This window comes from Streptomyces sp. NRRL S-646 (genome assembly GCF_000720765.1).
Lineage (GTDB): Bacteria > Actinomycetota > Actinomycetes > Streptomycetales > Streptomycetaceae > Streptomyces.
This window is the reverse complement of record NZ_JODC01000016.1, coordinates 1-114,084: the sequence shown is the minus strand read 5'-3', so window position 1 is coordinate 114,084 and position 114,084 is coordinate 1. Positions and strand designations below refer to the sequence as shown.

Below are 114,084 nucleotides of genomic sequence, written 5' to 3'. Positions count from 1 at the left end.
CTTGGTGTGCCGCACGAGGTACGTCGGGCTGTTGAGCCTGCGCACGGCCGGGTCCGGCAGGACGGACTCGTCGCCGGTCAGCGGATCGGGGTCGAGGGCGGCGCCCGCCCCGAAGACCTTCGGGAACTGCAGGGGCAGTTTCGCCGCGCAGAACCCGCCGGTCGAGAAACCCATCACGCCCCAGCTGCGCGGGCCCGGCGGCAGCGTGCGGAATTTGTGGCTGACGAGGTCCGGGACGTCGGCCGTCATCCAGGTCGCCACTTTGCGGTTGGGCAGGTCGCTGCAGTCAGTGTCCACGCTGCCCGGGTTGACCACCGGCATCACAAGGATGAAGGGGTGCACCTTGTTCTGCTTGAGCAGAGCCGCGAAGGCGCCCGGCATACCGCCATGCTCCAGCCAGGACTGGGGCGATCCCGGGACACCGTGCAGCAGCATGATGACCGGGAACCGCTTCCTCGCGTAGGCGGCCTCGTCGTACTGCGGCGGCGTCCACACGAGTACCTCACCGGACAGCGCGGATCGCCGGCCGTGGAAATACGTGTCCAGCACGCCGCCCTTGGTGCTCTTGCTGAACTTCGCCCGGTGCACTGGAGGCCCAGGCATCGCGACCGCGTTGGTGTTCGCATTGCCGAGCAGGTCATCCCAGGACGCATACAGGCCGTAGCTGTTGTTGATCCAGGTGGCCACGACGCCGATGGCCGTGAGCTGACACAGACCGATCATGACAGCGTGCACAAGCCAGCGCACCGCTCTGGGCCCGCGCACCTTCGGCCACAGCGCAATCGCGCCGACCATCATCACGACCGTCGCGACGATGAGTACAGCGAAGAATGGTGTGCTGGTCAGAGACACACAACCACCTCCCGTTACCACCTTGCCCACAACCTACTGAGCAAGAGGGATCTCCACGATCAACGGTTCCTTCCCATCACGCGGCGATCAAAGGGCGGCTTGGAGCCGGAAGTGAAGGTCGGTGGCGCCTGCGGGCGCGCGGGCTTGCCCTGCTGATCGGTGACCGCAGTCACGGTCAGTCCGGCGGCCATGGCCAGCACGGCCGCCGCGAGTCGGCGGCCGCACGAATCAGGGCGTCCCTGAAGGCGTCTACGGCATGTGCCGCGCGTGGATCGGACGACATCGGGGTGGTGCTTGGCGAATCGGTGGTCGCGGTCATGCTGGCCTGCCCCATGTGATCGGGATGGTCTGGAGCCTGCTGGCAGTCGGGCGCCGGCCTGTGGGGCGCAGCCCGAACTCCTTACAGGCCGCGGAAATTGGGGGGCGGCTTCGATCTTTCGGTAGTCCCGGCGCAGCCCCGGATGAGGCCATGGTGGAACTCATCAACCGCGCGAAGGCCACGGGCCGGCTGCGCGAGGACTTCGACCCCTCGGACCTGGTCCTGATCCATATGGCCAACGCCGGTGTCGTCAACGCCACCGGCGACGCCGCCCCCGACTCCTGGCGACGAGTCGTCGCCATGCTCATCCAGTCCTGCGAGGCACCAGCCCGTGGGCCCCTGCCTCCTTCGCCCGAGCATGACGCCCTCTACAGGGCCATGCTCCGCACCAGCCCGGCGGACCCCACGACACCGACACCAGGCGAGAGCGCCTGACGAGACGGCAACACCCATGTGGCATCGTCGCCCGAGTGCGGCACCGCCGACGCATCCGACACCTGCCTCGCCGCTGCCCCCCGACGAGTTGGGGAACAGCCCCAGCCCAGCCGATGCATGACTGAAGGGTATGCACAGCGGGTCCGACAGGTGCAGCGGTGTCACTGGCTCTCGGCGCCTACCCGTCGGACCTCGACGACCGGCAGCAACGGGCGCGGAGTGGGGGAGGAGGGTGTGGGGGCGTCGTCGAGGAGGACCCGCTCGGCGATGCAGCCCTGGTCGCACCACAAATCGTGGCCCGACAGCGAGGCGCACGGCGGGTTCGGCGAGAGGGCCGGAGAAACGGACTGGGAGCATTCCCGGCACCGCGCTGGGCCAACTCAGCAATGGCTACGCCGAGTAGCGGATCCGGCCGGAGTCATCTCGCTGAGGCTTCACGAAATTGCGGTCAGGACATGCTCGCTTCGAAAGGAGGGCCTGCGGCGGGGTGTCAGCCGACCAGCTTGTTGAACTTGCGGATCTGCTGATCGAAAACCCGGGCGGGGACCATGCGGCGTAGCAGGCTGATGCGCCGGGCGAATGGGCCGGCAGTGGAGCGCAGCCGCGGCTTGCGCGCGGTGGCCGCCGCGATGACAGCCCGGGCGACGACGGTGGGGGCGTCGCCACCCGTGACCGCCTTGGCGACCACTTGGTCGACATGGCGCGCGTTATCACCGATCCGGCTGGGCATTCCTCCTGCATCAGCACGCGCTGATCGCCGCCGGGCGCCGCCATGATGGGCGGCGGTGCACAACTCAGCCGGCCAAAGTGCCCTGGTGGAAGTACATCCGCCAGCCCGTCTCCGTCAGCCGCCACAAGGAACTCCGCCAGACCTGACGGCCCTGGTTGTCGGCGAAGTACGTCAGGTGAACGATGCCCGGGGCAACGACGGCTCCGGACATGTCGCTGACCTTGACCGGAGACTCCGGGGAGATGCCGCCACCGCTTGTCACCGTGAGGATCGACTTCACGTCCCACCAGCGTCCGGAAGCCCCGATCTCGGTCCACTCCGGATCCAGAAGCTCCAGGACACGGTCCGGCGAAGCGCGCACCTCGGGATCGAGAAGCCGCATCTCGCCGTCAATGGCAGCCTGCACGGCCTGCTCTCGCTCGTCATCCGCCATGCAGGAACCCTACGGACGCCACACGCCTGACAACAGCGAATTGTTCGAAAGAAGCCACCCCACCGGTCGTGCACGCTGAGCGCCTGTATGGAAGCCCCCAGGCTCGCCGCTGAGGCTCCACGACCCTTGAGGGCGCCAGGAGAGACCGGCTACTCGTGAGTGCGACAGGCAGGGAGGTCCTCGAAGCGCAGCAGCGCCCGGACAGGACCCACCTCGCGTGCCTGGTTCTCACCGAGCTGGTCGATGATGACGCTGCAGCCGGCCCAGTCGCTCCCGCACTCCAAGACCATGTCCCTGACCGCGGTGGCCTGGCTGCCGGTCCGATCCAGTCGTCGACCAGCAGCACCTTGTCACTCCGCCCCAAGGAGGACCGCTGAAGCCGAAGACGATGCTCGTGACCCGATAGTCCGGCGTGCTTCGGCGTTCGAAACCTTGTCGCCGGGGAACAGGCCCTGCCAATTACGAACCGGCACGACGTGCGGCCCCTAATCCGTTGTGAAGGTGGTTCCAGAGGCCGCAGTTGGGCTTCTGGGCTGTCTGGTGACGGACGTCTGTAAGGCCCCGGGCCCGTTGAGGCCTATCGGGACACATCCCCTGCCCGGCGGCAGCAATCGCTGCCCCGAGAAGTGGCCGACAGATCAAACGCAAGGCACCGAGGCCAGTCGTAGCGCGAGTCAGGCCACTACTCGGGGCAACACCCGAACATCCACACAGTGGTACCCCGTTGCGACAGCGCGGAACTGCTTCCACTTGCTCACGCACCGCTCGACGGGACTGCGGCGGCGGTACTGCATCTTGTCGAAGGAGGGCGGATGTCCGCCGGCCCGCCTCTTACGCCGGCGTTTGGCCCGCTGGTCATCGGGCTGGGCGATGGTTGCCTTGATTCCCCGTCTGCGCAGATAAGCGCGGTTGTCGCGGCTGGAGTACGCCTAGGCAAGGGCCGGTGCCCGCCGCGCGTTGATCATCACGCCGGGATGTCGGAGAGCGGCCTGCCGTACAGCGCCCTGCCCATGGGAGAGCTTTCGCCTGTGACGTGAGCGCGGATGGACGCGATGTAGCCGTCGCGGCTGATGCGGCCGTCGCCATCAGTGTCCAGGGCAGTGAACGCCGCCTCGGCGTTGGTGGCCGGGTTGTTCAGCGCTGTGCGCAGGGCTGTGAACTCGCAGAGGTCGAGGACGCCGTCATGGTTGGTGTCGGCGAGGTCGAAGAGGGCGCCGAGGACGGGTGCGCAGACGGTGTCGAACGCCTCGGCGCCGGCCCATGCCGCGTACTCGTCGAAGGTCATCTTTCCGTCGCCGTCGGCGTCCATCGACGCCCACGCGCGCTCGCCCAGGGTGCGTGCGGTGACGACGAGCTGGTCGTCGTCCTTGAGTCCCATGGCCAGCGCCACGTTCCTGGTGCGCGCCATGTATTCCTCCCTGGACACGATTCCGTCTCCATCCGCGTCCAGCATGGCGAAGACGAGCTTTTGCGCGGCTGTCTGGTCCATCGAGGTTCCTTCCTCACGGTGTTCGGGTGTGAGCGCTTCGATCCGAGTGGGCGTCCTACCCCTCGGCCGTGATGATCAAGACGCCCATTCGGGGGGCGTGGGGGTCTTTCCCCACGCGCACCGCGCGTAGTGCGCCGGTGGTGTGACTCATGAGCCGGGGACTGCGGAAGCGGCCTGGGGTAGTCACAACCCCTGTGGAAGAACACATTCCGTGGAGGGTGGATGTTCGGCAGACACGGCACAGCAGTTGTGATGAGTTCCCTGGCCCTGGTGGCCTCGTCGGTGGTCTGGGCTCCAGCGGGTCAGGCCCATGAGCCTGTGCACGGAGAGAACGTTCTGTGCACGGGCTCCAGCACCAGCACATACAACCCGCCCTTGACCCTGTTGCCCCGCCCGACCCACGTCCAGACACATGCCAGTTACACGTGCGGGGTTGGTCCCGGCCGGACGGTGCCGGCCACCGGCGACCTGGACGGGAAGTCACCGTCGGCGTCCTGCATCACGGTGAACAGCCCCCGCCTTAAGGAAGTCGTCCACTACGGTGACGGGAAACAGTCATCGATCGCGTACGACAGCAGCACCACAGTGCGTGTCGCCGGCGTCCTCGTGGTCAGGATGTCGGGCCGGGTAGTCGAGGGCCGCGGCGAAGGGCTGACGGCGCATCGGACCGTTGCCGCGCTCCCCGGTGAACTGCCCACCTCATGCCTGTTGTCCGGGCTAGAGGGCAGCAGCGGTGAGGCACAGCTGGAGATCGGGTCGTGAGCCAGACCATGGTGGGCATCCCCACCGAACCGATCGGCAGCATCCCGCGGCCCGCCGAGCTGCTCGCCGCCATGGCGGACCATGCCGCGGGCCAGATCAGCGACGAGGAACTCGCCGCCGCCCAGGACCGCGCCGTCTGCGATACCGTCCGCCGCCTGGAGGAGATCGGCTCCCCGGTCGTCACCGACGGCGAACAGGCCAAACCCAGCTTCGCCACCTACCCCCTGACCGGCCTGAACCGACTGGCACCCGACGGCGTCGTCATCCCGTTCGCCGACGGGCACCAGCGGCAGCTGCCCCGCCTTACGGCCGGACCAATGCGCTACGGCGTGTACGCCGACCGCTACCTGCACGCCGCACTCCGGCACGCGGCCTCACCGGTGAAGCAGGCCGTCATCGCGCCATCGGCGCTCAGCCTGCTCTACCCACCCGACGGCATCGACGGATACCCCCGCGAAGCCTTCCTCGACGACCTCACCGCCGAGGCCGAAACGGACATCCGCCGATGTCTGGACGCCGGCGCCCACCGCGTCCAGCTCGACTTCACCGAGGCCCGTCTCGCGCTGAAGCTCGACCCGAGCGGCAGCCTGCTGGACCAGTTCATCGCCCTCAACAACCGCGTCCTGGAACGCTTCTCCAGCACCGAACAGGCCAGGATCGGAATCCACACCTGCCCCGGCGGCGATCAGGACTCCACCCACAGCCTGGACGTCGACTACACGGCACTGCTGCCCGCACTCCTCCATCTCAAGGTCGGTGCCTTCTACATCCAGCTCGCCAGCGAGCCGGAACCGGACAAAGTCCTCGCCGTCCTCGCTGAACATCTCCCCGCCCAGGCCCAGGTCTTCATCGGCGTCACTGACCCGATCGACCCACGTGTCGAAACGCCCGAGGAGGTACGCGACCGCGTCCTCACCGCCGCCCGTCACCTGCCCCCTAACCGTCTGGGCACCTGCGACGACTGCGGCTTCTCGCCCTTCGCCGACGACACTTCCACCTCCCGCGACACCGCCTTCGCCAAGATCAGCGCCCGCATCGAAGGCACCGCCCTGGCCGCCCGCGAACTCGTGAACGAACACCCCGGACCGTCATCGAAGCCTGCTGGTTAGATCAGAGGCGTGCTGCACAACGGCCTGCACGACCCGGTGGGGTTGTGCAGGCCGTTGTTGTATTGAGGGAGTGCCCACCGTGCAGGCGACCACCCCCCATCAGCCGAGCGGCCCACCTCTCCGCAGCCAGAGGTGGCTGCGAGTCCAGTTGGCAGCTTCGGCGTCGGTCAGACCAGGATTCAAGCCCTTGCGGTTGCAGTCGACCACTGACGGGAGCGCTGGAACCGCTGTTACCTTTCTCTGGCATGGGGGTTCTTCGCGAATTAGTGATCTCTGTCGCAGGGTCAGCCATCTTCCTCATGTTGGTCTGGGTCGTGTCGAGGACGGCTCGCCAAGCCACAGTTTTGATCGTCACTCGCGTACTCGGCCTGGACTTGGAACAGTCGTTCAAGGATGCAGCACACGTGGCGGAGGATCTCCAGGCTGAGTTGGCACGGGCTAGGTGGGTGACGGTGATGACCAGCCGGGGTAACGACCTGCAACGCCATGTGTTCGCAGACACGCTGCGCGCAGCCTCTGCAGGCACCAAACGCGTACGGATACTGCTCCCGGATCCCGATGCCGTCGGCCCGCCAGACTGGATCGACGTCCGGGAGACCGAAACCGGATCCTTCGACCACGCTTATCGGAGCGGGCTTCTCCGTCTGCAGATACGGCAGAATATTTCCTACCTGGCAGCTCACGCAGCCTCGGGGCGAATGGAGATGCGCCTGTACAACCAACCCCACATCGCCCGCATCGTTCTAACCGATCGCGTCGTCTATCTAACACAATACGAGGACACCCGCCACGGACAGCTGAGCCCTGTCAAGAAGTACCGGCGAGGCGACATGTACGACTACCTCTGCCGCACCGTCGCACTCACGTGGGATCACGCGCGTCAGCCGTCGGGAGCTCCCTAAGCACTGACCGGTCAGAAAGGCGCGCTGAAGCATCAGGCTCAGTCCACGCCGGCTTCGTTCCAGTCCCGCAGACGGCGCCGGCAGGTCATGCCTGAGCCGAAGCCGAGGTCTTGCGGCAGGTACTCCCACTGGATGCCGGTGTGCAGCACGTACAGGATCCCGCAAGAGCACCTCGCGGTCCGGCAACGGTTTGCGGCCCGGATACCGGAACCTGCGCTCACGCCGCGGCAGCAGCGGTTCAAGACGGTCCCAAAGCTCATCCGACACGATCCACCGCGACATCACCACACCGGACCGGACGCTCAACTCCCGCCCCAGACACGGCCATCACGACACACCCACCTCATTGTCGTTGTTAAACGGTTGACGTGCCCTTCGACGACGCCGGAGCTGTAGGCGAGTGTCATGCCGGCGAGGACGGCGTCCCAGTCCTCGCGCAGGATTCCGGCGAAGCCCTCTATGAGTGGCGGCGGTACCGCTTCATCGCCTTGGGTATGGGCGTGGGCGAGGCGGAAGCAGTGCTGCCGCCCGCTGTCTGCGTCGCACATTCACTTCAGGCCGCGGATGGTCGCCTCGAACGCCCGGTCCATGTCCCACAGGGGTTCGAAGGTGACGTGGACGACGTGGCCGTAGGTCTGGTTGTGGAACATCTGGTAGCGCCCGAACGCCTCGGGGTCCTCCACTTCGATCAGCGCGTACCCGCCCCATCCGGTGCCGTACGTCTGGTGGTGCACGATGCCGCTGTCGACGTCGCCCCAGTTGCCCGACCGGGCGAACGCCTTGAAGGCTTCGCCCCACGCCTCATCGAGTGCAGGCTTGGTGACGCCCTCGGCATAGACGAAACGCTGAAGGTACTTTTGCCCCATCGACCCACTCCTGCTCCCTGCCCCGGGCAGCCCTTACGCATCGCCCTCGGTGGTCGCAAGATAGCCATCCCCCATCCACGTACCGCCGCATCTCACCCGGTCGATGGCGTGTTTGAAGCCCTTGTCTTACGCGTAGGACGCCAGCTCCCCTTCCGCCGATCGCACACCTACGGGACCTTCCTGGTCGACATCGAGATGTCCGCCCGGTCGACCTGCTGGCCGACCGCACCAGCGAGACGCTCGCCGCCTGGCTCACCGCACACCCCGGCGCTGAGATCGCCTGCTGGGACCGCGACAGCGGCTACAGCCGGGCAATCAAAGAGGCGGCACCGGACGCGACCGAGGTGGCCGATCGCTGGCACCTGATTCAGAATCTGTCGCCCGCGGTCGAGAAGACCTAGGAGTTCTCGGTTCGGGTCGGTCGGCGATGCGGGGGTGCTGAGCCGCGCGACTGGGAGATGTCGACGTGTTCGAAGCAGTCGGCGGAGGTGCGCTCGATCAAGGTCGTGTGTCGATCACGTCTCGCGGCTCGGGCGATCTGACCGGACGTAAATCCCGGCGTGTCAGTGGATCATATTGCGATTTTTCATATTAACGTCCTATGACTGTACGGAGTCGATCCCTTGCGGATCGCACTCGCCTCACTCCATCGGAGATGACATGCAAAAACTTCTCAAGGCTGCCGTCCTGACAGTCGCCCTCGGCAGCGTTGGACTCCTGAGCGCCGGCACCGCCACCGCCACCGGGAACGACGGTCACGGCGGCGGGAACGTCCTACAGAGCTCCCACTGCAGGTCGCACGACCTGAACGTCGACGTCCTCGGCCAGGTCGGCGTCCTCAACGGCGCGCTGGGCAACGCGCTCGGCGGCGAGGGCAACTCGGGTGGGCAGAACACCCACGCGGGCTCGTCCATGGGCTGCGACAACAGCGCCTTCTAGGCCGTGTCATAGCACAGGGGACCGCTGTGCCCTGTTGTGCAGGTCGGCAGGCGGTCCGCATGTCGACGAGGGCTGATCGACGTGAGTCGGCGGCGGGCGCGGACCAGCGTCCCATGGCGAGATCAACCGGTGGAGCACGGGCCGTGCAGACGGTCTGTGGGTTGTTCCGCTGATGGCAGCGCGCCAGTCTGGCGAGCCGTGCTGACCAGGCTGCAGGCCAATGCCGATGACACCGAGACGCCGCTGAAACCAGTTCAGGGATCTTGTCCGCTTTCGCGGATCAGGTCCCTGAACTGGTGTTTCTCTGTCGGGGTATCGGGCTCTTGTCGAGTCAGTGGGGCGGGGCACTCTGGGCGGGGCTCACCTGGCCAGGGCCATCTGGGACCCTGACCTGTATCCAACATCTGACTTGTGTGGTGCCGGACGTATCTTCCGGCGAGGACGAATATGCTGCGGGCCTTCCAGCAGCCCTTCGATGACGTCCGGGTCTTGATGGTCGGTCAGGATCCCTATCGCACTTCGAGGATGGCGATCGGGCTGAGTTTCGCGGTCTCACCCGAGGTGCGTTCGTTGCCGGGGCGTTTGGAGAACATCTTCCGAGAGATGCACTCCGACCTGGGGCTGCCCAGGCCGTCGAACGGCGATCTGACGCCGTGTCGCCAGCAGGTCATGCTCGAGCCGAAGCCCAGCTCCTCGGGAGGTACTCACACTGGATGCCGGTGTGTAGTACATAGAGGATGCCGCACAGCACCTTCCGGTCCGGTAACGCCTTGCGCCCCGGGTACCGAAAGCGCCGTTCGCGCTGCGGCAGCAGCGGCTCCGAGCACTCCCACAGCTCATCCGACACGATCCACGGCGATGTCCCCACACCGGACCGACCCAGGTCCAGTGGGCGAAGAACCGGGGCCGCTGGATAGCGGTCCCGTTCCAGGCTTCCTGTGCCCTCTTCCGCCCCCGCAGCCGCTTGTACTGCTTAGAAGCTGTTGTCGTTTCGATCTTGAGGGGAGTGCGTCGAACGGGAGTCTCGATCGGGTGATCGCAGCTGGCTGCGGGCATGAGAGCAGGGCCTCTTGGTAGCTCGGGTTTGCGAAGCCAACCGAGATCCGGGAGACCCTGTTGCCACAGTTGTACGTGCTCACGCCGGTGGAGTTCAACTCGGCTGCCGCGACGTGTGAATGTGCCGCTCACCGGTTCGGAAATGCTGCCGATCATCCGGAGCGTGTTCGGCGGTGTCCCTCGGACATGACGGACGCGGAGTGGGCCGTGGCCCGGCCGCTGCTGCCGGCGCCGGGCTGGCTGCGTGGCCGGGGCGGCCGGCCGGAGGCGTACTGCCACCGGGCGATGTTCGATGAAAACAGCACATGGCGGCCGAGACCGACGTCAACACCGACGACCACGCCATGCTCACCGTGCCCAGACGCCTTGCCCGGCTCCGCGCGAACTTTGACACGGTGGCTGCCACCGACCCCGCCGCCACATCATCGACAGTGACGACCACACCTCCGGCGAACTCGCCGACCTCATCACCGCGTTGCTGCCGAGCCGATAGCCTCACCCCTCATGGAGCCCGACCTGTCCCACGCCTCGATCATCGTCGCCCGCGACTTTCAGGCCCTCGTCGGCGTCCTGCGCGACACCGGTGACTCCGTCCACGCAGGCCACCTGTTCCTCCCCGGAGGCCGGCGCGAGCAGGGCGAGGACGCCGAGGCATGCGCACACCGGGAGCTGAAGGAGGAAGCCGGGGTCACGGCCCGCAGGATGCGCCCGCGCGGCGAGTACGCGATCACCTCCGAATCCGGTGCCGGCCTGTCGCTGTTCCTCGCCGAAGACCTGCGCCTGGGCGCGCAGGAGCTGACCGACACCGAGGCCAGGCCGGGTTCAAGGTCGAGTGGTGGACGATGGACGACGCCCTCAAAGCAGCGGGAGAAGGACGGTTCCTCTTCCCCGCCAGCCCCGTCGCCCCTGTTCCTCGACGAGCGGCTCCTGAACGCCCGGTGACCAGCATCATGGCGTCCGACACACATCCGACCGAGAGGAGCGTCACCATGCGCCTGAATCGCTTCGCAGCCACGCTGGCGGCTGCTGCGTGTACCGTGCTTGCTGTCCCCGCAGACGCCCACGCCGCCGCCATCGCCTGCGGTGGCTCCGTTTCCACCCAGGGCATCACCGCCAACGGCTGCATCAGCGCGGAGCGGTGGAAGGACGGTCACGTCTTCATGCGGAACATCACCGCCCACACCATCGTGACCAACACGCGACCGCACGCCGCCTACGTCGAGTACGAAGCCTTCTTCCGCGTCGTCTCCGGCGGCCACTGGGTAAAGATCGGCAACGGACGCACCCTCGTCCAGCGACGTTCTACCGTGGGCCCGATCGAGATCGGCAACACGGACCGCGTTTGCGGCCCGGTGAATGTCAAGGTCGAGATCCGCGTCCACGTCAGGCCCGCTGGAGGCGCCTGGAGCAACTGGGCCGGTGCCGCGACCTCCCAGTGCCAAACCTGATAGGCGCCAGACCTGAGCGCACGTACCGAGCCCCCGCTCCTCCACGACCAGGAGGGGCGGGGGCTTCGTCGCCCCCAGTGGACACCCCCCAGTGGAGGAGTGCGCACTACCGCCAGTGGTCAACCGACCGGTGGGCAGTTACCGGGTCACCGTGTCCACCGGTCAACGACCCGGCAACTACGAAGATGTCAGGACCCAAGGCGGCGCAACGGTCCTGACATCGTCCTGGTAACTCTCTCCGACGCGGTGGACACCCGCAGCGGCCCTGACGTCCACCGTGCCGCTACGCGTCCCGTGCAGGGGGCGGGAAGACCTCCGTCAGCTCCGCCAGCCACCCCGTGCGGGCTCGTACGGGTGGCCCTCCGGCGTGAAGATGAGCACGAAGTCCTCTCCCACCCGAACGGCTACCTCCCGCAAGCGGGCCAAGGCATCTGCCGGGTCCGGAAGGTCGAGACCAAGTGCTGCGGCGGCACGGTCTCTCCGGGCGACGAGGTCCGGCATGTCCTCCAGGTACCCGGCTGCGAGCTCGCGACTTTCCTCGTCCGTGAACGCTTGGCAGTCGCGCCACCACGGAGCGACCAACAGCAGCCGCAGGAGCTCAGGCAGGCCGATCGCAACCAGAGCGGCGCCCCCTTCGGAGTCGGCATAGAGGATCGGACGTTCCTCGCCGCCTTCACCGCAGAAGAAGTATGTTCCTCCGGCACCGTCGCCGGCGAACCCCTCAAGCGCGGCACCCGAGGCGAGGTGAACTTCCTCGACATGGTCGCCTCGGTCCAGGTCGAAGTCACCCGGCCAAGCGAGGAAACGGGCAGCTTCGTTCTGCTCGCGGACGGTAATGATCAACGATTCCAGGAGCCGCAGCCTACGGCCCGCTGCCTGACAACCATCATTGGGAATCCAGTAGACGGGTCATACGTTGGGGACGTGGAGCCTGACCCAGCTGGACTCGCCAGGTATGCCGTTGGCGTCGTTGCCCGAGAAGCCGCACTTCTCCTGCCAGGCGGCGTAGGACTTCACGTCACCCGATCCCCACACGTCGGTGTTTGTGCTGGATTGGTACCGGTTGCAGCCTTCGGCGATGAGCCGATCGTGCATGGCGGCAATGATCGGCGATTTCTGTCCGGTGTGGAAGAAAGACGCACCAGGGAACGGTTCAAATTCCGGCTGAGCGGCAGGTGGCATGCCGGGCTCGGTGCTTGGCCCGTCCACGCCGGGCCAGAAATCCACCACCACTGACTTGTCCCATGTGTTCTTGACCGTTTGGTACTGTTTGGCGATGGCGCCAGCTGGGATCTGGGCCACGCCGTCGTAGTGTGCCACCCAATAATTCGGCTCGCTGACCCCGTGCTTGTGGAATTCCGCACGCACCTGGGGCCATGTGGAGGTATTGCAGTAGACCGTCAGCTCGTTGTTGGGCGTGCCGGCCATGGTGTGGGTGCACCAGAAGATCGCGCCCTCCGGCGGCCAGCAGCAGTTGGGCTCCACATCTAGGACCTGACCCTTGGTGTGGCGGCTGATCGCGATCGATATCCGCTTCGAGTGCGGGAACCGCGTCTTCATTTTGTCCATGTTGGCGTACTTACCGTCGACATACCCGGCCACCATCGTTGCACCGGATGGGATCTTGCTGGGCTCAGTCGAGTCGTACATCGTGCGTGTCATGGCGCCTCCTTGGTCTGAATAGCCTGCTTGGTGGGTAGCCGGCATGCACCGCCCGCTGACGCGACCTGACTTCTGCGGAAGTACAGGTACTGTCCGGACAGTCCTGTCGGGGCCCAGTGCGACCAGGGCGGCTTGAAGCACTTTCTGCATATCTACGTTTGCAGTCTTGAGCGACGTGACATCTTCACCAGTCGCCGTCTGGCCCGGCTGGACGTCAGTCACGCACTCCGTCGACTTGGCCACACGCTTGCCTGTCGAGTCGATAGCCTCCCAGTTCCAGCCGCAGCCCGATTTTCCCGAGCTGTGGTTCTTGATCGTCCAGACAGCCCAGATGTCACTGAATCCACCTGCGAGCGGTCATCGATCTTGAAGCTGAGGAGGTCTTTGCGCTCCGTGTTCTGTTCTTGTCCGCCCCGGCGCGACTACTGCTGCTTGGGCAGATGCTGTGAGGGGGCTTGAGGCGTCGTCCCGCTGGAAGCCGGACTCGACTTCGAGCCACCATCGTCGTCACTGCTGCAGCTGGTGACCGCCAGTTCCACCGACGGTCAGCAAGATTGCTACAAAAGTCGATGCAATGAGCCTGTGTTCCAGGGCCCTGTTCCTGGTCGTGCTCTACAACCGTCGTACACCCAATCGGGCGTTGCGGCACTTTGGGAGCAGAAGCGCCTCAAAGGCTCGCTGCCCCGAGTTGGAGGCCGCCACCGGACACATCCGATACGTCGCCACCATGATGGCCACCCACAGCGCGGACCGGCTGCTCCAGTGGATCACCGACGCCCGCGCGGACGAGAGCCACGGACTGCGCAACTTCGCCGACGCCCTCATGAAGGACCTCGACGCAATCACCCTCGGCTTGAACACCCCGTGGAACTCCGGCTGCGCCGGCAGGCACCTCCCCACGCGGCCAACCCAACGTCCTGGCTTGCCGGATGCCGCGGCCTGTACCGACGCTGCGAGCGCAAGGCAGAACACTTCCTCCCATTCGCTGCCATCGGCGCAAGTTTGATCAACTACCGCCGACTCTGCAGATGAAGCAGCAGCTGCGTCGCTGGTTCGGCGTCAGCGAATGTCCCACTCACCGGTCGGAACGCAGTCGTGCACGGTGTGCGCCCAGTCTTGGAAGTTGGCGACGAAGAAGGCCCTCGTCAGGAGGAAGTCGCCAGCTCGTTGGGCCCGTATCAGCAGTCCGAGTTCTTCCGATATTGCATCGCCCTCAACAGAGACCGTGGGCACCATGCCATGGTTCTCACCGTATCCATGGAGCTGTTCCGCAAGTTCGGACGGCACACGGCCGACCAGGCGAAGCCCATCGATGCAGACTTGCGGTCCACACAAGGCATCAACCGCGACGGCAGCCAGATCGCCTGACTTCCTGGAGTACACCATGACGGCCTCCTCGTACAGCGGTGCCTCCTTGGAGCGAAAGCCGGCCTCTGTACCAGAGCACCGTGCGGCCGGGTCATGGACGAATGAGTGCCGGCGAATCCCTGTGCACCCATCGCCGTGGCCATTTCCTCAGCGCTCATGCCGAACCGAAGCGGGCCGACGGCCTCGAACGGCACGAAGTTCCATTGCGCTCGCTCGGCGTCGTCGGCGATGGACCACATCTGTGCGCGTCTCTCCAGGAGTCACCACGGAAGCGCCTCTCGCGCCACGCTGATCAGCAACGACTGTACAACTGCGCCCCGTTGGATCCCCGAAGCTCCGACCTGTCAAAGGAATCGGCGCCTGACGCCCTCTATCGGCTCGGGGGCACCCGGGGGTGTTCGGGCTGCGGGAGCAGTACGGCGACACTCGGCTGGAGGCTGCCCGCCGCAAGGCGATCGCGGTGGGCGATCTACCGGACTGTCAGGGGCATCCTGATCGCCGGCACCGAGATCGACCGGGAACCCGAGACCGGCGACGCCGAGCCTCAGCCTTCCTGCACGGGCCCGAGGGTCTGTTCGTGGCCACCACCCCTACCCAGAGTCGCGGCAGCGTCCCCGACAATCGAGGCCACCATGACGCCGAGGAGGCCGTTCGATGAGCGTGGTGATCACCGCTCTGCGCGACTCCCTCCAGACCTTGCGGCCCTCCGGGATGCTCGAAATCCTTAACGCGCGCCTCGCCCAGGCCCAGAAAGGGCGAACTCGGACACCTGGACTTCCTGCAGGTCCTCTGCCACGACGAGATCACCCGCCGTGAGAGGTTCGCGTTCGAACGCCACCTTGCGCAAAGCCAGGTTCGAGCAGCAAGCCACTCTGGAGGCTGACTTCAATGCCTACCCGATGCTGCCCGCAGCCCAGGCCCTCGGCCACCAGGCCGTCCGCCAAAGCGCCGACGTCCGCTTCACCAAGACCAGCCGCATCCTTGCCGAGCTCGCCGTGCTGGAGCAAGACGTTCCGGGCGAAGTGCAGTAGCGGCCTGGCAGGCGAGTAACCGACACCTGGAACGACAACTGCGACACGATCTCGGGCTCCGTCGAAACGGGTGGGCATGGCGAAGGGGATTGGATCAGACACGGCCGCAGGCTACTAGGGACTGTCGTCAAACCTCGGCCAACGACTGTCCAGTTTCAGGGCTGGTCGAGCCGTCGCAGCAGCAGTTGCGTCGCGGGTCCCGAGGGGTCTGCAGTCAGAGGGGTATGTCAGAGTCTGCGCATGCTCGAGATCGTGGTGAAGACGGAGAACTGGGAGCGGCACGTCCGTGTGTCCGCCGAGGAACTGGGAGGGCTGGTCCGGCGGATCGGTGGTGACGGTGACCGGTTCTTGGTGGTCCAGCGGATACCCGACCTGCCTGACGTCTTCGCCCAGGTGTGGCACGAGGCCGGTGGTGACTACACGCTGGAGTACCGCGATGGTGCCGTTGACCGGCAGTTCCAGGTGATGGTCGACGGGCCCGAGGTCGTGATTGCGGCGATTGCCGGCTGGGCACGCCAGGAAGCCGGATGGGACGGTGGTCTGGCTTGGTCGGTGCTGGACATGGGCCCCGCCCACGAGGTGCCGCCGCTCGACCTCGGCGAAGACGACCTCGGCGAAGACGAGCGCGAGGAGTTGGAGAAGCGCGTCCGTGAGGTGCTGGTTGGCGGCTACGCCTCTCGCGCCGAACTGGCCGAGCTCGCTGAGGAGTACTTGGTCACCAATGACCGCCGGCCCGTCTCACGCGAGCAGGCACAGGCGCTGGCCGACCGGCTGTGGCTGGAGCGGGTTGCGGAGCAGGCCAGGTGGCGGGGCGAGACGGATCCTGAGCGGCTGACCCGCGCGTTCACCGCCCTGCAGGATGCCGGTATCACGGCCCGCGAGAACTTCACCTGTTGCCGTAGCTGTGGCCAGTCCGAGATCGGTGGTGAAGGCGGGCCCGACGCCCGCGGCTTCGTCTACTTCCACACCCAGTGCACGGACTCTGCCGCAGCCGGCCACGGACTGACGCTCCTGTACGGCGGCTTCGACGGCTCGTCCGAGACCACTGCAGCCATTGCCCACGAGGTCGTGGCCGCACTCGAAGCGGTCGGTCTCCACGCCGAGTGGGACCATGACCCCGGCCGGGCCATCACTGTCACCCCCCTGGACTGGCGCCGCCGCCTGGTCGGCTAGCGACCGACCGTCAAAAATCAGACCCACATGAGGAGTGAGGCGAGGGTGACGGCTGCCTAGTAGCACTCTGTCGTCTTGATGCCCTATGGCCGAACTGTTCCCCCGAAGCCCGCCATCAGAGGTGCTGGGTTCACAAGACCGGCAACGTTGGCATGGCCAAGGACCAGATGACTTGAGGCATCGCGACCGACTACGCGGGAAATGCCTTCGCCGTGGAAACCTGGTCCCGGCATGATTCCCACCGTGCATGAAGACGAGGGCCAATGCGGGCGCGCGCGGTACACGCTGGTTGAGGAGGAGCACGGGCATGCCTGGGGCGTCTGCGCCGAGGTGGAAGGGCTGTTCGGGGAGCCCCGGCGGGGGACCTACGAGCTGTTCGGCTGGGTTCCACAGGCAGAAGTGCACGGTTGGGTCGGCGACCGAGTGTGGCTGGTGCCGGACGATGAGACGCTCGATCCTTGGCTGCTGGAGGACACGGAGAGCGTAGGCCAGCCCCTGGGAACAGACAGTCTCGTACTCACCGGCCTGGACGCCTACGAAGGGCCACCCGAGGGACACAGGGGCCAAGTTCGCGTGCACGACGGGCACCGCTGGCTGGGCTCCTGTCGAGAATTCGCCCGCGTCCTGCCGCCGAAACAGTCGGCGCCCCCGCTCGTACTGCGGGGGCTCGCCCAGGGTGATCATCCGCGGGCGGTATTGATGGAGGGCACCCGGCGGGCGCTGGACCTGGAGCAGGCCGCTCTGAAAATACAGGACGACCAGGGCGAGCCGCTCACCGAGCGCTTGCTCTGGGCCAGAGTCAGCGCCTGGCGCCCATCCTCCTACGGGACGGATCGGATCGACCTGGAGCTCGACGGAGAGCTCTTCACGGCCGTTCCCGAATACGCCCGGCCCATCTGGGAGCGGTGGTTCGCCGGGCCGCCGGACACCCAGGGTGCCTGGGCCGGCCTCGACACCCGGCGCCGCGGAGCCTGGCTCGACCTCGTACGAGAGCGGGCCTGCCGGCGCACCCACCGTGACCGGCCGACCGGTCACGCCTACGAACTCGACGGCCGGGACGTCACTGACGAGCCGGGCCTCTACCTGGCGCTCGGCGAGGCCGTGAACGGTCCGGGCGGCTACTTCGGCGGCTGTCTGGCCGCCCTCGACGACTGCCTGCGCGGCACCTTCGGCTACACCGCCCCCGCTACCCTGCTCTGGCGCGAAGCCGCGACAGCACGCGAGCACTTGTCCCAGGCCCTGACACCGGACGGTCAGCCCTACGACCTGTTCGGCGTGGTCCTCGAGGTCCTGGCCCAGGGCGGCATGCACGTCACCCTGGCGTGAGTTGCTGGCACCGGCGCAGCCAAGGGATGGTTCGGCGCGAAGCCGCACCCGGCGAAGCGCTCCTGACGATCCGTGAGGCGCCCTTCACGCTGGCCGAGGGCATCGGACTGTCCTATTCGAGCGGCGGAGTACCGGTGGTGGATGGCCTCGGGGTTCCCCAGTCGGCGTCTGGATTTCATCGCCCCGAGCCAGGAAGGTGCTTTCGTGTTTCCGCCTCAACAACCGCCGTACCCAAAGGGAACGGCGAGGCCGGCGCCGTCATTTCGCGGGAGGGAACATCGACGCCGTGGCACTTCGAGATGACTTGGCGGTGTTGTCTCCCACGACCGGGAACCCGCCATATCCGTCCTCTCCATGACCCAGGCGAGGCGCCTTCGCATTCGGAGTCAGGACGGCCGTGAGTTCGGGCAGCGCCAGGGTGCTGCACGCTCCGTTGCGACGGTCGATACTGCTCCCGGTTGCGTTTGCCAGTCGTCGTGCCCCGCGGGAGACTGTTTGTATCGGTGCAGGCGTGCTCTTCCCGGCGAACGCCAAAGGCGGCAGAGTGTCTTTCGCTCCTTCCGCGCCAGCACCCAGCCCGTTCTGCGGCGGCCCCACTCCAGTCCCGGTCTTCTCGGGAGCAACCATGACAACGCTGCGACTGGCCACATTCAACGTCGAGAACCTGTTTGCCCGCTGGCGGTTCAAAGCCGATGTCGATCCCGCAACCGCCAATACCCGGGGGTGGATTGTCGACCAGACCCGTTTCGAGGAACTGGGCGTGGACGACAAGGCAATCACCGGGGCAGCGGTTCGGGAGCTGCGGGCCGACGTGTTGTGCCTACAAGAGGTGGAGAACGTCGACACCCTCAAGCATTTCCGGGCCCAGGCCCTCGGCGGGCGTTCGGAATACCCTTACGTCGCCGGAGTCGACGGCAACGATCCTCGACTGATCGACGTCGCCGTGCTGTCGAAGCTGCCGATCACACGTATTCGCTCGTACCAGCACCTCATGGACCCCGCGAGCCCGACGGCAGCACTGTTCTCCCGTGACTGCCTCGAGGTCGACATAGAGGTCGAGGTGAACCAGGGGCAGACAACGTCGGTCACTCTGTTCGTCAACCACTTCAAATCAATGCTCGGCGGGCGGGCGCAGACCCGGGCGAAGCGGGAACGCCAGGCCAAGAAGGTGATGGACATAGTCTCCGACCGATTCGGGCACGAGGCTCCGGGAGACCATACGTTTGTAGTCCTGGGCGACTTGAACGACTATCTGGAGCCGGATGGCGACGGCAGTTCCGGCATCGATCAACTGGTCACCTGGGACCAGGTCGAGAACGTCGTGGCCCGCCTGCCCGAGGAAGACCGGTGGACGCACTACTGGGATGACGGCGACGAATACAGACAACTGGACTACCTCCTGCCGTCGGCATCACTCGCTCGGGCGGCGCCGCAGGCGCTCCCGGAGATCTTCCGCAAGGGGACCCCGCTGCGCGCCACGCGGTACAAGGGCCCTCGCTTCCCGGGGGTTGGGCAGGACAAGCCCAAGGCATCGGACCACTGCCCCGTCATTCTCGAGCTCGACGTGTCCTGAGCAGTCGCCGGCCGGGGTCGACGGGAGAGCCGTAACCTCGCTGTTTTGGATCCCGGCGCACCCCGGGTCCGGCAGCACGTACGCGGCGCGTAGGAAGAACTCCAGCGATGCCGTAATCACAGTGAGGTGCCTGTGCGCGAGTCAGTTGTCCGCTGCGCCCGACCCGCGAAGACCACCTCCGACCACCCGCCGCGACCGCCCCGGCGACCTCGCACGTACCCGGCGTCCGGCATCGCGGCGGTGACCAGGTCGACCACTCGCGGCCGCCCAGAATTCGGCTCAGCGCAGTACGAATCGGTCGACCGCGTGCGTGCCCGGGGAAGGCGGATAGGGCGGAGTCGCTGGTCGACCGAACTGGTGACTCAGGGTGCGCAAGCCAATACATCGTGCGATAACGGCACCATGGTAGAGACCTTGACGGCCACGGCCGCGGAAATCAAGATCAGCTTTTCCGGCGTCGAGGCCCGGGAGGCGACCGCTGCGCTCAAACTCCAGGGTGGCGAGGGCCGACGCCGCACCATCCACTTCTGGGACAGCCCGAGGAAGGGCAGCGACGGCATCTCGCTGCCCTTCCTCCAGCGCGGGGTCAGCTTCCGCCTGCGCATGGACGACGAGGACCACGGGTCCGAGCGTGAAATGGACATGACCGTCAAGCTGCGGCCGTGCCCGCCGCTGCCGCCCGAGTGGCAGAAGAACCTCAAGGACGAGGACGAGGACTGGGAGTTCAAGATCGAGGAGGACCGGACCGGTCCCGCCTTCAGGCCCGTCCTGTCCGCGTCGCTCCAGGCCGACATGCAGGTCGATGACGAGCTTGTCGAGTCGGCGCTCAGGCCTGAGCGCGGGGCGCTGGACCAGCTCCTCGCCAAGCCGCACCGTCACCTCCTGCGGGATGCAATGGGGCTGGAGAAAGATGACCTCAAGGGTCTAAGGGCGCTTGGCCCGGTGCACGCCACCAGGTGGAAGCAGGACTGGGATACTTTCGACCCCTCCGTGGCCATCGAGGAGTGGACCATCAAGGACCTGCGCTTCCTTGAGGTCTCGGTGCGTGTGAGCGTCGCCGACGCGGCCACGACCGAGAAGCTGCTCACACAGGCGCTGCGAAACCGCGACGTCGACCCGCCGCGAACCGGCGAGATGAAGACCCAGGCCGTGCTGATCGCCCTCGCCCACGACCTGGCGCCCTGACGACGCCGCGCCGGGATTCCGTCACTCGCTGCCGATTGCTGAAACCGCAGACCGAGGACAGCAGTGAGCGCGCCGCAGCGGACCGCCTCGAGTGCCGTCGTCCTCGGCGCCCACAGGCGCACCTTCATCGCCCCAATACCGCGGTCGGAGTTGTCGTCCTGGCGGACGGCGTGATCGGCGGAACGATTCCGGCGAGCGGGCTGCCGGAGCGTCAAGCAGCGCTGCGCAGCGCGCTCCATGTGTCGTGTGCCACGATGCCGTCGGCGTTCAGCCCCCGGTCGGTCTGGAAGGTGCGGACCGCGGTCTCCGTGTCGGGTCCGAACTCGCCGTCCACGCCGGTGCTTCCCACACTGTATCCGCGCTTGGTGAGCATGCACTGAACCTGTTGTACGCGTTTGCCGCTGTCGCCAAGGCGTGTGCGTCCGTTGCCGGAGTAGTACGTGCACTCGGAGAGCCAGGGAGTGGTGTCGGCTCCGGCGGACGGGCTGTCGGCGGACGGTGCGGGGGAGAGGGAGGTGTCCGGTGTGGAACCCGGGGCAGAGGCGTCGTCGTGCTGGTCGTCGGCTGAGCCCGAAGCGCCGGGCCGCAGGGCGGAGCCGGTCTTGCTCTCGTGCTCTTCGACTGCGACGCCGTCGACGTTCGGGCGGGGCTGTCCGTTCGTGCTTGGGGACACCTGAGCGCTGGAGTCGCCACGGGGCGCGGTGCCGACGGCCTTTGTGACACCGCCTTTCGCGGAGTCGGTGGCGGGAGGGTCCTGGCGTGTGAGCAGTAAGGCCACCGCAACAATGGCGCAGGCCGCGATGCTTGCGACGGCGACCAGCCACGGCTTTCTCCGGGCCTGGGCAGGGGCTCTCGTCGGGCCGCCTTCGGCCTTGACCGGGGGCTGGATGACAGGTGGTGCATGTTCGGGCGTCTGTGCGGACGGGAGCGGCGGCAGGCCACCGGGAGACCCTAAACGGGTCATGCCTGCGACAGGTATGCGGTGCAGCGCCTCGTACGCCCGCTGTCGGGCCAGCACCTTGCCGCCCAGTGGGTCCGGCCAGGTGGACAGGACGGCGCGCGCTCCGGCAGCGTCGATGAGTTCCTGTGGGGTGGGCCGCCGCTCGGGCTCCTTGGCCAGGCAGGCGGTCAGCAGTGAACCGAGCTCCGCGTCCGCCGTCGAGATCTGACCGATCACCTCGGGATGGGGGTCCTCGAACGCCACCCGGTGCATCACGTCGACGCCGGTCCCTGCGCCGAACGGCGCCCGCCCTGTTGCCGCGTAGACCAGCGTTCCGGCCAGCGAGAACACGTCCGACGCCGTGTCGGACCGTCCCTCCCTCAGATGCTCGGGCGACATGTAGGCGGGAGTCCCCACCCGGTTTCCGGTACCGGTGATCGCACTCGCGTCTGCGGCCTTCGCAATACCGAAGTCGATCACGTGCGCGCCCCGGACGGACAGCAGTACGTTGGACGGCTTCAGGTCCCGGTGGACGATTCCCTGGACGGTGAGGTCTGCGAGTGCCTGCCCCAGCTCCGCCGCCAGCCGCCAGACCGCTGCTGGCTCCAGGGGACCGTCCTCCTGTACGGCTTCCGCCAGATCGAAGCCGGGGAGGTACTCGGTGGCCATCCAGAGCAGTTCGTCGTCGAAGCCCGTGCCGGACAGTCGTGCTGCGTGCGGTGTACGAAGACGGGCGTGCACCGACGCCTCCCGCTCGAACCGGCGCCGGAACCTGGGATCCTCCGAGTATTCCGGCCTGATCACCTTCACCGCGACCAGACCGGGGCTGTCGTCCATGGGACGGGCCAGAAAGACCCGTCCCATGCCACCACTGCCGAGCAGTGCCATCGGCGCATAGGGGCCGACGCGCCTTGGGTCGCCCACCCGCAGTGGGCAGGCACCGGTCTGCCGCAGCGCGGCAGCCGCATCGTCCGTCGGCACCGGCCGCTCTCCTGACAAGAATTCCCCCGAAGTCACGTTCGACGCACGTCAGTTCACGCGAGTGGAAGACGAGGTTAACCCCAGCCCACGCGTGTGTTCAGGGAATCGGTTACTTCTGTCGCGCGGGTCAGGGGGCGTGGAGATCGCGGACGCGGCAGATCCCCCTTGACGATTACGGGGTGCTCGTGCCGGCCGCCTGTCACCGGGCCGAACTGTTGGAAACTGCAGTCTATGACGGCCCTTACGCTCGCGTTGCCGCGCTGGTACTCATCCTCGGGTGCTGCCGCTGGCCGCGGCGACCGGCGTGATGTAGCTGGGGCCTCCGGGATGCCGGTCAAGCCCACGCTTGAGGACGCCGCCGCCCTCGGCGACAAGTTGCCCGATTCTGCCTGCATCGCCGCCGGATCGCCGTCTACTTCCGCGAGGAAGAGATCTTGACCCGACCACAGTTCGCTGTAGTGGCCGAGGAGTTCAGGGCGACCGGCACGGTGGCGCTAGGAAGTGTTTGAGATGTGCTCGTAGAGGCTGATGGGGCCTGGCGCGGCGCCGCCTGCCCCACGCGGGCGGTCATCGGGTGTGCTGGATACTGTTCCCCCCGTGGCAGAGGAACCGATAACCATCGAATTCACGCGCGATCAGGCTCTTGTGCTGTCGGACTGGCTCTATCAAGCGATGCACCAGTCCGACGTGCTGGATGACCTGTTGAAGACGGACCGTGCAGTCTGGTCTCCGATCTACGCGATCTCCGGGGCCTTGGAAACGACACTCGCTGAGATCTTCATGCCGAACTACGACGAGCGTCTGAAGGCGGCGCGCCAGCGCCTGCTGGTCGAGATGTACGGCTCGGATGACGAGGCAGAGACAGGGGAGACGGCGTCCTGACACGGGCTTGAGGCGTCGATCACGCCGGTGAAACGATCTAGATGTGGCTCGTGGGGACCTGACAGACGAACAGTGGGAGCGGGTGGAGCCGCTGTTGCCGCCGATACCGAAGACGGGGCGGCCGCCGAGGGATCGGCGGCAGGTCTTCGACGGGATCTGGTGGCGGGCCAGGACTGGCTCGCCATGGCGGGACGTCCCCGGGCGGTACGGGCCGTGGGAGACCGCATACTCGGTCTTCCGGCGCTGGCAGATCGACGGCACCTGGGCCCGCGTCCTGCAAGAACTCCAGGTCAAGGCCGATGCAGATGGCGTGATCGAGTGGGTGGTTTCCGTCGACTCGACGGTTTGCCGGGCCCATCAGCATGCCGCCGGAGCCCGCAAAAAGGGGCTCACGATCCGGGCCAACGTGTGCGGCCTACCTGCGGCGAAGCCGGACGACCATGCGCTGGGCCGCTCGCGCGGGGGCCTGTCCACGAAGCTCCACTTGGCGGCGGATGCCTCCGGGCACGTCCTAGCCGTCACGGTCACCGGCGGGCAGCGCGGGGACGCCCCGCAGTTCACCCGCCTCGTAGACAAGATCCGCGTCGCCCGAACGGACGGCGGACGCCCGCGCACCCGGCCCTCTCGCGTGATCGCCGACCGGGCGTACTCTTCCCGCGCAATTCGCGGCAGGCTCGGGGCGTGGCCACCAGGTACGACAAGCTCGCTGTCCGCTACGAGGCGACCGTCCAACTCACGTTGATGCGGCAGTCGCTGTAACCACAGCTCAAACACTTCCTAGAGCTCGTAACACGATCATGATCGCGTTACGAGCCCTTACGCCCTTTTGGAAGAAACGCGATCGAGGAGTTCACCTCCGAGAGTGCCGAGTAGGGCTTCTTCCGGTTCAGTGTCTTCATCGGCAGATCTTTTGACCTCGCCGTTCCTGCTTTCAGCTTCAGCGGTAGGCTTGGGGCGAGCACTTGACCCCTTGGAGGCGGGTTTTTGCATAGCGACCGCGGATCCACCAGCCACTCCGATCGCGGCAAGCAGGACAGGGGTGGCGATCAAGATGGCGAAGACTCTTCGTGCACGCATGGTTTCCCGCCTCGTCTAGGACAACGTCGCCACGAAGCTACCTCGGCAATCATTCCGAAAAACCGCTCAGCGAACTACTCACTCGCACGGCCGAGCGCGCTGCCCCTCCGCGAGATGGTCAAATTCACCGGCCTTGACTCCCTCGATCATGGCGGCTATCTCCGAGCGCGCGTAGAGGAGGGCCGGACCGTTGGGGGCCTTGCTGTGGCGGATGGCGATGCCGTTGTCGTAAGCGGCGAATTTGACGCAGTTTCCGTCGCCTCCGGAGGCGGATGACTTCTACCTAGTGACGTGATCTGGACGCGATCCGCGAGACTCTCACTGGGCGCTGGTCTCTGGGATACAGAGAATCACTCAGTGCCGAGCCGCTGCCGTTCTGATCTGGTGCGTGCCTTCATGAGGAGTCTCCAGCAGATGAGGCTGCAGCCCAACGCGAGCAAGAGGTCGTGGAGTTCGACCGACCCGGCGCTCCCAGCGCGCGGCGACTCGTCATCGCCGAAGCGACAGTGAAGACGCACTTGCTCCGCCTGTTCGCCAAGCTCGACGTGAACGACCGGACCAGGGCGTTGGTGGTGGCGATGGAGAGGGCTGCTACGCAGGGCGTCCGGTACGGGCGGCTCGCAGTGACGGCTCCAGGATGACGCCCCTGGGCACCGGGGGACCCGGAGTCCATCTCCCGAAGCCCGGACGGGCCCACCTGAATTAGCCCGCCCTGACGTCACCCTGACATTCGTCAGGGACCGCCGAGGCCACCCGCTGCCTAGTGTTCGAGTCGTCTTCCCGGCCCCGCCCGCTTCGCGGGGTCGTCCTCCACAGTCAGGAAAAGACGGCTTCATGCGCCTACTTCGCTCCTCATTCGCCACGGCCGCCGCTCTGTGTGCGGTTGCCGCCGGCGTCGTACTCGTCCAGCCCGCGCAACCCGCGGCGGCCTCGGCAGCCGACTGTGAGGGCGGTGCCCGCGGCTTCCGGGATCATCCCGACAACGCCGAGGGCGACACCGACAAGCCGCGGCACTTCGAACTGGGCGACGTCCGCTTCACGCTGGAGAAGGGCGTGTACGTCGGCCAGCAGATCGCCTTCGGCAAGATCAGCGGGCAGACCCGGCCCGGTGACAACGTATGGATGGACTGGCGCGCGAACGGCTGGGACCACGACAACGCCGTGTCGCCCTGGCTCCAGTGCGGGCCCTTCACCGTTCGGTCCGCCGGGCAGAGCCTGACCACGCCGTTCAAGCGCACCAGCACCGACCCGCAGTACAACTTCCGGGTCTGTGGCTCGCTGGCCGTGAACGGTGTGATCCGTTGCTCCGACTGGTGGTAGACCCCGCTGCCGCGCCCCTCAGCCGCTCCCAACTCTCCCGACCACTCGACGCGAAAGGCACGACCATGCGCAGACTCCTACGCGGCGCCGCCGCGCTCGCCCTCACCACCGCCGCCGTGCTGACCGGCGCAAGCCAGGCCCAGGCCGAAGGCGGCGCGTGGGACGGCTGCCCGTACGGCGCCGTCTGTATCTACCCCGAGAACGTGACCCCGGCCAACAACCCGAACCCGAGCCACATCTTCTACTCCTACGGGTTCCACCCCATCTACAACCAGTACCGCAACCACTGGATCCTCAACAACCAGTACGACGGTGCCCTCGTCGAGCTGTGCGAGTCCGTCAACGGGGACTGCCACGATTCCATCCCCCCGCAGGAGGGCTGGTTCGTCGACCTCACTCCGCTCAACTCGCTCAACCTGAGGGAGCACTACCTGTGAGGCGCAGGCTTCTCGCGACCGCTGCCGCACTGCTGCTCGTCGGCGGTGTGGCGGGGTCCGCCGCCGCCGCGCCGGCCCTGCGGCCCCCGCAGGCCGCACCCGCGGCCGTTCAGGTGCCGAACGGTGTCACCGCCGGGGCCGCCGTGTTCGACCGGCAGACCGGCGCCTTCACCGAGCAGCTCAACACGAGCACCCGCTTCCGGTCCGCCTCCGTCGTCAAACTGCTGCTGGCGCTGGACTTCCTGTGGAACCGAGGCCCCGACTACGCGATCCCCGCCGCCGACCGGGCCCTGCTGGAGCCGATGCTGCGCAGCAGCTACGACGACGCGGCCAGCCACTACTGGGAGGAGAACGGCGAGGGGGCGATCATCACCCGCATGGCCGGGCGTCTCGGACTGAAGGACACGGCACCACCGCCCACCGGCTACGAGGGCTACTGGGGCTACACCTCGCTCTCGGCCCGTGACACGGTGACGATCTACCGCTACCTCCTGGACTCGGCGCCGGGCCCCGTGCGCGACTTCGTGATGGGCAACCTGCGCCAGTCCACGCGATGCGCCTCGGACCACTTCGACCAGCACTTCGGCATCGCCGGGGCGTTCGACAAACCGTGGGCGGTGAAGCAGGGCTGGGCGGGCTCGTCGTACGAGAAGGGCACCTGCGGCACGGCGTCGGGCACGGCGACCGCATCGCGTACGGCAGCCCAGGCCGCCCCGGCCCCGGTCGCCGCCGCGGACGTCGACCTGACCCGGCCCGCGCTGCACAGCACGGGGACGGTGGGCGCCGGGGACCGGTTCATCGTGGCCGTGTTCACCCTGCACCCGGTGGGGACGTCGTACGGGAAGGCGTACACGGACATCGGACGGCTGACGCGTTCGCTGAACGTGCCAGGGGCCGCGCGGCCGGCGGGGTCGTGGTTCGGCACGTGGAGCGACCATGTGAACGTCCGCCCGGACCCGTCCACCTCGACCTCTGCGATGACTCAACTCCCGGCAGGAGTGGAGGTGTTGGTGAGCTGCCAGAAGAGGGGGCAGGAGGTCTCGGTGCCGCCGTACACGAATGACTGGTGGGCGTATCTGCCCCAGTACGGCGGCTGGATCTCCAACATCTACATCAGCTCGCCCGACAACCGGCTGCCGGACGTCAGGGACTGCTGAAGCGTTGAGGCAGCAGCACGGGGGACCGCTGCCTCACCTCTCGTACGCGGCACCTCATCACTGGTACGCGGCAAGGTAACTGAGCACCTTCTCTACATGCGGCCGCACCCGTTCGGGGACACCCCGCTCCTCGATGACGGTGCGGTCGCTCGTGCGATAGCCGGCCGCGATCAGCGCGGGCAGGTCCGCGGCGGGCAGCTTGGCCTGCTTGAAACGCTGGTCGAGCCAGCACACGTACAGGCTCATCGTGTGGATCGCATCCGGTGGCGACCGGTAGTCCTTGTCGCCGTCGCCGTCGCCGTCCACCGCCCAGGCCCGGAAGACCGACGGCGTCCACATGGCGATGCCGTACTCCTCGGTCGCCGGGCGGGCCGCGTTCGCGTCGAAGCCGCTCTCCGCCTTGAGCATGGCGGCGAGCAGCGCGGGCGTGACCTCCGCGTCGGTGCAGCGCCGGGCGGCGGCCACGATGACCGGGCGCAGCGCCTTCGGTACGTCGGAGTTCTCGGGGATGTCCCCGATGGCGGCCGCACTGTGGGCGCCGGTGACGACCGCGGGCGCGCTGGGCCGAGGAGTGTCACCAGCCCGGTCCTGCCCACCCCCGAGCAGCGCGACCCAGGCGGTGACGGCCGTGACTCCGGCGAGGGCCACCGCGGCAACCGGCAGCAGCCGACGCGGATCCCGCCTGCCGGACAGTCTCTCGATCCGTGCCGCGAGGCTCGCGGCGGTGTGCCGGATCCGGGTCTCGTGGTCCGGCGCCAGACAGTCCGCGACGAGCCGGCGCCAGTCGTCGTCGAGTCCGGCGTCGAGACGCAGCGGTGCGGTGCCGCGGGCGTAGGCCTGGGCGGCGAGCGAGCGGGCGCGGGCGGTGGCGCCGGGGAACGGGTGGAGGCCGCCGGTGAGCACCTGGTGGGCGAGGATGCCGAAGGCCCAGATGTCGGCGGTCGGCCGCACCACCGCCCCGTCCGCCCCGGTGCGCTGGGACCACCACTCGGGCGGCAGATGGTCGAGCGTGCCGAGCGGCGGCAAGTGGGCGTGGGTGCCGTCGAGTTCGGTGGCGAGGCCGAAGTCGGCGAGCCACACCTCGCCGTCCGTGCCCAGCAGCACGTTGGCGGGTTTGAGGTCGCCGTGCACCCAGCCTGCGCCGTGCATATGGGCGAGCCCGGCGGCGACGCCGCGCAGGACACGCACGGCGCCCTGGACGGGTCGGCCGGCCCCGGCGGAGTCGAGCACCTGGCGCAGACTGGCCTCGGCGCGGTCCATGACCAGCGCGATCGCGCCGTCCAGGGCGGGTAGTTCCGGAGCGTCTACGGTGCACACCGCACGGGTCCGTACGAGGTGGGGGTGGTCTGCCTCGGTACTGAACCGCACTTCGCGCGCGACCAGTTCGCCGAGCGCGGCACGCTGACCTGGCGCCAGGGCGCCGGTCGGCAGCACCTTCACCGCCATCGTCGTGCCGTCGGCGACCGCGCGGGCCTCGTACACGGTGCCCCAGGCGCCCGATCCGATGACCGCACCCAGTTCCCAGCCGCCGACGCGGAACCCGGCCGGCAGGCGCGGTGTTTCGAGGGCGCTCTCCTCGGCGCCGGGCGCGCTCACGCGTGGGTCTCCTGCGCGACGGGCCGGCGACGGGACGGCAGCAGGGCGAGGTGCTCCTCCCGCACCAGGCCGAAGCGCAGGGCGAGGGAGGCCAGTCGGGCGCGTTTGGCGCCGGTGCGGGCGTTGCCGTCCGCCCCCGGCTCGTCGCCGATGTCCAGGCGCAGTTTCGTGAACGCCAGGTAGTCGATGTGGTAGTTCACGGCGGAGCGGGTCAGACCACGGCAGCTCTCCAGCGGGCGCAGCCGCTCCGCGATGTCCCCGACGCCCGGCAGCGCGCTGTCCGACAGCTCGCGCAGCCGCGGTTCGCACAATGCCACCAGAACCAGGAAGTACTTGGCGGTCACGTCGAGCGCGTAGGGATGCACGGTCTGCTCACCGGCACCGGGCGCGGACCACTCGTCCAGATAGGCGTGCTGGGGGGCGAACACCTTGAACTCGGCGTTGCCACTCAGCGCGGGCAGGACGACCCGGGAGAACTCGAAGGGCACCGGCGCTCCGAGCCGCCGGGGCGCGACGGTGATGTACTCGCCGGCCCCCTCCAGGTTCTCCACCACATACGCGGTCTCGCGGCTGAAGTTCGACAGCCGCCAGTAGTCCTCGGCCGCCTCCAGCCGTCCCGCCCGCCGGGAGATCCCGGGGTCGGGCAGCACGATGGAGACGTCCCGGCCGCCGGGCGTGCCGCGCCCGAACTCGGCCATGTCGCCCGGTCCCATGTGCAGCAGTTCAGGCCTGCTCGCGCCGACGGCGCCGGGCCCCGACGGACCGGACGTCTGCACGATGATCGTTTCCATGCCGGGTCTTCCCCCTATGTGATCGCCAGGATTGTAAGAGCGGTTGTGGTCCGGTCCGGCATGAGTGCGTGGATGGGTGTTGCGGCTCTCGGCGGCGGATGGTCGGTCCGCCTCGGTCGGTGCGACACCGAGAGCATCACCAGTCACGGCCGTGGCCGCAACCACTCGTGCACGTTCCGTTGCCATGGGGCGAGCCCTCCCTTTCTGACCTGTTCTGACGTGCGGATACGCGAGGTCCTGGGATGCCGTGCCGCGTCCGTGCCCCTCGCTGGACCGGTGGGCGCGGGGGCCGGTGGAGCGTAGGGCGATGTGCCGGGACCGGCGGGCCGGGCGTCTCCCCGTCCCGCCCCGATCCGTTGCCCCCTTGTGAGGTGTTCTCAGCCGCTTGTGCCGGACGGCGTGGCGTTGCCGGGGGAGAGTCCGCACGTGCCGGACCTCGATGCCCCGTCCTGTCCCGTCAGCTCCACCACGACCTGGCCGTCGGCGGCCTGGCTGTAGGCGATCGTGCAGGTCAGCTGACGTAGCGCAGTGCTGTCCAGTCCCGCCAGGGCAAGGGGCAGGCGGGTCGTGACCCGGCCGTCCGGGGAGCGCTCGACCTTGACGGTCCCGCCGGGGCGGGCGGTGGGAAGGGAGGTGGTCAGGCCGGCGGCCCGGTCTTCGCCCCGTGGGCCGCCGAGCAGCGCCAGGACTACCTTCTCCGTTGGTACCGGGCCGGCCGTGTCGTCGGACTTCCGACCTCCGGAGCCCGACTCGGTGTATCCGCCACCGAACTCGGCCGAGGGCTCGGTCGTCCGGATCACGGGGCTCAGACCTCCGTCGGGGGAACGGAAGAAGAGCAGCATGTCGACGTCGCGGTTGACGAAGGCCTGGAAGCTGGCGGGGCCGCCCGCCTCGATGACGTCGGTCTCCTGGATACCGCAGCCGCCGAGCAGCGGTACGGTCGCCGCGATGGCAACGGCCGCCGCATGTCGGCGCGTCCGGGCACGCCTCATCCGCCGGCCCCCTCCGAGTGAAGCGGTATCTCGACGGTGAAGACGGCACCGCCCCCGGGCAGGTTCCCCGCGCGGATCTCTCCGCCGTGCAGCTTCACGTTCTCCAGTGTGATCGCCAGTCCCAGGCCGCTGCCCGCCGAGCGGGTGCGGGCCGCGTCGGCCTTGTAGAAGCGGTCGAAGATGTGCGGGAGCGATTCGGGGTGGATGCCGGGGCCGCTGTCCGCGACCTCGGTGATCAGCACCTGCGTGCCCGGGGAGCGGGCCTCGGTGCGCAGGCGTACCGTGACGGGCGCGCTGCCGTGCCGCAGGGCGTTGCCCACGAGGTTGGCGATCACGAGGTCGAAGCGGCGCGGGTCCAGCCGGGCGCGGATGCCGTCGGGGAGTTCGGTGCGGACCCGGTCGTCGGTCCAGTGCCGGTTGTGGAGGGTCTTGCGGATGGCCTCGGCCACGTCGACCTCGTCGGCGTTCAGCTCGGCCGCGCGTGCGTCGAAGCGGGAGATCTCCATCAGGTCCTCGACGAGCACGGCGAGCTTTCCGGTCTCCGCGCTGACCAGCCGGACCGCCCGGGCGGTGTCGGCGTCCAGATGATCGGCGTCCTCGTCGAGGACCTCGGTGACGGCGAGCATTCCGGCGAGGGGGGTGCGCAGTTCGTGCGAGACGTCGGAGGCGAAGCGTCGGGCGCGTGCCTCGGCCTCGCGCAGTTCCCGCACGGTGTGTTCGAGTTCGCCCGCGGACTCGTTGAAGGTGCGTGCCAGGTCCGCCAGTTCGTCGCTGCCGCGCACCGGAATCCGGGTGTCGAGTCTGCCGCTGCCCATGCTCCGGGCCGCCCGGCGCAGTTCCCGCACCGGGCGCAGCACGCTGCGCGCGGCGATCAGGGCGGGTATCAGCGCGATGGCGAGGCCGGGCAGGGCGCCGTCCCGGGCGGCCATGAGGAGGGCGTCGACGTTGACCTGCTCGTCGGTCATCCGCATCACGGCGTAGAGGACGAGTCCGCTGGGCAGCACGCTGTCCGGGCCGGTCTTGAAGACCATGGGCATGGCGATGGTCAGGTAGGGAACGCCGTCCTTGACGACCCGTTCGAAGCTGCCGTGGGGGTTGGCCCGTGCGGCGCGGCGCAGTTCGGGGGTGATGACGGTGGAGACGCGGTTCTCGCCCGAGGAGGCGCGGACCGAACCGTACTCGGCGAACACCACCCAGGGGTGCGGCTTGCCCTTGCGGGCGATGTCCCGCAGGACTTCCTCCAGGCCGCTGCCCTCCTCCTGCACGGGCAGTCCGAAGCCCGTCTGCTGGACCTGGTCGCGGAACGAGGAGACCGCCGTGTCCTGGGCGGTCTGCAGCAGCGCGTTGCGGGCCTCACGGTAGGTCAGCGCGGCCGTCGTTCCGGCGCAGACGGCGGCGACCAGCAAGAAGGCGAACAACAGCCGCGTGCGCAGCCCGAACGCCCTGAACCGCGACCGCTCGGAGCCGGTGATCACAGCGGCCCGAAGCGGTAGCCGAAGCCCCGCAGTGTCTGGACGTAGCGCGGGCTGCCGGCCTCGTTCTCGATCTTGCCGCGCAGCCGTGCGACGCATGCGTCGACCAGTCGGGCGTCGGCGTGGTAGCTGTGGTCCCAGACGTGCTCCAGTAGTTGCTGCCTGCTGAACACCTGCTCAGGGGCGGCGGAGAGGTGCAGCAGGAGCTTGAGCTCCGAGGGAGCCAGCGCGAGCGGCCGGCCGGCTTTGGTGACGGTCAGCCCGCCCCGGTCGATGGTGAGTTCGCCGTAGACCTCGATGGCAGGGCGGCCCGCGCCGCCGTCGTCCAGGCGGCGCAGTACGGCACGGATCCGGGCCTCGATCACCTCGGTGCGGGCGGGCTTGACGATGTAGTCGTCGGCACCGGCTTCCAGGCCGATGACCACGTCGAAGTCGTCGCCGCGTGCGGTGAGCATGATGATCGGCAGCTGGCTGTGCTCGCGGACCTGCCGGCAGACCTGAACGCCGTTCATTCCGGGCAGCATCAGGTCCAGCAGCAGCAGATCGGGGCGGAATTCGGCCAGGGCGGCGAGGCCGGCCTCGCCGGTCGCGGCCGCCCGTACCTCGTGGCCGCGGCGGCGCAGTCCGAGTTCGACCCCTTCGCGTACGGAAGGGTCGTCCTCGATGAGGAGCACGCGGAGCATCGGTGGTTCTCCCTCGGTGATGGTCAGGTCCGGGTACGTCGTCGGCGTACGCCGGAGAGGAGCGCGTCGAGTTCGGTGAGCCGCAGCGGACGGGCGAGCAGGGCGAAGGTGAGGACGACGGCGGCCGCGCCGGCAACCGTGGAGACCACCGCCCCCGCCGGTGCGGTTCCCAGAGTTGAGAAGTGGCCCAGCGCGGTGGCGGGGACGGCGGCGAGCAGAAGCCGTGCGTGAGCACCGGCGGCGGACGACCGCACAGGCCGTGCGACGGCGAGCCGGCGACTCAGCACCCGGCCGGTCAGCGCCCAGCCCGCGCACAGCGCCAGTGAGTACGCCGCCGCCATGCCCGTCACGGCCCAGCGCGCCGGCAGCAGGTGTGCGGCGGCCAGGGACAGTCCCGCGTTGAGCGCGACGATCACGAGGTTGAGCAGGAACGGCGTACGGGTGTCGGAGAGCGCGTAGAAGGCGCGGGACAGGACGTACTGGCCCGACAGGGCGATGAGTCCCGGCGCGAAGGCCATCAGGATCCCGGCCATGGCAGCCGTGTCGTCGGCGCTGGTCCTGCCGTGCCCGAAGACGAGGGCCATCACCGGCTGGGCGAGCGCGAACAGCGCGCAGGCGGCGGGTACGACGGCCGAGGCGCAGACGCGCAGGGCGTGGGAGACGTCGCGCCGCACGGCGGCGGTGTCCCCGTCGGCGGCGGCCGCGCTCATCCGGGGCATCAGCGCGGTCACCACGGAGACCGTGATGATGCCGTGCGGTACGACCCACAGGGCATAGGCGTTGTTGTACGCGCCGTATCCGGGGCCGCCGTCGAGGCCCGCGGTGGTGGCCAGCCGGGTGGTGACCCAGTAGGCGGCCTGGTTGGCCAGGACCAGCAGCACCAGCCAGCCGGCCGATCTCAGGGGGCGGGTCAGTCCGCTGCCGCGCCAGTCGAAGCGGGGCCGCCAGCGGAAGCGGGCCGCGCGCAGGGCGGGGACGAGGGCGAGGGCCTGGGCGGCGATACCGGCGGTCGTGCCCCAGCCGAGCACGGCGGTCTCGGTCCCGGTGAGCGTGTCCCCGCGCCCCATGGCCAGGGCCAGGTACAGACCGAAGACGGTGATGACGACGACGTTGTTCAGGACCGGCGCCCACATCATCGCGCCGAACCGGCCGCGGGCGTTGAGTACCTGCCCGAGCAGCGTGAACAGTCCGAGGAAGAAGATCTGGGGCAGGCAGTAGCGGGCGAACGCGGTGGTCGTGGCGGCCTGCCCGCCGGTGTAGTCGGTGTACGCGTCGATGATCGCGGGTGCCGCCCACACCGCGGTCGCGGTGATCGCCAGCAGGGCGACGACGCAGACGGTGACGAGCCGGTCGGTGTACGCGGCACCCCCGTCGTCGTGCTCCTTGGCGGCCTTGACCAGCTCGGGCACGAAGACGGCGTTCAGCGCGCCGCCGAGGAGCAGGATGTAGACGATGGTGGGCAGGGCGTTGCCGACCGCGTAGCCGTCGGCGGCCGGCCCGATGGTGCCCAGCGCTGCCGCGACCACGGCGGACCGGAGGAATCCGGTGGCCCGGGAGACGATGGATCCGACGGCCATGACGGCACTGCCGCGCGCCGCGGAGGCCGCCTTCGGAGTCCGAGTCACCGTCGCTTCCGCGCTCTTGGTGCCGGTCGACGTGGTCGGTGCCGCAGGCGTCGTCGGTGTCGTCTGCTTCATCGGCGGTTCAGGTACGCCTGGAAGGCGCGGTAAAGCGTGTGGTTGCCGCTGCCGCCCAACGGTTTCTCCCATTCCCCCAGCGTCTCGACGACCTGTCCTCCGGTGCCGAGCTTCCACCGCAGCAGTCCGTACACACGTTCCTCAGGATCGAGAGAGGAGGGTACCCCGCGCATGTCGTAGACGTGGGCGCCCAGGGCGTGGGCGTCCAGCAGCATCCGCCACTGCAGGGCGTTGGAGGGCCGGACCTCGCGACGGTGGTCGGCCGAGGCACCGGTCTGGTACCAGGCCCGGCGACCCACCGTGATCATCGTGTGGGCGGCCAGGATCTCTCCCTGGTGACGGGCGAGGTACAGCTTCATCCGGCCCGGTTCCTCGGCGTTGAGCACCGCGTACTGACGCTCGTAGTAGGCGAGCGAGCGGCCGAGCCGGAAGCCGTCGCGCCGCTCGGTGATGCCGAGCAGCCGGTAGAACTCGGAGAGTTCGGCCGCACTGCCCACCACCACCTCCACGCCCTCCTTCTTGGCTCGGCGGACATTGCGGCGCCACTCCTGGTTGAGGCCGGACCACAGGTCCTCGATGGTGCGTCCGGCGAGCGGCACCTGGAAGACGTGCCGGGGCTGGGCGTCGGCGTCCGCTCCGGTCCCGTCGCCACCGCAGCGGCGCCAGCCCCGGGCTCGCAGCCGCTCGGCGACGGCCGTGCCGAGCGGGTCGACCTCACTGGCGAGGACGTCGCCCAGGCGTCGGCCCGGGCCGGTGAGCGGCTTGAGCAGGGCGGCGTCCCAGCGCCGATAGGCGGGCGACGGGCCGATGCGCACGGCGAAGGCGCCCGAGCGGCGCAGGTGTTCCAGCAGCGGACCGAGCCATCCGTCGACGTCGGGGTCGTTCCAGTCGGCGACGGGTCCTTCGGGAAGGTAGGCGAAGTACTTGCGGGTGCCGGGGAACTGACGCAGCAGCACCAGGGCCACGCCCGTCAGCGCGCCCGCCTCGGGGTCCGGGCCCCAGCCGAGCAGTTGGGCGCGCCAGCCCTCCTTGACGTCGGCCCAGGACGGGCACTGCAGAAACCCGGCACCGAGCGCGGCACCGTCGGGGGTCGCGAGGAAGGTGCGGTAGGTCTCCGCGGTGATGGGGCGCAGGACCACGCCCCGGCCCCGTGCTTGGCACACGCGGCTGGGCGGCACGAGCAGCGCTGACACAGTCTGAGCCTCTCTTTCTCCCCGGTCCGTCGCGGGGACACAAAGGAGGTTCACAGCGGTCCATGACCGCTCCGCGCGGCGAATGTGACCGGACCATGACCGTTCCTCACCAGTCGCCGTCACATTGCCCCATAGCGGATGACCTCGGGTTTTCCGGCTCTAGAGTCACGACATCGCCGACTCACCCACCCGTTTCCCGTCCTTCCCGGAGGCCCTGTTGTCCCGCACCCGTGTACTCGCCCCTGCCCACGTCCGGGCCGCCGTCGTGGCCGCCCTGCTGACGCCGCTCGCCGCCTGCTCGTCGAGCGGCGCCACCGGCGCCCCGGACACCAAGGTGAAGCCGAGCGCCGACGAACGCCCCGTCACGGTCACCGTCACGCCGACCGGGGAACGCGTCCCGGCCGGCGAGCCTGTGCGGGTCACGGCCGCGGGCGGCCGACTCACCTCGGTGACCGTCGCCGACGCCGAGGGCCACCGGCTCGCCGGCAAGGTCGCCGTCGACGGCCGGTCGTGGGTCTCCGACCGCAAGGCCGTACCCGGCGCGGCGTACGCGGTGACGGCGGCGACCCGGACCGAGGGCGGAATCACCAAGAGCACCAAAGCCGCCTTCACCACGGCTCCGGCGGCCAAGGTCAACAAGGTCGACTGGCGGCCGGGCGCCAACAGCACCGTCGGCATCGCGCAGCCGATCTCCCTGGTCTTCGACAACCCGGTCAGGAACCGGGCCGCGGTCGAGAAGCAGCTCAGGATCACCACCTCGAACGGCACCGAGGGCTCCTGGGGCTGGATACGCGACTTCTCGGGCCGGGACCGGGTGGACTGGCGGCCCAAGGCGTACTGGAAGCCCGGCACCAAGGTCGCGCTGAACGCCGAGTTGAACGGCACCGACTCGGGTGCGGACGGCGGCTGGTTCGTACGCGACTACACCACCACCTTCACCATCGGCGCCCGGCAGATCGTCAAGGTCGACCTCGACAGCCACCAGCTCACCCTCGTCCGCGACGGCGGGGCAGTCCGGCGCATACCGGTCTCCGGCGGCACGCCCGGCGGGGACAAGCGCTCCTGGCGCGGCACCGCCGTGCTCATGGCCAAGGAGGGCACGATCAACATGAACTCCGAGACGGTGGGCCTCGCCAACGCCTACAACAAGATGGTCGACTACTCGATGCGGCTGACCTGGTCGGGCATGTACGCGCACGCCGCCCCGTGGAACGCCCGCTACTTCGGCAATTCCAACCACAGTTCCGGATGCATAGGAATGAGCGACGCGAACGCGGCCTGGTTCTACGGGCAGGTGCGGCCGGGCGACCCGTTCGAGATCACCGGCAAGGACACCAAGGGCGTGGTCGCGCCCGGCAACGGCTTCGGCGCGTGGAACCTCTCGTGGACCGAGTGGCAGCACAGGAGCGCGCTGCGCTGAGAGGCGGTCCGGCAAACTCCTGTGCCGGTGACGCGTGCCTCCGTAGATGTCAACTGACGCGTTGGTGCTGCGGACAGCCTGCGCAGCCGCTCGAGCAGTGTCACGGCCGCGTCCCGGTCCTGCACGCTCGCCGCGGTCACCATCACCGCCAGGACCAGGCCGAGGCAGTCGACCACCAGGTGCCGCTTGCGGCCGGCCACTTTCTTCCCGCCGTCCCAGCCGGACGTCGAGCGGGGGATGTTCGCCCCCGCCCGCAGTGACTGCGAGTCCACGATCCCCGCGCTCGGGTCCACCGCGCGGCCCTCCTTCTGCCGAACACGGTCACGCAGCCGGTCGTGGAGTTCGGTGAGCAGGCCCTGGATCTGCCAGCGGCGGGCAAAGGCGTGCACCCGTTTGAACGGCGGGAAGTCGCAGGCAGAATCGCCCACTTGACTCCGTTGTCCACGACATAGCGGACTGCATGGATCATCTGCCGGTGGCAATACCCCTCCGGGCGGCCGCCCCGCCCTTCCAGCCAGGCCGGAACGGGCAGCAAAGCCCGGACAATCTGCCATTCCCCCTCCGTCATGTCCGAGCCGTAGCAAGGGGCACGGTCTGGGTCACCGTCAGAGCCATCCTTGCGAAAACCATTGGTGCCCGGCTTGCTCCGCTGATGGACTGACGTCCTACCGTGAGTCTGCCGCGTGACGAAGGTAGTGGTTGTGACAGGTTATGACGTGCTTGCCGAGGTGTACGAATGGCTCATCTCGGATGCAAGGTTGCCTCCAGCCGAGTTCGCTGCGTCGTTCGACGACGTCCTCAATCTCCTGCCGTCGAACGCTCACGTCCTCGACTGTTCGTGCGGAACCGGACAGTTGGCGGTTGGCCTCGCCGGTCGTGGCATGCAGGTTGTCGCAACTGACGCCAGCGAGGCGATGGTTCGTCGGACTGCAGAGTTGTCTGAGGAGTTCGGGGCATCCGTCCGGGCCGTACGGGCGAACTGGGAAGAGTTGCCCGACCATTTCCAGGACAACACGTTCGACATGGTGTTCTGCGTTGGCAACTCGCTTCACCATGCCACGGGCGCGACAGGCAGGGGTGCTGCTCTGGAGTCGATGTCACGGCTTCTGCGCCCCGGCGGGCGCTTGGTACTCACATCCCGCACTTGGGAACTCGTGAGGGCCAGAGGTTCCCGGCTGGAGATCAGTGACCGACTCGTCCGCCGGAACGGTCGCGATGCCGTCGTGGTCTACCGCTGGGAGATTGCGCCGCATTGGGAGGAGGAGCACCACATCGAGATTGCGATCGCGCAAGTTGATGCGACCGGGTTAATTCTTGTCCGCTCGGAACTGCTGTCCTGCTGGCCCTACCGGTACGAGGAACTCGAAGTCGAGCTGCACCGGGTCGGACTCCAGACGGAACTGAGCACGTTCGATCTTGAGGCCGAGAACTACATGGTGGTCGCGAGCAAGGTATGAACACCGGACTCTCAGTCCCTGGCCGGACCGCGCGGTTGCTCGCAGGACGCTTGCGCCCTCTCATCGGTGCGGGTTCAAGTGGTCAACGCAATGCCTGGGACGAGGAGTGCTCGTCGATCAGGCGGCGGTAGATCCGGGGTGACGACCCTCGCCCACACGACCGCCCACCACTGATCACAGCTGGATCTTCCTTGCCGGGTGCGGCGTTATGGCGCTGCGCGAAGCTGTGCGGCCTCGTTGCGCAGTGCCCCCACGGTGGCCGTCACCTCGGGAGAGCGGTCGCGGACCGTGACGGCGACGACGGCTCGGCCGAGCCAGGCGGGGTCGTCGACCTGGACGACGCGGACTCCCGCGGGGACCGAGGCCGCGACCACTTCGGGGAGTACGGCGATGCCGAGACCGATGGCGACAAGGCCGAGGCGAGTGGGCCATTCGCGGGCGGCGTAGGCGATCCGCGGGTGGCCTCCAAAGGCTTGGCGAACTCGAACACGACCTCGGAAAAGCCGTGCGGAGTTCCACCGCTGAGGCGCATGTCCCGGTATGACTCACACGTAGCCGCGCCGCTGTACGAAGCCCAGAGCGATGCCGCCCAGTGGGACGTTCAGCCAGAAGGTGAGCAGCCGGTAGACCAGCACGGCGGAGGTGGCAGGGCCGGCCGGGACGCCGAGGGCGGTCAGGGCGGCGATGAGGCCGGCCTCGAAGGCGCCGAGGCCGCCGGGGACGGGAGCCGCATTGGCGAGCAGGCGGGCCGCCATGTAGGCGGCGCCCAGCTGCACGAAGGGAAGGTGGCCGCCGAGCGCGTGGAGGCTCAGCGCGAGTCCGACGATCTGGACGAGCGGCAGACCGAGCGCGCCGACGACGCCGACGACGAGCTTGGCGGGATCCGAGGCGATGCCGGTCAGCGTGGAGCCGGCCGCGCGCAGGAACGGCCAAACCTTCTCACGCAGCAAGCGACGGCCGGGCGGAGTGAGGCCGAGCAGCCCTCCGGTGGCCAGTACGAGCGCGATCACGGGCAGGGCATACTTGCCGGCCGGCACGTCCAGGTGCACCCCGCCGTGGTGCTGTCCGGCCGCGGCGAAGAACACGGCGGCGACCACGGTGTTGGCGACCGCCCCGGCCAGGCTCTGCACCCCGATGGAGGCCGTGGCCGCCCCGGTCTCGATCCCCGTCTTCTGCAAGTAGCGCAGGTTCAGCGCCATGCCGCCGACGTTGCCCGGAGTGATCCGGTTCAGGAATGAACTCGCGAACTGCACCTGGTACGTGGGCCCGAAGGGCAGTCGCCCAGGGACGCTGCCCAGCTGCACACAGGTCGAGAACGCCTGCGAGATGAACGTGACGGGCACGACCGCGAGCAGCCACCACCAGTCGGCGTCGCGCAGCGCGCCGAGCGCGGCCGGGGCGTTGGCGAGCTGCGGCAGCACCAGGTGGAGCACCAGGAACGCGCCCAGCAGACCCAGGACGCTCTTCCAGGTGAAGCGGGCGAGCTGGGCCGGCTTGGCCGCCGGGGCGTCGCACGCCGTGCGTACCTCCTCGGCGAGGTCGTGCATCAGGTTCGGCCGGCCGCCGGGATGCAGAGTGCGGCGCCGGGCGCCGCCCTTCGCGGCCTCGCGAGCGCGCGCCTGGTCGTATCGGGCCACCTCGCGCCTCGCGGGGCCGACCAGGGCGAGCGGCTGCAGATACGGCAGCGCGGTCGCCAGCGTCTTCGGGCCGAGCCCGGCCAGCGCGCACGCGGTGGCGCGGTCCGGGCCGATCCGTACGGCGGTTGTGGCGAGGAGTTCGGCCAAATCGGCGCCGAGGATCTCGGGCGGCGCGTTGAGCTGCGCCCGCGCGAAGGCGGTCAGCCGCGGGCTGCCGTCCGGGGCGACCACGATGTGCTCGAGGCGCAGCGCCCGATGCGCCAGCCGGTGCTCCTGCAGGCGGGCCACCGAGGTCCACACCTCGCCGAGCAGCCCGTCGGTCCACTCCTCGTCGGGGACGACGTCGTCCTGCCCGACGGTCACCAGGAGCGCGCTCGAACCGGTCACGGGATAGGCGATGACGGGTTCGGCGACCCGGGCGCCGGTGCGGCCTGCGAAAACCAGCATGAGAAGTTCGTGCTCGGCAGCGGCGAGTGCCGTCTGCTCGCCCGGGTCGGCGGGATGCTTCAGCAGCAGGCGCCGAGCAAGCCGGTGGAACAGGTCGCGGTTGCGGTCCTCGGCGGCGAGGACACGTACGGTGAGCCGTGCGCGCTCGGTGGTCTCGGCGCCGTAGAGCATCCCCTCGCCCGCGAGCTGTCGCTCGGCGGGCAGTTCATGCAGGGCGGCGAGCGGGATGCCGCAGGCCACGAGCGCGTCCGTGACGGCCTGGGCCGGCGGGCGGTCGGACGGGCCGCCGGCCATGAGCAGGAGGGCCGATCCCGCGGTGCCGCCCACGGCGAGGGCGCCGAGCGCGTCCAGCGGGACGAGGGAGGCGGCCAGTACGCCGACTGCGGCACAACCGACGGTCAGGGCCCACAGGGCCCGCCGCCACGGGCGCGCCAGCCAAGGTCCCGCGGCCACGACCGCCGAGGCGCAGGCCGCCAGGTACACCGCCGACGGCCAGCCCGCGTGCACCAGGCCGCCCCGGCCCACCAAAACCTCCGGCCACAGTTCGGGGTGGCTGCCGGCCAGCGCGAGCCGGGTGAGAGTCCAGGCGATCGCCACCCCGAGGGCGGCAGCGGGCAGCACGCGCAGCACCGCGTCGATGCGCCGTCGTACGACGAGAACGATCAGAGCGGCAAGCGGCGCGAGCATGGCGATCGCCTGGACCGTGCCGACAAGACCGTCGCGTACACCCGGCGACAGCGCGGTGGCCGCGGAGAGCAGGCCCTGCTGGGCCTTGCGGGCGAAGTCACGGGTGGCGACCGCCAGCAGCACCGTCAGTCCGAGCGCGGCCAGCGACACCAGCAGGCGCAGCAGGTCGGCCGCTCGCCGCACAGAGTGCGGCGTGGGAGTGTCCACGGCAGGCGCGGGTCCGGCCTCCGGCGTGCCCACGATGTCGGAGGAGGGCAGCGAGCCGCGGTGGTCGGTCATGTCCGGCCGTCGGCTGAGGTGCGAGAACGACCCATGCGCTCACTCCCTGGTCCGGCTCGACCGGAGATGCCTCCATGCTTCCACGCTGCGGCGATCCTTGTAGGGCGACGACGCCCTCGGATCCGCGGCTTCAGGCTTCCGCGGGAGGCCGGGCGGTGCCGTCCAGGCGGGCGCGGTTCTCTGCGAGCATCTGCTGCACGCTCCGCTCGACCTCCACTGGGTCGACGCCGAGGGCGCGGCCCATGTGGATGGACCACACCTCGGAGCGCACGTTGGTCTCGAAGTCCAGGTCGGCGCGGACGTTCTCGCGGGCAGCCTGACGGTTCTGGCTCACCATGACGAAAGTGGACAGGAAGATCGCCTCCAGACTGACGATCATGGTGAGCAGTCCGAAGGGGAACGGGTCCCAGATCGCCCCGTCGCCGAAGACCCCTTCGTTGCACACGATCCACACCGTGAACCAGGCGGCGTGCAGATACACGAACGTCATGGTCCCGGAGAAGGCGGTGATCGCGTCCGCGATCTTGTCCTGGGTCCCGCGCATCCGCGCGAGAACGTCCTGTTCGTTGACGATCCGTACGCCCGGCCGCTTCGGCGCAGTGCCCATGGCCTCTCCCTGCCCGGTGTCCGACGAGGAATCGCCGTCAGGTTACGGCGGCGCGGCGGGTACTGCGCGACAGCTCGGCATGAGCGGCATCGCGTCGGTGCGTCCGGCTGCGCCGCATCGAAGACATGGACCTCGGTGGCGACGCCGGGCCCGCATCACGGCGGAGCCGCCGTCCCCACCTGATGCCGGGGTGCCTATGCCGCCGTCCATGTCGACCTCGGGCAGAAAGCCCACCTGATCTGATACCGGTGCCCGGTCCTTACCGGTCACGGAGCCGTTCCGTCACTTCAAGCGAGCAACCCTCTTCTCCGCCGGGCGGCACAGGGCGAGGCGGAGGACGATGGAGAGGACCGATCCGACCACATTGTTCTGGGAGGAGAAGGCGCCATGACATCCCCCTCCGATCCATCGGCCACCGGTGCCCAGCGCGACACCGAGCCACAGGGCGGCTCCGGGACCGAACTCCTGGGCACGCTGGCGAACATGGGCTGGCAGATTATGCTCACCTCGGGCCTGGCTGCTATCGCCCTAGGTGTCGTTTTCCTCGCGTGGCCAGGAGAGACGCTCCGGGTCGTCGGGGTGCTTTTCGGCATCTATCTACTGGTCACGGGTGTCTTCCAGTTGGCCGCCGCCTTCGGCACGCACGTTCCGGGGCACCTTCGAGCCCTGCATTTCATCACGGGTGCGCTCTCCTTCGTGCTCGGACTGATCTGTTTCAGGGGCACCCTCGAGTCGATTCTGCTACTCGCTCTGTGGATCGGCTTCGGCTGGCTCCTCCGGGGCATCATGACGACGGCCACGGCGGCCTCCGATGCAGCCATGCCGGCGCGAGGCTGGATGCTGTTCTCGGGAATCCTCGGCATGCTGGCCGGCATCGCGCTCATCGTCTCGCCGTTCACCTCAATCGCCGTACTCACCTTGACCGTGGCCATCATGGCCATCGTGCTTGGGGTGATCGAGGTGTTCCACGCGATCAGGATGCGCATCGAAGTCGGCCACCTCGCTCCCGGTACACCTACCGAGCGGCGGCCTCTCTTCCGCTCTCAGCCGCATCCTCAGCACTGAGGCGCAAGGCCCTGTAGACGCAGCCACCCGCAAACCCGCGGCCCCCGGCGGTGACCGCTCGGGGCCGCGCACGCGTGCTGTCGCCGCCGTGCGATCGACCTCTTTGTCCGGTTCGCTTTTGTGTGTGGATGAGACGCAGTGATCAGTTGCTCAGGGTTAGCCGATACCGGGTTCCGAGCGACGGAACTCAGTGGGTGGGAACCGGCTCGGACGACGGCTGCCACTCCCGCCTGATCAGCCCGTAGACCCACGAGTCAGAGACCTCGCCGTTGACGACGCAGTCTTCCCGCAACGTCCCTTCACGCACGAAGCCGAGCTTCTCCAGCACGCGGGAAGAAGCCACGTTGCGCGTATCGGTCTCAGCTTGGACGCGATTTAGGTCCAGCGTGTCGAATGCCCACCGCAGCAGGGCGCGCGCGGCCTCAGTCGCGTAGCCGTGGCCCCACGCTGCATCGTCGAAGCAGTAGCCAAGCGACGCGCTACGGTAGTCCGGATTCCACCTGTTCAGGCTGCACCAGCCGATGAACGCCCCGTCGGAGACACGATCTACGGCCAGCCGCGCCCCGGTCCCCTCCTGTGCCATCCGCCGGCAAGCCGTGATGAACTTCTCGGCGCGCACGCGTTCGCTCCACGGTGCCGCGTCCCAGTAGCGCAGCACGTAGGCGCTGCTGTGCAGTGCGAAGAGGTCGTTCGCATCCGTATCTTCGAAGGCACGCAGTCGAAGGCGAGCAGTGTGCAACGAGGGGGTGGGCAGCGACGTCGTCATGTTCCCTCCCCTGATCGGTGGCCGATCAATCAGACATCCGATGCGGGTCACTCGCAACGGGTTTTCTCGGCAGGCTGGCAGAACGACGTGGCCGCTCATCGGCGCGACCGAGCGCCCCCAGAGGGGGGCACCTGAGGTGATGCCCGATTGGCCTTTCGGTTCGGCTGAGCAGGCTGGTTCTTGCTGCCCCCCGGAGGGGCTACGGCTGCGGTTGGCTGAACAACCCTTGCTCGGTCTCGAGCAGGATTCCGCGCTCGGTCAGCCGTTTCAGCTTCAGGCGGGGTGTTGTTGATGTTGTTGGGCGCGATCTCCATTGGTCGAAGGTGAGGCGGTAGTCGCTGCCGGATGTGCGGGCACCAGCGCCCCGACTGAACGGCCGACCCCACCGCCACACGGGGCCCGGCCCTGGCACACCCGCAGTCGACTACCCGTCGCGCAGCGACGAGGGTCAAGACGACGACGAACCACCGAGGCGGGTGCGGCAGCACACCCACCCCGGCGAACCCTGACCCCGCGCGTCAGCGGCGGACCAGCACCGCGTGCGTGACCGTCGGCGAGCCGACCACCTCGGACACCCGGTAGCCGTCGATCCCGTCGCCCAGATTGTCGAGCAGCCGCTCCCCGCGTCCGATGAGCATCGGCGCGATCACCAGGTGGAGCTCGTCGATCAGCCTGGCCCGCAGATACTGCTGGATGACCGCCGCGCCGCCGCCGATCCGGACGTCTTTGCCGCCCGCGGCGTCGAACGCGCGCTGCAACACCGTCTCCAACGGCTCGTCGGTGAAGTGGAAGGTCGTTCCGCCTGCCATCTCCAGCGTCGGGCGCAAGTGGTGGGTGTGCACGAAAACGTCGTGGTGGTAGGGCGGGTTGTCGCCCCACCAGCCCTGCCAGGACTCGTTCTCCCACGGCCCGCGCTGCGGCCCGAACATGTTCCGCCCCATGATCGTGGCGCCGATGTTCTGATCGCCGCGGGTGAAGTAGTCGACATCGATTCCGGTCTTGCCCGCGGCGGAATCCTCCGTCGCGGAGACGAACCAACTGTGCAGATCGTCACCCCAGCCGACACCGTCGCCGAACGGGGCGTCGAGCCGCTGGTTCGCGCCGGCCACGAAGCCGTCGAGAGAGATCGTGACGTTGTGTACGCGGACCTTGGGCATGGCCTTCGCCTCTCGTGTTGATGGCCTTCTCTCACCCCTGCGTCGAACAGAGCCTGCCTGGATCGACATCCCCGCCCACGTTCTTTCGGCGTGCCATACCGGTGCTCAGCACCGCGCGCCGGCACCGAGTACGCGGCGCGGGCGGGGCGACGTCGACGAGCAGCAGGCTCGCGCCGTCAAGACCGCCCTGCCCAGTCCTCCGGGGAGGGGCCGTCGTCGCACACCGGGACTGTTACCTCAGGGGGCGCCAGTCGGCGTGGCACCAACCTCATGCGACAGCACATCTAGTGCGTTGACGGCGATGGTCGGCCGGGTTGGGGTGTGACGATCTCGGTTTCCGGTCAGGTGCAGGACCTGCCACTTCGTCGTGGAAGGTTGCTCTTGGCTCCACTCTCCGCCTGGTTGAGCATGGTCGCGACCCGAATCTGACTGAGCGTTAAACAAGGGGCGCGACACACTCACGCTCGACGCCCCGACGGAACATAACCATGAGCAATCGTGGAGTTACTGTTTGCGTTCATGAGGACTGGTCCGGTGCGCCGTGGCAGTCGCACCGTTTCTCGGACCGGTGCGGCGATCCTGGTGCTCCTGGCCGCTTTGCTGCATCTCATGGGCTGCGCCCACGGCCCGGCATCCCCGGCCGTCGCCGACACTCTCCTGGCGGGCCCCGTCGCCGTCGCAATCGCGCATGCTGATTCCGATCATGACTCGGAACGGCACTGCTGCCATGAAGACGAGCCGACCGTCCTGGCATCACGTGACACTGTCGTCCCAGCGCCGTCGGCGTTCGAGGCTGCGTCCGTCACCCGGGTGACGAACGATTCCGCGCGTGCGCCATGGCCCGACCTGTCATCGGAGGTCCTGGTCGACGGCTTGTCGATGGGCCGATCCCTGGCGTGCTTGGGCGTGTTGCGGACCTGATCGCCCCTCAGCCGCGTCCCCGCCCTTCTTCTGGGCGCGGCCAGCCGATCACCTCCGCCTCCCTATCCCATGGCCCGCAGCCTTGCGCTGAACGGCCGGAGGAGAAGCACGCCATGAATCACCCCACCCCCACGCCTGCCCCTGTCCCGGCTTTCGAGCTTCCGGGCTATGTGAAACGACCGATGCGCACCCCGGCAGGACTCGTCGGGGACACCCCCGTCCTGTGGATCGGGGAGCCCTTCACCGCCGCCGGACACGGCTTCTGGGCCAAGCTCGAAGGACACAACCCCGGTGGCATCAAGGACCGGGCGGCGCTGTACATGGTGCATGCTGCCCGCGAGCGCGGGCAGTTGCGGCCCGGTGCCCGCATCGTGGAGTCCACCTCCGGCACCCTCGGTCTCGGTCTCGCCCTGGCCGGGGCCACCTTCGGCCATCCGGTCACCGTCGTCACCGATCCGGGCATGGAGTCCCTGATGAGCGGCCTGCTCGGCGCCCACGGAGCAGAACTCGACGTGGTCGAGGTCCCGCACCCCACGGGAGGCTGGCAGCAGGCCAGGCGCCACCGCGTTGCGGAACTCCTCGCCGCGTATCCGGACGCCTGGCACCCGGACCAGTACGACAACCCCGACAACGTGGCTGCGTACGCTCCGCTTGCCCACGAACTGGCCGCGCAGCTGGGCCGTATCGACGCCCTCGTGGTCTCCGTCGGCACCGGCGGGCACTCCGCCGGCATCGCCTCCGTCCTGCGCGGCGTCTTTCCCCGGATGCGTGTCGTCGGGGTCGACACGACGGGGTCGACGATCTTCGGTCAGCCTGCCGCGCCCCGCCTGATGCGCGGCCTGGGCAGCAGCATCCACCCGCGCAACGTCGCCTACGGACTCTTCGACGAGGTCCACTGGGTCGCCGCTCCCGAAGCGGTCTGGGCGGCGCGGCGCCTCGCTCGCGACCACTACGCCACCGGCGGCTGGAGCGTCGGCGCCGTCGCGCTGGTCGCGCGCTGGCTGGCCTGTGCCCTGCCCGCCGAGGCCCGGATCGTCGCCGTGTTCCCGGACGGCCCCCAGCGCTACGTCGGCACGGTCTTCGACGACACGTACTGCCACGCACACGGTCTCCTGGACCACCTGCCCCCGGACGAGCCCGACGAGATCGCCCATCCCGGCGAACGAACCGTCACCCGCTGGACACGCTGCAGCCGTGTCATCGACCCGCTCGCTCCGGGCGGCCTGGCGAAGCCGACGGGAGCCTCCCGATGAAGCGCCTATGGCAGCAGACCTGCTCCTTCCCGCCCGCCGCCCGGCTGTTGATGGTCAATCAGTTCGGCATCAACTTGGGCTTCTACATGCTGATGCCCTACCTCGCGGCCCATCTCTCCCACGAACTCGGTCTCGCCGCCTGGGCGGTGGGTCTGGTGCTGGGGGTGCGCAACCTCTCCCAACAGGGCCTTTTCCTCATCGGTGGCACCCTCGCCGACCGCCTCGGCTACAAGAGGCCCATCATGGTCGGCTGCCTCCTGCGCACGGTCGGCTTCGGCCTGCTGGGCTGGGTCGACAACCTGCCCGCCCTCGTCGCCGCGTCCGCCGCCACCGGCTTCGCCGGCGCCCTCTTCAACCCCGCCGTACGCGCCTACCTGGCTGCCCAGGCGGGAGAACGACGCGTCGATGCCTTCGCGGCCTTCAACGTCTACTACCAGGCCGGTATGCTGCTCGGTCCCCTCGTCGGACTCGCTCTGCTGAAGACCGACTTCCGCCTGGTGTGCACGGTCGCCGCCGCCATCTTCGCCGTGCTCACGCTGCTGCAGTGGCGAGCCCTGCCCACCGGCGACGGCCACGCGGCCGACACCGCGCAATGCGGTGTGCTGTCGCAATGGCGCACGGTCGTGTCCAACCGGCCCTTCCTGCTCTTCGCCGTCGCGATGATCGGCTCGTACGTGCTGTCCTTCCAGCTCTATCTCGCCCTGCCCCTGGCCGCCTCCGACTCCCTCGGGGCAAGCGGCACGCTGGTGACCAGCGGGCTCTTCGTCGTCTCGGCCGCGGTCGCCGTCGCCGGGCAGCTGCGCCTCACCGGATGGGCGATGGGGCGATGGCGCTCCGAACAGGCGCTGGTGCGCGGACTGGCCGCGATGGGGCTCGCGTTCGTTCCACTCGCCCTCACCCCCCGCAGCTCGTCCCTCGCGGTGCTTGCCTCTTTGCTGGCGGCGGTGGTTCTGCTCGCGGCAGGATCCACCGTGGTCTACCCGCTGGAGATGGACACCGTCGTCACCTTGTCCGGCGACCGCCTCGTCGCCACGCACTACGGCCTCTACAACACCGTCTCCGGCCTGGGCATCGCCCTCGGCAACCTCGTCACCGGCGCTCTGTGGGACTTCGCCCTGCAGCACGACGTCCTCTGGCTGGCCTGGGCGGCGCTGACGGCCACCGGACTGGCCTGCGCTGTCTCCGTCGCCGCACTCGCCCAGAACGGACACCTCACCGCTCGCCGGGTCGAGCCTGTCCCGACGTAATGGGAGCAGGGATGTCCAGAACGGTCAGGTGTGCTCCTTGCCCGGTGCGACCTCGGCCGTTTGTGGAGTCAGGGGTATGGGTTTCCGTGAGGAGTGCCGCAACAGCCATCGGGGCCGCAGCGACTTGCCACGACGGATGGCGAAGCGGCCCAGAGCAACGTGGACGGCCACGAACACGACCTTCAGCAGGATGATCGCCACGACTGCGTTGACGGCCCATCCGGTCCACGTCGACGCGGCCAGTGCGGCTCCACCCAGCCACAGGTGCACGGCGACGACCACGACGACGACCGCCATCAGTCCTATGGTCCTGCCGTGGCTTTGGCGCTTTGCGGTCCCGGTTGCGGGAGCGGAGGCCGGGCCGGCAGTTTCGTCGGGTGGGCCTGGCGGCGTTGGGTGCCGCTGCCAGGCCACCGTCAGCTGGTCACGTCGGCCGATCTTCTCAAGGCGTGCGGTGATGCCGTTCTGGAGTCGCTGCAGCGTGTCCTCGTTGTCGGCGTCGATACGCAGGCTCAGCGTGTCCGACGTGGCCTGCAGGGTGAACCGGCCTTCATCGAAGTGGATCACGCCACGCGTGTCGGAGTGATCGACATGCTGCACCGCCGGCGGCGTCTCACCATCGCCGTGGCGGGTAGGCGGTTGGTGACGCATGCGGCTCATCTGGCCGAGGTGACGGCAGAATTGCAGGAGATACCGGCTGGCACGCTCGGTGGGAATGTGGGCTTCGGCGGTCGGCATGACCTTCCTTTCTGGACCGCAGGGCGCCGTCGGTGCGGGCGCCGACAGGTTTCGCGCACGGGTGTGGGCCCGTCCTGCGGTGGTTTTCAGTTCCTGGTGAGGGCGGTGCGCCAGCCGCGGATGCCCTCGGCATAGGCAGGTACGGCGGTATCGATCGTGATGGGTTCGATGGCGTCGACCCGCCACTCGTCGGCGAACGCAGTGCCGATCTCGTCTGCTGTCAGTCGGTGCACCGGCCCGGATGGGGTCGGCGGCTCGTCACGGAAGCCGAGCATGACGTGCCCGCGGGGGCTTCACCGCGGCGCGCAGGCTCTCCACGTAGACCGCACGCTCCTCACCGGGGAAGCCGCGGAAGCCGTGGAAGACCAGGGAGTCCAGGACGACATCGAACCGCTCGCCGAGGTCGGCCAGGTGCCGGGCCTCGTGGCGCAGGAACCGCGCCATCAGGCCGCGTTCTTCCGCCTTCTTCGCCGCACGGTCCAGGGCGTTGGCGGCGAGGTCGATGCCAGTGGCCTCCAGGCCGAGTCGCGCGGCCATGAGCGTGTGCTCGCCGGTGCCGCAGCCCACGTCCAGCACCCGGCCATGCAGGAGGCCCGCGTCGGCGAGGGCGAGGAAGGCGGGTTGGGGGCGACCTGTGTCCCACGGCGGAGGGCTCGCGTACAGCTCCTCGTGCCGGAAACCGGCGTCGGCCGCACCCTGGTGGCCGGGGGCCTCGGGATCTGCAGTCGGCTCGTCAACGGGCTGTGCCATGAGCAGCACTCCTCTCCGTCGCGTGGAAGGCAGGATCGCCCCGACGCCCCCAGCTTTATCGAGACAGTCTGTCTCTGTCAATCCAGAGTGTCTTGGCATCGTCATCGCGTACGCTACATAGGTGCCGAAGCTGTGGAACGAGACGATCGCCGAGCACCGCCGCACGGTCCGCGAGGCGACTTTGGAGACCACCGCGGCGCTGGTGGCCGAGCACGGACTGGCGTCCGTGACGATGTCGCAGATCGCGAAGGAGACCGGCATCGGCCGGGCGACGCTGTACAAGTACTTCCCGGACGTCGAGTCGATCCTGGCCGCGTGGCACGAACGCCACGTGACCGCGCACCTCGAACACCTCGCCCGCGTCCGCGACCAGGCAGGCACCCCCGGTGAACAGCTCCAAGCCGTCCTCCACGCCTATGCGGACATCACCCACGAGCGCCCCCAGCACACCGAACTCGCGGCGCTGGTGCACCGGGGCGAGCACGTCGACCGCGCCGAGCAGCACCTGAAGGCCCTCGTGTGTGACCTCATCACCGAGGCCGCGCAGGCCGCGGACATCCGCGATGATGTCGCCCCCGGCGAGCTCGCGACCTACTGCCTGCACGCCCTGCGCGCCGCCGGTAGCCTGCCCTCCAAGGCTGCCGTCCACCGCCTGGTCGCGGTCACCCTGGCCGGCTTGCGCCCCTCGCCGCCGGCGCCCGGAACCACCGCAGCCGACCAGCCTCCTCAAGGCGACGCCGCGGCGGGCGGCTCATCGTCCATCCCGCCGCACAGCCCCCGGCGCCACACAGCCCACACTCGTCAACCGAGCGACAAATGAGCGGAATCAAGAACCGGTCCTGACTCCCGAACGTCCTTCGCGATCACAGACCGCGGCTACCGGCCCCCTCCTCCGGGAGGAGCCTGTCCGGCTGCCGACGCGCCCGTCAGGACTTCAAGATCCCTTTGGCTGGTACCACACCGTCAGGTCCTCGGCTGCGGACTCGATGCACCCGAGGCACTCGATACCCCACCCCGGTATAGTGAGGCGGACGAGCGCGGGCGACGCGCCGAATGGTGAGGCAGAGAGGGGACTGGACGTGGGCAGCGGACGTGCAGGCAGGCGGGGCATCGCCCGGCTGCCGGCGGTGTGCGCGGTGCTGTTCGGCCTGTTCCTCATGCACGGCTCTCCGGCGAGTGCCGCCGAGGGCTGCCACGGCGCCGTGCTCGCAGCCGCGCCGATGCCCGTCGGCCACGCCGCCTCCCAGATGACCACGGCTCACGCGCCCGCCATGCATCATCCAGGCCCGGCCCTCCAGGCCACCGGGGCGGCCGGGATGCCCGGGGTGCTGTGTGTGGCGACCCCGGCCCACGAGCGGATCCCTCCGTCGGCGCCCGGCCTCCTTGCCGTGGCTGCCGTCACGGTTCCGGCTGCATGGACGCCGGCCCGGCTGGGGGCGCTGGGCGGGAGCGGGCTGCGCGGCCCGCCGACCGGCGGACGAGATCACCTGCTCCAGGCGTGCATCGCGCGGACGTGACAGGCATGCGCCGAGACCCGGCCACCGGCCGGGACCGGCACCGTGCCCTGTCCTCTCCGCGCGCCACCGGTGTGGTGCGCCCACCCGGAAAGATCCCCCTCGATGATCTTCTCTTCCCGTCTCATTGTGCGCCGCCGCGCCATCGCCGCGGCCGGTGTCACGGCCGCTCTCGCGCTGACCCTGGCCGCCTGCGGTTCCTCCAGCGACTCCTCGTCCATGCCGGGCATGGACCACGGCAGCAAGTCCTCCGCATCGTCCCGGTCCAGCGCGTCGCCCTCGATGGGTGACATGCCCGGCATGGACCACATGGCTTCCGGCAACGGACTGTCCGACAGCCAGAACGGCTACCGCCTCACCTCGAAGGACACCACGCTGCCGTCCGGCAAACAGGCCGCGTACCGGTTCACGGTGACAGGCCCGGACGGCAAGCCGCTCACCGGCTTCGCGGTCGACCAGACCAAGCGGATGCACTTCTACGCGATCCGCTCCGACCTGACCGGATTCCAGCACGTCCACCCGACCATGGCCGCCAACGGCACCTGGAGTGCGGACCTGTCCACCCTCACCCCGGGCTCCTGGCGCATGTTCGCCTCCTTCACCCCGAACACCGGCACGGGCAAGGGCGACGACTTCGTGCTCTCCCGCACCGTCACGGTGCCCGGCAACGCCGTGAAGACCCCGCTGCCCGCACCGGGCACCAGCACGCAGGCCGACGGGTACACCGTCACCGTCAAGGGCGAGCCCATGGCGGGCATGGCGCACCCGCTGACCGTCTCGATCGCCAAGGACGGCAAGCCCGTCACCGACCTTGAGCCCTACCTGGACACGTACGCCCACCTGACCGCCTTCCACGAAGGCGACGCCGCGTTCGCCCACCTCCACCCGACCACCAAGGTGACCGGCGCAAACGGCGGCCCGAACCTGTCCTTCCACGCCGAGCTGCCCACCTCCGGCAACTGGCGGCTGTTCCTGCAGTTCCAGACCGGTGGCAAGCTTCACACCGCCGCCCTGACCCTGCGCGTCGGCTGAACCCCGGCGGGGCGCCGCCCACATGGCGGCGCCCCGCACCCCGGCCCGACGGAAGCGCACCCACGGAGGCTGCGGGCGACGGGCCGCACCCTATGGAGGAAGGCTTCACAGATGCACGCCGTACTGCACGCACTGTCGATTGCCGGGTCCATGACGTGGGAGATCACCTGGGCCCTGATTCTGGGCTTCGCCCTGTCTGCCGTCGTCCAGGCCGTGGTCCGCAAGTCCACCGTGGTCTCGCTCCTGGGCGATGACCGGCCCCGCACCCTCGCCATCGCCGCCGGCCTGGGCGCGGCGTCCTCATCCTGCTCGTACGCGGCCGTCGCGCTGGCCCGCTCGCTGTTCCGAAAGGGCGCGAACTTTACCGCCGCGATGGCCTTCGAGATCGCTTCCACCAACCTGGTCGTCGAGCTCGGCGTGATCCTCGCCCTGCTGATGGGCTGGCAGTTCACCGCCGCCGAATTCGTCGGCGGCCCGATCATGATCGTCCTGCTGGCGGTCCTTTTCCGGCTCACCCTGCGTGACAAACTCCTGCGCACCGCCCGCGAGCAGGCTGAACACGGAGTGGCCGGGTCGATGGAGGGGCACGCCGCGATGGACATGTCCGTTCACCGTGAGGGCTCCTTCGCCCGGCGCCTGTTCTCCCGCGAAGGTTTCACCTCGACCTCGCACGTCTTCGTCATGGAGTGGGCGGCGATCCTGCGCGACCTGGTCGTCGGCCTGCTCATCGCCGGCGCCATCGCCGCCTGGGTTCCCGACTCCTTCTGGCGCACCTTCTTCTTCGACGGTCACCCCCTTGCCGCCAAGCTGTGGGGCCCGATCGTCGGCCCGCTGGTAGCGATCGCCTCATTCGTGTGCTCCATCGGCAACGTGCCGCTGGCGGTGGTGCTGTGGAAGGGCGGCATCAGCTTCGGCGGCGTGGTGGCATTCATCTTCGCCGACCTGCTGATCCTGCCGATCCTCAACATCTACCGGAAGTACTACGGCGCCAAGACGGCCGCCTTCCTGCTCGGCACCTTCTACCTCGCAATGGTCATCGCCGGGTACATCGTCGAATTCGCCTTCGGCGGGCTCGGCCTGATCCCCGACCAAGCCGACGCGAAGATCCCCATGGAGGGCGTGAGCTGGAACTACACCACCTGGCTCAACATCGCCTTCCTCCTCCTGGCCGCAGTGCTCCTGGTGCGCTTCCTGCGCACCGGCGGGCCGTCCATGCTCCGCATGATGGGCGGCTCACCCGACACCGGCCACGATCACACCGGCCATCTGCAGCACGGGCAACAAGCAGGGGACGCGCAGGGCGGGCACCACCACTGAAGGGTGGCTCTCCACCCGTGGGTGGAGAGCCAGTTCTGCCCATGGGCCGATCCGTGAACCGCCGTCGACAGGCTGGAGTAGCGCTGTGACTGCCAGCCTGCCGTGCGTCCTGCCCAGCCCGGACGGCAAGCCGATCCCGCCGCCAGGCACCGCTGACGTCTTCCGGGCTTTCGCCCAGGACCTGGCTGCCGGACGGTGGCCCTGGACGGGCGAGACCGCCCAGTTCATCGCCGCGCAGTTAGACCTGCTCGCCACCGACTGGGACACCACCCGCGCCACGGGCCGCGACGACCCCCAGCGCGACACCCTCACCCGCGGCGGACCGCTGCCCACGGGGCCCTGCCTCGAACTCGGCTGCGGCACCGGCCTGTTCACCCTCCTGCTGGACACCGTCTTCCCGCAGGTGATCAGCGTGGACCTGTCGCTGCGAATGCTGCAAGCAGGCCCACGGCCGCTCACCGGTGCGCGTCCAGGCCGACGCAGGCACACTGCCGCTGCCCGACTCCTCCGTCGCCGTCATCGCCGCGATCGACATGCTGCTGTTCCCCACCGAGACCGCCCGCGTCCTGGCGCACGACGGTGTACTGCTGTGGATCAACCAGCTGGGCAGCGACGGCCCGCTGTACGTGTCCGCGACTGACGTCGCCGCAGTCCTGCCCGGCACCTGGCAGTCGACCGAAGCGGTCTCCAGTGACGGTGCCGGTCCGGCAGATCGGTGGACCGTCCTGGGAAACGCTGGTGTTCGAGGGAATCGACGACGTGGGTGTCGAGAAGGTGAGCGCCGCCTTCGGGACGGTCGGCATCGCGGCCAGAGGCTGCAAGGCCCAGGAAAAGGTCCGTGGCCATCGCCTTGAACGAGTCGTTCGGCGGCGGGACGAACACCTTTACCGATCGCCGCTCAGCGCGGCGATCATGGACCGGCTCACGTTCGGCGGCAACATCATCGAGACCGGCGGCCGCCGCTGGTCACGCCGCCGGCCTTCGCACCTTCGGTTTCATGCTGGTGCGAGGCAAGGGAGTGGAGGAGGACCGTGACGAGGCCCTGGAACTGTTTCGTGCGGCAGCCGCGAAAGGGGACGCCTACGGGGCCTTCAATGCTGCGGTCACCCAGGGAAAAGGCGACTGTCGCGCTGACCGCGACGCGTACCTCCGACTGCTGACCCAGGCCGCCGACGGGGGCATCACGAAGGCTGCCGCCCTCTTGGGGGACGAGTTGGCGGCCGACAGACGCAACGAGGAAGCCTTGAGCTGGTACGTGCGGGCAGCCGAGAACGGCCACGCTGGCGCGGCGGATGTCGCGGCCGACTGGTACTGGGACCGTCGGTACGGAAGCCGACCCCGTGCAGGCCATGCGCTGGCTCCTCGTGCTGACCGCGCAGTTGAACGTCGGCGCCGTTCACCGAGCCCACCAGGTTGGCGCGCGGATGACGGACGAGGCGATCCTCGAAGCAGGACGGCTCGCGGATCAGCCCACCGAAGCCCAGATCATGGTCTCCACACTCGCGAGAGTCCGCGAGCGCGAATGACAACCCCGAAGTGCCAGGGCACCGTCCTGATCCGGCCTTTCACGAAACTCCGGTCAGAGCCATTTTCAAGAATCCCCCTCACCGTCGGCTGACGGACGAGGAGGGCCGCACCCTGCTGCGGATCGTGCGGCGGGGGCGGCACGGCACGATCACGGTCCGTAGGGCGATGATGATCCTCGCGTCGTCCTCGGGCAACACTAACGAGGCGATCGCCGCGCTGGTCGCCGCCGATCCGGACACCGTCCGCGATGTGATCCACGCGTTCAACGACCGGGGCCCGGCGCGTTGGAGGCGCGGTGGTCCTGCGGCCGACCGCGGCGGATCATCGAGGCCGACGAGGCGTGCATCGTCGAGGTTGCCAAGATGCGACCCGGGAAGTCCGGGGTGGACACTCTTAGCAGGACACCAGTGTCTCTCGAAAACGATCAGAGGAGTGATCGCCATGACCGAGGAACTGGTCCCTCCGCTCACGGTCGTCCGCCCCGGCGAGGGTGCCGAGGGCTTCCTCGGTTCCATCGGGGTGGTCTTCAAGCTCTGGGGTGCCGATACCAACGGCGCCTTGTCGGTCGTCGAGCACCCGTTCCCGGTCGGCGCGCTGGTGCCGCCGCACCTGCACACCCGCGAGGACGAGTACTCGATCGTCACCGAAGGGGAGATCGGCTTCCGCTCAGGCGACCGCGAAGCCGTGCTGGGCCCCGGCGGCTACATCACCAAGCCGCGCGGCGAGCTGCACGCCATGTGGAACGCCGGCTCGATCCCTGCCCGCATGATCGAGATCATCAGCCCGGCCGGCTTCGAGAACTGCTTCCGCGAGATGGCCGAGATGCTCGCCGACGGCCCGCCGCCGTCCGCGGACGCGATCCCGGCACTCGTGGCCAAGTACGGGCTCGAATTCGGCCAGCCGGAGTGGCTGCCGGACGTCATCGCGCGGTTCGGGCTGACGCCGCCGCCGGGCGCGTAAACCCACACCCCGCTGACCAGCCAGAAAGTAGGCACTTGATGTTCCCAAGTTGACCGAGGTCGGCCACGAACACGTGACGTCGGGCACGGTCAGGCTCGTGCGGCTGGAGAAGCCCGACACCAGCAATGGGCTGGACTTGCGCGTGTGCCTGACAGACTCGGCGGTGAAGGAATGCCGGGCCGGCACGGCCTTGCCTAGTTGCTGGCCGTCCGCGCCGATGTCGTCGCACACCCCTTCGACGCTGAGCCCGTCGCTCCGGCCCGCAACGGGCCCGTCGGCTGCTGGCTCCAGTCCCGCTACCGGGATCTCTCGCCCTCGTTGGCAGCCCTGGCCGCCGGCCTCGGTGCCACGCCGTTCACCTCTGTCACCTGGCGGCACGGCTCGCGCGGCGAGTTACGCTCCCGCTTCGCCGCCCTGCGCGTCCGCCCGGCCGGCAAGGCCGCCGAGCGTCCGATCAAGGCCGCTGCGTCGGCCGAACAGGGCTGGTGGGACGGGGTCCTGCCCGACTGCCGGCTGCTGATCGAGTGGCCCGCCGATGCCGAGGCGCCGACCGATTACTTGCTGTCCAACCTGCCGGCCGACATCCCGATCGCTGACCTGGTCCGTCTGGCAAAGGCTCGGAGGCGGCCGGCCGAACTCGTCGCCCATGCGTCGGGCATGCGCCAATTCCGCCTTAAAACAGCTGCACGAAGTCAATGTCGAGTGGGCCGTCGAGGCGCTTGGTGGTGCCCGGCGGCACGATGATCGGGTCTTCGGCGCCGTACTGGCCAATGGAAACGGTGTACGGCCCGGACGACACGCTTACGACACCGCCGATACGCGAGTCATACGAATTTCCGGTGCCCTCGAAGCAGAGAAAGAATGCATTCGTAGTACTCAGCACTGCCTGGCGGTTGTGGTCAGTGCATGGAACGCTCTGAGTGTCAGCATGAGCGGTGCTGACACCCCCCAGCGTCGCCAGAACACATGCAGTGGTCAATACCAGGGATCGCTTCATCTTTCCCCCTCGTGATTAGATCATTCACCAGATGCGCCGCCTCTTCCTCGCTCTCTCCTGGGCTGGAACGGGGACGATCGGGAACCGCGCTCCCACGGCGACAGTCCGCATCATGCCCATGCTGGCGCACCGGGTGTCGAGTCCTTTCGAGCTGCTTCTAAAAGCCCTGGTGAACAGGTCCGAGATGGCTATGGTCTGTTGCGAAAGCGCTGTTCACAGCCACTCGTTGAGGACTGCGGCTGCGTATATGCGGGAGGCCGCGACGGCGGGCAGCATCGGCCGGACGTAGCCCGCGCCGCCGGGGCACCGGGTTAGGCTCCCTCACACCGGGGTGTCGAGGAGCTCAGCTCCTCAGTCGAGCAGTGCGATGTACTGGTCGAAGGCTTCGTCCGCAAGGTCCTGTTCGCTGCCGCGGACCACCTGCAACGCGGCGGCCTCCACGTCCGCGGGGTCAATATGTCCGAACACCGATTCGCCCCCGAGCGCGATGTCCAGGCCATTGAGCCGACGCAGGGCGCTGCCCTTCTGGCCGTTCGACGCCGGTGATTCGGCTCGTTCATCGACGAACTGGGCGTCCACGAGGTGCTCGAGAGCATTGCGTACGGTGCGCAGCAGCTCCGGGACCAACATCTCCTGCCAGCCCAGCTGCTTCTCGAAGTGCCGGGCGCGCAGTGACGGCGTGTCCACCACCCAAGTGATGCCCTGCTTTCCTGCGCTGATTCGTGTCCTGAGAACAACAGTCATCGCAGGGTGGCAGGGCATCACTTGGGTGGATCCAGGTTCAGTGGGCCATCACGGGCTCGCCCTCGGACGGCTCCAGAGCCCGATTCGGGATCAGGAACGCCGCGATCACCGCACCGACCACGAAAAACCCGGAGCCCCAAGCCAGGGTGGCCGTGTAGCCCTCGACCCCGGCCTGCGCCGCGGCCAGCGCGCTGGGCTTGTGCGAAGTCAGGTAGTCGGTCGCGGCCGACGAGGCGACGGTGGTCAGCAGTGCCGTGCTGATGGAGCCGCCGATTTGCTGACCGGTGTTGATCAGCGCCGAGGCGACGCCCGAGTCCTCGTGGTGCATGCCTGAGGTCGCCCCCTGGAACGCGGTGGTCATCACCGCGCCGATGCCGAGACCCAGCAGGATCATGCCGGGCATGATGTGGGTGGCGTAGGCGCTGTCCAGCTCGAGCCGGGTCAGCAGTGCCATACCGGCTGCGGCGACCAGGAAGCCGGCGCTGACGACGATCTTCGGGCCGACCCTGGGCAGCACCAGCGAAGACATCGTGGTCGACGAAGCGACGACGGCAGCGACCATCGGCAGGAATGCCAGACCGGTCCTGATCGGCGAGTAGCCGAGGCTGGCCGCGAAGTAGTAGGTCAGGAACAGGAAGATCGAGAACATCCCCATGCCCAGGACGAACACCGCTATGAACGAACCACCGCGGGTCCGGTCCAGCACGAGGCGCAGCGGCAGCAGCGGATGCGCGACCCTGGACTCCAGCCATACGAACACCACGAGCAGCACCGCGCCGACGATCATGGAGCCGAGGGCGACCGGGTCGGTCCAGCTGGTGGACTCGACGTGCGCGAACCCGTAGACGACGGCGAACAGCGCGGCGCTCACCACGACGATGCCCGGAATGTCGAGTTTGGGCTTCTGGGTGATCGCGGGCTTGGCCAGCAGCAGCAACGCACCGATCAGGGCGGGGACCGCGAAGGCGACGTTCACGTACATCACCCAGCGCCACGACGCCCATTCGGTGAGCATGCCGCCGACCAGCAGCCCGATCGCGCCGCCCGCACCACCCAACGCACTGAAGATACCGAAGGCCTTCGCCCTTTCGGACGGTTCGGTGAAGGTCACGCTGAGCAGGGAGAGCGCCGCGGGCGCGAGCACCGCGGCGAACAGGCCCTGGGCCACACGTGCCGCGACGAGGATCTCGAAGCTGCCGGCCGAGCCGCCGACGACGGACGCGACCCCGAAACCTGCCAGGCCGATCACGAAGAGGGTACGTCGGCCCAGCAGGTCACCGAGTCGGCCGCCGAGCAGCAGCAGGCTGCCGAACGCCAGCGCGTAACCCGTGATGACCCACTGCCGGCTGCCGTCGCTGAAGCCGAGGTTTTGCTGCGCCTCGGGCAGCGCGATGTTCACGACGGTCGCGTCGAGCATGACCATGAGCTGTGCCATGCCGATGACGACCAGCACCCACCAGCGCACGGCATGTGAGCCGCGAAGGCCCGAGTCTCTCTTTCCGGGGGCGGGCGCCCCGCGGTCGATGCTGGTACTCATTTTCTTCCCTTGCTTGGTGGGCATGACTGAAAGCCGTCTGGAAACTGATTGGCCGCCTCACTGGTGAAGGTGAGGGGGTGGGTGATGGGCTGAGATCTCAAGGCTTCGAGATCATCGTGTGGCCGCTTCGGGGCTTGCCTCGGCGATCTTCTGGAGGGCCGCGTCTGTATCCGCGATGGCCAGCATTTTGTTGATGTCGGCGCCGGCCAGTGCGCCGGCCGCTGCGGAGGCCCCGACCTGGGCGACCGGATCGGTGACGTTGCCGGCCACCCACACACCCGGCACCTCGGTGGTGCCGGCCATGCCGGAGGCGAAACCGCGGCCCATGTTCGGCAGGTCCCGCACCGGCAGGCCCAGACCTTCCAGGCCCTGGGTGCGGGCCTGCATCTGCGGGCCGACCGCGAGGACGCGGCGGGCCACGACCTGCCCGTCGGCCAGGCGCACCCCGGCGAGGGCACCGTCCTCGTCGTCGACGACCTCGGTGACCGGGGTGTCGATGACGCGGATGCCGCGAGCCGCGAAGCGGGCGCGGCTGTCCTCGTCCAGGTCGGTTTCGTGGGTGAAGTAGGTCACGTCCTCGGTCAGCTGGCGGAACAAAAGCGCGTGGCCGATGGAGGCCGCGCCGGTGGCGAGGATGCCGATGGGCTCGTCGCGCACCTCCCAGCCGTGGCAGTACGGGCAGTGCACCACACTGTGCCCCCAGTGCTCGGCGAGCCCGGGCACCTCGGGCAGCACATCCTTCAGGCCGGTGGCCACCAGGACGCGGCGGGCGGTGATGTGACGGCCGTCGGCCAGGGCGACGGTGAACCGCAGGTCCCCGTCCGCCGACGGGGCGGCAGACTCGGCCGAGACCACCTCGCCGAACACGACGCGTCCGCCGTACTGGCGCACCTGCTCCCGGCCCCGTCGAAGGATCTCGGACGGCGGGGTGCCGTCCAGGGCGATGAGGCCGTGCACGGCCTCCGCGGGCGCGTTGCGCGGGGAGCCGCTGTCGATCACGACGACCGAGCGGCGGGAGCGGGCGAGGATCAGTGCACCGTTCAGCCCCGCGGCGCCCCCGCCGATCACCACCGCGTCGACGGTCCCCTCGACCAGTGCGTCGCTCGCGTACGCAGGAGTGGTCACAGCCATGGCCTCCTGCTTTTCCTTGTCAGTCATGGTTCGGTCAACCCTTCGAGTTCTGGGTGGTTGCAGGGGGCAGCTGTTCAGGAAGCCCACGAAGTGGTCGGCGACCGTCGTGGGCTGTTGTGGAGAGTCCGGCCCCGTCTTGCTTGGGACGTTCGTGATGTAGAGATCCAGTACGGCGATGAAACTCGCCGTCGCCACGATCGCGAGGATCAGATCGTGCCTTGCCGGCCTGGAAGGCGTCGCAACGCCGGGCGGCGCGGAGGAGTTCAGAGGCATGGGTTGCCCTCAATCGCGCCAGACGTGCACGCGGCCTGTCCGGTGAGCTCAGGACCGTTGTGTACTGAACAGTCAGAAACCTAGGCGGTTCTGTACTGAGTTGTCAAGTATGGCAGGTCGGTCCTCGCTCACCACGACGATGCCCGGAATGCCCAGTTTGGGCTTCTGGATGATCGCGGGCTTGGCCAACAGCGGCAAGGCACCGATCAGGGCGCTCGATGGCTTCGGGCCCGTAGACGCCGGCGGAGTCCTCGCCGGGGCGAACAGCAGAAGACTGCAGTGTCACGCTCTTATCGAGACTCAGCTGGTGCTGTAGCACCGTGCCGAGTACCCGACAAACTGCCGCGGCGGTGCTGACTGTGTCCAAGCTGCGCGGAGCAGGCGGTGCAGCACGGTCCGGGGGATGCCGACGATCGGCGTCCCCAACTCACGCTCCAGTACGGCCCCGTCCATCCGGGCCAGCCAGCCGCCTCCGGGCCCTGGACGCCTACGTGTGGAAGCTCATCTACACGTAGGCAACCCGCACACACCCGAACAAGCCGAAGCACTGGGTCACCGCCCGCCACTTCGGCATGTTCAACAGGCCAGGCGAGACCAGTGGGGCTTCGGCGACCGCGACAGCGGCCGCTACCTCGCCAAGTTCTCCTGGACCAAGATCGTCCGGCACCAGATGGTCAAGGGCGCGTCGTCCGTCGACGCCCCCGCTCTTGCCGACTACTGGAGAGAACGACGTCGCAAACACAAGCCAGCACCTGCATACGCCCGCGAGCCATCAGGGCTTGCTTGAGCCGTGTGCTCGGACAACGGGCCCGCACGGTTCTGAGGGGGGACCGCCGCAGCAATATGGCGGCCCTACCTGAGCAGGCCGCGCCGGCGGCGATGCCCCTCATCGGAGGGGGGCGGTCCGGCAAGACCGCCCCCGATGGGCCACCGGCCCACTGCACTCCCGACGATGCCTCTGACCAGGTCAGACAGCGAAACGGTGCTGGAGTGCAAAGGGTCAGGCCGTGATCAGCGCCGGTGGTACCGGCAGTGTCATGAGGCGGAGCAGTTCAGCGACTTTGGCGTCAAGTTGTGCTCCGACCTCGGCGATGCGGGGATCGCCAAAGCTGGCGAATTTGCTCGACGGCTGGTCGATGCTTATCTGTACGCGGCCGGAGGCGGTCTCGTAGATCGCGGTTCGCAGCGGGGCGTACAGGATGGTGCCGGGGTCGTGTCGGAACATGGTTTCCGCGATGACGTTGTTGCCCATCATGTAAGTGACGGCGCGCAGCCGGTGTCCCGAGCACCGGCATCGGGTCCAGCGTCCAGTAGATGGCAAACGACTGGACGGGGATGGGCGGGGGTGCCGGTCGTTTGGGGTCAGGCCGCCTCGAGGAGGATCCGTGCCATCTCGTCGGGGCGCTCCAGGGCGGAGAAGTGGCCGGTGCGGGGCACGGTGATGCGGTGGACGTCCGTCAGAGCGTTGGCCACGCGGTCTCGTTCGGCGGGCCGGGACCAGTCGTTCTCGCTGTAGACGAGGGTGACGGGTGCCGACACGCGCGGGTAGCGCTCGCGGGCCCGGTCGAATCCCTTGAGGCTGCGGAAGATCCCTCGGGACACCTTGGCGTAGCCCTTGCGGCGGCCGCTGCTCAGTAGCTCGGTGATGAAGTCCTCGGGCAGCCTGGTCTTGTCGACGTAGCCGCCCTGCAGAATTGCCCGAAAGATGGGCCGTGGCTCGAGGGGGGCGAAGAGGGGGCCCAGCACGGGCATCCGCACGCTGGAGATGATGAGGCGGGAGAGCCAGTTTCCCCGCTCCCCGCCCTGGGGGTAGTCGTAGCTGTTGAACGCCACGACCCGGCTGACCCGGTCCTTCAGGTCGATCGATGCCGACAGGGACAGCGCGCCCCCGAGCGATTCGCCCGACAGGGTGACGTCGTGAAGATCCAGTCCGCGGACGAATTCGACGACCGCGGCCCGCAGTTGCGGCTCCTCGTACTGTGCGCCGGGGACGATGTCGGACCATCCCATCCCGGGCAGATCCAGCGCGTAGACCGTGTAGTGGTCCCACGGCAGCGGTATCACGCGCTGGAAGTAGTCGAGTTGGCCGCGCACGGTGTGCATCAGTACGAGGGCGGGGCCGGTGCCAGCCGTGTAGTAGCGCAGCCGCGAGCCATCGGCCCGGGTGAAGAACCGCACCTCGCCGCGGCCGTTGCTCCAGGTTCTCGCGTACGTCGCGTCGGGAGACTCGTTGCGTTCCATGGTTCTGTCCTTTCAGGTGAGGAGAATGCCGCAATACGGGCATTTTCCTTATTTCGTTGGTCGGTGAAGTTGATCAGGGGGCAAAGAGGTGCGGTCGCCCGAAGTGTCCTGTCTCAGAGGTCCGCGAGGGCCGTGTCGGTGATCCGGTGGAGCGTCGGCCGGTCGCACGGCTTGGCCATGACCCGCTGCCCGGCGCGGGTGTTCTGCAAAAACAGCGCCTGCGCTCTGGAGTCGACGTCCTGGCCGACGTCACCGTCCCGCTGCCCCAGCCGGATGCAGGCGGCGAAGAACTCGATCATGCGAGACGGGTCAGCTCGTCGTCGCGGCCGGTGAGTGGAGTGCCGAACAGGTTCTGCGGCACAGATGGATCCTGACCTCCACCGCTGACAGCCCTGGTCGGCCAGGCTCAGCGCAGCGTGTTCGCCCAGTTCGCCGGCACGCGCCCCGCCGGTCCCGGCGTGGGCTGGTCGGCAGGGTGGGCGTCCGGGGGAGCCAGGGCCGGACCGGAGTCGTACAGCTCGGACGTCTCGAAGTTCCAGAACCAGGTCTCACCCGGCTCGTAACTGCGGATCACCGGATGGCCGGTGTCCCGGAAGTGGCCGGTGGCGTGCTTGGCGGGTGAGTCGTCGCAGCAGCCGATGTGGCCGCATTGGGCGCAGCGCCGCAGATGGAACCACCAGCCGCCGTCGGCTTCGCACTCGACGCATCCGGCACCGCTGGGCGGGACGCTGGGGTCGATGCCGGTGTCCTTGGTCATGACGGCTCCTGAGCCGGGTCGGGGACGGTGTCGGGCTCGGTGTCGGGGTCGGTGGCGGTGAGGGGGAGCAGCACCTGGAAGCGGGTGTCGCCGGGTACGGACTCGACTTTCAGGTCACCGTGGTGCTTGTTGACGACGATCCGCCAGGAGATGTCGAGTCCCAGCCCGGTGCCCTCGCCCACCGGTTTGGTGGTGAAGAACGGGTCGAAGATCCGGCCGCGGATCTCGGCCGGCACTCCCGGGCCGGTGTCGCGGAACTCCACCAGCAGCCGGTCGTGCACCACAGCGGTGCGTACGGTCAGGGTCCCTTCTCCGCCGGCGCTGTTGATGGCGAAGACGGCGTTGTCGATCAGGTTGGTCCACACCTGGTTCAGTTCGGCCGGGTAGGCCGGAATCCTCGGCACCGAACGGTCGTATTCCTTCACGACCTTGACCTGGGGACCGATCTTGCCGGACAGCATCAGCAGCGTGCTGTCGAGGAGTTCGTGGACATCGGCGACCTGGTAGGGCGCGCGGTCCAGCTGCGAGTACTGCTTGGCGGCGTCGACGAGGTGCGAGATACGGGTGGTGGAGTCCTCGATCTCGGACATCAACAGCTCGGTCTCGACCGTGTAGGTGAGGCACTCGATGGCACTCTGCAGGATTTCCTGCTCGTCGACGGCCGCCGCGATCTGCTCCAGCCACTCGACGTCGAGACCGCCCTGCACGAAGGCCGGCGCGATCTCCCAGCCGTATGGGACACCGTGGTCGTCGAGCCAGTCGGCGAGTTCGTCCTCCCGGTCGGAGGCTTCGAGCGGGCTCAGTGCCGGCGCCTTGGAGACCCGCTCGGCCGTACGCTCCTGGAGGTCGAGCACGGCCTTCAGGGCGTCGCCGTGGTAGGGGCCGGAGGCGATGGCGCTGAGCTTGTGGCGCATGTGCGCGGCCCGGTCCCTGAGCGACGAGGTGGCCCGTACAGCTGCCGCGGCCGGGTTGTTGAGCTCATGGGTGAGACCCGCGGACAACGAGCCCAGCGCCAGCAGCCGTTCGCGCTGCCCGACGGCCCGCTGAAAGGTCTGCGCACCGAGGAAGAGCCCCTCCAGGAGATGGACCGCCATCGGAAACCACTCGTGCATGAAGTCCGCGAAGGATTCGGCGGGCAGGACGAAGAACCGCGTCGGCTCCGACACCCGCACCGAGTTCATGTACCGCTGCGGTTTCCCGTCCCCGACGTACGCCCGCACGGCCCCCGCGTACACCCCTGGCTGGGACGTGCGGCTCACCTCGATGTCGTCGCTGCCCACCCGGCGTGACATGACGACCGTGCCCTCGATCATCACGTAGAAGCAGGCCGCCGGGTCACCTTCGGTGAACACCGGCCCGGGGTCGAACAGTTCGACCCGTCCCTCGCTGCACAGCCTGCTGATCTGCTCGGCGCTGAGCTTCTCGAACAGGAACAGCGAGCTGAGCTCCGCCGCGCTGCACGGCATCAGCCGCCCGCTCACGACTGCTCCCGATACCGGTGTACGAGCATCACGGCCATGGCTCCCTCTCCGACGGCGGACGCGACCCGCTTGGCGGACTCCGCGCGCGCGTCCCCGGCGACGAACACGCCGGGGATGTTGGTCTCCAGGTGGTACGGCGGCCGGTCCAGCTCCCAGTCCGCCGGTGGCCGCCCGTCGGCAGTCAGATCGGGCCCGGCGAGGATGAACCCGCGCTCGTCCCGCAACACCGTGCCCTCCAGCCAGTCGGTCAGCGGGGCCGCGCCGATGAACACGAACAGCCACTGCGCGTCGACCAGTTCGGTCTCGCCGGTGTCCACGTCGCGCAGGGTCAGCTGCTCCAGGTGGTCCGAGCCGTGCGCCGACTCCACGACGGTCCGCGCGCGCACCGAGATGTTCGGGGCGTCCTCGATCTGCTGGATCAGGTAGTGCGACATCGACGCGGTGAGGTCCGCTCCGCGTACCAGCAGGGTGACCGACTTGGCGCCCCTGGACAGGTACATCGCCGCCTGACCCGCCGAGTTGGCGCCGCCGACGATGTACACGTCGTGGCCCTGGCAGGCAGCGGCCTGGGTGAGCGCGGACCCGTAGAACACCCCGCGGCCCGACAGCTCGGTGGCACCCGGCGCCTCCAGCTGCCGGTAGGACACACCGGTCGCCAGGATCACGCTGTGCGCCGCGATCTGCGACCCGTCCGAGAAGCGCACGGTGCGGGCCGCCCCGTTGATCTCCAGACCCGACACCTCACGCGCGGTGAGGATCTCGGCCCCGAACTTCGCCGCCTGCCGGCGGGCGCGGTCGGTGAGCTGGGCGCCCGACACGCCGTCGGGGAAGCCCAGGTAGTTCTCGATCCGCGAGCTCTGTCCGGCCTGCCCGCCGGTCGCCGAGCGCTCGACGAGCACCGTACGCAGCCCCTCCGAGGCCCCGTACACGGCCGCGCCCAGCCCGGCCGGCCCGCCGCCGATGACGACCAGGTCGTAGAAGTCGGCCGTGGGTGTCGTCGCCAGCCCCACGTGCGCGGCCAGTTCGGGCACCTCCGGCTCGACGAGCGCCGTACCGTCCGCCGTGATCACCACCGGCAGCCGCTGCCCGTCCTGGCCCGCGGCCGCGAGCAGCCGCTGCCCCTCGGGCTCCTCGGTGGAGTACCAGCGGTACGGCACCTGGTTGCGGGCCAGGAACTCCCGTACGTCCGACGAGCGGGCCGACCACCGGTGACCGACGACCTTGGTGCTCGGCACCGGCCGGAAGTCACTGCACCGCCACGCGTCCAGCAGGTCGTCGAGCACCGGGTAGAGCTTCTCCTCCGGGGGGTCCCACGGCTTGAGGAGGTAGTGGTCGAGGTCGACGACGTTGATCGCGTCGATCGCCGCATTCGAGTCCGCGTACGCGGTCAGCAGCACCCGCCGGGCCCCCGGATGGACATCCAGGGCCTGCTCCAGGAACTCGATGCCGTTCATCTGCGGCATGCGGTAGTCGGCCAGGATCACGGCCACCAGATCACCGCGCAGCTTCAGCTCCCGCAGCGCGTCCAGCGCGGACTCGCCGGACTCCGCGCGCACGATCCGGTACGAACCGCCGTAGCGCCGCCGCAGGTCACGGGCGACGGCCCGGGACACCCCGGGATCGTCGTCCACGGTCATGATGACGGTCCGCGCAGCGTCCAAGAGCGGTCGGACGAAAGATGCTGATGCCGGCTTCGGTGTCTCTGGTTCGGACATGTGCGTCTCCTCGGGCGCCGCCCCGTTCCGCGGGGTCAGCCGGCCAGTCGGTTGAGCTTGCGGATCTGTCTGTCGAAGGCGCGCGAGGGCACGATCCGGCGCATGACGCTGACGCGTTTGGCCATCGAGCCCGGGGTGTACCGGAGCTTGGGCTTGGAATCGGTGGCGGCCGCGACGATCACCTTCGCGACAACGTCCGGGGCGTCGGCGTTGCGCACCGCCGTGGCCAGCACGTCTCGGGAGACCTCCCACTGTGCGGCGTAGACCGGCAGGGGCGAGTCGGGTGCCATGCTGCTCGCCTCGAAACTCGTGCTTGTGTAGGCCGGCTCGACCAGCAGCATCCGGACGCCGTGCTCGCGAAGCTCGTGGTCGACGGACTCGGAGTAGCCCTCGACCGCATGCTTGGTGGCGGCGTAGACGGCCATGAACGGGGCTGGGATCAGACCGAGTACCGAGGAGACGTTGACCACGCGGCCACTGCCCTGGGCGCGTATGTGGGGCAGCACTGCGTTTGTCATCCGGATCAGCCCGAAGACGTTGATGTCGAAGACCTCTTTGGCCTGGCTGATCGAGCTCTCCTCGCCGGCGCCGACCGCGCCCACGCCTGCGTTGTTGACCAGGACGTCGATCCGGCCGAACCGCTCGATCACCTCGCCGACCAGCGAGCGGACCGACTTGTCGCTGGCCACGTCGAGATCGAGGAACGTCACCCCGGCGAGCGGCTCGGCGTTCGCCGCGTTGCGGCTCGTGCCGACCACCGCGAAGCCGGCGCCCACAAGAGCGAGTGCTGCCGCCCGCCCGATCCCGGAGGAGGCGCCCGTCACGAGGGCCACTCGGGGAGCTGTCTGCATGGTGGTTCCTTCGGTGGTGGGCATGACTTCGTCGGGCGCTGTGCGGGGGCGGGTTTGCTGAGGTCGACACGGTCCCGCACCGGTCCTGCACGTCCGGACCAGGCCTGTTCGGTGAGCTCAGGATGGTTGTTTACTGAACAGTCCGAAACCTAGGCGGTTCTGTACTGACTTGTCAAGAAGGGTGGGTCGGCTTTACCGTCTTTGTATGGCGAGACCACGAAGCTTCGACCGCGACCACGTCCTCCATGCCGCCGAGCGGCAGTTCCGCGCCTCGGGCTACAACGGCACGAGCGTCGACGACATCAGCGCCGCCACCGGCCTGGGCCGCGGCAGCCTCTATGCCGCGTTCGACGGCAAGCACGGCGTGCTGCTGGAAGCGATGACCGGCTACTTCGCCCGGCTGGCACAGGGTCCGCGGAAGATGCTCGACGGACCGGACGAGGGCGCCCTGGAACGACTGCACGCATACTTGCTCCGCGCCGTCCACGGGGTGCCACTCGCCGCCGACGTACCCCCCGCCTCCGACCGGACGGCGGCGGCCTGCTTCGCCGCCAAGATGGCCCTGGAGATCGGCGCCTCCGACGCCGAGGTGAAACGCCTGGCCAACGACTGCTTCTCCGTGGTGGCGACGGCGGTGGCCGAGTGTGTGCGAGCGGCGCAGCGCAACGGCGACATCGACCCCGACGCGGATCCCGACGACCTTGCGTACCTTCTGCTGAGCGTCATCCGCGGGACCGATGTCATAGGCGCGTACGGCCACAGTCCCGACCGTCTGACCTCGATTGCGGAGAGCGCGTTCGCCTTGCTGCCTCGCCCGCGCCACACCTGAGAAGGGCACGGCCTGCCTCGTTGCACAGGCATCTGATGCGGTCGGCCCACTTCGACGCCGCGGAGGCGCGCCGCATGGCGCGAGCCCGGCCGCCGCGCGACCGGGCCCTGAAGTGGTCTCGGGTGCCCTCGACTCTCTGCTGAGCGTCTCGCCGAACCGCCCGGCTGTCATCACCCACACGGGTGGCGCCCGCTCACACCGCGGCGGCCTCCTTCTCCTGCTGCCTGGCCTTCACCGGGGCGGCGAGCGGGGAGCGCGCCGGCTTTTCCCCACGCTGCGGACGTTAGGGACAGTTGGACTGTCTCAGAGCTTGTGCTGTCTCAGTTGAGACAACGGATGTCGAGGCCTTGCACCGACTGGCCGGCGGACCGGGTGCGGACCTGCCGGCCAGGGGAGTGATCAGCGAAGGTGCACCGGAAGGGAGCGGTGGCCGTTGGAGATGAAGGAGTCCACCGGCTCCAACTCCTGCTGGGGCACGGCGAGTTGCAGCCCCGGAAAGCGGTCGAAGAGCGCCGGCAGTGCGATCCGCGCCTCCAGCCGCCCCAGCGGCGCGCCCAGGCAGAAGTGAACGCCGTACCCGAAGGCCAGGTGCTCCTTGTCGACGCGGGTGACGTCGAACCGGTCGGCGTCGGCGCCGTATTTGCCGGGGTGGCGTCCGGCTGCGGCGTACGCGGCCAGGATGGCTTCGCCCTTGCCGATCACGACGCCTTCGGGACCGCCGAATTCTCCCAACGCCAGGTCCTCCACGGCGTACCGCAGCGGCAGGCTGGCGACGGGTGCCTCGACGCGCAGCGTCTCCTCGATCACAGCGTCCCAGGAGGCGTGGCCGCCGCGGACGAGTGCGAGCTGGTCCGGGTGGGTCAGCAGGGCGTGGATGGCGTTGTCGATGAGGTTGACCGTGGTCTCGTGGCCCGCGCTGACCATGAGCATGAGGGTGTCGAGGAGTTCCTGCTCGCTCAGGTGCGTGCCGTCCTCGTCGTCACGGGTCGCGATGAGGGCAGTGGTCAGGTCGTCGCCGGGCGACTCCCTTTTGAGGGCGACGAGTTTGGCCAGTGCGGCGTAGAAGCGGGTGTAGGTGTCGGTGACTTCCTCCGGTGTGGCGGAGGTGTGGAAGACGCTGTCCACGACGGCGCGCAGTTCGGCTCCCTGCTCCTCGGGCAGCCCGAACAGATCGCTGATCACCTGGATCGGCAGCGGGTAGCAGAACCCCTCACGCAGATCGACGACCTGCCCGTCCCGTCCGGCCTCTTCCACCCGGTCCAGCAAGTCCGTGGTGATCTCCTCGATACGAGGCCGGAGTGCGGCGGTACGGCGTGCGGTGAACGCCTTGGCGACCAGGGCGCGCAGCCGTTTGTGCTCGCCGCCGTACGCGGTGAACATGTTCTGCACCGCCACCCAGGTGAACAGCGGCCACTGCGGGGTGATTTCGCCGTTGATCCAGCTCGTCCAGTGGCGGCGCGGATCCTTGGAGACACGCGGGTCGGTGAGCAGGCGCCTGAGCAGACCGGGGTCACTGACGGCCCATGCCTGGACGCCGTCGGGAAGTTCCACCGGGGTGAGCGGCCCGCGCTCGCGGATCCGGGCGGCCTCGCCGTGGATGTCGCGGCCGGCCGGATCGATCACTAAGGGGTCGAGGTGTGCCATCGCAGCCTCCCAGGGTCTCGAACCATGAATACGTACCGTAAAGCTACGTCGCCGTGGCGTCGCCGGACGAGATCCCGAGGCACCCACTGCGTACCGTCACAATGTCTCTGCGCGTGGCCGCAAGTCGGCTGCGCCGTCCGGGCCTTGGGGCAGGGGTGCCGCACGGTAGGGCCGGTGAGGGCGATGACGGGCAGTGGGCCCCAGCAGGGATTCGCACTTTGTCATGCATGCGCTGGTCATACACGCCGCAGGCGGGGCAGGGCTTCAGACGGTGGCTGCCCCCGCCGCCCCGCCGACTTGCCCTGGAGTGCGCTCCAGGCCGTAGCGTCGCAGACATCGGGGCGTACCAAGCCCGCCATTCGGTGCCCTGCAGGATGCCGGACGGCCACATCCGTCGCCGGATGGATGAAGGGCTTGGTGCCGTCCGGAAAACAACGAACGAGCGTGCAGAAAGGCTGGGACACGGCATGCAGAAGCGCAGCCTGCGGGATCTCCAGGTATCGGCCATCGGCCTCGGATGCATGGGCATGTCCGCCTTCTACGGATCCACCGACCAGGAGGAGGGCATCGCGACCATCCGGCGCGCCCTCGACCTCGGCATGAACTTCCTCGACACCGCACAGATGTACGGCCCGCTCACCAACGAGTCGCTGGTCGGCGAGGCCATCCGGGGACGTCGCGACGAGTATGTGATCGCGACGAAGTTCAACTACCGGATGGACAACGCCGTACCCGGCGACATCAGCACGGTCGGCCCGCAGGACGGTTCGGCCGAGCATGTCCGCAGCTCGGTCCACGGCTCCCTGCAGCGTCTGGGGACCGACCACATCGACCTGTACTACCAGCACCGGGTCGACCCGAACGTCCCCATCGAGGAGACGGTGGGCGCGCTGGGCGAACTGGTCGCCGAGGGCAAGGTGCGCCACATCGGGTTGAGCGAGGCGAGCGCGCAGACCATCCGGCGCGCGCACGCCGTGCACCCGGTGACCGCGGTGCAGAGCGAGTACTCGCTGTGGTCGCGGGACGTGGAGGCCGAGGTGCTGCCGGCCTGCCGGGAGCTGGGCATCGGCTTCGTGCCGTACTCGCCGCTCGGCCGCGGCTTCCTCGCCGGGCGCTTCACGTCGCCGGACGACCTGGACGCGAACGACTGGCGCCGCCAGAACCCGCGTTTCCAGGACGCCAATCTGGAGGCGAACCAGCGGCTGGCGGCAATGGTGAGGGAGATCGCCGCGGAGAAGGACGTGACGCCGGCACAGCTGGCGATCGCCTGGGTGCTGGCCCAGGACGAGCACCTGGTGCCGATCCCGGGCACCAAGCGCCGTACCTACCTGGAGCAGAACGCCGCGGCGGCCGACGTCGTGCTGACCAAGAACGACTTGGCCCGCATCGACGCGGAGCTGCCCGAGGCGGCGGGGGAGCGGTACGACGAGGCGGGGATGCGGTCGGTCAACCGCTAAGCGGGGGCTCCCATGGAGCGGCCGGGCGGCCGGCCGGGCGGGCGGGTGGTCGGCCGGTTCGCCGTGGGTGTCTGGGGTGCGGTGTCGCTGTCGGCCATCGGGTGAAGGGGCGGGCCGGCGGTGTCGGTCGGCGGGGGGTGCCCCTATGTCTTTGGTCAAGGGAAACAGTGCTGCGTTGAGCCCGGGTGCCGGGCAGCATGGTGGTGTGGCTGATCTGCTGTGGGATGACGTGAAGTGCTTCTTTGACCCGGACCTGGTGGGGGCGCTGCCGGACGTGCGTGTCCCGGATGCCTCGGTGGAGGACTGGCAGGTGGTCCTCGATCTTGTCGCGGAGAGGGGCTGGCAGTACGAGTACTCCGAGGGCGAGACGGTGCTTCCGGTGCCTCGGGCGGAGGTCGTGCTGTCCCGTCCGGCGGATGCCGAGTGCCCGAACCTGCGGGTCTGGCCGGTTGCCGATGGCCTGGCGATCTTCCGTTTCTATGCCGCCGATGAAGTCGATTTCGATGTCGACGTGCGGGAGTTGCAGGGCCAGGAGCGACTTGATGTGTTCTGCGGCTTCCTTCGGGAGATCGGGCGGCAGTTGGGTAAGCCGGTGCTGATGGATCCGGAGGGCGGCTATGGCCGTCCGGTGCTCGGCTTCGACGTCGCGGCTGATCGAGTCGTCCTCCTCGCGGAGCCGCTGGTCAGGTGACTGTGGCTGAGGGCTGGGGTTCGTAGAACGTGCCGTCGAGGAGCATCGTGAACAGGACGTCGGCTCGACGCCGGGCGAGGCAGAGCAGGGCCTGGGTGTGGTGTTTGCCCTGCGCGATCTTCTTGTCGTAGTAGGCCCGCGATGCAGGGTCGGCCAGGGCGGCGAACGCGGAGAGGGAGAAAGCCCGTTTGCGCTGCTTGTTTCCTCGTCTGGAGGGCTGTTCGCCCCGGATCGAGGAGCCTGAGCTCCGGGTCGCCGGGGCGAGACCCGCGTAGGCGGCGAGGTGGCCGGCGGTCGGGAAGGTGCTGCCGTCGCCGATCTCGATCAGGATGCGGGCTCCGGTCCTGACGCCGACTCCTGGCATCGACATCAGGACCTTCGAAAGAGGGTGGGTCTCCAGCAGTTCCTCGATCCGCCCGGCCAGCAGCTTGCGCACGTTGAGCGCGTCGGTGACCAGCGCGTCCACCAAAGCCGCGCGGGCGGCCTCGTCGGCGACCCCGGTGAACAAGCCCATTTCCGGCTTTACAAGCCCTTCACGGTCGATGCCGACGCCGGAACGTGGCACTGCCCCCAGCTACGCGTCGCCGCCGTCGGCGGACAGCCCGGTTCTCACAAGACCCTTCACGTCGCACTCGTCACTGCAGAGGCGCTGACAGCATCGGCCTGTACCGACAGAACCGCGTCGCTGACGGCCAGCGCCAGCAGCCGGCTGGGGCCACCGCAGGCCTGGGAGACACGACAGAGGGAAGCATCGAGATCGACAACCGGGACATCGTCACCTCGTAGTCCGAACAGGAGGGATGTGTCGAGCTCGAGCGTGGTGCTCGTTGAACAGTCGACCGGCTCGCTCTTGAAATGGGACGTGAACGGGAGGACGAGCCGGTCACCCCCGGGCAGGGTGATCTCAAGCGGCGGCACGGCACGGGCCGGTGGCGCCAGCTCGGCCAGATTGGCCAACGCCCTGGCGACAGGTGAGCGGCCGGACGCGAGCGGGCTTGTCTAGGAGATGGAGATCTGGAAGGGGTCGCCGTCAAGCACGCGCTGACTGCGGAAGAACTGCGTGTTCAGGCCGCCCTGGGCGTCATTGTCCCCCCTGGCGATCATGCAGGCGCTGGCTCCCTTCGACCCACTGCCCGAGGGGATGTTGGGCAGGTCGCAGCCGGAGAAGGTGCGGCGGGTTCCTCCGGAACTTAACAGCGGCTAACACAATGAAGATGAAGGGTGCGCCAGCGGCACCGGCCAAGCGAACGAGTGCGTCTCCTGACTGGTGAGTCGCGGCGGTTGGTTGTGTTGGATGCGAGGGGATCCCCCCGTCTCTGCGCTGTACCGTCTTCGGAGACGATCATCGGGAGGGGCGGGATGACCAACGATCTTCAGTTCAGTTGGGAACTGAGTGGCAGCGGGTGGGCGACATGCCTCATCAGGGATCGCTCTTCGGAACGGAAGGACATCGTCAGCTACTGCACGGATGCCCTTGCCGACTTGCTTCACGGTGTGGCGGGTCTGTATGGCCCCATACCTGTCCAGCGCTTCTCCTTCGACCTGGAACCGGCTGAAGTGAGGTGGGTTCTGCGAGGCAGGGGTTCGGAGGTTGATGTGGCGATCTACCGTTTCCCTGACATGTCCGTGAGCTTCGATGCGCCCGACGAGAAGGGCACTCTCGTCTGGGACTCTACGCAGCCGCGAGACCTTCTCGGTCACGTCGTCATGGAAGCCGCTCAGTCAGTACTGCAGGTCCATGGCGAGGACGGCTATCGGGCGAAGTGGGTTCAACACTCCTTTCCCATCGCTGCACTGCAAGACCTCCGCCGGCTGCACCTCCAGCACGACAGGTGTGAACTGCAACATGGTGTTGCCATTTCATAGGCCGCTGGATGCTTCCCGCCGGACGTCCCGGTCCGCCGTCGGCCTGCTCAGGATTTCCGGCGACTGCGGTGCACAGCCTGGGGCGCACCGGCGGACTGGGTGCCCTCCTCACCAAGGGTGATGGTGTCGGCGTCGGTGAGCTGGACCACGTAGAGATGGCGTGTGTCGCACTGCAGTGACGTGTCCGAGCGATCGGTGGGGTGGCTGGTGACCGCTTCGAACGTGGCCGTGGTGCCGCGCACGGCTCGAAGTGCGAGGGCCTCCGTGCAGCCGACCTCCCGGCCGGTGCCGGCCTCGGTGATGTTGCTGACCTGCTTGCCGGCCAGTTCGCCCACGTTGGCGGTGTGCAGGGTGAGGGTCACCTTGAAGGAGTCGGTGCGCGGATGCAGTCGGCCGTCGGCGTTCGGGGTGCCGGGGCCCGTGCCGATCCACACACCGGCCCACTTGGCGGAGAGAGCGGGAGCGGAGACGTCGGGGAGAGGCGGGGAGGACGTGGTGCCTTCGCCGCGGGCGCCCGCGGCGAAGGGGTGCAGCAGCAGGATGCCGGTCACGGCGGCGGTAACGGTGAGGGCACAAGCGGCGGCCATCCAGCGGATGCGGCGGCGTGCGCGAAGGTATGTGGGGTGGTGGGTGCCGTACGGCAGCAGCGGGAACGGTCCGGTGGAGGAGCCCGGGGGCTCGGGCGGGTACGCGCCGGAGGTGGTGGCGGAGGGATACGGCGCGGCTGTGTAAGGGGCCGGGGCGGGGGCCACCGGGGCCGGGTGGTCCGGCGGCACCGCGCACCGGACGGCGACCTCTGTCTCACGCGCCGCGAGGTCGGCGCCGAGTCCGGGCGGAAGAGCCCGTTCCCAGGCATCGGCCCCGGACACAGGCCCGGCGGCCCCATAGGCACCCGCCCGCGGATCGCCGGCGGCCCCTTCCCGCCGCAGCAGTGTTGCCAGCTCTTCGCTTCGCGGGCGATCCTGCGGTTCCTTCGCCAGGCAGCGGGCGACAAGTTGTGCCAGGCCGGCCGGAACGCCGTCGAGGCGGGCGTTCTCGTGCACTATGCGGTAGAGGAGCGAGGCCGCCGATGGCTGCTCGCCCGGTAGTTCGAACGGGTTGGTGCCGGTCGCGGCGAAGACGAGGACAGCCCCCAGGGAAAAGACGTCACCCGCTTCGGTGACGGTCCCCTGGGTGGCCTGTTCGGGGGCCAGATAGCCAGGAGAGCCGATGACGCCCCCGGTAGCCGTGTGGCGGGAGTCGTCGGCGGCCCGGGCGATGCCGAAGTCGATGAGCATGGGCCGGGCCCGACCCAGCAGGACGTTGGACGGTTTGACGTCCCGGTGTGCGAGGCCGCAGGCGTGCACAGCGGCCAGCGCGGCAGCGAGTTCGCCGGCCAGGACACGTAGGGTGGCAGGCGGCAGCGGGCCGTGGATGGCGACCCAGTCGGCGAGGGCAGGTGCGGCGACATACTCGGTGACCAGCCACTGCGGGCGGTGGCCGGGCGCGCTGAAGTCCACCACCGAGACGGTCCATGGGGAACGGACCCGGTCGCTGCTGCGGATCTCTCTGGAAAAGCGCGTCTCGAAGTCCGGGGCGGCGGTGAGGTCGGGACGAACCGTCTTGAGCGCCAGCGGGCGGCCCGTCGGGGTGCGAGACAGGTAGACCTGTCCCATGCCGCCCGCGCCGAGCCGCCCCAAGAGTGGGTAGCCGCCGATCGCCGCCGGATCCGTGGACTCCAATGGCTGCACGTACGCCTCCCCCTGGTCACCTCACCCCGTAAGCACAGCAGAATACGGGCTTCTTGAACGCCGGGAATGGGCGGGAGGCGCCGCTCAGAGCGGCTGCGGCTCGGCCGATGACGACCAACCCCGGGGCAAAGGACTCCTCTCCCGAACCGTCGCCGTCGCCCGCACCGTGAATCGCAGCGACGCCGTGGCCGCATCCTGGCGAACCCTCGGCAGTGCGGTTTCCGCGAGGTGGTCAGGGCGAGGCGTTGGTGGAAAGCGACGTCCTGGCGTGCCCGGAACTCCAGCGTTGCCTGATCCTCGATGACAGGTTCAGATACGATTCCATACGTGGAACGTTCCCAAAGAATTTATTCAAGCATGGTCGTCTGGGACCTCGGCGGCGTCCTGGCCCCCTCGGGGAGGGCGTTGACCGAACTGGCCCGGTCTCTCGACGTGGGGGAGGCGGAACTCGCCGGGGCGTACTGGGCCCACCGCAGCGCCTACGACCTGGGCGGTACTGCCGCCGAGTACTGGCGCCTGGTCGGCGAGAGTCTGGGACGCCCCCTGGACGCGGTGTGGGCCGAGCGACTGGACCGGGTCGACACCGACTGCTGGGCCGCCCTCGCGGAGGCGCCCGCCGCGCTGCTGGCCGAACTCGCGAGCAGGGGAGCAGCACTGGGGGTGCTCTCCAACGCCCCCCGGTCCTTGGCGGCGGCGGTTCGCGGGGCGCCGTGGAGCGCTCGCTTCGAGACACTGGTCTTCTCGTGCGATCTCGGCCTGATGAAGCCGGACCGACTCGTCTACCGAGCGGCCGACGAACGGCTGGGTACGTCACCCCGTGACGTCGTCTTCTTCGACGACCGTCCGGAGAACGTCGCCGCGGCCCGAGCTCACGGCTGGCGCGCGCACGTGTGGACCGGAGCGGACGCGGCAAAGGCGGCTCTGATCGGTGAGGGAGTGCTCGATGGCTGACCGGCCCCGGAACCCGACGATCATAGATGTGGCCCGGGCGGCGGGCGTTTCCAAGTCAGTGGTCTCCCGCGTGGTCTCCGGGCGAGGCAGCGTGGGGGAGGAGACCCGGCAGCGGGTCGTGCTGGCCGCGCAGGAACTGGGCTACGTCGTCAACGCGTCGGCCCGTGCCATGGTCGCCCACCGTACGTACACCGTGGGGGCGTTCGTCCGTGACGCCGCGACCGCGTTCTACGGCCATCTGCTCACCGCGATGCAGGAGCGTGCCGCCTCCCACGGTTACCGGGTCGTCACCGCGACCGGTTCCGGCCGCTTCGAGGTGAGCGACGAGTACCGGGCACTTGAGACCCTCGCCATGCTGCGGGTCGAGGCACTGATCGTGTGCAGCGGACTGCTGCCGAGCGAGCGGATTCTGCCCTTCGCCGCCCGTCTGCCCACCGTGGTGGCCGGCCGCCCGGAGACCCATCCGAGCATCACGAGCGTCTACTGCGACGAGGAGGAGGGCGGCACCGCGCTCGCGGATCACCTCCTCGGCCTGGGGCACCGCGGGATCGCGGTGGTCACCGTGCCACTGCGCAGCTCGGTGACGATGGGCCCGCGGTCGGCGGCCATGGTGCGCCGCCTCCGTGAGCGCGGCGCACGGGTGCTGGAGATCGAGGGGCCGACGCGCGAGGCGGCCGGCGCCTGGGTGACCGAGGTGCTGCGCCACGACGGGATCACCGCGGTCATGGCCCCCAGTGACCGGCATGCCATCTCCCTGCTGGAGCAGCTCCAGCTGCGGGGGGTCGACGTCCCGGGGGACCTGTCGGTCACCGGCTATGACGGCATCGGCGACATGACGACGTCTTTGATCGGACTGACGCACTGGCGCCAGCCGATCGATCTCATCGGCACGCGGGCCGTGGACGCGGTGGTCCAGCTGCTAGACGGTGAGCAGCCCCCGCAGCATCATCAGGCGCTACCCGGTGCGCTGGTCGTCGGCCGTACGACGGCACCGCCGCGTCCCTGACCTGCCAGTATTTTGCCCGTTGTTCACCTGATCGGTGCTGTCCTCCTCAAGCGATCGATGGGAACGTTCCACTCATGTTTGGGAACGTTCCACTCCGTCGCTCCGGCCGACCGGGCCGCTCCAGCCCGGCAGGTCCGCTCATGGTGCTGCCCTGCGTCGGACTGCTCCTCGTCTTCGCTTACTGGCCGGTCCTGCGCGGTGTCGTACTGAGCCTGTACGACACCGATCTGCTGGGCGACCCCACCCGGTTCGTGGGCGGCGCGCACTACCTCGAACTGTTCACCGAGCCCGACCTGCGACGGGCGCTGTACGCCACGGTGGCCATCGCGGCGCTCAGCGTGACACTCTCCGTCGGTGGTGCGCTCGCGGCCGTACTCCCGCTGCGGCGGGCAGCGCGCCGGCCGCGCCCAGCGGTGTCACTCCTGCTGACCCTGCCCTTCGCGTACTCGGCGGCAGCCGCGTCGGCCGTGTTCGCCGGTCTGTTCGCGCCCGCGGTCGGCACCCTGAACGAGGTGCTGGCCCAGATGGGCATCACCGGCCCCGAGTGGCTGAGAACGCCGGTATGGGCCGTCGTCGCGGTCGCCGCCACCACCGCCTGGTACCAGTTCGGGTTCGCGTTCCTCGTGCTGCTGGCCGCGATCTCACAGCTCGACCAGTCGGTGATCGAAGCGGCGGCGCTCGACGGCGCGTCCGGTCTGCGCCTGGCCCGTTCGGTGATCGTCCCGATGCTCCGGCCCTCCCTCGTCTTCCTCCTGGTCACCCAGACGATCGGCGGGCTGCAGATCTTCACCCAGATCCAGGTCCTCACCAAAGGCGGCCCCTCAGGCGCCACCTCCACGCTCGTGTACGAGCTGTACCAACGGGCGTTCGGCGAGGCCCTGCCCCAGGTCGGCTCCGCCTCGGCCCTGGCCGTCTTCCTGCTGCTGCTCGTCGTCGCGATCACTGCGATCCAGTTCCGGACAGTCAGGAGGTGGGCATGACACGCGAACGGGCCGGTTCCGTCCTGCGCTGGCTGTGGCTGGCCATCGTGGTCCTGATCGTGGTGTTCCCGGTCTACGTCACCGTCGTCACCGCGCTGCTGCCCAGGGCCGACGTCGCCGCCGGGCAACTCCTGCCGAGGCCGGACCGGCTGATACTCGACAACCTGCGGTTCGCCCTCGACTCCTCATCACTGACCCGGCAGTACCTGGTCAGCGTCGCGGTCACCGTGCTGCAGGCGACGGCCCAGCTGATCACCGCCGCGCTCGCCGCGTACGCACTGGTCTTCCCGCGCTGGCGAGGACGCGGTATCGCCTTCGCGTTGGTCCTCGCCACGCTCGCCATTCCCGGCGAGAGTCTCGTCATCCCCAACTACGACCTGGTCTCCGCCCTCGGACTGCGCGACACCCTGCTCGGCATCGTCATTCCGTATCTCGCCGCCGGCTACGCGGTGTTCCTGCTGCGGCAGGCGTTCCTCGCCCAGCCGCGGGAGGTGTGGGAGGCCGCCCGGCTGGACGGGTGCGGGGATCTGCGGGCGCTGCTGCACGTCGTACTGCCCATGGCCCGGCCCCAGTTGATGACGGCGGCGATGTGGTGCGCTCTGTCAGCGTGGAACGGCTACTTCTGGCCGCTGCTCATCACCGACTCGCCCAGCCGGCGCACCGTTCAGGTCGGACTGGCGCAACTCGTCCTCGACCAGGCCACCTCACCAGCCGTGATCTACGCCGGGACCCTGCTCGTCCTGCTCCCCACCTTGCTGCTGGTCCTGTTCGGACAGCGGTTCCTGGTGCGGGGACTCGCCTCGCGGGTCACCGCCTAGCCGCCCGGCTCCCACCCCTGTGCGACCGGTTCACTCCGTGGCCGGCCGCGTTGCCCGGCAGGCCTGTCCGGCGTGCCGCAGATACCGTGAACACCAAGACAAGGAAGCTCGTCATGCCCAGAAGATCCTCGTTGTTCGGAGCCGCTTGCGCGATGGCCGTGGGTGCCATGGTCCTGTCCGCCTGCGGCGGGTCGGGAACGGCAGGCAAGGAGGCCACCGGAGCCGCCCCCGGACCCTCCGCGCTCGCCGCAGCCAAGCAGCCCGTGACCATCACCCTCTGGCACGGACTCGGGGGACCGGCCGGGCAGGCGCTGCAGGCCGAGATCGACGCGTTCAACAAGGCAAACAGCGGCAAGATCGTGGTCAAGGCGTCCTTCCAGGGCAGCTACGCCGACGCCATCGCCAAGTACACCTCCGCCGTCCGCAACGGCGGCACACCGTCGGTGATGCTCACCAACGACATCACCAGCGGTTATCTGCGCGATGCCCGGCAGACCGTATCCGCTCGGGCGATGGCGGCCGCCAACCCCGGGGGCCTGGACCTCGACAAGCTCCGCCCGGCCGCGCGCAGTTACTACACCGCCGGCGGCAAGCTGCTCGCCGTACCGCTGAACACGTCGATGCCTCTGCTGTACGTCAACGACAAACTGCTGGCCAAGGCCGGCGTGGACAAGTCGACCCTCGGGACCCTGTCGGGTCTGGCCGTCGCCGCACGCAAGATCCACGCCGCCCTGCCGGCGGTGAAGGGGCTGGACCAGCCCTTCGACGACTGGTGGTTCGAGCAACTGACGGCCGCATCCGGCCGGCCCTACTGCACCCCGGGCAACGGCCGCGAGGGCTCCGGGGCAACAGCCCTGTCCCTGACCAGCGCGCCCCAGAAGTCCGCCATCGCCACGGTGGCCAAGCTCTACACCGACGGCGTCGCCCTGGACACGGGTACCGACGGCAATGCCGCGCTGGCCGCGTTCACCTCGGGCAAGGTCGCCATGATGTTCAACTCCAGCGGCGGCATCGGCGGCCTCACCCTGGCCGGCATGAAGGGCTACAGCGCGCTGCCCTACCCTCTGTCCGGTCCGAAGACCACCTCGGGCGCCGCCGTCGGCGGCGCGGCCCTGTGGGTCGACCAGGTCGGACACAGCGCGGCCGAGCAGGTGGCGAGCTGGAAGCTGATCAGCTTCCTGGCCTCCGCGCCCGCGCAGGAACGTTTCGCCATGGCGTCTGGCTACGCCCCCATCAACACGGACGTGGCCAAGTCGCCCACCTGGAAGGCCTTCCTGGCCAAGAACGCCTCGTACAACGTGCTCGACAAGCAGTTCGACAGCACCCCGGCGACCACAGCCACGGCCGGCTGCTTCACCGGCGCCATGCAGGGCGTGCGGGACGCGGTCGTACCCGAGATGCAAAAGGCGTTCAGCGGCCAGACCTCTCTGGACAGCGCCCTGAAGGCGGCCGAGACGGCGGGCACGGCGAAGATCCAGGCGTACCGGAAGCAGGCGGGCCGGTGACCGGGACCCGGACCACGTCAATGATCACGAACACCATCACCGTCCCGGCGGCCAACCTCCGCTTCGGGCGGGGGGCCGGCGACCCCTACCGCTACGGCGTCTATCTGCGTCCGGACCCGGCCACCTGCGCGGCGGTCACCGCCGTGACCGGGCAGCTGAAGGCGCAGTACGGATTCGTCTCCGCCGGGGCCTTCCCGCCTCACGCGACGCTGGTCGGCAGCCGTCATCTCCCGGCCCCCGAAGCCGAGATCATCGCGGCCGTGACCGAGGCCGTCGCCGACGTGCCAGCCTTCACGGTCCACAATGCCGGCGTCCGCCGGCAGGGCGTGGGCCTCGTATACGACGTCCACCACCTCGCCGACGGCGCCACACCGAACACGGCCTTCAGCGACCTGGCCGCCAGGATCGACGAGGCGGTGACGCCCCTCGACGAACCGGCACCCAACCCCGCCGAGCACCTCTTCGACCCGGCCACCTTCCGGGCCCATCTGTCGCTGCTCTCCCACGACATGTACGTCCGTCCGGACCTGTTCGAAGAGGCTCAGGAGTACGTCACCGGGCTCCCCGTGGCCTTCCCGCCCACCTTCCTCGGCGACACGGTCACCCTCTACCGCACCCGCAGCGACGACTGGACGGGCCGCTGGTGGAACACCCTGGCCTGGGAACACGTGCATACGTGGAGGCTGTCTCACTGAGAGGGTGCGCAGGCGAGCGCGGCGCCGGGGCACGGGTCCTGCTGACCGTGCCCTGACACGGCGCGGGCCGGCCGCCGTGTTGCCTTCGCAGGACGGCCTCGGACCGGTGAGCAGGAGGGCTCCGGCCGATGGTCAACGACCTGTTGGTCCGAGTCTCAAGAGCAACGAGAGTCCGTCTTCGAACAGATCTTGCCCAGAGTGGGAATGACGCGAGTGTGACCGCCGCTTCGTAGGAGGTCGCGGTCTTCTCTTACCTGGTCGCGATGGCGCGGAAGCCCTTGAGTCGGTTGAAGCAGCGTTCGATGATGTTGCGTCTGCGGTAGGTCTCCCGGTCGAACGCCGGTGGTCGCCCGCCGCGTCGGCCCCGGTTCTGCCGGTGCCGTCGCTGGTCGTTCTTCTCCGGGATGGTGTGCGCGATGCCGTGTTTTCGTAGGTAGGCACGGAAACCGCGGGAGCTGTATGCCCTGTCGGCGATGACCTGATCAGGCCTGCAGCGGGGTCGACCGACGTCGGTGCGGGGAACGCGGATGCGTGCCGGGAGCGGGCGTGCGCAGATGCTGTCGTGGCGCTGGCTCGGTGTCACCAGGATCGCGAGGGGACGGCCGCGACCGTTGCAAGCGAGGTGGACTTTGGCGGTCGGTCCTCCTCGGGACCGGCCCCGAGGAGGACCGGAACGATCTACGGCTGGAGTACATCGGCCCGTCGCATACGCCCCGCAGGTCCCGGGATCCATCCCGTGCCGAGGCCTCGCGCGACGGGATGGGACGGATTGCGGCCGAGCGCCTTCACTCTCTGGTGAGCGGGAGACTGAGGACTCCGCGGTCGTGTCCGGCGATCAGGTCCGGACCCGCGGTCGCCAGACAGTTCAGGCCCACGTCCAGGGCGATATGTTCCACGACGCCGGTCTCCGGTTCCCATATCCGCAGTCGGTGACCGTGTTGGGTGCCGGTGACCACGACCGTGCGGCCGTCGCGCAGGGTGGTGGCGGTGATGAGCGGCAAGCCGGCGGTGCCTGTCGAGAAGGGCAGACTGTCACCGATCGGAGCACCGGTGGCAGGGTCCCACAGCACGACCACGCCACGGTTGTCTCCCGTGGCCAGCACGGTTCGGTCGTGGGTGGGCACAGCGGCCACAGCAGCTACCCGGTGGTCTGCATCGGCCAGCGCGCGTGCATTCAGTTGCACGGCCGCGCCGGTCTCCCAGGGGTCGTCGACGGCTGGATCCCACATGTGAAGGCGGCCGGCGGTGTCCGAGGCCGCGATCAGCGTGTGGTCGGCGGCGATCGGAACGGCCGCGATCGACTGGATCGGACTGCCGTAGGGATTGAGCCGCCCGACGCATTCACCGGTCTCCGGGTCCCACAGCCGGACCGCTCCTCGGGGTGTGGCGGTGACGAGCAGGGTGCGGCCGTCGGGGATCGTCGCGGTGCACATGCCGGTCACCCCGCCGGGCCAGTCGCCGGCCGGTTCGCGAACCGGCTGCCCGGTGACGGGGTTCCACACGGCGATCGTCCCGGTGTCGCCTCCGCTCGCCAGAAGGACATGGTCGTCGGGCAGCGGCAGGGCCGTCATCGAACGGATGCGGTCCGGATGCCCTGGCAGGGGGCCATGGACGAGCCGGCCGTCGACCACGTCCCACAGGCAAAGGCTGCCCCCGTCCCCTGCACCCGCCACGAGCGTCGGCCGACCTGGGCCGGATACCACCGCCAGTGCGTTGACACCCCCGGATGCATCAGGCGCGGACTCGGCGAACACCGATATACGGCCCCAGGGCGTGCCGTCGGCGGCGAGCACCACGTTCCCGTCCCGCCGGAACCGTGTCGCTGCTTCGCCTGCCGGGCCGGCTACCGTCGAGTCCACACTGGCAGCCGGGCCGTCGTGGTCTGTCAACGCCGCTGTCGGATGGACCCGGGGTCGCGCACCGTCCGGATTCTCCGCCAGGCCGTCGGCGATCGTCCACGTCTGTTCGCAGTCCCAGCAGCGGAAGTACCCGGTGAGCGACATCAGTTGGCAGGCCAGTTCCGTTGCGGCCTGTTGCAGGGGGCCGTTGACCGCGACCACGCCGGCGACCAGGCACAGGACAGCCTGCCCCGGTGTCTCGGCAGGTACCCCGGCCGCCGCAACCCCACGCGCCACCCGCAGGAAGGACTCCCACTCCTCTCCCAGCGCATTCTCCTGCACTGCTTCGGCGACCTCGCCCCACGGATGTCCTCCCTCCCGGACATGGGCGGGATCAGGCAGCTCTGGAACCTCGGAAGGCGGACGCGCCGCATCCGCGAGGAACTCGGAAATCTCGGTGTCGCTCCCGCACTCGGGGCACACCAACAGGAGGCCGCTGTCCCGGAGATCCAGGAACCTCCCCAGCGCTTCGCCCATGTGGTGGCCGGCGAACGCCACGCAGGAGAGCGCGAGATGGGCGCGGGCCTGCGCGGCAGTCTCGGCGGCGAGGAGGCTCCGGATGGCCGCCCGCTCGGCCAGACGCAGAGCGGCGCCGAACCCCGCCTCCAGATCGGCCGGGACGGGCGGCCGGTAGTCGGCGGTCACGATGCAGCCCAGGTCCACCCAGAAGTCCACGGTCTGTCCAGGAGGCAAGGCCGCTGCCGCCTCGACGAGATGCGGCAGGGCCGCATAGGCCCCGTCGGAGACGGTTCCGTCGTTCATCAGGCCGGCCGCCAGGTACGTCCAGGTCTGCTTCCATGCCTCGCCGCTCCCGGTGGCGGACGCGGACGCCATCTGCTCCAGGAGCGCCTCCACCTCCTCGGCCTTCACGCCGTCAAGATCACGCCAACGAGGGCTGTACAAGGGCAGCTTCGAAATCATGGAACGAGTCTCGCAGTCGGCAGTGACAATGCAGTGACCATCATGGGGTGACGACGGTGGCGTCCGGCGACGTCCGGCCCCCCGACGATGCGATCGGTGCCCGTGTTGAGATGCCGTGGTCTGGTGGACGAGGAGGCCTACGGCCCGGCAGGCTGCCGTCCCTCGCCACGCATCAGCTCGTCATCCGATCGACGATGAGCGCGAACGAACGGGGCACGATCCGCTCCAGAACCGGCAGGACGGTGCGCCAGCTGTCGAGAGCCACAGCCTGTGCGGCGAGCCTGCGGGCGTCGAACGGCTCGGACAGTTCCGCGAGTTCGGCCAGTGCGCGGGCCTGTGTCGCGCGGTAGGCGATCGATCGGGCGAGAGTCCCGGCCCGGCCCGGATCGCCATGCCGGGCCGTCTCCCGGACGACCGCCACCAACGCCTCGCCCTGGGCCCAACGGTCATTGATCGAATGGACGAGGGATTCCGCTCGGCCCAGATCCCCGCGGCGAGCCAGTTCCCGGACCACTCCGATCAGCGCCCTGTCCTGTGCCCGGCGGTCGGTGATCGCGCGAGCCAGACACTCGGCCCCTCCCGTGTCGCCGGAGCGGGCCATTTCCCCGACGACCTCGGCATGCCGCGGCACGGACAGATCGGGGTCGAGGAGTTCGACGAGTGCCATGGTCCGCTCGGCCTGCCCATGCCGGGCCAGCAGGAGTGTCACGGACCTCAGCAGAATGTCGTGATGAGGGCCGTCACCGGTCTCGAGCACTGTCTCGGCCCGGTCGGCCAGGGCCAAAGCCACGTCGCGGTCGGCGGTTTCGGTGACGGCGTCCAGCACACACGCCAAGTCCCAGGCGTTGAGCGGAGATTGGAGGAGGATCGGGCGTGCGGTGTCCTCGTCCGGGTCTCCTACCAAGTCTTCCGGGTCTCCCAAGTCTTCTGACAGGTCTTCTTCCCGGCCTGTGTCCTGGTCGAAGGCTTCACCGAGCGCCCACCCACAGAGCGTTCCCCCGGCCTTGATGGCGGGAACGGGCACGGGACGTAGGAGAGCGTCGAGCCGACCAAGGTCTCCCGCAAGCACCTCACGGGCCAACACCGCTACCAGGGACCGGGGTTTGGACCATCCTGCCGGGGTGCCGGACCGGGCGACGGCCTCCACACGGTCGGCGAGTGCGACGGCCCGATCACGGTCGCCGGTTGCGACGGCCACCTCCACGAGGAGGGCGAGTACCTGCTCGGTTCCCTCGACGGCGTAGGAACTCACCTCGTCGTCGGCGCGAGCGGCGAATCCGAGCGCCGCGTCGATGTCTCCGCTGTCCGCCACCGCCTTCGCCAACAGGGCCCAGGCCCATGCCCAGTTGTGCGGGTAGCGAATTCTCTCCGCCAGAGCGAGCGCCCTGTCACGCTCACCGGCACGGGCCCACTCCGGCACAAGGGCGACCAGCGCCTGGTCCCGCAGCTGCCGTACGGGAATGGATTCGGCCAACGCCTGGGCGCCGCACAGGTCTCCGGCGCCCGCCCCGGCCTTCACCAGCTCCAGAAGCTCCGTGCCCTGCTCGAGTTCGTCACTGATCGTGTACGCCAACTCGGTCGCGCGCGCGAGATGGCCAGTGCGGGCGAGCACCCTCGGCAACCACCCATTGGTGAGACCGGTGTCCGATTCCCTGCCCACCGACAGCAGCAGAACGGCCAACAGGCAAGGCTCGAACCCCCCTTGCAGGATGTCCCTTCCCCTGTGGTTCTCCGGTGCCGGGCCGCTACGTCGCTCCCGTTCCCGCGTCATGAAAAGCTCTGGCCCCCACTGGGCCAACCCCTCCGGCATGCCTGGTGTCCCCCTGGTCAAGCCCCCGCCTGCGCACTCGCACAGGCGGTCCCACACTACTGGCGGGAATCCGCCGGATTGCCGTGCGTACGGGAACTCGGGTCCTGCGGCAGCCCAACGCCAACTCGGGGCTGCCGCATCGCCCTCCAGAGATGACGTCTTCACCCAGGTCGCAGACGTCGACGAGAAGCCGCAGCAGGTGTTCTTCGTTGTTGGCAACCCGCCTCGACAGCAGATGCCTGCCGGTGTCGTCGATCACCACGCAGTGGTGATGGCCCTTGCCAGCGTCGATGCCGGCCCAGATCGCTGCCACATGCTCTCCACGGATCGCTTGCCTGTACCCCGCAGACGACCTCGCTGGCGAGTCCCTATTCAGCGATCGGTTCGCAATTACCAATCAGCAGCCGAGTCGTCAGGGGGTGTCGGGCGGCCAATCGACGCTAGCCATGGTCGGCAGACTACTGAGAGCCACACCCGACACCCCTGGGTGAGCCCACCCTACGAATGGCCCGCTCATCCCGATCAACAAGGTAGGGACTACTGATCTGACTCGGCCTGACCTGCTGAAACCCAGGTCAGCAGCCCACCTGCCAGCCTCACCAGGAGGAAACCATGAAGATGTTGATCAACTTCTCGTAGTTGCCTCGACCACGACGATCTGATGGATCTTGCGTCGGCGGGGGCTGCAGTGCACGTCGACCACGTCGCCCACTTTGAAGCGGTCCTTCAGCTGGGGGTTGGACTCCGTGGAGAACATCGGCCGGTGCCATTCGTCCACTTCGAAGGACCACCCCTGGCGGGATTCGGGGTGCTCGATCGAGCAGCAGTAGTGCGTGATGAAGGTCGGCGGATCGTCGTAATGAGTGGTGAAGTCCCAACGGCAGATGACCACACCACGGAAGGTCAACTCGGCCGGGAGACTGCGGATTCGGCGATGCGCCGGCAGCCAGAGACCCGCCAGGACCACGCCGATCAGAACCGGGACGGCGCAGACAGCCGCGTCGTAGGCAGTGCGCGCGGTCATGACCAGTGACGCTGTCATGGCGCAGGCGGTGAGGGCCACGACGACGAGTTGCCACATGCGGCCCCAGCGCGGCGGGTCCAGCGGCGCCGTGTCGACGACATGCCACGACTTGTTGTACGAGGACCAGATACGGCGGGACTCGCGAACGGGGAGTGCCGACTCGGGGCCGTTCGCCCCCACCTGCCGTTTCGGAGGGCGATGTGAGGTGGCCTGCGCGCTGTTGCGCCACCGGGCCGCGGCCTGGCGGCCAGCAGGAGTAAGCCGGGGACCGGACCTGCGCGGGAAACGTTCGTACCAGAAGCCCAGCAGGACAAAGACGATGACAGTCGCTTGGAAGGCTACGTCGAAGACGTCGCCGCCCAACTCGGCGCAGCCGTACAGCAGGCCCGCCCACACAAGACACCCGGCGATCCTCAGCGTCCAAGTCAGGTACTTCTCGCGGGCCGGGCGGATCAGACCGAGGGCCATCGCCTCGTCCTGAACGCTTTGTTGAAAGCCCCGCCACCATATCCAGTACTCGTCGCCGTCCCCAGGCCCCAGCGCCTCTATGGGCACCCGGTCGACGTTGTCGCGGCAGCGGTGGCGGATCCGTTCGAGGAGCAGTTGCTCGAAGGGTCGCAGGTGTCGGTTGTCCTCAGCGGCGGGGGTGAGGCGCACGGTCGGCGTGCCGTCTGCTTTGCGCTCGAGCCGCAGCTGACCCGCTGCAACGAGTTGGAGGCTGGTCGTCTCGATCGCCTTGGGCGTGACCTCCCCTCGACCGAACAGCAGATTCACCACAGGCGCGGCCAGCTCACGATGGGGTGGGGGGCTGGGCAGGGGTGGCAGAGTCTCCCGTCTGCGTACGCCGTACACCGCGGCTGCGTACAGCAGCGGGCCGAAGACGAATGCCATGAGAAGGGTCACCACGGCTTCCCCGCAGCACTGCTGGATATCCCTCGGGCGCCCGCCTCCGAGTCGCAGGTCTGGGCCGCAGGCCGTGCCCGGCGAGGCGAGAGCACCGACATGATCCACGTGGCCGCCGAGCCCGCGGCCAACGCGACCAGCACACTGATGGGCAGCACACGGCCCAACAGCGGATGCGTGGGCACCAGTGCCGTGCAGTAGCCGCTGTCGTCCATCAAGGCGGTACGAAGGATCAGCAGCGGCGTCACGGCCTTCGCCGCTGGCCCCGCCGGCGTGACCAGCAGCCAGTACGTCGCCATCGTCGACCGGCCCGCTGTCAGCACGTCGACGCGGGACTGGGAGTCGGCCTGCGGATCGTCGGCCCAGTAGAAGGCGATGTACGCCCCGCACACCGCCGTCACGAGCACGACTACAGCAAGCGCGTGCGCGGTCGACCGAGCCCTGGGCGCGCCCGGAAACGAAGCGGGCCACACCACTCCCCATATGCCTGAAATCGCACGTACACGGGCCGTCCGTCTCCCGTACTCGCGCCTCAGCTGCATGACCGGCCCCCGGCCCACCCCGTCAGACATGGGGCGACCGGGGTGCGGACGCCTGCCAGGCGGTGAACAACGGCAATCCGGTGTCGCCGGCGAAGACCACGAGGCCGAACGGCCTGTCGAAGGCGATGTGCCTGGTGCGCGGTTCACGGCCGGAGACGCTCAGCGTCCTCTGCCACATCTGCGCCACCGCAGCCGCCCGGACCCCCTGCTCGTCGATCCTCAGCACCGAGTCCTGAGCGACCCTGTCGACGCGCAGCGGCTCGGGGGACATGCCGGAGAAGTCGGCGAGCTCGGACACGGCCAGGGGCGCGCCGAGCGAGGCCAGGAGCCGCTCCGCGTGCAGGCGCGTATGCAGGTGGAGCCGTGGGAGCGTGATAGTGACCGCGTCCGCGTCGATCGGGCGCCGGCGCTCGTGCGCCGCCCAGGCGGCGGGCAGGACTTCCGCCGGGCCTCGGCCGGGCGCTCCCAGCACACAACTGACCTGCAGCGGCCGTCGCTCTGGCCCCGCGGTGCACAGCAGCGCCACCACGTCCACCTCGTCCGCCGGGTTTCCGGACGGGGCCTCCACGGTCCACGCGTACGACGGCCGAGGCAGCGACCTGGCCATCGTCGGGACGACGTGCTCGACGCCCCGGGCGTCGGTGAAGATCTGGTCGGACGTCGCCTCCTGCTTGAACCGTGACGCCCAAGTGCCGTCCAACTGAAGCGCGTTGACGAGCAGAAGGAGTTCTTCCCCCTTCGGGCCGTCCGGGAGCTCGCGGATCATTCCGCCGGTCGCCTCGCGTACCCAGGCATCGAGCGTCCGCACGTCGGCGAGGTCCAGGTGCCCGAAGCGGACGTCCGGCAGGCGCTCGCGGTAGTCCCGGTAGACCCCGCCCCGCGACCACACGCCTGTCGCGACCGCAACGCCTTGCGTCTGTGCCAGCTGTCCCGTCACCTCGGTGACAGCGATGGCGGCGTCCGGCCCGGCCACACCGAGCAGGTCACGCAGTTCCCGAGCCGTTCCCGACTCCGTCCCGGACGCCACGGCCGACAGCGCGAGCCACAGGCCCGCGGGTGAACAGGTGAAGTCGCCGTACGCGTCCCGCACCGCCGCGTCCCGGACCACCGACGTCAGCAGGCGCTCCGCGAACTCCCGGACGTGACCGACATGTTGAACAGGTATGACGTGTGCCGTCACTCGGCCTCCCCCTCGCACCGTCCGCACGGTGCGGACCGGCCCGAACGGATCGGGCGTCTCAGTGCAGAACGACAAGCTTGTCGCACCCTATCCGGCCTCGGCATCAGTGCAATCGCGTAGAGGGGTACGTATCAGCCGCGGGGTCAGACGGTCGCCGTCCCGCAGGCCGGAGAGAAGACGCAAGTAGCTCAGAAGCGGCGTGCCGCCACACGGGAGCGCGTGGTCCCGGGCGCCGGCAAGCGCATCCTGCGGTTGGTCGAGCTGGACTTCGAGCAGCAGAGCCTCAACCAGATCCACCAGCGACGGACTGACTTGGCCGATCTGGTGCTACCGAGTTTCATTCGCAGTGCATCGGGCGTCAGCCCGGTGGTGAGGCGAATCTCGTGAGTGCGGCGCGGAGCGTCGCGGTGTCGTTCCGGCGGAGCCGGACGGTGCGGCCATAAGGGAGCCGGACGTTGCCGTCACGAGGGGTGAAGCAGGGAACGGGTGTTCCCGGCGACAGGGGGTGTCGTGTGTTCGTTCGATCGCCGAATGCAGCTTCGGTACGCCTTCCGGTTGTACCCGGAGCCTGGTCAACGCGTCGCGTTGGCAAGGGCGTTCGGGTGTGTCCGTGTCGTGTTCAACGACGCGGTACGCGCCCGTGAGGATGCCCGCGCGGCCCAGGAGCCCTACCCCGGTGCCGCCGTCCTGTCCCAGCGGTTGATCACCCGGGCAAAGAAGACCCCCGAACGCTCCTGGCTGGCCGAGGTGTCGTCGGTCGTTCTGCAGCAGGCTTTGCGGGATGTGGAAGCCGCGTACAAGAACTTCTTCGCCTCGTTGAAGGGGGAGCGTAAGGGGAAGCGGGTGGGTGCGCCGCGTTTCAGGTCGCGCAAGGACTCGCGGCAGGCCATCCGGTTCACGGCCAACGCCCGCTGGAAGATCACGAGCAGTGGGCGGCTGTCGCTGCCGAAGATCGGCGATGTGAAGGTCAAGTGGTCACGGGTCCTACCGGTGACGCCGTCGAGTGTGACGGTGGTCCTGGATGCGGCGGGCCGTTACTTTGCCAGCTTTGTCATCGACACCGACGACGAGACGGACCGGGCCCGCTGGGCGGAGCCGGACCCCGAGGCCGCGATCGGCATCGACCTGGGCCTCACCCTCCCCCGTTTCTGCGCCGGGCGGAGAAGAAGCTGAAGAAAGTCCAGCGGGAGCTGGCCCGCAAACAGAAGGGGTCGAAGAACCGGGCGAAGGCCCGGCTGAAGGTGGCCCGTGCTCACGCGGCTGTGGCTGATGCGCGCAAGGAGTTCCACCACCAGCTCTCCACGCCAAGAGTGTGCAGGACGCGGGCTGGTCACAGTTCGTCGGCATGCTCGAATACAAGGCGCAGCGGTACGGGCGGACCTTCGTCAGGATCGGCAGGTTCGAGCCCACCAGCCAGGTGTGCTCCACCTGCGGACATCGGGACGGGCCCAAGCCCCTGCAAGTACGGGAGTGGACCTGCCCCATGTGTGGCACCGTCCACGACCGGGACCACAACGCCGCGATCAATGTGAAACAGGCCGCCGGACTGGCGGTATCGGCCTGCGGAGCGCCGGTAAGACCGGGACTCGTCCCGGCACAGCGCGGAGAAACAGGAAGTCGTGGAATCCCGCTCCAAGCGCGTGCCGCGTAGCGGCACCGCAACGAACGAGATGGCCAGAATCTCCCTGCTTCAGGAGGGAGTACAAGTCAAGAGCAACTGACGCAATCGTCGGCAGGGATGCTCGGCGGCGGGGTCGCCGCGATCACCGCAGCGGTCGTCCGCATCCAGAACCGAAAGCCCTGACCCAGCTCCGGAACAGGCAGAGGAGAGCCTGTCGTGCCTATGACTGCTCCCGCGTGAGCCCTGCAAGGAGCAGGGCAGCGACGCTTCCTGCGTCGGCAATCGCTCCGGTGCGGACCGCCTCGCCAGAACCCCCGGGCCCGCCGATCTTACGAAGGACAGCTCAAACCCACGCTTGGAAGGTAGGACAAGTTCAGCCGATCCCGGACGGGCCGCAGGTCTGAGCCGCATGGAGCGGCGGTGCCAGGGTCAGTACGACTGTCGCGGTGATCGTGGCGAGCCAAATTGCGTACAGCACCAACGGCCGCGCCCTGCGACGCGAGAGCAGCCATGCGACCCACCCCGCCAAGGATCCGGCGGCCAGTGCCGCCAACACGCACAGGAGCACCACATTCGCCGACACCGGATGCACGGCCTCGTTCGCCGTGCAGTAGTCGCTGTCGTTCGTCAACGAGGTGAACAGCAGCACCAGGAAGGTCATGAGCGCCGATGACATCCAGGCCACGGCTGCCAGCACCGGATACTGCACCCCGCCAGCCAGCAGAATCCAGGCGAGCAGGGCGCACGTCAGGACCAGCAGCACCGCCACGCCCATGTTTCCGTGCCCGTCACGCCACCACGACCACCACAGGAAGGTCGCGAGCATCGCCGTCCAGGCCACAGCGGGCAGCGCCCGGTGCGGCGCCCTGGGCCAGGTCCGCAGGGCGCCGGCCAGCAGGATGCACATCAGCAGCAGCGGAACTGCCATCCCCAGCGCTGGCACTGCCATCGCCAGCGCCACCCCGCGCGGGCCCGCGCGGTACTCGCTGACCTGGGGGTCGTCAGCCCAGTAGAAGCCGCTGAACGTCGCGCACATCGCCGTGACGACGACCAGCGCGGCAAGCGCGTGCGCATAGACACGGGCCCGGGGCGCATTCGGGAAGGACGCGGGCCAGAGGATGTCCCGGAGGCGGCCGTCCACCCCCGGCCGGACGGCCGACCTCCACCGATCTGCGATCACCGGACTCACAGCCACTTGACCCTTCGCCCGTCCCGCAATCCGCCACGTCCGTTTCATATGCGATCACCTGCTCTTTCTGTGTGTGGCGATTCGGGCGTTCTGACGTCATGGCAGCGGCAGCGGGGGCTGCGCCGCGCTGTCCAAGGTGAACAGCTCGTCACCCGCAGCGTGCAGGACGCGGTGCAGTGCCAATCAGCACCCCGGCCCCTCCGCTGGTACAAATCGGCGCTGAAGCGGTGCGAACCTTTGCCGAGGAAGAGGGCGCCATGAGTGTGCGGGATGGCGTACTTCAGCAGGCCGGTGGCGGTCCGGACCGCGTTGTGGCGGCGGGTCTCGCCACCGGCCAGTTCGGCGTGGTCGGCGAGGAAGTACGCCGGTCCGGCGAGTCCGGCGTGCAGACCGGCTTCCCTCAGGCACGACATGCGGGTGATCTCCTGGTCCGTTCGGCACCAGCCGGCCGGCACCCGGCTGGGCGCGAAGCGCGGGCCCGGGTCCGCTATCGCCGCGAGAGGAGCGTAGTGCTGCTCGTCCGCGAATGCCTCGGCGAGAGCGTCAAGCACGAGTTCCTCCCTGAAGTGACCTGGGCGCCGAAGACGGCGTCCCGCCGGGTGGAACTCACCATCGTTGAGGCCGTGGTCAGCCGACATCCGTAAAACTACGTAGATCCCCACGGGTTCGGGTTCGGGTGCGTTCCCTGAGCTACGGGAAACTCGGCCGACACGATCGCCTCTCGACACGGTACCCGTACTACAGCCGGAACCTTGAGGGTTGGCTGCACCGTGTCGCCGTGTCGCCGTGACGGTGTGTCGTGATGAGCGTGAGCGGATCCTCGTCCATCGGCGGTCGGAGCAGCTGTCGCGCTTCCCCGGGCTCTACGAGGTTGTGGTCGGTGGCGCGGTGGATGTCGGTGAGTCCTATGAGCAGGCCGCTGCACGGGAGTTGGCTGAAGAGCTGGACATTCGTGTGCTGCCGCGCTTGCTGTTCACGTTCATCAACCGCAGCGGTTTGAGCCCTCACTGGCTCGGTGTGCACGAAGCCGTGGTGTCGGATGCCGTGGTCCCCGATCCCGATGAGGTCGCCTGGCATGGCTGGCTGACGGAGCCGGAGCTGCGGTCGGCCCTGCTGGGGTGGCGCTTCACCCCCGACAGTCACGAAGCCTTCAGCCGCTATCTGGCGTTCCGGACCGCGCAATCCTGACCGTCAGGATTTTCCTGCGGTGCGCCATGCGGTGGGCCGTGGGATGCGTTGCCAGTCCAGGAAGTTCTGGGGGGCGGTGGGTGTTCGAGGTCGGCGTTCAGCTGTTGGTGTAGTCAGTTCCGCCTTGACGCGCTCGATGTTGACGGCGACGGCGGTGAGGACGTGCTGGACGTGGGTCTTGATCTGGCTGCGGTAGCGGGCTTGTCGCATGCCGTGGCCGTTGACGAACTCGTTGACGGTGCTCTCGATGCCGGCGCGCATCGCGTTGGCTTTGCGGTCGGCTCCGTGTGCCGATAGGTGCAGGGGCAGGCATCCGGTATGCCGCGCATGAGCGACGGCACGCCAGGTCCACGGCAGATGCGTATGAAGCTGTCCAGCGAGGCCATGCCCCGCCGATGCGTTCTGGGGCCCTGGGGTCACGCTGTGCCGTTCCTCCGCCGCACCGGGTGCCGTGTGGACCGGCGAGGGGCCAGCGCCGGCTGCACGAGCCGTCGCCGATCCACGCCGCTGCGGGCGTTGATGAGAGCGATCAGCAGGTCGACCGCTTCGGTGCCCACCCGGTCCGGGCGGAGGCTGAGCGTGGTGAGGGGCGGGGTCGTCATCGCGTACTCCGGATCCTCACTGATGCACGCCACCAGCAGATCCCCCGGTACCCGAAGCCCGTGGTGCCGTGCGGCGGCGAGGATGTTGTGGCCGGAGTCGGAGTAGACACCTATGACGGTGTCCGGTCGTGGGTCGCATTTGAGGAGTCGGCCGACCGCGTCCTGTTCGGCCGTGAAGTAGTCGCGCAGCGAGTCGTACTCTTCGACGAGCGCGGGCATGCGGTGTTCGTCGCACCATGACCGGTATGCCTGTGCGATCAGGTGCGGGTACGCGTCGTCGTGCAGGGGCAGGGAGAGCCCGATCCGCCGGGCGCCGGCCTCCACGAGGTGATCGAGCAGGAGGCGCAGGCCTGCTTCGTAGTCGGTGTCCACCCACGCGTCGTACCAGTGCGGCTGGGGTGGCCGGCCGTCGCAGACCATGGGGATGCCACGCTCCCGCAGGATGGCACGCACCGGGTCGTCGGCGCGCGGATCGACGTGGATGACGCCGTCCATCGGTGTGTTCAGCCACATCCACGGTGACAGGGAACTCGGCATCACCGTGAGCAGGTAGCCGCGCTCGTGGGCGGCTGCCATGGCGGCCAGCGTCAGGTCCGCGTAGTACGGGATCTCGGTGTACGGGACGGGCAGGTCGCCGTATGTCGTCATGGTCAGGCCGAGCACTCCGGTGGCGCCGCGGGCCAGGGCGCGGGCCGTGCTGGCGGGGGCGTATCCGAGTTCGCGTGCCGCGGCCAGCACACGCTGCCTGGTCGCCTCGGAGAGCCGTCCGGTGCCGTTGAGCGCGTTCGACACCGTGGCCGTGGACACCCCGGCCCGTGCGGCAACTGCGTTGAGCGTGGGACGCCGCCAGACACGCGAGCTCGTCATCTGTACCCCAACAGCCCTGTGACGGCTTGTGGTTACGACATTAATCACACACCGTACCGGGCGACGGCGGCCGGTGTGGCCGCCGGGTGAGGAGTGATGAGGTGTCAGATGTCTTCGGCGGCCGCTCCGCAGGATCCGCGGGCGGCCCGCTGCAGCGGCGGACGTTCCTGGCCGCGGCCGGGGCGGGTGCCCTCGCGGTGGCCGGTGCCGGTACGGCCGCCCGGGCCGCGACTGGCCGGCCCCCGGTGCGGGTTGCCACCGTGGTGCTGAACGGGCGGGTGTTCACCGGAACCACCGGCAGCGCGCGAGCGCAGGCGGTGGCCGTCGGCACCGACGGAAAGGTTCTCGCAGTCGGCAGCAACGCGGACATACGACGTCGCATCGGCCGCCGTACCGTCGTCATCGACGCCGACGGCGGTACGGTCATGCCGGGCATCCAGGACGGGCACATGCACCCGCTCGGGGCGGCCGCGCAGTCACTGAACCCGTCACTGGGCAATGCGAGCATGACGGTTCCGCAGTTCCGCGCAAAGATCCAGGAGATGCTGGACGCCACGGCCGCGCAGGAACCGGACGGCTGGCTCCAGGTGACCGACTGGAACCCCGTCGGCCTGCTGCCCGCGGGCACCGTGGCCGACAAGTCGCTGCTCGACTCGCTGAACACCAGACGTCCGATCTACCTGCAGGGCTCCGACTTCCACAACAGCCTCGCCAACAGCAGGGCACTCGCCCTCGCGGGAGTCGACCGCACCACCCCCGACCCCGCTGGCGGAAAGATCGTCCGCGGCGCCGACGGGGAACCGACCGGTCTGCTGGCGGACGACGCCCAAGGACTCGTCAGCCAGGTGATCCCTCCGCCGAGTCCCGACCTGATCCTCGCCGCCCAGAGGAAGATGGCCGGCGCGCTCCTGTCCGCGGGCATCACGTCCTTCCTCGACGCCGCCAGCGGCGAGGAGTCCGTCACGACCTACGCCGAGCTCATGGCCAAGGGCGTGCTGCCGCAGCGCATCACCCCCGCGCTGCTGATCGACGCGGAACTCGCCAAGAAGCCCCAGGAGGCGGCCGAGTTCCTGCGCGGCGTGCGCAAGCGGTTCGCCGGACCGGACAGGCTGCGGCTGACCACGGTCAAGGTGTTCCTCGACGGGGTGATGGAGTTCCCGGCGCAGACCGCCGCCCTGCTGGATCCGTACCTGGACGCCCAGGGCAGGCCGACCGACCACCGTGGCCCCATGCACGTCAGCGATCGCGACTACCGGGCCCTCGTCCGCGCTCTGGACGCGGACGGCTGGCAGATGCACGCCCACGCCATCGGTGACCGCGCCGTACGCACTGCCCTCAACGCCTACGAGGCCGTCGCCCGCCCCGGCCGCCCTCCCCGAGGGCACACCATCGCCCACCTCCAACTGGTGCACCCCGACGACCACAAGCGTTTCGCCCGCGCCGGAGTGCTGGCCAGCATGCAGTTGCAGTGGGCCATGCCGTCCGCGTTCACGAACGACGCGCTGCGCCCCTACATCGGTCCGGAGCGGTACGCGCGCCTGTACCCGGCGCGCAGCCTGGCCAAGGCGGGGGCCTGGCTGGCCGGTGGCTCGGACTGGCCGGTCGACCCGCTGCTTCCCTTCACCCAGATCGCCACCGCCATCGACCGCAGCAACCCCGAGGAGAACCAGCCGCCTCTCAACGCCCGCGAAGGGCTGACCCGCACTCAGTCGCTGGTCATGCACACCGCGGGCGCGGCGCACCAGTTGCACGACGGGGGCTCGGGAACCGTCTGCCCGGGCAAGCGGGCGGATCTGATCGTCCTCGACCGGGACATCACCAAGGTGCCCGTGAAGGAGATCCGCGCCACCAAGGTCCACTACACCCTGATCTCCGGACGGGTGGTCCACGACGCCGAGTCGCAAACGGGACGGGCCCGAGCGGACGCGGCGCAGCGTATCGGCGCGCAGAGCGCCGGCCGGACATCGGGCGGTTCCTGCTGCCAAGGGCACTGACCCACACAGACCGACGCGCCCCGGATCCGCCCAGCAAGGGTCGGGGCGCGGTCGGGAGGGCGTGAGAGGCCGCCGCAGCTTCTTGTGGACGGCCTCGGCTCCGCTTGTGCTCACCCCGCCGTCAGCGCGTCCGCCGGCGCTTGGATCGCCTCCGATTCCGGACACCAGGTGTTCTGGTGCTGTCTGCCCGCCACCCCGCAAAACCCCATCTGCTTCGGTCTCTTCGGCCCCTGCACCCGCTGCACGGAGATCAGCTTGTCGAGCGGTACCTGGCGGTCCACCACCCCGCCGAAGTCGATGCTTCCGCTCTCCCCGTCGAATGCGCTGTCCCCATGGATGCTGCCCAGCGCCTTCCACACCGCGCCCGGTGTGATCGGCATCCGGTTCGGGGGGCCGGGGAGCGTGGTGACGGCCTTGAGGTAGAGGTTGACCGCGTCGAAGGCGAGCGCGGCGTGCCCGTCGAGGGAGGAGTTTTCCACACGGTTGCACTCGTCCGGGAACAGCGTTTGCATGATGGTGTAGAGGTCGCTGGGCTCGTCGCAGGACCCGACGCCCTGGGTGAAGTCCAGGAAGTCGTACGGGATGCGCGGGTAGGCGCCTCGCCGGTCCGGGTTGGCGGCGAGCCGCGCGATGTCGTCGCCGGCGAGGAGGGTGGGCGGGTCGGAGCTGCCGCAGGAGTCGTTGGCGGCGGACAGGACGGTGTCGAAGTCCTCGGAGCGCCCGGCGAAGAAGATCAGGCCCGGGTAGTGACAGGTGCCCGCGCCGACCTCGCTGACTCCGGGGGCGTTGGGAGTTCCGGAGGACGGGGAGGCGGGCTTGTAGGCCTGCTGCTCGACTTCGAAGCCGGCGTCGTGGAAGGACGTCGCGGCGTCGGCCCGCAGGTTGCTGCTGTACTCGTCGGTCGGGTCGGCGGAGTAGACGACACGCACCCGGGGCTTCAGCTTGCCGCGGCTGTCCGCGACCAGGTGCTTGCCGTAGGCGGCGGCGACCGCGGCCTCCCGGCGGTTCTGCGGGGAGACCTGGTAGTACAGCGGCGAGGCCTCGGGAAGAGTGTCCGCGGACAGGGTGGTGGCCACCATCGGCAGGCCGATCCGGGTGAGCCGGTGGATGGTGGTGATGGTCGCCTTGCGACTCTGGTCGAGGCCGGTGACACCGACGATGGTCGGGTCGGTGCGCATCATCTTCGCGATCATGTCGACCACTTCGGGCCCGTACTGCATGTTCAGGCCCGCGCTCGCCGGGAGGACTCGCAGCAGCGGGTCGTCGCTGCCGGTCCTGTTCAGCTGCCGCTTCTGCGCGCTCGCGACCCCCTGAAGCGCCTCCCGCGCATACGACAGCAGGCCGGCCGCCTTGCCCTTGCCGGGGCTGCTGAGCAGCGCCGAGAGGTGGACCAGCGTGACGATCCGCCGGTCGGGGGCGTCCCGGTGCATCTCCTCGGCCGCCCTGTTCTGCTCGTCGATCTTCTTGAGCGTCTTCTTCAGGCTCTCGTCCTGGGAGCCGAAGGCGAAGCCGTGCGGGGCGACGCCGACGCACTCGGCCCCCCGTGTCTCCACGGTGGCGGCATCCGGATCGGTCCGGGGCAGCTTGCAGTGCTGCTGCTCCCACCGCTCCTCAGGTGCCGGGTTGAGCCGCCAGCCGACCGCACCAGCCACCAGCGCAACCGCCAGGACCACGGCCAGCACGGTGACGCGGCGACGCGCCCAGCGCGGGGACGGCTCGGGCCTGAACTGCAGTTTCGGCAGCAGGTTCTTGGAATGCCGGGTGTAGGCGTCGGTCCCCGGGTCCAGCGTGGCAGGTATCCGCACGGGCAGATACCAGTCCTCGGCGCTGCGCCCACGCCTGGCCGCGACGAACTGCGCACCCCAGTTCATCACCAGGTCGTCCTCCAGCTGCCCCCACTGAGGCCCCGCGTAGTCGTGGGTCTGGCTGGTGCCGATGACCAGCAGCGGGTCGAAGTCGCCGGTTTCGATGCGCACCTCGATGAGTGAACGGATCAGCTGCCGACCGAAGTTGTCCTCCTTGACCCCCTTCAACAAGGCCACGCAGTAGGTCGTACGACGCCAGGCCCGCCGCCGCCAGATGCGGCGCCGGTAGGCCACCCTCAGGTCCTCCAGGAATGCGTTGACGAGCAGCTTGCCGACCTGCTCGGGGTTCTCGTGCTCGAAGCGCGGCTGGGTCAGGCGCAGGGCGAAGCCGGCGAAGGTGCCGGGGTCACGGGGAGCCATGTAGGGCTGGCGCAGCAGCCAGCGGTACTCCGGGCCCACCGCCCGCCAGGCCCTGAACCACAGCACCGGCAGCACATGCAGGCCCAGGATCCAGGCCCACCAGGGCGCCCGACCCTCCAGGGCGACTTCGGTGGTCGGGTTGCGCAGTACCCGGAAGAAGCCCCGGCGCTGGAGCTCCCGGGTCTGCAGCCGCATCAGCAGCTCGTGGTCTGGCTGCCCGCGCAGCGGATCGGCCGTGTTGTTGGTCTCCAACAGCCAGTTGACGAGCCCGAAGCGGCGGAACTGGACGCGGGCGTCCGGGCTGTTGCTGGGCGAGGCGAACTCCATGGCCAGTTCGACCAGCACCCGGCGGTACAGCTCGGCTCGCCGCCAGTCGCCCTCCAGGTCGGGGCGCTGCTCGTTCATCGTCGCGAGCACCCCGGACACGTTGATCAACTTGTGCGGGATGCGCGGCGGTTGGGCCTCTTTGCAGGACGTCTTGTCGATGGTCTCGGCCAGCTCGGCGAGTTCGCTCTCCTCGTAGCCCACCAGCATGACGACGGGCAGGCCGTCCTGGCCCTCGGTCGCCTCGGGGAACTCCCCCTTCTTGGGCCGGCGAACAAGGCTGTGCAGCAGCGCGAAGAGTTTGTCCGCGTGCTCGAAGACGGGTGCCATGGCTCTGGGACCCTAGTGAGGGCCGAACGGCGTTCGACCCACTGTCACCAGTCCTTTACAGCCACCCCCGCTTTTCGACCGAATGTGATCGATTACCGGCCGGTACTGGCTGGAATGATGCCTTCCGGGGGAAGCTTCCGCTTAACCCTTGACGCTGATCGCCCCGTACACATTGAGCTTCTTCGAGTTGGCCTCCGATCAGGTGACGGTTCATGAAGCGCAACGAGCGAGGCCCCCGAGCTGTTGATCGAGATATCTGACGTCTCAACCACGCTGCTCGGGGGCCTCGTTGGTGATCTATCCTGCCGCACTCGACCTGCCCCATGCGCCCGTGGAGTGGCTCACGATGCTCATCCTCGCGGCCGTCACGTTGATGACCCGCCGCCTCACCCGGCAGCCCATCCACCCCACCGCGGCCGCACCCCGGCCGACCACAGCCGTCAGGGCCGCGTGAGCCGTCTGCCGTCGCTTTGATGATCAGGTGGCAGTCACGGTGTGAGCGCGCGGGCGATGGGCCAGGCGCCGGGCGAGGTGTTGGAGAGCACGGTGTGGGTGGTGGCGGTGTGCGGATCGTGGGTGGACTTGAACGACACGCCGGCGTCGTAGCCGACCAGGATCGCCGTGTCGGTGCTCTCGTGCAGCCAGAAGCCGAGGCCGTAGCGCCTCGATTTGTGGGGCACGTCCCGGCGCGGCCGTACCACCTCGTCGACGCACTCCACGATGTCGCCGGCGAAGAGTGCGCGCCAGAAGGTGGAGATGTCGGCGGCGGTGGTGTGGATGCCGCCATCACCGGTGGCCAGCACCGGCAGGTGGAAGATGTTGGAGCGATCCACCCCGTCCAAGGGCAGGTAGCCCACGGCCGCGTCAGCGGGTAGCTCATCGGAGCGCAGGAAGTCGGTGGAGGTCATGCCGGCCGGGCGGAGCACCCGCTGGCGGACCAGGTCGTGGTAGCCGACGCCGCTGGCCCGCTCCGCCAGCAGGGCGAGCACCACGAATCCACCGTTGGAGTAGCAGAACCGCTCACCGGCCCGGAACTTGGTGGGATGGCCGTCCAACAGGGGCAGGAAAGCCTCGGTGGTGGTCAGCTCGTGCGCCGCACCGATGACGTAGTCGGTGATCTCGGCGTCGGTCTCTTCGTCCAGGTAGTCGCCGATGCCAGAGGTATGGGTGAGGAGATGCTCCACGGTGACGTCGTCCGCGATCCGCGGCAGATCCTCGCCGAGCAGGGATCGAGCGGTGGTACCCAGTTCCAGCGCGCCCTCACCAATCAGCGAGAGCACGGCCAGGGCGGTGAACCCTTTGCTGCCGCTGGCGATGCCGAATCTGGTGTCCAGGCTGTTGGGAATGCAGTACGTGCGGTTGGCCAGCCCGTAGGCCTTCGCGAACTCGATCTGGCCGGCCCGGTCGATCCAGACCACACCGGAGAAGCCGGTTTCCTCGGCGATCTTGTCAATGTCCCCTCGCGACATTGGCGCAGCCTAACCCGGCCGCGGTCAATGCCGAACCTGATTGAGCTTCAGTGGGCATCGGAGACGGGCCCCGTCTCGACCGGGGAGACGTCCAACGGCGCAGTCGCCCGCGCCCTGGAGGCCGGAGGTGAGACGTGGTCCGCTCTGATCCACTGCGAGGTCGTGCAGTCGGTGCGGTGCTCGGTCATAAGGCGGCTGCTGGAGGGAACGCCGATGACGAGAGCAGGATCGAAACCGGACGGGCGCAGGGCGACTGCCGTGTCGCGGTGATGAGTTCGACCTGGAGCCTGGGGTACCGGCGGCGAACGCGTCCCAGGGCGGGGGGCGAAGGCGGTGCCGCAGCCCCGCCGTGGCCGCCGGTAAGCTCGTCGAGCCGCTCCGCGCCTTGTGCAAGGATCTTGAGGTGCCTGGTGCCTGCCCCTCAAGCCCGCGGCACCGACAGCGAGTCAAGGAACGTGATGGCCACGACAGCCAGGTCCGCGGGGACGAGATGACGAGCCATGCCTGATACCGCTGCGGCCGAGATTTCCGCCGACGTCCACCGGGGCGTCGGCCGCATCCTGTTGAACCGGCCCAGGGCGCTCAACGCCCTGACCGCAGACATGGTCTCCGCCATCGACCGTGCGCTCGTCTCATGGGAGCACGCACCGCTGTCCGCCGTGGTGCTCGCCAGTACCAGCACGAAGGCGTTCTGCGCCGGTGGGGACATCCGTACGATCCGCGAGCACAGCCTCGCCGGCGATGTCGAGGCCAGTGAGCGGTTCTTCGCCTCCGAGTACCGGCTCAATGCCCGGATCGCCGAGTATTCCGTGCCGGTCGTGTCGCTCATCGATGGCCTGTGCATGGGCGGCGGTCTGGGGCTGTCGGTCCACGGTGGCTTCCGTGTCGTCACCGAACGCGCGGTGCTGGCGATGCCCGAGACCGGGATCGGGTTCTTCCCGGACATCGGGGCCAGCTACTTTCTGCCGAGGCTGCCCGGCGCGATCGGCATGTACCTGGGACTGACCGGGCAGAGGGTCGACGCGGCCGACGCCCTGTACACGGGGCTGGCCACGCATTTCGTTCCCGCGGACCTGCTGGACACGGTGGGGGACGCCCTGGCCGACAGCCCCGATGAGCCGGTGGACGTCGTCCTGAACCGTCTCGCCGGCCGTTCCCCGGTGGCGCAGAGCAGACTGGCGGAGGTTCGCGGGGACGTGGACTGGGCTTTCGGCGCGCCGACCCTCGGCGAGATCGACAAACGCCTGCGTCACCTGGACACCCCTTGGGCGGCAGCCGCGTTGGGTGCCCTGGAGTCCGCCTCGCCGCAGAGCCTGGAGATCACTCACGCTCTGCTGGCCCGAGGCAGACAGCGCACGTTGCGCGAGTGCCTGGAGGCCGAACTCGCCCTCACGCGCACGACCATCCGCACGCCGGACTTCCTGGAGGGCGTCCGGGCCGCCCTGGTCGACAAGGACCGCACTCCCACCTGGCAACGTGCGTCGCTCGGCGGGCGGATGATGCCGTCCTGAGCATGTCCGCCGTGAGCAGGACACAGCCTTGCGCGAGGGGGCAGGAGGGCCGCGCGTCAACGAAATGGGAACGCATGCGGCAGCCGTACCGTTCATGACAACCGGTAGGCCGCTGATGCGAGCGGTCTGACCGCGTCCGTACAGAGCCGGATCTCGTCGACCACGGCGACAGCGTGCCACCGTTTTCGCGGTTGCGCGCGTTCTGGACCGAATAGTGGCGAGGAACGATCTACCGGGATGTGGGGCGGCAGGGCACACTTCGCGCGGGCATCTGAAGCCGCACGCCGCACTGTGCGCGGGCATACGGCGTGCCGAATGACCCGAACCCCTGCAACTGCAGCTCTCCGCGACATAGTGGCGATGTGGACCGCCAACGGGGTCGTCCTCTGATGACCGTGCCGGAGCGGAGGGGCTGTTGCCGGGCGCGTCTCAGTCGTTGTCGGGCGCCATCGAGACCACGACCTTGCCGGCCTTGGTGCGGCCCTGCTCGACGTGTGCCATCGCCTCGAGCGTCTGGTCGAAGGGGAAGGTGCTGTCGATGACCGGGCGGAGCTTGCCGCTGTCGTAGAGGGCGCCGAGTTTGCGCAGCTGGGAGCCGTTGGCCTGCATGAAGAGGAACTCGTAGCGCACGCCCAGCCTCTTTGCCTGCTTGCGGATCTTGCGGCTGAGGGTGTTCATGACCAGGCCCAGGACGGAGGGGGCGCCGAGCTGCTTGGCGAAACCGGCGTCGGGCGGGCCGACGACACTGATGGCCAGGCCGCCGGGCTTCAGTACGGTCAGTGACTTCTCGAGGTTCGCCCCGCCCAGGGAGTCCAGCACCAGGTCGTAGCCCGAGAGCACCTTGGAGAAGTCTTCCTTGGTGTAGTCGACGACGACGTCGGCGCCAAGGCTCCTGACCAGCTCGTCGGACCTGGTGTTCGCGGTCGTCGCCACCGTGGCGCCGAGGTGCTTGGCGAGCTGGATGACCGTCGACCCGAGGCCGCCGGCTCCGGCGTGGACGAGCACTTTCTGCCCCGGCTTCACGTGCGCGCGCTCGACGAGGATCTGCCAGGCGGTCAGGGCCACCAGCGGCACCGCAGCCGCCTCCTCCAGGGAGAGTGAGGCCGGCTTGGGGGCGACATCGTCCGCGTCGATCGCGATGAACTCCGCGAAGCCCCCGACCCGCAGGTCGCGCGGGCGGGCGTAGACCTCGTCGCCGACCTTGAAGCCGTGTACGGCGGAGCCGACCTGTGTCACGACGCCCGCCACGTCGTGGCCGAGCACGAACGGGCGCTTGTACTTCAGGATCTGCCTGAACTCCCCGTTGCGGACCATCTTGTCCAGCGGGTTGATGCCGGCGGCGCGCACTCTGACCAGGACGTCGCGGTCTCCGACGGTGGGCTCGGGTGCCTCTGCGGCGCGTACGCCGTCCTTGCCGTACTTCTCGACGACGAACGCCTTCATGCCGGCGGCCTTTCTGTGTGGGTGTTCCGGTGCTCGATGTGATTCTTCGGGCAGGTCCCCTTGTGTGCCCGTTTCTCGCGTGCGGCCGGGGGAGCTGCTGGTCATGACGCTACTGGCTGAGTATAGAAAAGTAAACTCAGGAGGGGTTAGTATCACTGCATGGATGCGAGGACCGAAACTCTTCAGGACGCCGGCAGGGACCCCCGCCTGGACCGGGACACGTCGAACTGCTCGATCGCCCGGACCCTTGAGGTCGTGGGTGAGAAGTGGACGATCCTGATCCTGCGCGAGGTCTGGTATGGATCATCCCGTTTCGGAGAGTTCGAACGTGTTCTGGGCTGTCCTCGCAACCTCCTCGCGGCGCGGCTCAAGATGCTGGTGGAGGAAGGGATCCTGGCCACCGAGGCCTACAAGGAGCCGGGCTCGCGGAGCCGGCCGAAGTATGTGATCACGCCCAAGGGCATGGGCCTGGTCCCGGCCGTGATGGGGCTCCTGCAGTGGGGTGACCGCTACCGCGCGGACCCCGAGGGCCCGGCCATGCTGGCGCGGCACCGTGGATGCGGGGCGCACGTCGACACCCAGATCCGCTGCGAACGGGGCCACGCCGTAGAGCCGGAAGACATCGAGAGCATCCCAGGCCCCGCCTTTCGTCTGAGGCCCGCCGAGTGACCTGAGCGCGGTGGCGCCAGGAGCTCGAGGGGGTCAGTCTGCCGGGGTGTACTCACGATCCGCCTGGCCCGGCCTGGTGGAGACGGACCTTTGTGCGGTTGCCGCAGCGGGACATGGAGCGCCAGCGGCGGATGCGGGCAGGGGGAGCGGTCCACGAAGCGCAGGGCGCATTTCCCTGGTGATCGCCGTCGCCCGCGACAGTCAGGGCCGGCCGTTGGCCACGACTGCCCTCACGGGACCCGATCCGTACGAGATGACGGGGTCCCTCCTGGCATGGGCCGCCGCCCGCGCGGTTCAGCCGGATGCCGTCCTCAAGCCCGGTGCGCACGGCCCGGTCGCCGCCTTCGGCCTCGACACCCCTAGGCTCGGTGCCGCCGAGGCCGGAGTACGCGAAGCCGACGGGGCGTCGGCCCGCCGTCGATGATGACTGGGCGGGCATAGATCACCGCGCCGGGGCGCTGAAGCAGACGTCCGGTTGATGACAGGTTGTTCGATCGGGAGCGATTCGGCCCTCGCGGGAGCCGGCCGCCCCAGCGGAAAGGAAGCCGTCCATGGACGAGCAGGGTGACCACTTCGACGTCGTCGTACTCGGCGCGGGCCCCGGCGGATACGTAGCCGCCATCCGGGCCGCCCAACTGGGCAAGCGCGTCGCGGTGGTCGAGGAGAAGTACTGGGGCGGCGTCTGCCTGAACGTGGGCTGTATCCCCACCAAGGCCCTGCTGCGCAACGCCGAACTCGCGCACATCTTCACGCGCGAGGCGAAGACCTTCGGCATCAAGGTCGAGGGTGAGGTCTCCTTCGACTACGGGGAGGCCTTCCGCCGCAGCCGGAAGGTCGCGGACGGCCGGGTCAAGGGCGTCCACTTCCTGATGAAAAAGAACAAGATCACGGAGATCAGCGGTCGCGGCACGTTCCTCGACCCGCACACGCTCCAGGTGGCCGACTACGACGGCAACACCCGCACCATCGGCTTCGACCACTGCATCATCGCCGCCGGTGCCACCCCCAAACTGCTGCCCGGCACTCGACGCACCTCGCGCGTGGTGACGTTCGAGGAGCAAATCCTCGCCGAGGACCTGCCGCAGTCGATCGTGATCGCGGGCGCCGGGGCCATCGGCGTCGAATTCGCCTACGTGCTGCACAACTACGGCGTCAAGGTCACGATCGTCGAGTTCCTGGACCGGATCGCCCCGCTGGAGGACGTCGAGGTCTCCGCCGAACTGGCGAAGCAGTACCGGAAGTTGGGGATCCAGGTGCTGACCTCGACGCGTGTCGAGTCGATCGACGAGTCGGGCGCGCAGGTCCGGGTCACGGTCACCGGTAAGGACGGCGCGCAGCAGGTCCTGGAGGCGGACAAGGTGTTGCAGGCGATCGGCTTCGCGCCGAACGTCACCGGCTACGGCCTGGAGAACACCGGCGTGCGGGTCACCGAACGCGGCGCGATCGATGTCGACGGCCGTTGCCGCACCTCGGTTCCGCACATCTACGCCATCGGCGACGTCACCGCGAAGCTGATGCTCGCGCACGCCGCCGAGGCCATGGGAGTGGTTGCCGCCGAGACGATCGCGGACGCGGAGACCATGGAGCTGGACTACGTGATGATCCCGCGCTCCACCTTCTGCCAGCCGCAGATCGCCAGCTTCGGCTACACCGAGGCGCAGGCGCGGGAAAAGGGCTTCGACGTGCAGGTCGCCAAGTTCCCGTTCACCGCGAACGCCAAGGCCCATGGCCTGGGCGACGCGAGCGGGTTCGTGAAGTTGATCAGCGACGCCAAGTATGGCGAGCTCCTCGGCGGTCACCTCATCGGACCCGACGTCACCGAACTCCTCCCCGAGCTGACCCTGGCCCAGCAGTGGGACCTCACGGTCCACGAGGTCGCCCGCAATGTCCACGCCCACCCCACCCTCGGTGAAGCAGTCAAGGAAGCCGTCCACGGCCTGGCCGGCCACATGATCAACATGTAGCGGGATCCTCGCCGCAGTGGCAACAGGGCCCGTTGGGGCTCGGACGGCTTCGCGCCCTCGAGCTTCCGAGGGCCCTGATTCTTTGGCGCGGGGCGATCCAGCGTGACCACAAGCAGGTGGGTATCCGGCTTCCCCCAACAGGAGGGCTCGGCAGGATCGCCGTGTACGGGATCGACGACCTGGCCACGACCTTGGCTGGGTCGCGATCCGGTTGGCTGCGGCGCCGAAGACGTCGTGTGCGATGCGGTCGTCGCTGACGAGGTCGCGGTGTGCTCTGGAGAAGTGGCAGGCGGAATCCGGCGGCAGCCGTGACATGTGCGGGTCGGGTGGTGTGCGTCGTTTTCCTGGTTCCCCGCGTTGGGCGGTCAGATCTGGACGAGGGCCGGAGGCGGCACGAACCCGTCCACTTCCCGGCCGAGCAGCGCGGCGAATTCGATGGTGGTGAGATCGCCTCCGCTCGGGCCCATGGCCTGCAGCCTCAGGCCCCTGGGGGAAGGGGTGTCGGGTGGACGGGGCCGCGTGCAGGCTCCGGGTGTCGAGTGGACGCCTTTTCCCGTAGGGATGTCGCGCCGCCAGATGAGGAGTTGGCGCGGCATGTGCGGTGCGGTGCGCGCTCCGCAGTGTCTGTGGTACGCCGGTCAGTGCGCCGTCCTGGTGTCCCCTTCGTGTTCGATGCCCAGGAGCGCGAGGGCGTTGTGGATGCCCTGGTCGAGGACTTGGTCGGCGAGCTGCGGGTCGGCGAGGGCCCGCGAGAGCTGGAGTGTGCCGGCCATCATGGCGTAGGAGCTGAGTGCCATGGGGCGGACCGAGAGCGGGTCGTCGGGCGCCAGGCGGGCGGCGATGCCGTCGGCGACTACCAGTACGCCCTCGGTGTACGCCTGCTTGGTCGGGTGTGTGCAGCGCCCTATCTCGTCGAGCAGGGCGGCGGAGGGGCAGCCGACGTCACGGCTGTCACGGTGCCAGGGGGACAGGTACCAGCGCACGATCTGTTCGAGGCCGGCGCGGCCCGGTTGTGCGTGCGCGACGATGCTCGCGTTCTGGGCCTGCAGCTGGTCGGCGATCGTGGTGGCCACCAGGTCGTCCTTGGACGTGAAGTGGGTGTAGAAGGCGCCGTTGGTCAGCCCGGCGTCCTTCATGAGTGCCGTGATGCCCGAGCCGTCGATGCCGTCCTCTTTGAAGCGGCGGCCCGCCGTCTCGATGATCCTCCGCCTGGTGGCCTGCTTGTGCTCTTTCCTGTATCGCACCGCACACTCCTCTGCGCGCCGAGTGGGCCGCTCGCCCTCCGGCGGCTCCTCCAATGTATTGTATTGTGAACGTAATTCAATGACCCCGGATTCCGGCGCCTTCGTGGCCGGTGCAGGGCTGGCCGCCCCTCGGTCCCCGCCGCGCCGGACCGCTTGCCGCCGGTTCGCAGGCCCTCCCGTGGCCGGACTGTGGGCTCCGCTCACCACGGGAACCCCCCTTGCGCGCCTGAGTCGCCCTGCTTAGTATTATGGACATAATATAATTGTCCGGCGGCTCGGCGCGATGGATTCCGGGGTGATCGGAGCGAGCCGGTGACCGAGCGATCCGAGCAGATCACCGGCCTGATCCACACCCCTGGCTCGCCGCATGGGGCGCCGGCCAAGGGCAGCGACCCCGCAGGCCCCGCATGTCTCGGTGTGCTGCGTGAGCAGACCCGCGAGACATGACGGGCACTCGCTCACAAGAGAAGGACGTCATGAGCACCTATCTGGCAGACAAGGCCGAGAACCTCACCGTGGAGGGGCCCTCCGCGACCTTCACCTACCGGCGCATGGGTCCGCAGGGCGGTGTCCCCCTGGTCCTGCTGCAGCGGTTCCGGGCGACCATCGACTGGTGGGACCCGGAGTTCCTGGACTACCTGGCCGCCGACCAGGACGTGATCGTCTTCGACAATGTCGGCGTCGGCTATACCACCGGCGAGCCGCGCGACTCCCTCGACGGATTCGCCGAGGGCGCCGCCGAGTTCATCGAGGCCCTCGGCCTCACTCAGGCCGACGTGCTCGGCTGGTCCCTGGGCGGCTTCGTGGCCCAGCGCCTGGCCGCGCGGCGCCCGGAGCTGGTGCGCAAGATCATCGTGGCGGGCAGCGGCCCGACCGGCTGGGTGCCCGGTGCGCCGGAGGCGAGCGAGAAGGTCCTGGGCATCATGGCCAAGCCCGACGCCGACCAGGAGGACATGCTGTACCTGTTCTACCCGGAGACGGACGCGGCCCGCGCCTCAGGTCACGAGCACTTCGCCCACGTCGCGACCCGGCTCGCCGCCGCTGGCCCCGCTGTCTCCGAGGCGGCGGCGCAGGGCATGCTCGCCGCGATCGGCCAGCTCCTTGCAGCCCCCTTCGACGACGTACAGGCCGAACTGGAGTCCATCCAGCACCCCGTCCTGTACGCCAACGGCCTGCACGACGTGATGGTCCCCGCCCACGCGTCCTACGTCGCCGTCCAGCACCTGGCCGACGCCACCCTCCTCCTCTACGGCGACGCCGGCCACGCCTTCCTCTTCCAGCACGCCAAGGCCTTCACCAAGCAGGTGGCCGACTTCCTCGCCGCCTGAAGACGCCGACCGCACTGCCGATCCCGAACCCCGGGCGACGGCCGGTCAGCCATCGTGCAAGCGCCGCCTCGCAGCCGTGAGGCGGCGCTTGCACGGCTCCGGCCGTCCTCACCGTCGAGCCTGGGCAGTCGGTGCGCACCGGCGACGCGACCTCTTGAGCGCTCCTCGACACGACAGGCGGCACGAATTACTGGTCGTCCGCCTGCCGTCACCTCGTGCCTGTCCTGCGGACAGGGGTCCGCGGGTCTGCTCCCGCCGCCGGCGGTGGTCGGCGACCCGGACTTTCGGCGGCATGCAATGTTGTGTGAAGGCGGCACCGCGGGGTCCTCGATGCGTGAGCTGCTGCCGAGCAGGAGATCGAACTCACCCGGTCCGACGACGCGGCGTCCCCAACGACGACGATGGTGCAGTCACCGGCGAGAAAGAGGATCATCACCTCGCCCGTTCGCCCGGCTCGACGCAGGCTGGGTGAAGGCCTTCACTTGGCGAGCGGTCCACGTCACGCGCGTGACGCGGGCGCGGGCATGCGCCTGCACAGTCTTCCGTGCCGGGCGGCGGCCCGTCCTCGTCGGTGTCACCGTGGCCCGCAGCGTCCCTGTGGACGTGACAACGGATTCTGGATCGTCGGGGCCGAGTCTTGCACCGCCGTGCAGCTGAGGCCCTCGCTGAATGCGAACAGTGGATCCTGTGTCAGATCGGCGCGATCGGCGCACCTGTAGCCGTGCTACCCCGGCCCCGGCCCTGGTCGGTACGGGACCGGCAGCCGCCCGCTCGGCTCGGTGCGCCCGAGCAAGAGCTCGGCGACCGCCCGACCGCCTGCATCCCCGGGGTGAATGCCTGGACGATGGCGTCGGCGCCGAGTGCCCGGGCGGGCAGGATCGAGGGCTTGCCCCGGACCAGGACGACGAAGGGCCGGTCGAGCTTCCGGAGGGCGTCGAGGAGTGCGATCTGACGTCCCACGAGCTCCAGCGTCGCCGTGGAGCGGCCTTCCCCGATCAGGCCAGCCAACGGTGTTGCCGACGAGCGCCGCAAGCGCTGCAGCAGGTCCGCTGCGGGTGCAGGCCGAAGTTGCGCCGCAGCGGTGGCGGGGGTTCGGGGCTGAGGCGGACGTCGTCGTGGTCCACGGTGCGCACTCCGGTCCAGTCCTCGTCCTGGAATCCGGGGCACAGCCAGGCGTCGTTCTCACGCCGGGCATCGAAGGCCTGAAACCGTCGTACAGATCGTCGGCTGTCCCCGGTCCGGGGTCGGACGGCCACGGCTCGCCGGCCACGACCAGCGTCTCGTGGCCGTCGGCGTAGGTAAGCCGCTCCTGCCCTGGTGGTTTGCTGTGCTGGTGCACCCCGACGCCCGTGGAACCCGTGATTCCGCAGCTGTGCATTCCGTTCGGCCGACCCTCTTGCACCCTGATGGAATTACGGTCATACTTCAATAGTCGACGGGTTGTTCAGGGACCTGATCCAAGGGGTTTCCCGCTTCCCGGGCTTCTCTGACCGCCGACCCCGGACTGCAGCCGCAGCCGGGAGACCGGGAACCGCTCTGCGCCCACCTGCGAGGAAGCAGAAATTCGCGCACAGTGGCGGTGACCCACACATCGAAGGGCACGACCGTGAACGCACGCGAAACACAGGGCGACGTGGTGACGTCATACAAGAACGCGCAGACCCGCACCGTCACCGCCGACGGCGTGACCTTCGCCTACCGCGATCTCGGCCCCCGGACCGGCATGCCGGTCATCTTCATCACCCACCTCGCCGCGGTCCTGGACAACTGGGACCCCCGGGTCGTGGACGGCATCGCCGCCAAGCACCGGGTGATCACGTTCGACCTCAGGGGCGTGGGCGCGTCCAGTGGCGTGACGCCGAAGACCATCGAGGAGATGGCCAGGGACTCCGTCACCTTCATCCGGGCGCTGGGCTTCGAGCAGGTGGACGTCCTCAGCTTCTCGATGGGCGCCATGATCGCCCAGGTGATCGCCCAGACCGACCCGCAGCTCATCCGCAGGCTGATCCTCGCCGGCACCGGTCCGGCCGGCGGCGAGGGCATCAAGAACGTCACCCGGATCTCCCACTTCGACACCGTCCGGGCGCTGCTCACCCTTCAGGACGTGAAGCAGTTCCTCTTCTTCACCCGCACCCCGAACGGGATTCGGGCCGGCAAGGAGTTCCTGGCCCGCCTCAAGGAGCGCACCCAGGACCGGGACAAGGCGATCCGCCTCACCTCCTACTTCTCTCAGCTCAAGGCCATCCACCGCTGGGGGCTGGCAAAGCCGCAGGATCTGTCCGTCATCAAGCAGCCCGTGCTCGTCGCCAACGGCGACGACGACAGGATGGTTCCGACGTCGAACTCGTACGACCTGGCCCGGCGACTGCCCAACGCCGAGCTGGTGATCTACCCCGACGGCGGCCACGGCGGCATCTTCCAGTACCACGAGCAGTTCGTGCCGACGGCGCTCGAGTTTTTCGGCCGGCCGTAGGGCCGCGGTGCGGTCTGTCGAACGGGCCGAGGACGCTGACTCAGGGCCGTGACGCCCCGCGGGCGTCACGGCTCTCGTCACTTGTTCGACGTAACCGGCCTGCTCACTTCTCGGTCAAACGGCGCTGAGCCGGTTGTCGTGCAGGATGACGACGCGGAGACCGGTGTGGTCGCCGTCCGGTCCGGGCGTCGGGCCCAGGAGTGCGCTGCCGCTATCGGGCTTCATCGGCAGTGCATCGGCGTTCACGCCGGCGGTGAAGCCGATCTCGTGATTGTGGCGCCGAGCGCCGCAGTGTCGTTCCGGCGGAGCCGGACGGTGCGGGCGAGGGGAGTGAGGCGGGGAACGGATGTTCCCGGCGACGTCGGGTGTCGTGTGTTCGTACGATTACCGCGTGCATCTTCGGTACGCCTTCAGGTTGTACCAAGGGACCGAAGGTGGGAGCACCACGGTTGAAGTCCCGTAAGGACGCGCGGCAGTCGATCCGGTTCACCGCCAATGCCCGCTGGAACATTACCGGCAGCGGCCGACTGAACCTGCCGAAGATCGGCGCGGTGAAGGTGAGGTGGTCCCGCACCCTGCCCGCCGCCCCCACGTCCGTCACCGTCATCAAGGACGCGGCCGGCAGGTACTTCGCCTCCTTTGTCGTCGACACCGACCCGGCCGTCGACGCGATGCGGATGCCGGAGACCGACCGCACCATCGGCATCGACCTCGGCCTGACCCACTTCGCGGTCCTGTCCGACGGCACGAAGATCGACTCTCCGCGCTTTTTGCGGCGTGCGGAGAAGAAGCTGAAGAAGGCCCAGCCG

General features: G+C 68.7%; 104 protein-coding genes and 12 pseudogenes (1 of these 116 only partly in view). 57 read left to right on the top strand and 59 right to left on the bottom strand.

The genetic code is table 11. The features are described 5' to 3' along the window. Window positions 1-852 carry the 5' portion of an alpha/beta hydrolase gene (locus tag IH68_RS0137205; RefSeq protein ID WP_030944431.1) on the bottom strand. It extends 210 nt beyond the left edge of the window, so 852 of the gene's 1,062 nt are visible here — the first part of the coding sequence; its start codon is at window positions 850-852; the stop codon falls past the left edge of the window. Between the two features lie 469 nt (window positions 853-1,321). On the opposite strand from IH68_RS0137205, the gene IH68_RS0137200 reads away from it, so the two are divergent. Next, window positions 1,322-1,606, top strand: a complete 285-nt coding sequence (locus IH68_RS0137200) for a hypothetical protein (protein WP_234341726.1) — start codon at window positions 1,322-1,324, stop codon at window positions 1,604-1,606. A gap of 490 nt (window positions 1,607-2,096) precedes the next feature. Here IH68_RS0137200 and IH68_RS0137195 read toward each other — a convergent pair whose 3' ends face one another. From IH68_RS0137195 to IH68_RS0137180, 3 genes are all read right to left on the bottom strand, one after another. Next, complete coding sequence (locus IH68_RS0137195) at window positions 2,097-2,336, bottom strand: hypothetical protein (RefSeq protein ID WP_030944425.1); 240 nt, start codon at window positions 2,334-2,336, stop codon at window positions 2,097-2,099. Window positions 2,337-2,400: 64 nt separating this feature from the next. Continuing rightward, the gene (locus tag IH68_RS0137190; protein ID WP_030944423.1) at window positions 2,401-2,769 is read right to left on the bottom strand and encodes a DUF4440 domain-containing protein; all 369 of its coding nucleotides are present in this window, start codon (window positions 2,767-2,769) and stop codon (window positions 2,401-2,403) included. 964 nt (window positions 2,770-3,733) lie between these two features. Then, window positions 3,734-4,258, bottom strand: a complete 525-nt coding sequence (locus IH68_RS0137180; RefSeq protein WP_030944421.1) for an EF-hand domain-containing protein — start codon at window positions 4,256-4,258, stop codon at window positions 3,734-3,736. 375 nt (window positions 4,259-4,633) lie between these two features. On the opposite strand from IH68_RS0137180, the gene IH68_RS0137175 reads away from it, so the two are divergent. From IH68_RS0137175 to IH68_RS0137165, 3 genes are all read left to right on the top strand, one after another. Continuing rightward, window positions 4,634-5,020, top strand: a complete 387-nt coding sequence (locus IH68_RS0137175) for a hypothetical protein (RefSeq protein ID WP_159403784.1) — start codon at window positions 4,634-4,636, stop codon at window positions 5,018-5,020. A gap of 11 nt (window positions 5,021-5,031) precedes the next feature. Beyond that, window positions 5,032-6,129: a cobalamin-independent methionine synthase II family protein gene (locus IH68_RS0137170; RefSeq protein WP_051833934.1), complete on the top strand. Its 1,098-nt coding sequence runs from the start codon at window positions 5,032-5,034 to the stop codon at window positions 6,127-6,129. A gap of 245 nt (window positions 6,130-6,374) precedes the next feature. Further along, on the top strand, window positions 6,375-7,031 hold the full coding sequence (locus IH68_RS0137165) for a hypothetical protein (RefSeq protein ID WP_030944412.1): 657 nt from the start codon (window positions 6,375-6,377) through the stop codon (window positions 7,029-7,031). Between the two features lie 44 nt (window positions 7,032-7,075). On the opposite strand, the pseudogene IH68_RS50530 reads toward IH68_RS0137165, so the two are convergent. Next, window positions 7,076-7,313: pseudogene (locus IH68_RS50530) on the bottom strand (transposase); the annotation flags it as partial. Window positions 7,314-7,579: 266 nt separating this feature from the next. Beyond that, window positions 7,580-7,897: a hypothetical protein gene (locus IH68_RS0137155; protein WP_030944409.1), complete on the bottom strand. Its 318-nt coding sequence runs from the start codon at window positions 7,895-7,897 to the stop codon at window positions 7,580-7,582. Window positions 7,898-8,055: 158 nt separating this feature from the next. Here IH68_RS0137155 and IH68_RS59930 point away from each other — a divergent pair, with 158 nt between their 5' ends. Further along, window positions 8,056-8,298 carry a transposase gene (locus IH68_RS59930; RefSeq protein WP_078912786.1) on the top strand — a complete coding sequence of 81 codons (243 nt, stop codon included), beginning with the start codon at window positions 8,056-8,058 and terminating at the stop codon, window positions 8,296-8,298. A 259-nt stretch (window positions 8,299-8,557) separates the two neighbouring features. After that, window positions 8,558-8,836, top strand: a complete 279-nt coding sequence (locus IH68_RS0137150; RefSeq protein WP_030944406.1) for a hypothetical protein — start codon at window positions 8,558-8,560, stop codon at window positions 8,834-8,836. 656 nt (window positions 8,837-9,492) lie between these two features. On the opposite strand, the pseudogene IH68_RS54005 reads toward IH68_RS0137150, so the two are convergent. Then, window positions 9,493-9,719: pseudogene (locus IH68_RS54005) on the bottom strand (transposase); the annotation flags it as partial. Window positions 9,720-10,396: 677 nt separating this feature from the next. Here IH68_RS54005 and IH68_RS50525 point away from each other — a divergent pair. Together IH68_RS50525 and IH68_RS0137135 are read left to right on the top strand one after the other, a co-directional pair. Beyond that, entirely contained in the window at window positions 10,397-10,834 is a 438-nt protein-coding gene (locus IH68_RS50525; protein WP_324607694.1) for an NUDIX hydrolase, read from the top strand. A 47-nt stretch (window positions 10,835-10,881) separates the two neighbouring features. Then, window positions 10,882-11,340 (top strand): hypothetical protein, encoded by a 459-nt coding sequence (locus tag IH68_RS0137135; protein WP_030944643.1) that lies wholly within the window; start codon window positions 10,882-10,884, stop codon window positions 11,338-11,340. Between the two features lie 318 nt (window positions 11,341-11,658). Here the strand turns inward: IH68_RS0137135 and IH68_RS0137130 are convergent, their stop codons facing one another. Together IH68_RS0137130 and IH68_RS58530 are read right to left on the bottom strand one after the other, a co-directional pair. Then, window positions 11,659-12,183 (bottom strand): hypothetical protein, encoded by a 525-nt coding sequence (locus IH68_RS0137130; protein WP_234341724.1) that lies wholly within the window; start codon window positions 12,181-12,183, stop codon window positions 11,659-11,661. A 66-nt stretch (window positions 12,184-12,249) separates the two neighbouring features. Next, window positions 12,250-13,002, bottom strand: a complete 753-nt coding sequence (locus tag IH68_RS58530; RefSeq protein ID WP_234341723.1) for a peptidoglycan-binding protein — start codon at window positions 13,000-13,002, stop codon at window positions 12,250-12,252. Window positions 13,003-13,729: 727 nt separating this feature from the next. Between IH68_RS58530 and IH68_RS59925 the strand changes: the two genes are divergently transcribed. After that, window positions 13,730-14,008: a hypothetical protein gene (locus IH68_RS59925; protein ID WP_159403783.1), complete on the top strand. Its 279-nt coding sequence runs from the start codon at window positions 13,730-13,732 to the stop codon at window positions 14,006-14,008. A 53-nt stretch (window positions 14,009-14,061) separates the two neighbouring features. Here IH68_RS59925 and IH68_RS0137110 read toward each other — a convergent pair whose 3' ends face one another. Further along, window positions 14,062-14,388, bottom strand: a complete 327-nt coding sequence (locus tag IH68_RS0137110; RefSeq protein WP_234341722.1) for a hypothetical protein — start codon at window positions 14,386-14,388, stop codon at window positions 14,062-14,064. A gap of 821 nt (window positions 14,389-15,209) precedes the next feature. Between IH68_RS0137110 and IH68_RS58520 the strand changes: the two genes are divergently transcribed. From IH68_RS58520 to IH68_RS0137085, 5 genes are all read left to right on the top strand, one after another. Continuing rightward, the gene (locus tag IH68_RS58520; protein WP_234341721.1) at window positions 15,210-15,401 is read left to right on the top strand and encodes an ATP-binding protein; all 192 of its coding nucleotides are present in this window, start codon (window positions 15,210-15,212) and stop codon (window positions 15,399-15,401) included. Window positions 15,402-15,641: 240 nt separating this feature from the next. After that, window positions 15,642-16,574, top strand: coding sequence for a DUF6891 domain-containing protein (locus tag IH68_RS0137100; RefSeq protein ID WP_030944396.1), 933 nt, complete (start codon window positions 15,642-15,644; stop codon window positions 16,572-16,574). A 231-nt stretch (window positions 16,575-16,805) separates the two neighbouring features. Further along, complete coding sequence (locus IH68_RS0137095; protein ID WP_030944394.1) at window positions 16,806-17,900, top strand: barstar family protein; 1,095 nt, start codon at window positions 16,806-16,808, stop codon at window positions 17,898-17,900. 625 nt (window positions 17,901-18,525) lie between these two features. Further along, entirely contained in the window at window positions 18,526-19,473 is a 948-nt protein-coding gene (locus IH68_RS0137090) for an endonuclease/exonuclease/phosphatase family protein (protein WP_030944391.1), read from the top strand. Between the two features lie 402 nt (window positions 19,474-19,875). Continuing rightward, window positions 19,876-20,658 carry a hypothetical protein gene (locus IH68_RS0137085; protein ID WP_030944388.1) on the top strand — a complete coding sequence of 261 codons (783 nt, stop codon included), beginning with the start codon at window positions 19,876-19,878 and terminating at the stop codon, window positions 20,656-20,658. A 211-nt stretch (window positions 20,659-20,869) separates the two neighbouring features. Here IH68_RS0137085 and IH68_RS0137080 read toward each other — a convergent pair whose 3' ends face one another. Beyond that, window positions 20,870-22,579, bottom strand: a complete 1,710-nt coding sequence (locus IH68_RS0137080) for a serine/threonine-protein kinase (RefSeq protein WP_234341720.1) — start codon at window positions 22,577-22,579, stop codon at window positions 20,870-20,872. A gap of 597 nt (window positions 22,580-23,176) precedes the next feature. Here IH68_RS0137080 and IH68_RS0137075 point away from each other — a divergent pair. Both IH68_RS0137075 and IH68_RS50510 read left to right on the top strand, forming a co-directional pair. Beyond that, entirely contained in the window at window positions 23,177-23,461 is a 285-nt protein-coding gene (locus tag IH68_RS0137075) for a hypothetical protein (protein ID WP_030944382.1), read from the top strand. A 43-nt stretch (window positions 23,462-23,504) separates the two neighbouring features. Further along, window positions 23,505-24,128 (top strand): annotated as a pseudogene (locus IH68_RS50510) (IS5 family transposase); the annotation flags it as partial. Between the two features lie 488 nt (window positions 24,129-24,616). On the opposite strand, the pseudogene IH68_RS53975 reads toward IH68_RS50510, so the two are convergent. Then, window positions 24,617-24,805: pseudogene (locus tag IH68_RS53975) on the bottom strand (DUF397 domain-containing protein); the annotation flags it as partial. Window positions 24,806-25,017: 212 nt separating this feature from the next. Between IH68_RS53975 and IH68_RS0137065 the strand changes: the two are divergent. The 4 genes and pseudogenes from IH68_RS0137065 to IH68_RS0137050 all read left to right on the top strand — a co-directional run. Next, window positions 25,018-25,179 (top strand): annotated as a pseudogene (locus tag IH68_RS0137065) (LuxR C-terminal-related transcriptional regulator); the annotation flags it as partial. A gap of 193 nt (window positions 25,180-25,372) precedes the next feature. Then, window positions 25,373-25,858 carry a hypothetical protein gene (locus tag IH68_RS0137060; RefSeq protein WP_030944377.1) on the top strand — a complete coding sequence of 162 codons (486 nt, stop codon included), beginning with the start codon at window positions 25,373-25,375 and terminating at the stop codon, window positions 25,856-25,858. A 65-nt stretch (window positions 25,859-25,923) separates the two neighbouring features. Next, window positions 25,924-26,295 carry a hypothetical protein gene (locus IH68_RS0137055; protein WP_030944374.1) on the top strand — a complete coding sequence of 124 codons (372 nt, stop codon included), beginning with the start codon at window positions 25,924-25,926 and terminating at the stop codon, window positions 26,293-26,295. Next, a complete protein-coding gene (locus IH68_RS0137050; protein WP_030944370.1) occupies window positions 26,292-27,452 on the top strand; it encodes a hypothetical protein in 1,161 nt (386 codons plus the stop codon). The genes IH68_RS0137055 and IH68_RS0137050 overlap by 4 nt, the downstream gene beginning before the upstream one ends. A 57-nt stretch (window positions 27,453-27,509) precedes the next feature. Here the strand turns inward: IH68_RS0137050 and IH68_RS0137045 are convergent, their stop codons facing one another. The 7 genes from IH68_RS0137045 to IH68_RS0137015 form a co-directional block, all read right to left on the bottom strand. Beyond that, window positions 27,510-29,048, bottom strand: a complete 1,539-nt coding sequence (locus IH68_RS0137045; protein WP_030944368.1) for a protein kinase domain-containing protein — start codon at window positions 29,046-29,048, stop codon at window positions 27,510-27,512. Continuing rightward, window positions 29,045-29,839, bottom strand: a complete 795-nt coding sequence (locus IH68_RS0137040; RefSeq protein WP_030944365.1) for a hypothetical protein — start codon at window positions 29,837-29,839, stop codon at window positions 29,045-29,047. The genes IH68_RS0137045 and IH68_RS0137040 overlap by 4 nt, the downstream gene beginning before the upstream one ends. Window positions 29,840-30,216: 377 nt before the next feature. Beyond that, entirely contained in the window at window positions 30,217-30,831 is a 615-nt protein-coding gene (locus IH68_RS0137035; protein WP_030944362.1) for a hypothetical protein, read from the bottom strand. Next, window positions 30,828-32,402, bottom strand: a complete 1,575-nt coding sequence (locus IH68_RS0137030; protein ID WP_078912775.1) for a sensor histidine kinase — start codon at window positions 32,400-32,402, stop codon at window positions 30,828-30,830. The genes IH68_RS0137035 and IH68_RS0137030 overlap by 4 nt, the downstream gene beginning before the upstream one ends. After that, the gene (locus tag IH68_RS0137025) at window positions 32,303-32,986 is read right to left on the bottom strand and encodes a response regulator transcription factor (protein WP_030944356.1); all 684 of its coding nucleotides are present in this window, start codon (window positions 32,984-32,986) and stop codon (window positions 32,303-32,305) included. The genes IH68_RS0137030 and IH68_RS0137025 overlap by 100 nt, the downstream gene beginning before the upstream one ends. Window positions 32,987-33,009: 23 nt before the next feature. Further along, window positions 33,010-34,683, bottom strand: coding sequence for a murein biosynthesis integral membrane protein MurJ (murJ, locus tag IH68_RS0137020; protein WP_030944353.1), 1,674 nt, complete (start codon window positions 34,681-34,683; stop codon window positions 33,010-33,012). Beyond that, window positions 34,680-35,876 (bottom strand): lipid II:glycine glycyltransferase FemX, encoded by a 1,197-nt coding sequence (locus IH68_RS0137015; RefSeq protein ID WP_030944351.1) that lies wholly within the window; start codon window positions 35,874-35,876, stop codon window positions 34,680-34,682. The genes murJ and IH68_RS0137015 overlap by 4 nt, the downstream gene beginning before the upstream one ends. A gap of 217 nt (window positions 35,877-36,093) precedes the next feature. Here IH68_RS0137015 and IH68_RS0137010 point away from each other — a divergent pair, with 217 nt between their 5' ends. After that, on the top strand, window positions 36,094-37,296 hold the full coding sequence (locus IH68_RS0137010) for a L,D-transpeptidase (protein WP_030944348.1): 1,203 nt from the start codon (window positions 36,094-36,096) through the stop codon (window positions 37,294-37,296). A 134-nt stretch (window positions 37,297-37,430) separates the two neighbouring features. On the opposite strand, the pseudogene IH68_RS58515 reads toward IH68_RS0137010, so the two are convergent. Next, a pseudogene (locus IH68_RS58515) lies at window positions 37,431-37,568 on the bottom strand (transposase); the annotation flags it as partial. Between the two features lie 194 nt (window positions 37,569-37,762). Next, window positions 37,763-37,864: pseudogene (locus IH68_RS55655) on the bottom strand (IS5/IS1182 family transposase); the annotation flags it as partial. Window positions 37,865-37,997: 133 nt separating this feature from the next. On the opposite strand from IH68_RS55655, the gene IH68_RS0137000 reads away from it, so the two are divergent. Continuing rightward, window positions 37,998-38,753 carry a class I SAM-dependent methyltransferase gene (locus IH68_RS0137000; RefSeq protein ID WP_030944342.1) on the top strand — a complete coding sequence of 252 codons (756 nt, stop codon included), beginning with the start codon at window positions 37,998-38,000 and terminating at the stop codon, window positions 38,751-38,753. Between the two features lie 206 nt (window positions 38,754-38,959). Here the strand turns inward: IH68_RS0137000 and IH68_RS53965 are convergent, their stop codons facing one another. The 3 genes from IH68_RS53965 to IH68_RS0136985 all read right to left on the bottom strand — a co-directional run bounded on the left by IH68_RS53965 (window position 38,960) and on the right by IH68_RS0136985 (window position 42,410). Next, on the bottom strand, window positions 38,960-39,295 hold the full coding sequence (locus tag IH68_RS53965) for a LysR substrate-binding domain-containing protein (protein WP_267883769.1): 336 nt from the start codon (window positions 39,293-39,295) through the stop codon (window positions 38,960-38,962). A gap of 3 nt (window positions 39,296-39,298) precedes the next feature. Further along, window positions 39,299-41,803 carry a lysylphosphatidylglycerol synthase transmembrane domain-containing protein gene (locus IH68_RS0136990; RefSeq protein ID WP_030944339.1) on the bottom strand — a complete coding sequence of 835 codons (2,505 nt, stop codon included), beginning with the start codon at window positions 41,801-41,803 and terminating at the stop codon, window positions 39,299-39,301. A 130-nt stretch (window positions 41,804-41,933) separates the two neighbouring features. Next, window positions 41,934-42,410, bottom strand: a complete 477-nt coding sequence (locus IH68_RS0136985) for a DUF1003 domain-containing protein (protein ID WP_030944335.1) — start codon at window positions 42,408-42,410, stop codon at window positions 41,934-41,936. 387 nt (window positions 42,411-42,797) lie between these two features. Between IH68_RS0136985 and IH68_RS0136980 the strand changes: the two genes are divergently transcribed. Beyond that, window positions 42,798-43,475, top strand: a complete 678-nt coding sequence (locus IH68_RS0136980) for an HdeD family acid-resistance protein (RefSeq protein ID WP_030944332.1) — start codon at window positions 42,798-42,800, stop codon at window positions 43,473-43,475. 187 nt (window positions 43,476-43,662) lie between these two features. Here the strand turns inward: IH68_RS0136980 and IH68_RS0136975 are convergent, their stop codons facing one another. Both IH68_RS0136975 and IH68_RS0136970 read right to left on the bottom strand, forming a co-directional pair. After that, window positions 43,663-44,241 carry a GNAT family N-acetyltransferase gene (locus IH68_RS0136975; RefSeq protein WP_037885836.1) on the bottom strand — a complete coding sequence of 193 codons (579 nt, stop codon included), beginning with the start codon at window positions 44,239-44,241 and terminating at the stop codon, window positions 43,663-43,665. Between the two features lie 518 nt (window positions 44,242-44,759). Further along, complete coding sequence (locus IH68_RS0136970) at window positions 44,760-45,398, bottom strand: dihydrofolate reductase family protein (RefSeq protein WP_030944328.1); 639 nt, start codon at window positions 45,396-45,398, stop codon at window positions 44,760-44,762. A gap of 1,034 nt (window positions 45,399-46,432) precedes the next feature. Here IH68_RS0136970 and IH68_RS0136960 point away from each other — a divergent pair. After that, entirely contained in the window at window positions 46,433-47,572 is a 1,140-nt protein-coding gene (locus IH68_RS0136960) for a PLP-dependent cysteine synthase family protein (RefSeq protein WP_030944325.1), read from the top strand. Next, window positions 47,569-48,819: an MFS transporter gene (locus IH68_RS0136955; protein ID WP_030944323.1), complete on the top strand. Its 1,251-nt coding sequence runs from the start codon at window positions 47,569-47,571 to the stop codon at window positions 48,817-48,819. The genes IH68_RS0136960 and IH68_RS0136955 overlap by 4 nt, the downstream gene beginning before the upstream one ends. Before the next feature lie 24 nt (window positions 48,820-48,843). On the opposite strand, the gene IH68_RS51990 is transcribed toward IH68_RS0136955, so the two are convergent. The 3 genes from IH68_RS51990 to IH68_RS50505 all read right to left on the bottom strand — a co-directional run bounded on the left by IH68_RS51990 (window position 48,844) and on the right by IH68_RS50505 (window position 50,307). After that, window positions 48,844-49,557, bottom strand: a complete 714-nt coding sequence (locus IH68_RS51990) for a DUF2218 domain-containing protein (RefSeq protein ID WP_051833915.1) — start codon at window positions 49,555-49,557, stop codon at window positions 48,844-48,846. A gap of 86 nt (window positions 49,558-49,643) precedes the next feature. Next, window positions 49,644-49,790 (bottom strand): hypothetical protein, encoded by a 147-nt coding sequence (locus IH68_RS58510; protein ID WP_234341719.1) that lies wholly within the window; start codon window positions 49,788-49,790, stop codon window positions 49,644-49,646. Window positions 49,791-49,815: 25 nt separating this feature from the next. Continuing rightward, complete coding sequence (locus IH68_RS50505; RefSeq protein ID WP_234341718.1) at window positions 49,816-50,307, bottom strand: class I SAM-dependent methyltransferase; 492 nt, start codon at window positions 50,305-50,307, stop codon at window positions 49,816-49,818. Window positions 50,308-50,428: 121 nt separating this feature from the next. Between IH68_RS50505 and IH68_RS0136940 the strand changes: the two genes are divergently transcribed. The 9 genes and pseudogenes from IH68_RS0136940 (at window position 50,429) to IH68_RS59915 (ending at window position 57,401) form a co-directional block, all read left to right on the top strand. After that, window positions 50,429-51,127: a TetR/AcrR family transcriptional regulator gene (locus tag IH68_RS0136940; RefSeq protein WP_078912774.1), complete on the top strand. Its 699-nt coding sequence runs from the start codon at window positions 50,429-50,431 to the stop codon at window positions 51,125-51,127. Between the two features lie 259 nt (window positions 51,128-51,386). Then, a complete protein-coding gene (locus IH68_RS0136935; protein ID WP_234341717.1) occupies window positions 51,387-51,824 on the top strand; it encodes a hypothetical protein in 438 nt (145 codons plus the stop codon). 102 nt (window positions 51,825-51,926) lie between these two features. Continuing rightward, window positions 51,927-52,853, top strand: coding sequence for a hypothetical protein (locus IH68_RS0136930; RefSeq protein ID WP_030944312.1), 927 nt, complete (start codon window positions 51,927-51,929; stop codon window positions 52,851-52,853). A 111-nt stretch (window positions 52,854-52,964) separates the two neighbouring features. Beyond that, window positions 52,965-54,170 carry a permease gene (locus tag IH68_RS0136925; RefSeq protein WP_030944307.1) on the top strand — a complete coding sequence of 402 codons (1,206 nt, stop codon included), beginning with the start codon at window positions 52,965-52,967 and terminating at the stop codon, window positions 54,168-54,170. 690 nt (window positions 54,171-54,860) lie between these two features. After that, entirely contained in the window at window positions 54,861-55,205 is a 345-nt protein-coding gene (locus IH68_RS56640) for a hypothetical protein (RefSeq protein WP_159403782.1), read from the top strand. Window positions 55,206-55,510: 305 nt separating this feature from the next. After that, complete coding sequence (locus tag IH68_RS0136915; protein ID WP_030944301.1) at window positions 55,511-55,696, top strand: hypothetical protein; 186 nt, start codon at window positions 55,511-55,513, stop codon at window positions 55,694-55,696. Between the two features lie 166 nt (window positions 55,697-55,862). Further along, a pseudogene (locus IH68_RS59920) lies at window positions 55,863-55,988 on the top strand (IS630 family transposase); the annotation flags it as partial. Between the two features lie 150 nt (window positions 55,989-56,138). Further along, entirely contained in the window at window positions 56,139-56,657 is a 519-nt protein-coding gene (locus IH68_RS0136905) for a cupin domain-containing protein (RefSeq protein ID WP_030944297.1), read from the top strand. A 198-nt stretch (window positions 56,658-56,855) separates the two neighbouring features. Beyond that, window positions 56,856-57,401 (top strand): hypothetical protein, encoded by a 546-nt coding sequence (locus IH68_RS59915; RefSeq protein ID WP_420719025.1) that lies wholly within the window; start codon window positions 56,856-56,858, stop codon window positions 57,399-57,401. A 604-nt stretch (window positions 57,402-58,005) separates the two neighbouring features. Here IH68_RS59915 and IH68_RS0136890 read toward each other — a convergent pair. From IH68_RS0136890 to IH68_RS0136840, 10 genes are all read right to left on the bottom strand, one after another. Further along, window positions 58,006-58,341: a hypothetical protein gene (locus IH68_RS0136890; RefSeq protein ID WP_030944291.1), complete on the bottom strand. Its 336-nt coding sequence runs from the start codon at window positions 58,339-58,341 to the stop codon at window positions 58,006-58,008. 94 nt (window positions 58,342-58,435) lie between these two features. After that, window positions 58,436-59,935, bottom strand: a complete 1,500-nt coding sequence (locus IH68_RS0136885) for an MFS transporter (RefSeq protein WP_030944288.1) — start codon at window positions 59,933-59,935, stop codon at window positions 58,436-58,438. 111 nt (window positions 59,936-60,046) lie between these two features. Then, window positions 60,047-61,066, bottom strand: coding sequence for an NAD(P)/FAD-dependent oxidoreductase (locus tag IH68_RS0136880; protein ID WP_030944285.1), 1,020 nt, complete (start codon window positions 61,064-61,066; stop codon window positions 60,047-60,049). A 1,273-nt stretch (window positions 61,067-62,339) separates the two neighbouring features. Then, window positions 62,340-62,594, bottom strand: coding sequence for a DUF302 domain-containing protein (locus tag IH68_RS50500; RefSeq protein WP_051833913.1), 255 nt, complete (start codon window positions 62,592-62,594; stop codon window positions 62,340-62,342). A 107-nt stretch (window positions 62,595-62,701) separates the two neighbouring features. Next, window positions 62,702-63,580 carry an alpha/beta fold hydrolase gene (locus IH68_RS0136865; RefSeq protein ID WP_030944280.1) on the bottom strand — a complete coding sequence of 293 codons (879 nt, stop codon included), beginning with the start codon at window positions 63,578-63,580 and terminating at the stop codon, window positions 62,702-62,704. 113 nt (window positions 63,581-63,693) lie between these two features. Continuing rightward, complete coding sequence (locus tag IH68_RS0136860) at window positions 63,694-63,879, bottom strand: hypothetical protein (protein WP_030944275.1); 186 nt, start codon at window positions 63,877-63,879, stop codon at window positions 63,694-63,696. A gap of 107 nt (window positions 63,880-63,986) precedes the next feature. Further along, entirely contained in the window at window positions 63,987-64,337 is a 351-nt protein-coding gene (locus tag IH68_RS0136855) for a UBP-type zinc finger domain-containing protein (protein WP_030944272.1), read from the bottom strand. Next, on the bottom strand, window positions 64,334-65,818 hold the full coding sequence (locus tag IH68_RS0136850) for an ATP-binding protein (protein ID WP_030944269.1): 1,485 nt from the start codon (window positions 65,816-65,818) through the stop codon (window positions 64,334-64,336). Before IH68_RS0136850 ends, IH68_RS0136855 begins: the two co-directional genes overlap by 4 nt. Beyond that, window positions 65,815-67,455 (bottom strand): FAD-dependent oxidoreductase, encoded by a 1,641-nt coding sequence (locus tag IH68_RS0136845; protein WP_107057593.1) that lies wholly within the window; start codon window positions 67,453-67,455, stop codon window positions 65,815-65,817. Before IH68_RS0136845 ends, IH68_RS0136850 begins: the two co-directional genes overlap by 4 nt. A gap of 113 nt (window positions 67,456-67,568) precedes the next feature. Next, on the bottom strand, window positions 67,569-68,384 hold the full coding sequence (locus IH68_RS0136840) for an oxidoreductase (protein ID WP_030944261.1): 816 nt from the start codon (window positions 68,382-68,384) through the stop codon (window positions 67,569-67,571). A 205-nt stretch (window positions 68,385-68,589) separates the two neighbouring features. Between IH68_RS0136840 and IH68_RS0136835 the strand changes: the two genes are divergently transcribed. Continuing rightward, window positions 68,590-69,213 carry a TetR/AcrR family transcriptional regulator gene (locus IH68_RS0136835; RefSeq protein WP_030944256.1) on the top strand — a complete coding sequence of 208 codons (624 nt, stop codon included), beginning with the start codon at window positions 68,590-68,592 and terminating at the stop codon, window positions 69,211-69,213. 399 nt (window positions 69,214-69,612) lie between these two features. On the opposite strand, the gene IH68_RS0136830 is transcribed toward IH68_RS0136835, so the two are convergent. Continuing rightward, window positions 69,613-70,857 carry a cytochrome P450 family protein gene (locus IH68_RS0136830; RefSeq protein ID WP_030944254.1) on the bottom strand — a complete coding sequence of 415 codons (1,245 nt, stop codon included), beginning with the start codon at window positions 70,855-70,857 and terminating at the stop codon, window positions 69,613-69,615. 467 nt (window positions 70,858-71,324) lie between these two features. Here IH68_RS0136830 and IH68_RS0136825 point away from each other — a divergent pair, with 467 nt between their 5' ends. Then, complete coding sequence (locus IH68_RS0136825; RefSeq protein ID WP_030944253.1) at window positions 71,325-72,314, top strand: aldo/keto reductase; 990 nt, start codon at window positions 71,325-71,327, stop codon at window positions 72,312-72,314. 205 nt (window positions 72,315-72,519) lie between these two features. Beyond that, window positions 72,520-73,005: a hypothetical protein gene (locus tag IH68_RS0136815; protein WP_030944251.1), complete on the top strand. Its 486-nt coding sequence runs from the start codon at window positions 72,520-72,522 to the stop codon at window positions 73,003-73,005. Here IH68_RS0136815 and IH68_RS0136810 read toward each other — a convergent pair. Together IH68_RS0136810 and IH68_RS0136805 are read right to left on the bottom strand one after the other, a co-directional pair. Beyond that, window positions 72,998-73,414: pseudogene (locus tag IH68_RS0136810) on the bottom strand (transposase); the annotation flags it as partial. The gene IH68_RS0136815 and the pseudogene IH68_RS0136810 overlap by 8 nt on opposite strands. Window positions 73,415-73,626: 212 nt before the next feature. Then, the gene (locus IH68_RS0136805) at window positions 73,627-73,962 is read right to left on the bottom strand and encodes a hypothetical protein (RefSeq protein WP_078912773.1); all 336 of its coding nucleotides are present in this window, start codon (window positions 73,960-73,962) and stop codon (window positions 73,627-73,629) included. Between the two features lie 402 nt (window positions 73,963-74,364). Here IH68_RS0136805 and IH68_RS0136795 point away from each other — a divergent pair, with 402 nt between their 5' ends. Next, window positions 74,365-74,871 (top strand): hypothetical protein, encoded by a 507-nt coding sequence (locus tag IH68_RS0136795; RefSeq protein ID WP_030944242.1) that lies wholly within the window; start codon window positions 74,365-74,367, stop codon window positions 74,869-74,871. A gap of 47 nt (window positions 74,872-74,918) precedes the next feature. Here the strand turns inward: IH68_RS0136795 and IH68_RS51985 are convergent, their stop codons facing one another. After that, window positions 74,919-76,601 carry a serine/threonine-protein kinase gene (locus IH68_RS51985; protein WP_159403781.1) on the bottom strand — a complete coding sequence of 561 codons (1,683 nt, stop codon included), beginning with the start codon at window positions 76,599-76,601 and terminating at the stop codon, window positions 74,919-74,921. Between the two features lie 357 nt (window positions 76,602-76,958). Here IH68_RS51985 and IH68_RS0136785 point away from each other — a divergent pair, with 357 nt between their 5' ends. The 6 genes from IH68_RS0136785 to IH68_RS0136760 all read left to right on the top strand — a co-directional run bounded on the left by IH68_RS0136785 (window position 76,959) and on the right by IH68_RS0136760 (window position 82,556). Further along, on the top strand, window positions 76,959-77,552 hold the full coding sequence (locus tag IH68_RS0136785; RefSeq protein ID WP_030944234.1) for an HAD family hydrolase: 594 nt from the start codon (window positions 76,959-76,961) through the stop codon (window positions 77,550-77,552). After that, window positions 77,545-78,558 (top strand): LacI family DNA-binding transcriptional regulator, encoded by a 1,014-nt coding sequence (locus IH68_RS0136780; protein WP_030944230.1) that lies wholly within the window; start codon window positions 77,545-77,547, stop codon window positions 78,556-78,558. The genes IH68_RS0136785 and IH68_RS0136780 overlap by 8 nt, the downstream gene beginning before the upstream one ends. A gap of 140 nt (window positions 78,559-78,698) precedes the next feature. After that, window positions 78,699-79,538 carry a carbohydrate ABC transporter permease gene (locus tag IH68_RS0136775; RefSeq protein WP_037885830.1) on the top strand — a complete coding sequence of 280 codons (840 nt, stop codon included), beginning with the start codon at window positions 78,699-78,701 and terminating at the stop codon, window positions 79,536-79,538. Next, on the top strand, window positions 79,535-80,356 hold the full coding sequence (locus IH68_RS0136770; RefSeq protein ID WP_030944224.1) for a carbohydrate ABC transporter permease: 822 nt from the start codon (window positions 79,535-79,537) through the stop codon (window positions 80,354-80,356). The genes IH68_RS0136775 and IH68_RS0136770 overlap by 4 nt, the downstream gene beginning before the upstream one ends. Window positions 80,357-80,469: 113 nt before the next feature. Then, on the top strand, window positions 80,470-81,861 hold the full coding sequence (locus tag IH68_RS0136765) for an extracellular solute-binding protein (protein ID WP_078912770.1): 1,392 nt from the start codon (window positions 80,470-80,472) through the stop codon (window positions 81,859-81,861). 20 nt (window positions 81,862-81,881) lie between these two features. Then, window positions 81,882-82,556: a 2'-5' RNA ligase family protein gene (locus IH68_RS0136760; RefSeq protein ID WP_051833909.1), complete on the top strand. Its 675-nt coding sequence runs from the start codon at window positions 81,882-81,884 to the stop codon at window positions 82,554-82,556. Between the two features lie 250 nt (window positions 82,557-82,806). Here IH68_RS0136760 and IH68_RS50490 read toward each other — a convergent pair whose 3' ends face one another. From IH68_RS50490 to IH68_RS0136730, 7 genes and pseudogenes are all read right to left on the bottom strand, one after another. After that, window positions 82,807-83,289 (bottom strand): IS5 family transposase, encoded by a 483-nt coding sequence (locus IH68_RS50490; RefSeq protein WP_078912769.1) that lies wholly within the window; start codon window positions 83,287-83,289, stop codon window positions 82,807-82,809. A 52-nt stretch (window positions 83,290-83,341) separates the two neighbouring features. After that, entirely contained in the window at window positions 83,342-85,375 is a 2,034-nt protein-coding gene (locus IH68_RS0136750) for a WD40 repeat domain-containing protein (protein WP_234341716.1), read from the bottom strand. 172 nt (window positions 85,376-85,547) lie between these two features. Continuing rightward, window positions 85,548-87,056 carry a hypothetical protein gene (locus IH68_RS0136745; RefSeq protein WP_159403780.1) on the bottom strand — a complete coding sequence of 503 codons (1,509 nt, stop codon included), beginning with the start codon at window positions 87,054-87,056 and terminating at the stop codon, window positions 85,548-85,550. A gap of 289 nt (window positions 87,057-87,345) precedes the next feature. Beyond that, a pseudogene (locus IH68_RS58495) lies at window positions 87,346-87,498 on the bottom strand (IS110 family transposase); the annotation flags it as partial. Between the two features lie 312 nt (window positions 87,499-87,810). After that, complete coding sequence (locus IH68_RS0136740) at window positions 87,811-89,100, bottom strand: DUF2207 family protein (protein WP_159403778.1); 1,290 nt, start codon at window positions 89,098-89,100, stop codon at window positions 87,811-87,813. 8 nt (window positions 89,101-89,108) lie between these two features. Next, complete coding sequence (locus IH68_RS56635) at window positions 89,109-89,519, bottom strand: hypothetical protein (protein WP_159403777.1); 411 nt, start codon at window positions 89,517-89,519, stop codon at window positions 89,109-89,111. Window positions 89,520-89,676: 157 nt separating this feature from the next. Further along, a complete protein-coding gene (locus IH68_RS0136730; RefSeq protein ID WP_051833907.1) occupies window positions 89,677-90,834 on the bottom strand; it encodes a serpin family protein in 1,158 nt (385 codons plus the stop codon). Window positions 90,835-91,365: 531 nt separating this feature from the next. Between IH68_RS0136730 and IH68_RS50485 the strand changes: the two are divergent. After that, window positions 91,366-92,485, top strand: a pseudogene (locus IH68_RS50485) (RNA-guided endonuclease InsQ/TnpB family protein). A 343-nt stretch (window positions 92,486-92,828) separates the two neighbouring features. Here the strand turns inward: IH68_RS50485 and IH68_RS57355 are convergent. Continuing rightward, window positions 92,829-93,635, bottom strand: coding sequence for a hypothetical protein (locus tag IH68_RS57355; protein ID WP_199931969.1), 807 nt, complete (start codon window positions 93,633-93,635; stop codon window positions 92,829-92,831). Window positions 93,636-93,820: 185 nt separating this feature from the next. On the opposite strand from IH68_RS57355, the gene IH68_RS0136705 reads away from it, so the two are divergent. Together IH68_RS0136705 and IH68_RS50480 are read left to right on the top strand one after the other, a co-directional pair. After that, the gene (locus IH68_RS0136705; protein ID WP_159403776.1) at window positions 93,821-94,288 is read left to right on the top strand and encodes a hypothetical protein; all 468 of its coding nucleotides are present in this window, start codon (window positions 93,821-93,823) and stop codon (window positions 94,286-94,288) included. A gap of 142 nt (window positions 94,289-94,430) precedes the next feature. Further along, the gene (locus tag IH68_RS50480) at window positions 94,431-94,832 is read left to right on the top strand and encodes an NUDIX domain-containing protein (protein WP_234341715.1); all 402 of its coding nucleotides are present in this window, start codon (window positions 94,431-94,433) and stop codon (window positions 94,830-94,832) included. A 3-nt stretch (window positions 94,833-94,835) separates the two neighbouring features. On the opposite strand, the gene IH68_RS0136695 is transcribed toward IH68_RS50480, so the two are convergent. Together IH68_RS0136695 and IH68_RS0136690 are read right to left on the bottom strand one after the other, a co-directional pair. Beyond that, entirely contained in the window at window positions 94,836-95,093 is a 258-nt protein-coding gene (locus tag IH68_RS0136695; RefSeq protein WP_030944198.1) for a transposase, read from the bottom strand. A gap of 155 nt (window positions 95,094-95,248) precedes the next feature. After that, entirely contained in the window at window positions 95,249-96,301 is a 1,053-nt protein-coding gene (locus tag IH68_RS0136690; protein ID WP_051833906.1) for a LacI family DNA-binding transcriptional regulator, read from the bottom strand. A 101-nt stretch (window positions 96,302-96,402) separates the two neighbouring features. Between IH68_RS0136690 and IH68_RS0136685 the strand changes: the two genes are divergently transcribed. Continuing rightward, on the top strand, window positions 96,403-98,295 hold the full coding sequence (locus tag IH68_RS0136685) for an amidohydrolase (protein ID WP_234341714.1): 1,893 nt from the start codon (window positions 96,403-96,405) through the stop codon (window positions 98,293-98,295). A gap of 110 nt (window positions 98,296-98,405) precedes the next feature. On the opposite strand, the gene IH68_RS0136680 is transcribed toward IH68_RS0136685, so the two are convergent. Then, complete coding sequence (locus IH68_RS0136680; protein WP_030944189.1) at window positions 98,406-101,174, bottom strand: hypothetical protein; 2,769 nt, start codon at window positions 101,172-101,174, stop codon at window positions 98,406-98,408. A 289-nt stretch (window positions 101,175-101,463) separates the two neighbouring features. Here IH68_RS0136680 and IH68_RS56630 point away from each other — a divergent pair, with 289 nt between their 5' ends. Continuing rightward, window positions 101,464-101,628, top strand: coding sequence for a hypothetical protein (locus tag IH68_RS56630; RefSeq protein ID WP_159403775.1), 165 nt, complete (start codon window positions 101,464-101,466; stop codon window positions 101,626-101,628). 34 nt (window positions 101,629-101,662) lie between these two features. Here the strand turns inward: IH68_RS56630 and IH68_RS0136670 are convergent, their stop codons facing one another. Then, on the bottom strand, window positions 101,663-102,643 hold the full coding sequence (locus tag IH68_RS0136670) for a serine hydrolase domain-containing protein (protein WP_030944187.1): 981 nt from the start codon (window positions 102,641-102,643) through the stop codon (window positions 101,663-101,665). 500 nt (window positions 102,644-103,143) lie between these two features. On the opposite strand from IH68_RS0136670, the gene IH68_RS0136665 reads away from it, so the two are divergent. Then, complete coding sequence (locus IH68_RS0136665; RefSeq protein WP_030944184.1) at window positions 103,144-104,154, top strand: enoyl-CoA hydratase/isomerase family protein; 1,011 nt, start codon at window positions 103,144-103,146, stop codon at window positions 104,152-104,154. Between the two features lie 429 nt (window positions 104,155-104,583). Here IH68_RS0136665 and IH68_RS0136660 read toward each other — a convergent pair whose 3' ends face one another. Further along, window positions 104,584-105,597 (bottom strand): NADP-dependent oxidoreductase, encoded by a 1,014-nt coding sequence (locus tag IH68_RS0136660; RefSeq protein ID WP_030944181.1) that lies wholly within the window; start codon window positions 105,595-105,597, stop codon window positions 104,584-104,586. Window positions 105,598-105,756: 159 nt separating this feature from the next. Here IH68_RS0136660 and IH68_RS0136655 point away from each other — a divergent pair, with 159 nt between their 5' ends. After that, a complete protein-coding gene (locus IH68_RS0136655; RefSeq protein ID WP_051833905.1) occupies window positions 105,757-106,266 on the top strand; it encodes a winged helix-turn-helix transcriptional regulator in 510 nt (169 codons plus the stop codon). Window positions 106,267-106,318: 52 nt separating this feature from the next. On the opposite strand, the gene IH68_RS59550 is transcribed toward IH68_RS0136655, so the two are convergent. After that, entirely contained in the window at window positions 106,319-106,381 is a 63-nt protein-coding gene (locus IH68_RS59550; RefSeq protein ID WP_324607695.1) for a hypothetical protein, read from the bottom strand. A 138-nt stretch (window positions 106,382-106,519) separates the two neighbouring features. Between IH68_RS59550 and IH68_RS57350 the strand changes: the two genes are divergently transcribed. Beyond that, window positions 106,520-106,690: a hypothetical protein gene (locus IH68_RS57350; RefSeq protein ID WP_199931966.1), complete on the top strand. Its 171-nt coding sequence runs from the start codon at window positions 106,520-106,522 to the stop codon at window positions 106,688-106,690. Window positions 106,691-106,817: 127 nt separating this feature from the next. Next, a complete protein-coding gene (lpdA, locus tag IH68_RS0136645) occupies window positions 106,818-108,230 on the top strand; it encodes a dihydrolipoyl dehydrogenase (RefSeq protein WP_030944174.1) in 1,413 nt (470 codons plus the stop codon). Between the two features lie 638 nt (window positions 108,231-108,868). Here lpdA and IH68_RS0136635 read toward each other — a convergent pair. Further along, on the bottom strand, window positions 108,869-109,474 hold the full coding sequence (locus IH68_RS0136635; protein ID WP_030944171.1) for a TetR/AcrR family transcriptional regulator: 606 nt from the start codon (window positions 109,472-109,474) through the stop codon (window positions 108,869-108,871). A 312-nt stretch (window positions 109,475-109,786) separates the two neighbouring features. Between IH68_RS0136635 and IH68_RS59250 the strand changes: the two genes are divergently transcribed. Both IH68_RS59250 and IH68_RS0136630 read left to right on the top strand, forming a co-directional pair. Further along, entirely contained in the window at window positions 109,787-109,921 is a 135-nt protein-coding gene (locus IH68_RS59250; RefSeq protein WP_267883766.1) for a hypothetical protein, read from the top strand. A 29-nt stretch (window positions 109,922-109,950) separates the two neighbouring features. After that, window positions 109,951-110,802, top strand: coding sequence for an alpha/beta fold hydrolase (locus IH68_RS0136630; protein WP_030944168.1), 852 nt, complete (start codon window positions 109,951-109,953; stop codon window positions 110,800-110,802). 690 nt (window positions 110,803-111,492) lie between these two features. Here the strand turns inward: IH68_RS0136630 and IH68_RS51980 are convergent. Further along, window positions 111,493-111,762 carry a hypothetical protein gene (locus IH68_RS51980; protein WP_030944165.1) on the bottom strand — a complete coding sequence of 90 codons (270 nt, stop codon included), beginning with the start codon at window positions 111,760-111,762 and terminating at the stop codon, window positions 111,493-111,495. Window positions 111,763-112,408: 646 nt separating this feature from the next. Here IH68_RS51980 and IH68_RS0136620 point away from each other — a divergent pair. Beyond that, window positions 112,409-113,275: an alpha/beta fold hydrolase gene (locus tag IH68_RS0136620; protein ID WP_051833933.1), complete on the top strand. Its 867-nt coding sequence runs from the start codon at window positions 112,409-112,411 to the stop codon at window positions 113,273-113,275. A gap of 413 nt (window positions 113,276-113,688) precedes the next feature. Beyond that, window positions 113,689-114,084: pseudogene (locus tag IH68_RS0136610) on the top strand (RNA-guided endonuclease InsQ/TnpB family protein); the annotation flags it as partial.

Coding starts and splice junctions, on each gene's coding strand:
- IH68_RS50500 (WP_051833913.1), bottom strand. CDS start 62,594: ATGATGGGCAACAACGTCATCGCGGAAACCATGTTCCGACACGACCCC.
- IH68_RS0136770 (WP_030944224.1), top strand. CDS start 79,535: ATGACACGCGAACGGGCCGGTTCCGTCCTGCGCTGGCTGTGGCTGGCC.
- IH68_RS0136785 (WP_030944234.1), top strand. CDS start 76,959: ATGGTCGTCTGGGACCTCGGCGGCGTCCTGGCCCCCTCGGGGAGGGCG.
- IH68_RS0136980 (WP_030944332.1), top strand. CDS start 42,798: ATGACATCCCCCTCCGATCCATCGGCCACCGGTGCCCAGCGCGACACC.
- IH68_RS0136765 (WP_078912770.1), top strand. CDS start 80,470: ATGCCCAGAAGATCCTCGTTGTTCGGAGCCGCTTGCGCGATGGCCGTG.
- IH68_RS0136695 (WP_030944198.1), bottom strand. CDS start 95,093: ATGCGCGCCGGCATCGAGAGCACCGTCAACGAGTTCGTCAACGGCCAC.
- IH68_RS0136690 (WP_051833906.1), bottom strand. CDS start 96,301: ATGACGAGCTCGCGTGTCTGGCGGCGTCCCACGCTCAACGCAGTTGCC.
- IH68_RS0137150 (WP_030944406.1), top strand. CDS start 8,558: ATGCAAAAACTTCTCAAGGCTGCCGTCCTGACAGTCGCCCTCGGCAGC.
- IH68_RS50490 (WP_078912769.1), bottom strand. CDS start 83,289: ATGGATCCCGGGACCTGCGGGGCGTATGCGACGGGCCGATGTACTCCA.
- IH68_RS0136905 (WP_030944297.1), top strand. CDS start 56,139: ATGACCGAGGAACTGGTCCCTCCGCTCACGGTCGTCCGCCCCGGCGAG.
- IH68_RS0136760 (WP_051833909.1), top strand. CDS start 81,882: ATGATCACGAACACCATCACCGTCCCGGCGGCCAACCTCCGCTTCGGG.
- IH68_RS0137025 (WP_030944356.1), bottom strand. CDS start 32,986: ATGCTCCGCGTGCTCCTCATCGAGGACGACCCTTCCGTACGCGAAGGG.
- IH68_RS0137035 (WP_030944362.1), bottom strand. CDS start 30,831: ATGAGGCGTGCCCGGACGCGCCGACATGCGGCGGCCGTTGCCATCGCG.
- IH68_RS0137030 (WP_078912775.1), bottom strand. CDS start 32,402: ATGCGTCGCACGGCTGCGCGGCAAGATCGAGAACGAGGCCGGCAGCCC.
- IH68_RS0136955 (WP_030944323.1), top strand. CDS start 47,569: ATGAAGCGCCTATGGCAGCAGACCTGCTCCTTCCCGCCCGCCGCCCGG.
- IH68_RS0136885 (WP_030944288.1), bottom strand. CDS start 59,935: ATGAGTACCAGCATCGACCGCGGGGCGCCCGCCCCCGGAAAGAGAGAC.
- IH68_RS0136775 (WP_037885830.1), top strand. CDS start 78,699: ATGGTGCTGCCCTGCGTCGGACTGCTCCTCGTCTTCGCTTACTGGCCG.
- IH68_RS57350 (WP_199931966.1), top strand. CDS start 106,520: ATGACGGGGTCCCTCCTGGCATGGGCCGCCGCCCGCGCGGTTCAGCCG.
- IH68_RS0137060 (WP_030944377.1), top strand. CDS start 25,373: ATGCGCCTACTTCGCTCCTCATTCGCCACGGCCGCCGCTCTGTGTGCG.
- IH68_RS0137040 (WP_030944365.1), bottom strand. CDS start 29,839: ATGGAAACGATCATCGTGCAGACGTCCGGTCCGTCGGGGCCCGGCGCC.
- IH68_RS0136780 (WP_030944230.1), top strand. CDS start 77,545: ATGGCTGACCGGCCCCGGAACCCGACGATCATAGATGTGGCCCGGGCG.
- IH68_RS0136855 (WP_030944272.1), bottom strand. CDS start 64,337: ATGACCAAGGACACCGGCATCGACCCCAGCGTCCCGCCCAGCGGTGCC.
- IH68_RS0136670 (WP_030944187.1), bottom strand. CDS start 102,643: ATGTCGCGAGGGGACATTGACAAGATCGCCGAGGAAACCGGCTTCTCC.
- IH68_RS0136665 (WP_030944184.1), top strand. CDS start 103,144: ATGCCTGATACCGCTGCGGCCGAGATTTCCGCCGACGTCCACCGGGGC.
- IH68_RS0136985 (WP_030944335.1), bottom strand. CDS start 42,410: ATGGGCACTGCGCCGAAGCGGCCGGGCGTACGGATCGTCAACGAACAG.
- IH68_RS0137200 (WP_234341726.1), top strand. CDS start 1,322: ATGGTGGAACTCATCAACCGCGCGAAGGCCACGGGCCGGCTGCGCGAG.
- lpdA (WP_030944174.1), top strand. CDS start 106,818: ATGGACGAGCAGGGTGACCACTTCGACGTCGTCGTACTCGGCGCGGGC.
- IH68_RS59925 (WP_159403783.1), top strand. CDS start 13,730: ATGATGGCCACCCACAGCGCGGACCGGCTGCTCCAGTGGATCACCGAC.
- IH68_RS0137090 (WP_030944391.1), top strand. CDS start 18,526: ATGACAACGCTGCGACTGGCCACATTCAACGTCGAGAACCTGTTTGCC.
- IH68_RS0136925 (WP_030944307.1), top strand. CDS start 52,965: ATGCACGCCGTACTGCACGCACTGTCGATTGCCGGGTCCATGACGTGG.
- IH68_RS0137055 (WP_030944374.1), top strand. CDS start 25,924: ATGCGCAGACTCCTACGCGGCGCCGCCGCGCTCGCCCTCACCACCGCC.
- IH68_RS50525 (WP_324607694.1), top strand. CDS start 10,397: ATGGAGCCCGACCTGTCCCACGCCTCGATCATCGTCGCCCGCGACTTT.
- IH68_RS51990 (WP_051833915.1), bottom strand. CDS start 49,557: ATGCCGACCGCCGAAGCCCACATTCCCACCGAGCGTGCCAGCCGGTAT.
- IH68_RS50505 (WP_234341718.1), bottom strand. CDS start 50,307: ATGGCACAGCCCGTTGACGAGCCGACTGCAGATCCCGAGGCCCCCGGC.
- IH68_RS0136835 (WP_030944256.1), top strand. CDS start 68,590: ATGGCGAGACCACGAAGCTTCGACCGCGACCACGTCCTCCATGCCGCC.
- IH68_RS0136680 (WP_030944189.1), bottom strand. CDS start 101,174: ATGGCACCCGTCTTCGAGCACGCGGACAAACTCTTCGCGCTGCTGCAC.
- IH68_RS0136660 (WP_030944181.1), bottom strand. CDS start 105,597: ATGAAGGCGTTCGTCGTCGAGAAGTACGGCAAGGACGGCGTACGCGCC.
- IH68_RS0136845 (WP_107057593.1), bottom strand. CDS start 67,455: ATGACCGTGGACGACGATCCCGGGGTGTCCCGGGCCGTCGCCCGTGAC.
- IH68_RS0136960 (WP_030944325.1), top strand. CDS start 46,433: ATGAATCACCCCACCCCCACGCCTGCCCCTGTCCCGGCTTTCGAGCTT.
- IH68_RS0136930 (WP_030944312.1), top strand. CDS start 51,927: ATGATCTTCTCTTCCCGTCTCATTGTGCGCCGCCGCGCCATCGCCGCG.
- IH68_RS0137100 (WP_030944396.1), top strand. CDS start 15,642: ATGCTCGAGATCGTGGTGAAGACGGAGAACTGGGAGCGGCACGTCCGT.
- murJ (WP_030944353.1), bottom strand. CDS start 34,683: ATGAAGCAGACGACACCGACGACGCCTGCGGCACCGACCACGTCGACC.
- IH68_RS0136970 (WP_030944328.1), bottom strand. CDS start 45,398: ATGCCCAAGGTCCGCGTACACAACGTCACGATCTCTCTCGACGGCTTC.
- IH68_RS0137095 (WP_030944394.1), top strand. CDS start 16,806: ATGATTCCCACCGTGCATGAAGACGAGGGCCAATGCGGGCGCGCGCGG.
- IH68_RS0136750 (WP_234341716.1), bottom strand. CDS start 85,375: ATGATTTCGAAGCTGCCCTTGTACAGCCCTCGTTGGCGTGATCTTGAC.
- IH68_RS0136825 (WP_030944253.1), top strand. CDS start 71,325: ATGCAGAAGCGCAGCCTGCGGGATCTCCAGGTATCGGCCATCGGCCTC.
- IH68_RS0137165 (WP_030944412.1), top strand. CDS start 6,375: ATGGGGGTTCTTCGCGAATTAGTGATCTCTGTCGCAGGGTCAGCCATC.
- IH68_RS0136865 (WP_030944280.1), bottom strand. CDS start 63,580: ATGGAACGCAACGAGTCTCCCGACGCGACGTACGCGAGAACCTGGAGC.
- IH68_RS0136795 (WP_030944242.1), top strand. CDS start 74,365: ATGACCAACGATCTTCAGTTCAGTTGGGAACTGAGTGGCAGCGGGTGG.
- IH68_RS0136880 (WP_030944285.1), bottom strand. CDS start 61,066: ATGGCTGTGACCACTCCTGCGTACGCGAGCGACGCACTGGTCGAGGGG.
- IH68_RS0136630 (WP_030944168.1), top strand. CDS start 109,951: ATGAGCACCTATCTGGCAGACAAGGCCGAGAACCTCACCGTGGAGGGG.
- IH68_RS0136740 (WP_159403778.1), bottom strand. CDS start 89,100: ATGGCATTCGTCTTCGGCCCGCTGCTGTACGCAGCCGCGGTGTACGGC.
- IH68_RS0136990 (WP_030944339.1), bottom strand. CDS start 41,803: ATGACCGACCACCGCGGCTCGCTGCCCTCCTCCGACATCGTGGGCACG.
- IH68_RS0137195 (WP_030944425.1), bottom strand. CDS start 2,336: ATGCCCAGCCGGATCGGTGATAACGCGCGCCATGTCGACCAAGTGGTC.
- IH68_RS0137155 (WP_030944409.1), bottom strand. CDS start 7,897: ATGGGGCAAAAGTACCTTCAGCGTTTCGTCTATGCCGAGGGCGTCACC.
- IH68_RS0137190 (WP_030944423.1), bottom strand. CDS start 2,769: ATGGCGGATGACGAGCGAGAGCAGGCCGTGCAGGCTGCCATTGACGGC.
- IH68_RS0136655 (WP_051833905.1), top strand. CDS start 105,757: ATGGATGCGAGGACCGAAACTCTTCAGGACGCCGGCAGGGACCCCCGC.
- IH68_RS0136840 (WP_030944261.1), bottom strand. CDS start 68,384: ATGCAGACAGCTCCCCGAGTGGCCCTCGTGACGGGCGCCTCCTCCGGG.
- IH68_RS0137110 (WP_234341722.1), bottom strand. CDS start 14,388: ATGGTGTACTCCAGGAAGTCAGGCGATCTGGCTGCCGTCGCGGTTGAT.
- IH68_RS0136860 (WP_030944275.1), bottom strand. CDS start 63,879: ATGATCGAGTTCTTCGCCGCCTGCATCCGGCTGGGGCAGCGGGACGGT.
- IH68_RS0136830 (WP_030944254.1), bottom strand. CDS start 70,857: ATGGCACACCTCGACCCCTTAGTGATCGATCCGGCCGGCCGCGACATC.
- IH68_RS0136975 (WP_037885836.1), bottom strand. CDS start 44,241: ATGACGACGTCGCTGCCCACCCCCTCGTTGCACACTGCTCGCCTTCGA.
- IH68_RS0137135 (WP_030944643.1), top strand. CDS start 10,882: ATGCGCCTGAATCGCTTCGCAGCCACGCTGGCGGCTGCTGCGTGTACC.
- IH68_RS58530 (WP_234341723.1), bottom strand. CDS start 13,002: ATGACACGCACGATGTACGACTCGACTGAGCCCAGCAAGATCCCATCC.
- IH68_RS0137180 (WP_030944421.1), bottom strand. CDS start 4,258: ATGGACCAGACAGCCGCGCAAAAGCTCGTCTTCGCCATGCTGGACGCG.
- IH68_RS0137085 (WP_030944388.1), top strand. CDS start 19,876: ATGGTAGAGACCTTGACGGCCACGGCCGCGGAAATCAAGATCAGCTTT.